General features: G+C 76.2%; 94 protein-coding genes (1 of these 94 cut by a window edge). 48 read left to right on the forward strand and 46 right to left on the reverse strand.

What is annotated here, in order from left to right:
• The 3 genes from SNE206_RS02820 to SNE206_RS02830 form a co-directional block, all read right to left on the reverse strand.
• A protein-coding gene (locus tag SNE206_RS02820; RefSeq protein WP_407911706.1) for an ABC transporter ATP-binding protein crosses the window boundary here: on the reverse strand, positions 1-88 show its 5' end (the start). The gene continues 692 nt to the left of window position 1, outside the view; 88 of the gene's 780 nt are visible here — the first part of the coding sequence; it begins with the start codon at positions 86-88; its stop codon lies off the left edge, out of view.
• Positions 85-912 carry an ABC transporter ATP-binding protein gene (locus tag SNE206_RS02825; protein ID WP_407911707.1) on the reverse strand — a complete coding sequence of 276 codons (828 nt, stop codon included), beginning with the start codon at positions 910-912 and terminating at the stop codon, positions 85-87. The genes SNE206_RS02820 and SNE206_RS02825 overlap by 4 nt, the downstream gene beginning before the upstream one ends.
• Positions 913-1,256: 344 nt before the next feature.
• Entirely contained in the window at positions 1,257-2,561 is a 1,305-nt protein-coding gene (locus SNE206_RS02830; protein WP_407911708.1) for a PucR family transcriptional regulator, read from the reverse strand.
• A 333-nt stretch (positions 2,562-2,894) separates the two neighbouring features.
• On the opposite strand from SNE206_RS02830, the gene SNE206_RS02835 reads away from it, so the two are divergent.
• A complete protein-coding gene (locus SNE206_RS02835) occupies positions 2,895-3,320 on the forward strand; it encodes an SHOCT domain-containing protein (RefSeq protein WP_407911709.1) in 426 nt (141 codons plus the stop codon).
• A gap of 35 nt (positions 3,321-3,355) precedes the next feature.
• Here the strand turns inward: SNE206_RS02835 and SNE206_RS02840 are convergent, their stop codons facing one another.
• Positions 3,356-3,832 carry an ATP-binding protein gene (locus SNE206_RS02840; RefSeq protein WP_407911710.1) on the reverse strand — a complete coding sequence of 159 codons (477 nt, stop codon included), beginning with the start codon at positions 3,830-3,832 and terminating at the stop codon, positions 3,356-3,358.
• Positions 3,833-3,990: 158 nt separating this feature from the next.
• Between SNE206_RS02840 and SNE206_RS02845 the strand changes: the two genes are divergently transcribed.
• Positions 3,991-6,744, forward strand: coding sequence for a LuxR C-terminal-related transcriptional regulator (locus tag SNE206_RS02845; RefSeq protein ID WP_407911711.1), 2,754 nt, complete (start codon positions 3,991-3,993; stop codon positions 6,742-6,744).
• Positions 6,745-7,022: 278 nt separating this feature from the next.
• Here SNE206_RS02845 and SNE206_RS02850 read toward each other — a convergent pair whose 3' ends face one another.
• The 11 genes from SNE206_RS02850 to SNE206_RS02900 all read right to left on the reverse strand — a co-directional run bounded on the left by SNE206_RS02850 (position 7,023) and on the right by SNE206_RS02900 (position 21,293).
• The gene (locus SNE206_RS02850) at positions 7,023-7,652 is read right to left on the reverse strand and encodes an MBL fold metallo-hydrolase (protein WP_407911712.1); all 630 of its coding nucleotides are present in this window, start codon (positions 7,650-7,652) and stop codon (positions 7,023-7,025) included.
• Positions 7,652-8,737, reverse strand: coding sequence for an S-(hydroxymethyl)mycothiol dehydrogenase (locus tag SNE206_RS02855; RefSeq protein ID WP_407911713.1), 1,086 nt, complete (start codon positions 8,735-8,737; stop codon positions 7,652-7,654). Before SNE206_RS02855 ends, SNE206_RS02850 begins: the two co-directional genes overlap by 1 nt.
• A 130-nt stretch (positions 8,738-8,867) precedes the next feature.
• On the reverse strand, positions 8,868-9,998 hold the full coding sequence (locus tag SNE206_RS02860; RefSeq protein WP_407911714.1) for a DUF3103 family protein: 1,131 nt from the start codon (positions 9,996-9,998) through the stop codon (positions 8,868-8,870).
• 938 nt (positions 9,999-10,936) lie between these two features.
• Complete coding sequence (locus SNE206_RS02865) at positions 10,937-13,867, reverse strand: poly(A) polymerase (RefSeq protein WP_407911715.1); 2,931 nt, start codon at positions 13,865-13,867, stop codon at positions 10,937-10,939.
• Complete coding sequence (locus SNE206_RS02870; RefSeq protein ID WP_407911716.1) at positions 13,867-15,663, reverse strand: RNA ligase family protein; 1,797 nt, start codon at positions 15,661-15,663, stop codon at positions 13,867-13,869. Before SNE206_RS02870 ends, SNE206_RS02865 begins: the two co-directional genes overlap by 1 nt.
• Positions 15,664-15,722: 59 nt before the next feature.
• Positions 15,723-16,049, reverse strand: coding sequence for a hypothetical protein (locus tag SNE206_RS02875; protein WP_407911717.1), 327 nt, complete (start codon positions 16,047-16,049; stop codon positions 15,723-15,725).
• Entirely contained in the window at positions 16,046-16,189 is a 144-nt protein-coding gene (locus tag SNE206_RS02880; RefSeq protein WP_407911718.1) for a hypothetical protein, read from the reverse strand. The genes SNE206_RS02875 and SNE206_RS02880 overlap by 4 nt, the downstream gene beginning before the upstream one ends.
• 278 nt (positions 16,190-16,467) lie before the next feature.
• Entirely contained in the window at positions 16,468-18,111 is a 1,644-nt protein-coding gene (locus SNE206_RS02885; RefSeq protein WP_407911719.1) for a lamin tail domain-containing protein, read from the reverse strand.
• Between the two features lie 506 nt (positions 18,112-18,617).
• Entirely contained in the window at positions 18,618-18,887 is a 270-nt protein-coding gene (locus SNE206_RS02890; RefSeq protein WP_407911720.1) for a hypothetical protein, read from the reverse strand.
• Between the two features lie 247 nt (positions 18,888-19,134).
• The gene (locus tag SNE206_RS02895) at positions 19,135-20,613 is read right to left on the reverse strand and encodes an MFS transporter (protein WP_407911721.1); all 1,479 of its coding nucleotides are present in this window, start codon (positions 20,611-20,613) and stop codon (positions 19,135-19,137) included.
• Positions 20,610-21,293, reverse strand: a complete 684-nt coding sequence (locus SNE206_RS02900; RefSeq protein WP_407911722.1) for a TetR/AcrR family transcriptional regulator — start codon at positions 21,291-21,293, stop codon at positions 20,610-20,612. Before SNE206_RS02900 ends, SNE206_RS02895 begins: the two co-directional genes overlap by 4 nt.
• A 291-nt stretch (positions 21,294-21,584) precedes the next feature.
• Between SNE206_RS02900 and SNE206_RS02905 the strand changes: the two genes are divergently transcribed.
• The 14 genes from SNE206_RS02905 (at position 21,585) to SNE206_RS02970 (ending at position 42,759) form a co-directional block, all read left to right on the forward strand.
• Positions 21,585-24,062, forward strand: coding sequence for a glycoside hydrolase family 9 protein (locus tag SNE206_RS02905; protein WP_407911723.1), 2,478 nt, complete (start codon positions 21,585-21,587; stop codon positions 24,060-24,062).
• Between the two features lie 99 nt (positions 24,063-24,161).
• Positions 24,162-25,478: a cellulose-binding domain-containing protein gene (locus SNE206_RS02910; RefSeq protein ID WP_407911724.1), complete on the forward strand. Its 1,317-nt coding sequence runs from the start codon at positions 24,162-24,164 to the stop codon at positions 25,476-25,478.
• 303 nt (positions 25,479-25,781) lie between these two features.
• Positions 25,782-26,945, forward strand: a complete 1,164-nt coding sequence (locus SNE206_RS02915; protein ID WP_407911725.1) for a sensor histidine kinase — start codon at positions 25,782-25,784, stop codon at positions 26,943-26,945.
• Positions 26,939-27,757, forward strand: coding sequence for a response regulator (locus SNE206_RS02920; protein ID WP_407911726.1), 819 nt, complete (start codon positions 26,939-26,941; stop codon positions 27,755-27,757). Before SNE206_RS02915 ends, SNE206_RS02920 begins: the two co-directional genes overlap by 7 nt.
• A gap of 129 nt (positions 27,758-27,886) precedes the next feature.
• On the forward strand, positions 27,887-28,360 hold the full coding sequence (locus SNE206_RS02925) for a hypothetical protein (RefSeq protein WP_407911727.1): 474 nt from the start codon (positions 27,887-27,889) through the stop codon (positions 28,358-28,360).
• A gap of 58 nt (positions 28,361-28,418) precedes the next feature.
• The gene (locus SNE206_RS02930; protein ID WP_407911728.1) at positions 28,419-29,798 is read left to right on the forward strand and encodes a DUF4407 domain-containing protein; all 1,380 of its coding nucleotides are present in this window, start codon (positions 28,419-28,421) and stop codon (positions 29,796-29,798) included.
• A gap of 86 nt (positions 29,799-29,884) precedes the next feature.
• Positions 29,885-32,443, forward strand: coding sequence for a hypothetical protein (locus tag SNE206_RS02935; protein ID WP_407911729.1), 2,559 nt, complete (start codon positions 29,885-29,887; stop codon positions 32,441-32,443).
• Entirely contained in the window at positions 32,440-35,559 is a 3,120-nt protein-coding gene (locus SNE206_RS02940; protein ID WP_407911730.1) for a hypothetical protein, read from the forward strand. The genes SNE206_RS02935 and SNE206_RS02940 overlap by 4 nt, the downstream gene beginning before the upstream one ends.
• Positions 35,559-36,623 carry a hypothetical protein gene (locus tag SNE206_RS02945; protein WP_407911731.1) on the forward strand — a complete coding sequence of 355 codons (1,065 nt, stop codon included), beginning with the start codon at positions 35,559-35,561 and terminating at the stop codon, positions 36,621-36,623. The genes SNE206_RS02940 and SNE206_RS02945 overlap by 1 nt, the downstream gene beginning before the upstream one ends.
• Positions 36,624-37,497: 874 nt before the next feature.
• Positions 37,498-40,137 carry a nitrate- and nitrite sensing domain-containing protein gene (locus tag SNE206_RS02950; RefSeq protein WP_407911732.1) on the forward strand — a complete coding sequence of 880 codons (2,640 nt, stop codon included), beginning with the start codon at positions 37,498-37,500 and terminating at the stop codon, positions 40,135-40,137.
• Positions 40,134-40,571 (forward strand): roadblock/LC7 domain-containing protein, encoded by a 438-nt coding sequence (locus SNE206_RS02955; RefSeq protein WP_405010905.1) that lies wholly within the window; start codon positions 40,134-40,136, stop codon positions 40,569-40,571. The genes SNE206_RS02950 and SNE206_RS02955 overlap by 4 nt, the downstream gene beginning before the upstream one ends.
• Positions 40,572-40,615: 44 nt before the next feature.
• Positions 40,616-40,972, forward strand: a complete 357-nt coding sequence (locus SNE206_RS02960; protein WP_407911975.1) for a DUF742 domain-containing protein — start codon at positions 40,616-40,618, stop codon at positions 40,970-40,972.
• Between the two features lies 1 nt (position 40,973).
• Positions 40,974-41,540, forward strand: coding sequence for a GTP-binding protein (locus tag SNE206_RS02965; RefSeq protein ID WP_407911733.1), 567 nt, complete (start codon positions 40,974-40,976; stop codon positions 41,538-41,540).
• A gap of 85 nt (positions 41,541-41,625) precedes the next feature.
• Complete coding sequence (locus tag SNE206_RS02970; RefSeq protein ID WP_407911734.1) at positions 41,626-42,759, forward strand: FAD-dependent monooxygenase; 1,134 nt, start codon at positions 41,626-41,628, stop codon at positions 42,757-42,759.
• 93 nt (positions 42,760-42,852) lie between these two features.
• On the opposite strand, the gene SNE206_RS02975 is transcribed toward SNE206_RS02970, so the two are convergent.
• From SNE206_RS02975 to SNE206_RS02985, 3 genes are all read right to left on the reverse strand, one after another.
• Positions 42,853-43,614: a hypothetical protein gene (locus tag SNE206_RS02975; RefSeq protein ID WP_407911735.1), complete on the reverse strand. Its 762-nt coding sequence runs from the start codon at positions 43,612-43,614 to the stop codon at positions 42,853-42,855.
• Between the two features lie 84 nt (positions 43,615-43,698).
• Positions 43,699-44,481, reverse strand: a complete 783-nt coding sequence (locus tag SNE206_RS02980) for a hypothetical protein (RefSeq protein ID WP_407911736.1) — start codon at positions 44,479-44,481, stop codon at positions 43,699-43,701.
• A gap of 133 nt (positions 44,482-44,614) precedes the next feature.
• Positions 44,615-46,024 carry a family 2B encapsulin nanocompartment shell protein gene (locus tag SNE206_RS02985; RefSeq protein ID WP_407911737.1) on the reverse strand — a complete coding sequence of 470 codons (1,410 nt, stop codon included), beginning with the start codon at positions 46,022-46,024 and terminating at the stop codon, positions 44,615-44,617.
• A 361-nt stretch (positions 46,025-46,385) separates the two neighbouring features.
• Between SNE206_RS02985 and SNE206_RS02990 the strand changes: the two genes are divergently transcribed.
• The 7 genes from SNE206_RS02990 to SNE206_RS03020 all read left to right on the forward strand — a co-directional run bounded on the left by SNE206_RS02990 (position 46,386) and on the right by SNE206_RS03020 (position 56,712).
• On the forward strand, positions 46,386-47,573 hold the full coding sequence (locus SNE206_RS02990; RefSeq protein WP_407911738.1) for a 4-hydroxybenzoate 3-monooxygenase: 1,188 nt from the start codon (positions 46,386-46,388) through the stop codon (positions 47,571-47,573).
• A 38-nt stretch (positions 47,574-47,611) separates the two neighbouring features.
• Complete coding sequence (locus tag SNE206_RS02995; protein WP_407911739.1) at positions 47,612-49,297, forward strand: methyltransferase; 1,686 nt, start codon at positions 47,612-47,614, stop codon at positions 49,295-49,297.
• Between the two features lie 185 nt (positions 49,298-49,482).
• Positions 49,483-49,929 carry a DUF6325 family protein gene (locus SNE206_RS03000; RefSeq protein ID WP_407911740.1) on the forward strand — a complete coding sequence of 149 codons (447 nt, stop codon included), beginning with the start codon at positions 49,483-49,485 and terminating at the stop codon, positions 49,927-49,929.
• A 36-nt stretch (positions 49,930-49,965) separates the two neighbouring features.
• Positions 49,966-50,259, forward strand: a complete 294-nt coding sequence (locus SNE206_RS03005; RefSeq protein WP_407911741.1) for an SHOCT domain-containing protein — start codon at positions 49,966-49,968, stop codon at positions 50,257-50,259.
• A 258-nt stretch (positions 50,260-50,517) separates the two neighbouring features.
• Complete coding sequence (locus SNE206_RS03010) at positions 50,518-54,714, forward strand: molybdopterin-dependent oxidoreductase (RefSeq protein WP_407911742.1); 4,197 nt, start codon at positions 50,518-50,520, stop codon at positions 54,712-54,714.
• An 85-nt stretch (positions 54,715-54,799) separates the two neighbouring features.
• Positions 54,800-55,291 (forward strand): nucleotidyltransferase domain-containing protein, encoded by a 492-nt coding sequence (locus SNE206_RS03015; RefSeq protein WP_407911743.1) that lies wholly within the window; start codon positions 54,800-54,802, stop codon positions 55,289-55,291.
• A gap of 164 nt (positions 55,292-55,455) precedes the next feature.
• Entirely contained in the window at positions 55,456-56,712 is a 1,257-nt protein-coding gene (locus SNE206_RS03020; protein ID WP_407911976.1) for an SLC13 family permease, read from the forward strand.
• Between the two features lie 21 nt (positions 56,713-56,733).
• On the opposite strand, the gene SNE206_RS03025 is transcribed toward SNE206_RS03020, so the two are convergent.
• The gene (locus SNE206_RS03025; RefSeq protein ID WP_407911744.1) at positions 56,734-57,657 is read right to left on the reverse strand and encodes a LysR family transcriptional regulator; all 924 of its coding nucleotides are present in this window, start codon (positions 57,655-57,657) and stop codon (positions 56,734-56,736) included.
• A 158-nt stretch (positions 57,658-57,815) separates the two neighbouring features.
• Positions 57,816-58,250, reverse strand: coding sequence for a hypothetical protein (locus tag SNE206_RS03030; RefSeq protein WP_407911745.1), 435 nt, complete (start codon positions 58,248-58,250; stop codon positions 57,816-57,818).
• A 193-nt stretch (positions 58,251-58,443) separates the two neighbouring features.
• Here SNE206_RS03030 and SNE206_RS03035 point away from each other — a divergent pair, with 193 nt between their 5' ends.
• Positions 58,444-59,829: a glutamate decarboxylase gene (locus SNE206_RS03035; RefSeq protein WP_407911746.1), complete on the forward strand. Its 1,386-nt coding sequence runs from the start codon at positions 58,444-58,446 to the stop codon at positions 59,827-59,829.
• Between the two features lie 98 nt (positions 59,830-59,927).
• A complete protein-coding gene (locus tag SNE206_RS03040) occupies positions 59,928-60,647 on the forward strand; it encodes a pyridoxal 5'-phosphate synthase (protein WP_407911747.1) in 720 nt (239 codons plus the stop codon).
• A gap of 43 nt (positions 60,648-60,690) precedes the next feature.
• On the opposite strand, the gene SNE206_RS03045 is transcribed toward SNE206_RS03040, so the two are convergent.
• The 3 genes from SNE206_RS03045 to SNE206_RS03055 form a co-directional block, all read right to left on the reverse strand.
• The gene (locus SNE206_RS03045) at positions 60,691-62,682 is read right to left on the reverse strand and encodes a fructose-specific PTS transporter subunit EIIC (protein WP_407911748.1); all 1,992 of its coding nucleotides are present in this window, start codon (positions 62,680-62,682) and stop codon (positions 60,691-60,693) included.
• Between the two features lie 112 nt (positions 62,683-62,794).
• Positions 62,795-63,739, reverse strand: a complete 945-nt coding sequence (pfkB, locus tag SNE206_RS03050) for a 1-phosphofructokinase (protein ID WP_407911749.1) — start codon at positions 63,737-63,739, stop codon at positions 62,795-62,797.
• Positions 63,736-64,497, reverse strand: a complete 762-nt coding sequence (locus SNE206_RS03055) for a DeoR/GlpR family DNA-binding transcription regulator (RefSeq protein WP_407911750.1) — start codon at positions 64,495-64,497, stop codon at positions 63,736-63,738. The genes pfkB and SNE206_RS03055 overlap by 4 nt, the downstream gene beginning before the upstream one ends.
• A gap of 176 nt (positions 64,498-64,673) precedes the next feature.
• Between SNE206_RS03055 and SNE206_RS03060 the strand changes: the two genes are divergently transcribed.
• Positions 64,674-64,952: an HPr family phosphocarrier protein gene (locus SNE206_RS03060; protein WP_407911751.1), complete on the forward strand. Its 279-nt coding sequence runs from the start codon at positions 64,674-64,676 to the stop codon at positions 64,950-64,952.
• A 30-nt stretch (positions 64,953-64,982) separates the two neighbouring features.
• On the opposite strand, the gene SNE206_RS03065 is transcribed toward SNE206_RS03060, so the two are convergent.
• From SNE206_RS03065 to SNE206_RS03095, 7 genes are all read right to left on the reverse strand, one after another.
• A complete protein-coding gene (locus SNE206_RS03065; protein WP_407911752.1) occupies positions 64,983-65,585 on the reverse strand; it encodes a DUF4291 domain-containing protein in 603 nt (200 codons plus the stop codon).
• Positions 65,582-66,223, reverse strand: a complete 642-nt coding sequence (locus SNE206_RS03070; RefSeq protein ID WP_407911753.1) for a hypothetical protein — start codon at positions 66,221-66,223, stop codon at positions 65,582-65,584. Before SNE206_RS03070 ends, SNE206_RS03065 begins: the two co-directional genes overlap by 4 nt.
• A gap of 87 nt (positions 66,224-66,310) precedes the next feature.
• Positions 66,311-67,132: a pentapeptide repeat-containing protein gene (locus SNE206_RS03075; RefSeq protein WP_407911977.1), complete on the reverse strand. Its 822-nt coding sequence runs from the start codon at positions 67,130-67,132 to the stop codon at positions 66,311-66,313.
• 178 nt (positions 67,133-67,310) lie between these two features.
• Positions 67,311-67,484 (reverse strand): hypothetical protein, encoded by a 174-nt coding sequence (locus tag SNE206_RS03080; protein WP_405010883.1) that lies wholly within the window; start codon positions 67,482-67,484, stop codon positions 67,311-67,313.
• A gap of 63 nt (positions 67,485-67,547) precedes the next feature.
• On the reverse strand, positions 67,548-68,078 hold the full coding sequence (locus SNE206_RS03085) for a DUF4240 domain-containing protein (RefSeq protein WP_407911754.1): 531 nt from the start codon (positions 68,076-68,078) through the stop codon (positions 67,548-67,550).
• Positions 68,079-68,127: 49 nt separating this feature from the next.
• On the reverse strand, positions 68,128-68,544 hold the full coding sequence (locus tag SNE206_RS03090) for an HIT family protein (protein ID WP_407911755.1): 417 nt from the start codon (positions 68,542-68,544) through the stop codon (positions 68,128-68,130).
• Positions 68,541-69,326 carry a sterol desaturase family protein gene (locus SNE206_RS03095; RefSeq protein WP_407911756.1) on the reverse strand — a complete coding sequence of 262 codons (786 nt, stop codon included), beginning with the start codon at positions 69,324-69,326 and terminating at the stop codon, positions 68,541-68,543. Before SNE206_RS03095 ends, SNE206_RS03090 begins: the two co-directional genes overlap by 4 nt.
• Before the next feature lie 222 nt (positions 69,327-69,548).
• On the opposite strand from SNE206_RS03095, the gene SNE206_RS03100 reads away from it, so the two are divergent.
• Positions 69,549-70,808: an MFS transporter gene (locus SNE206_RS03100; RefSeq protein ID WP_407911757.1), complete on the forward strand. Its 1,260-nt coding sequence runs from the start codon at positions 69,549-69,551 to the stop codon at positions 70,806-70,808.
• A 27-nt stretch (positions 70,809-70,835) separates the two neighbouring features.
• Here the strand turns inward: SNE206_RS03100 and SNE206_RS03105 are convergent, their stop codons facing one another.
• The 7 genes from SNE206_RS03105 to SNE206_RS03135 form a co-directional block, all read right to left on the reverse strand.
• Positions 70,836-71,714, reverse strand: coding sequence for a helix-turn-helix domain-containing protein (locus tag SNE206_RS03105; RefSeq protein WP_405010878.1), 879 nt, complete (start codon positions 71,712-71,714; stop codon positions 70,836-70,838).
• Positions 71,715-71,940: 226 nt separating this feature from the next.
• Complete coding sequence (locus SNE206_RS03110; RefSeq protein WP_407911758.1) at positions 71,941-72,783, reverse strand: class I SAM-dependent methyltransferase; 843 nt, start codon at positions 72,781-72,783, stop codon at positions 71,941-71,943.
• Positions 72,780-74,249 carry a 4-hydroxyphenylacetate 3-hydroxylase family protein gene (locus tag SNE206_RS03115; protein WP_407911759.1) on the reverse strand — a complete coding sequence of 490 codons (1,470 nt, stop codon included), beginning with the start codon at positions 74,247-74,249 and terminating at the stop codon, positions 72,780-72,782. The genes SNE206_RS03110 and SNE206_RS03115 overlap by 4 nt, the downstream gene beginning before the upstream one ends.
• Positions 74,246-74,785 carry a flavin reductase family protein gene (locus SNE206_RS03120; RefSeq protein ID WP_405010875.1) on the reverse strand — a complete coding sequence of 180 codons (540 nt, stop codon included), beginning with the start codon at positions 74,783-74,785 and terminating at the stop codon, positions 74,246-74,248. Before SNE206_RS03120 ends, SNE206_RS03115 begins: the two co-directional genes overlap by 4 nt.
• Complete coding sequence (gene asnB, locus SNE206_RS03125; protein ID WP_407911760.1) at positions 74,782-76,611, reverse strand: asparagine synthase (glutamine-hydrolyzing); 1,830 nt, start codon at positions 76,609-76,611, stop codon at positions 74,782-74,784. Before asnB ends, SNE206_RS03120 begins: the two co-directional genes overlap by 4 nt.
• Entirely contained in the window at positions 76,611-77,414 is an 804-nt protein-coding gene (locus SNE206_RS03130; protein ID WP_407911761.1) for a hypothetical protein, read from the reverse strand. The genes asnB and SNE206_RS03130 overlap by 1 nt, the downstream gene beginning before the upstream one ends.
• A gap of 294 nt (positions 77,415-77,708) precedes the next feature.
• Positions 77,709-78,623 (reverse strand): LuxR C-terminal-related transcriptional regulator, encoded by a 915-nt coding sequence (locus SNE206_RS03135; RefSeq protein WP_407911762.1) that lies wholly within the window; start codon positions 78,621-78,623, stop codon positions 77,709-77,711.
• Positions 78,624-79,395: 772 nt separating this feature from the next.
• Here SNE206_RS03135 and SNE206_RS03140 point away from each other — a divergent pair.
• The 8 genes from SNE206_RS03140 (at position 79,396) to SNE206_RS03175 (ending at position 87,861) form a co-directional block, all read left to right on the forward strand.
• On the forward strand, positions 79,396-80,346 hold the full coding sequence (locus SNE206_RS03140; RefSeq protein ID WP_407911763.1) for an ABC transporter permease: 951 nt from the start codon (positions 79,396-79,398) through the stop codon (positions 80,344-80,346).
• Complete coding sequence (locus tag SNE206_RS03145) at positions 80,343-81,185, forward strand: ABC transporter permease (protein WP_407911764.1); 843 nt, start codon at positions 80,343-80,345, stop codon at positions 81,183-81,185. Before SNE206_RS03140 ends, SNE206_RS03145 begins: the two co-directional genes overlap by 4 nt.
• Positions 81,182-81,961 (forward strand): ABC transporter ATP-binding protein, encoded by a 780-nt coding sequence (locus SNE206_RS03150; RefSeq protein WP_407911765.1) that lies wholly within the window; start codon positions 81,182-81,184, stop codon positions 81,959-81,961. The genes SNE206_RS03145 and SNE206_RS03150 overlap by 4 nt, the downstream gene beginning before the upstream one ends.
• A complete protein-coding gene (locus tag SNE206_RS03155) occupies positions 81,958-82,788 on the forward strand; it encodes an ABC transporter ATP-binding protein (protein WP_407911766.1) in 831 nt (276 codons plus the stop codon). Before SNE206_RS03150 ends, SNE206_RS03155 begins: the two co-directional genes overlap by 4 nt.
• A 59-nt stretch (positions 82,789-82,847) precedes the next feature.
• Positions 82,848-84,476, forward strand: a complete 1,629-nt coding sequence (locus tag SNE206_RS03160; RefSeq protein ID WP_407911767.1) for an ABC transporter substrate-binding protein — start codon at positions 82,848-82,850, stop codon at positions 84,474-84,476.
• A 72-nt stretch (positions 84,477-84,548) separates the two neighbouring features.
• Positions 84,549-85,574: an LLM class F420-dependent oxidoreductase gene (locus tag SNE206_RS03165; RefSeq protein WP_407911768.1), complete on the forward strand. Its 1,026-nt coding sequence runs from the start codon at positions 84,549-84,551 to the stop codon at positions 85,572-85,574.
• Between the two features lie 85 nt (positions 85,575-85,659).
• Positions 85,660-86,754 carry an LLM class flavin-dependent oxidoreductase gene (locus tag SNE206_RS03170; RefSeq protein WP_407911769.1) on the forward strand — a complete coding sequence of 365 codons (1,095 nt, stop codon included), beginning with the start codon at positions 85,660-85,662 and terminating at the stop codon, positions 86,752-86,754.
• A 138-nt stretch (positions 86,755-86,892) separates the two neighbouring features.
• Positions 86,893-87,861 carry a PfkB family carbohydrate kinase gene (locus tag SNE206_RS03175; protein WP_407911978.1) on the forward strand — a complete coding sequence of 323 codons (969 nt, stop codon included), beginning with the start codon at positions 86,893-86,895 and terminating at the stop codon, positions 87,859-87,861.
• Positions 87,862-87,917: 56 nt separating this feature from the next.
• Here the strand turns inward: SNE206_RS03175 and SNE206_RS03180 are convergent, their stop codons facing one another.
• Positions 87,918-88,295, reverse strand: coding sequence for an HGxxPAAW family protein (locus SNE206_RS03180; RefSeq protein ID WP_407911770.1), 378 nt, complete (start codon positions 88,293-88,295; stop codon positions 87,918-87,920).
• Positions 88,296-88,407: 112 nt separating this feature from the next.
• Between SNE206_RS03180 and SNE206_RS03185 the strand changes: the two genes are divergently transcribed.
• Positions 88,408-88,890, forward strand: a complete 483-nt coding sequence (locus SNE206_RS03185; RefSeq protein ID WP_407911771.1) for a MarR family winged helix-turn-helix transcriptional regulator — start codon at positions 88,408-88,410, stop codon at positions 88,888-88,890.
• Between the two features lie 131 nt (positions 88,891-89,021).
• Positions 89,022-90,368 carry a serine hydrolase domain-containing protein gene (locus SNE206_RS03190; RefSeq protein ID WP_407911772.1) on the forward strand — a complete coding sequence of 449 codons (1,347 nt, stop codon included), beginning with the start codon at positions 89,022-89,024 and terminating at the stop codon, positions 90,366-90,368.
• A gap of 103 nt (positions 90,369-90,471) precedes the next feature.
• Here the strand turns inward: SNE206_RS03190 and SNE206_RS03195 are convergent, their stop codons facing one another.
• The gene (locus tag SNE206_RS03195) at positions 90,472-90,837 is read right to left on the reverse strand and encodes a hypothetical protein (protein ID WP_407911773.1); all 366 of its coding nucleotides are present in this window, start codon (positions 90,835-90,837) and stop codon (positions 90,472-90,474) included.
• A 95-nt stretch (positions 90,838-90,932) separates the two neighbouring features.
• Here SNE206_RS03195 and grpE point away from each other — a divergent pair, with 95 nt between their 5' ends.
• Positions 90,933-91,379 (forward strand): nucleotide exchange factor GrpE, encoded by a 447-nt coding sequence (gene grpE / locus SNE206_RS03200; RefSeq protein ID WP_407911774.1) that lies wholly within the window; start codon positions 90,933-90,935, stop codon positions 91,377-91,379.
• Between the two features lie 51 nt (positions 91,380-91,430).
• Here the strand turns inward: grpE and SNE206_RS03205 are convergent, their stop codons facing one another.
• From SNE206_RS03205 to SNE206_RS03215, 3 genes are all read right to left on the reverse strand, one after another.
• Positions 91,431-92,903: a phytoene desaturase family protein gene (locus SNE206_RS03205; RefSeq protein WP_407911775.1), complete on the reverse strand. Its 1,473-nt coding sequence runs from the start codon at positions 92,901-92,903 to the stop codon at positions 91,431-91,433.
• A 97-nt stretch (positions 92,904-93,000) separates the two neighbouring features.
• Positions 93,001-93,888 (reverse strand): ABC transporter permease, encoded by an 888-nt coding sequence (locus SNE206_RS03210; protein WP_407911776.1) that lies wholly within the window; start codon positions 93,886-93,888, stop codon positions 93,001-93,003.
• Positions 93,885-94,919 carry an ABC transporter ATP-binding protein gene (locus SNE206_RS03215; protein WP_407911777.1) on the reverse strand — a complete coding sequence of 345 codons (1,035 nt, stop codon included), beginning with the start codon at positions 94,917-94,919 and terminating at the stop codon, positions 93,885-93,887. Before SNE206_RS03215 ends, SNE206_RS03210 begins: the two co-directional genes overlap by 4 nt.
• Before the next feature lie 262 nt (positions 94,920-95,181).
• Between SNE206_RS03215 and SNE206_RS03220 the strand changes: the two genes are divergently transcribed.
• From SNE206_RS03220 to SNE206_RS03255, 8 genes are all read left to right on the forward strand, one after another.
• Positions 95,182-95,346 (forward strand): hypothetical protein, encoded by a 165-nt coding sequence (locus tag SNE206_RS03220; RefSeq protein ID WP_405010855.1) that lies wholly within the window; start codon positions 95,182-95,184, stop codon positions 95,344-95,346.
• A 100-nt stretch (positions 95,347-95,446) separates the two neighbouring features.
• The gene (locus tag SNE206_RS03225; RefSeq protein ID WP_407911778.1) at positions 95,447-96,748 is read left to right on the forward strand and encodes a cytochrome P450; all 1,302 of its coding nucleotides are present in this window, start codon (positions 95,447-95,449) and stop codon (positions 96,746-96,748) included.
• 134 nt (positions 96,749-96,882) lie between these two features.
• Positions 96,883-97,689, forward strand: a complete 807-nt coding sequence (locus SNE206_RS03230) for an acetyl-CoA carboxylase biotin carboxyl carrier protein subunit (RefSeq protein WP_407911779.1) — start codon at positions 96,883-96,885, stop codon at positions 97,687-97,689.
• Positions 97,686-100,142, forward strand: coding sequence for an ATP-binding cassette domain-containing protein (locus SNE206_RS03235; RefSeq protein WP_407911780.1), 2,457 nt, complete (start codon positions 97,686-97,688; stop codon positions 100,140-100,142). The genes SNE206_RS03230 and SNE206_RS03235 overlap by 4 nt, the downstream gene beginning before the upstream one ends.
• Entirely contained in the window at positions 100,139-102,397 is a 2,259-nt protein-coding gene (locus SNE206_RS03240) for an ATP-binding cassette domain-containing protein (protein WP_407911781.1), read from the forward strand. The genes SNE206_RS03235 and SNE206_RS03240 overlap by 4 nt, the downstream gene beginning before the upstream one ends.
• 1 nt (position 102,398) lies before the next feature.
• A complete protein-coding gene (locus SNE206_RS03245) occupies positions 102,399-105,677 on the forward strand; it encodes a type 2 lanthipeptide synthetase LanM (RefSeq protein ID WP_407911782.1) in 3,279 nt (1,092 codons plus the stop codon).
• A 26-nt stretch (positions 105,678-105,703) separates the two neighbouring features.
• Positions 105,704-107,980, forward strand: coding sequence for a TOMM precursor leader peptide-binding protein (locus SNE206_RS03250; protein WP_407911783.1), 2,277 nt, complete (start codon positions 105,704-105,706; stop codon positions 107,978-107,980).
• Between the two features lie 60 nt (positions 107,981-108,040).
• Complete coding sequence (locus tag SNE206_RS03255; RefSeq protein WP_407911784.1) at positions 108,041-109,531, forward strand: SagB family peptide dehydrogenase; 1,491 nt, start codon at positions 108,041-108,043, stop codon at positions 109,529-109,531.
• A gap of 60 nt (positions 109,532-109,591) precedes the next feature.
• On the opposite strand, the gene SNE206_RS03260 is transcribed toward SNE206_RS03255, so the two are convergent.
• The 3 genes from SNE206_RS03260 to SNE206_RS03270 all read right to left on the reverse strand — a co-directional run bounded on the left by SNE206_RS03260 (position 109,592) and on the right by SNE206_RS03270 (position 111,177).
• Positions 109,592-110,260 (reverse strand): response regulator transcription factor, encoded by a 669-nt coding sequence (locus SNE206_RS03260; RefSeq protein ID WP_405010847.1) that lies wholly within the window; start codon positions 110,258-110,260, stop codon positions 109,592-109,594.
• Positions 110,261-110,317: 57 nt separating this feature from the next.
• The gene (locus SNE206_RS03265; RefSeq protein WP_407911785.1) at positions 110,318-110,545 is read right to left on the reverse strand and encodes a hypothetical protein; all 228 of its coding nucleotides are present in this window, start codon (positions 110,543-110,545) and stop codon (positions 110,318-110,320) included.
• A gap of 308 nt (positions 110,546-110,853) precedes the next feature.
• A complete protein-coding gene (locus SNE206_RS03270) occupies positions 110,854-111,177 on the reverse strand; it encodes a hypothetical protein (RefSeq protein ID WP_407911786.1) in 324 nt (107 codons plus the stop codon).
• A 289-nt stretch (positions 111,178-111,466) separates the two neighbouring features.
• Between SNE206_RS03270 and SNE206_RS03275 the strand changes: the two genes are divergently transcribed.
• Both SNE206_RS03275 and SNE206_RS03280 read left to right on the forward strand, forming a co-directional pair.
• The gene (locus tag SNE206_RS03275) at positions 111,467-112,471 is read left to right on the forward strand and encodes a LuxR C-terminal-related transcriptional regulator (protein WP_407911787.1); all 1,005 of its coding nucleotides are present in this window, start codon (positions 111,467-111,469) and stop codon (positions 112,469-112,471) included.
• Positions 112,472-112,648: 177 nt separating this feature from the next.
• Positions 112,649-112,858: an EF-hand domain-containing protein gene (locus SNE206_RS03280; RefSeq protein ID WP_407911788.1), complete on the forward strand. Its 210-nt coding sequence runs from the start codon at positions 112,649-112,651 to the stop codon at positions 112,856-112,858.
• A gap of 90 nt (positions 112,859-112,948) precedes the next feature.
• Here the strand turns inward: SNE206_RS03280 and SNE206_RS03285 are convergent, their stop codons facing one another.
• Positions 112,949-114,823, reverse strand: coding sequence for an NAD-binding protein (locus SNE206_RS03285; protein ID WP_407911789.1), 1,875 nt, complete (start codon positions 114,821-114,823; stop codon positions 112,949-112,951).
• Positions 114,824-114,983 lie beyond the last annotated feature (160 nt).

Consider the following 114,983-nt stretch of genomic DNA (forward strand, 5'->3'; position numbering starts at 1 on the left):
CCGTGAACGAGACGCCGTCGAGCGCGGTCAGCCCGGCGAAGCGGACGGTGACGTCGCGGACGGTGAGCCGGGCGGCCGCGGCGCTCACGCCGTCCACCTGGTCAGCGCGGCGGGCGCCGGGGCGGTGCCCGCCGCGGCGGACTCCTCGGCGGTCGGCTCCTCGGCGGCGCCGAGGTAGAGGCGGCGCACCTCGTCGCCGGCGGCGAGCTCCGCGGCCGGGCCCTCCAGCCGCACCCGGCCGTTCTCCAGCACGGAGGCGCGGTGCGCGATCGAGAGCGCCATGGCGGCGTTCTGCTCGACCAGCAGCACGGCGGTGCCCTGGCGGTTGATCTCCTGCACGATCACGCCGATCCGGCTGACCATCCGGGGCGCGAGCCCGAGCGAGGGCTCGTCGAGCAGCAGCACGCGGGGATCGGCCATGAGGGCCCGGCCGATGGCGAGCATCTGCTGCTCGCCGCCGGACATCAGCCCGGCCTTCTGGCGGCGCCGCTCGGCGAGCACCGGCAGCAGGTCGAGCACGCGGTCCCGGGCCTGCCGGCGGGAGGCGGCGCCGAGGCGGCCGCGGCCCAGCTCGCCGGCGCGGAGGTTCTCCTCGACGGTGAGGCCGGCGAACACCCGCCGTCCTTCGGGCACCTGCACCACGCCGGCCCGGACGGCCCGGGCGGGGTCGCCGGTGAGCGCCTGCCCGCCGGCCCGGACGGCCCCGCGCACCACGGCCCCGCGGTGCAGGCCGAGCGTGCCGGACACGGCGCGCAGCAGGGTGCTCTTGCCGGCGCCGTTGGCGCCGAGCACGGCGACGATCCGGCCGGCCGGGACGTCCAGCGACACGCCGCGCAGCGCCTCGACGGCGCGCCCGTAGGTCACGTGGAGGTTCTCGATGCTGAGTGCGCTGGGCAGCTCGGGTGGGCTCATGGTGCTCCTTGCGTCCGAGCGGGGGCCGGTGCGCAGGGGCCACGGCCGCTCGGGAGGGTGGGAGACGCCGGGGACGCTGGGTCGGCCCGGTTCTGGACGAGCCGCAGAACACCACGGCCGCGCGGCGGCGGTCCATGGCACGGGGAGCACGTGTTGCGGCTGCACAGCCGCCCGCGGGCCGGGTTGTGACGGCGACCAGTGCTCGGGCGGGCGCTGGTGCGGGGCGCGGCGGGGCGGCAGAGTGCGGCGCGGGGCCGCCGGCCGCCGGGGGATGCACGGCGGCGTGGGGCCGCCGGCCGCCGGGGCGGCCGGCGGCTCCGCGACGGGCCCGGGAGGGCGGGCGGTCAGGCCGAGAGGAGCCGGTGCGCGTCGAGGGCGAGCGAGAGCTCGACGAGGTCGCGCGGGTGGTTGAGGCTGCGGCCGCTCAGCTGCTCGTAGCGGCGCAGGCGGTTGAGGACGGTGTTGCGGTGGCAGTAGAGGCGGCTCCCGGCCCGCTGGGCGGAGCCCGCGGAGTCGAGCCAGACGGCGAGCGTGCTCAGCAGGCACTCGCGGTCCTGGTGGTCGAGGTCGAGGACGGGCCCCAGGGCGCGGGCCACCAGCGCGGCGCCGAGGTCGGGGAGGGAGACGACGAGGGCGGCGGGCAGGCGCTCGTGCAGCAGCGCGACGTCGCCGTCGGCGGTGCAGGTGCGCAGGGCGACGTCCGCGGCGCGGCGGGCCGCGCCGAGGTCGGAGAGCTCCCCGACGACCGGGCCGATGCCGACGCGCATGGCCTGACGGGTCGGCAGGTGGGCGGCGAGGGCGGCGGGTTCGGTGCGGTCGTCGAGCAGCACGAGGGCGTACTCGCGGTCGGTGCCGCCGTGGCGCACGATCCGGACGCCGGGCGGCGGGTCCGCGGGCGGTTCGACGGGGTGGGGCCGCAGCGGCGGGCCGTCGGGGGCGGCGAGGGCGGCGACGACGTACCGGCCGTGCTCGGGCAGGTCGAGGGCGGCGGCGACGGTCGCGAGGTCGGCGATCCGGGTGGTGCCGTCGAGGAGCGACTGCACCATGGCGTGGGCGCGTTCGCGGTGCTCGCGGGCGGTCTGGCTCTCGACGGCGCGGTAGGCCTCGGTGATGAGGTCGGAGTGCTCGTCGACGAAGCTCCAGATGCCGGCGGCGCTGTGCAGCAGCAGGTGGGCCCGGTCGGGTTCGCGCAGGGTGGCGGTCTCGACGAGGCGGCGCCAGACCAGGCCGCCGCCGAGGCGGAAGGCGTGCAGCAGGGCGTCGAGGGGCAGTTCGCGCTGGGCGCGGAGGGCGCCGATGTGCCAGGAGCAGCGCCGGGCGGCCTCCCAGCCGGCGGCCGGGTCCATGAGGGTCCGGACGGAGCTCTCCAGGGAGGTGCGCACCTCCAGGTGGAGCTCTTCGGGGCCGATCGCGGCGGGCCGGTAGGCGGGTTCGCGTTCGGTGATCATCGCGACCAGCTCGCGGGCGAGGGAGTCGACCTCGCCGAGCAGGCACTGGGCGGTGCGGCGGAGCAGCTGTTCGGCCTCGGTGTCGGCCTGCGAGCGCAGCGGCCGCCGGGCGGGCGGGTCGTCGGGCAGGCCGCGGAGGCGGCGCGGGCGGGCCGGGCCGGTCGGTGCGGTGCCGGGCGGAGCCAGGGCCGGTGGTCTCACGAGCGCTCCCTCGTCGACTTAACTAGCGCTGGTAGTTAATGACATCGGGCGCGGCAGCACAAGGAATCGCCCGGTCTGCGCACCGCCGACGGCCGAATCGTGACCCCGCGCTGTCCGGGACGTGATCGTCCGTGACGCACCGTGACCCTGCCCCGTCCGCGGGGCCCCGACGCCACCCGATCGGCCCAGTGTCCGGGCGATCGGGACGGAATGCGATGGTATGACTCGTTCTGTCCCCTGTTCCGGCTCGGACGCCGGGGGCGGGCGGTGCGGGGGCGCCGCCGTGGACCGACAGCCCGCCGGTCGGCCGGCGTACGGCTCGGACGGAGTGCCATGGACGACTACCCGCTGCTCAACCTCTTCTGGACGATGCTGGAGCTCTTCCTCTTCATCATCTGGTTCTTCCTCCTCTTCAAGATCATCACCGACATCTTCCGCAGCCACGACATGGGCGGCTGGGGCAAGGCCGGATGGACGATCTTCGTCGTCCTGCTGCCGTTCCTCGGCGTCTTCGTCTACCTCATCGCCCGCGGCAGCTCCATGGGACAGCGGGACCTCGAACAGGCCCGGCAGGCCGACGAGGCCTTCCAGGCGTACATCCGCAAGGCCGCCGCCTCCGAGGGCACCGCCGGAGCCGCCGGGACCGGAGGCGGCACGGGAGGCCACGTGCAGGAGCTCTCCAAGCTCGCCGACCTCAAGGCCGCCGGATCCATCTCCGAGGAGGAGTTCCAGAAGGCCAAGGCCAAACTCCTCGCCTGACCCCGCGGCCCGGCACGCCCGGCAGCCGGCCGGCGTCAGCCCGGCACGGCCGGACCGCGCGCGATCACGGCCTCCACCACCGTGCCACCCGCCGTCCGCAGCACCGAGGTGTGCGCGGCGAAGGCCCGCACCAGGCCCAGCCCGCGCCCGAACACCGCGTCCACGTCCGCCGGTTCGCACCGCGGCGCCGAACGCTCCCGCCAGCGGCCGCCGTCCCGTACCCTCACCGTCAGCGCGGTGTCGCAGAGCTCGAACACCACCGAGAGATCGGAGCTGCCGCTGTGCAGGACGACATTGGTCGCCAGCTCGGTGACGATCACCGCCAGGGCCTCCCGGACCTCCGCGGAGACGTCCGCGCCGTCCGTCGCCGCACGCGCGAGACGGCGCAGCCCCGGCACGGCCTCGGCCCGCGCCGGCACCGTCACCGAGGCCAGCACGCGCCGCACCGGCGGCAGGCCGCCACCGTGCCCGGAGTGCACGGCGGCCGGGCTCTGAAGACTCGTGGTTCTCACGCGGGGCTCCTGCCTGGACGGCGGACGGCGTCGGCGACGGCCCCCGCCGCTCCGCCGGGCCGAGAGGCCTTGACCCCTGCCACGCTGCCCGCCGCACCTCCGCAGCCGCAATCAGTGGGGACCGAACTACGGATACGCAAAGAACACCGGGCGGCCCGGTGAACGCCACCCCGCCCGCCGGCGGCACCCCGGCCGGCTCGCCGAGCGCCCCGCCGAGCGCCCCGCCGGGCGCCCCGTCGGCCGCCGCCCGGCCGCGCCGCCCGGCCCCGGACCCGCAGCCCGGCGAGGCCACCCTGCGCCACCTGCTGGAACGCACCCTCGCGGACCCTGCCGCCACCCCCCTCCTCGTCCTCCTCGAAGGCGAGGCCGGCCGCGGCCGCAGCACCCTCGCCGCCCGGCTCTGCGCCGGCCTGCCCGTACCCGCCCGCACCGGCCCGGACGCCCTCGACGGCCCGCCGCCGGCCGGCCCCCTGCTGCTCCTCGCCGAGGACGTGCACCGCGCGGCCCCCGCCGACGCCGCCGCCCTGCGGGCCCTGCTCGCCGCGCCCCCGCCCGGCCTCGCCTGCGTGCTCACCTACCGCCCCGAGGAACTGCCCGAACCCGGCCTGCCCCTCGGCCCCGCCACCGACTACCCGGCGGCCCTCGCCGTCGTCCGCCACGTGCTCGGCCCGCTCACCGTCGCCGACGTCCGCCGCCGGGCCGCCGCCGCCCTCGGCCCGGACCACGGCCCGCCCGGCCTCGCCGCCCACCTGCACCGGGCCGCCGGCGGCAACGCCCAGGTGGTCGCCGACCTCCTCGGCCCCGCCACGGCCGCCGCCACCGCCGCGGCCCTCGCCGCCGGTGCCGACCCCGTGCCGCCGCCCCGGCTCGGCGCACTCGTCCTGCGCCGTACCGCCGCGCTGAGCGCCGCCCACCGGCCCGTCGTCCACGCCGCCGCCGTCCTCGACGGCCCCGCCACCGCCGCCGACCTCACCGGGACGGCCGGCCTCACCCCGGCCGAGGGCCGCACCGCGCTCCTCGCCGCGCTGCGCACCGCGGCCCTCCAGGAGCTCGGCGACGGCCGGTACGGCTTCGGCGTGCCGCTCGCCGCGGCCGCCCTGCGCAGCCACCTGCCGGGCCCGGTCCGCGCGGACCTCCACCGGCGCGCCGCCCGCGTGCTGGCCCGCCGCCAGCCGGTGCCGTGGGAGCGCGTCGCCGCGCACCGGCTGGCCTGCGGCGACCTGCGCGGCTGGCTGCCCGCCGTCGAGCACGCCGCCCGCCGGCACGTCGAGGACGGCGAACTCGAACGCGCCGTCGGCCTGCTCGAATCCGCACTCGCCACCGGCCCCGTGCCCGAGCACGCCCGCTCGCGGCTCGCCACCCTGCTCGCCCGCTCCGCGGTCATGGGCCTGCGCTCCGACCGCACGGTGGAGGTGCTCCGGCACATCGTCGCCGACCCGGGCGTCGCCCCCGCCGTCCGCGGCGAGATCCGGCTCGACCTCGGCCTGCTGCTCTGCAACCAGATGGGGCGCTGCGTCGAGGGCCTGCGGGAGCTGGAGCACTCCGTCGGCGAGCTGCAGGGCCAGCCGGTGCTGCTCGCCCGCGCCATGTCGGCCCTCGCCATGCCGTACTGGCCCGGCGGCTCGCTCGCCGAGAACACCGCCTGGATCGAGCGGGCCGTCACCGTCGCCGAGCAGGCCGACGACCCGGTGGTCCGGGCCGCGGTGGCCGCCAACCGGGCCAGCGTGCTGCTCAGCACCGGCGACCCGGGGGCGTGGCCGCTCGTCGACGCCCTGCCCCGGGAGAGCGGACTCGTCGCCGCCCGCCAGCAGGCCGCCCGCGGCCTGTGCAACGCCGCCGACGCCGCCGTCTGGCTCGGCCACTACGACCGTTCCCGCGAACTCCTCGGCGAGGGCGTCGCCCTCGCCGCCCGCAGCGGTGCCTCCTACGCCGAACGCACCGGGCGGGCCTGCACCCTCGTGCTCGACTGGGCGTCCGGCCGGTGGGCCGGGCTCGCGGCCCGCGCCGGGGCCCTCGTCGACGAGGCCGGCGCGATGCCGTACATCGCCTCCGACGCCCGGATGGTGCTCGGCCTGCTCGCGCTCGCCCGCGGCGCCTGGGCCGACACCGCCGTCCACCTGACCGGCCCCGACACCATCGACCTCGACGGCGGCCCCGTGCCGCTCTCCGCCACCATCTCCGGCGCGCTCGTGCGCCTCGCGCTGGCCCGGGACGACCTGCCCGCGGCCGCCGCCGAGGCCGCCACCGCCTGGCAGCGGATGCGCGCCAAGGGGGTCTGGGCCTGGGCGGCCGAACTCGCCCCCTGGGCGGTCGAGGCGACCGCCCGCTCCGGCGCGGTGGCCGCGGCCCGCGAGATGACCGCGGAGTTCGCCGCCGGGCTGGAGGGCCGGGACGCCCCCTCCGCGGAGGCCGCCCTGCACTGGACCCGCGGCGCGCTCGCCGAGGCCGTCGGCGACGCGGCGGGGGCCGCCCGCCACCACGGGGCCGCCGCCCGGCTGTACGCGGCCCTGCCCCGCCCGTACCACGCGGCGCTCACCGCCACCGCCGCCGCCCGCTGCACCCTCGCGGCCGGCGGCCCGGCCGAGACGGCGGTCGCCGCGCTCGCGGAGAACGCGCGGCAGTTCGAGGCGCTGGGCGCCACCTGGGACGCCGCCTGCACGCGGGCCGAACTGCGCGGCCGCCGGCCCGCCGAGGAGCGCCGCACCCCGGGCCGGCCCGGCTACGGCGACCTCCTGTCGCCCCGTGAGACGGAGGTCGCGCAGCTGGCGGCGGGCGGCATGACCAACCGGGAGATCGCCGCCGCCCTGCACCTGTCGCCGCGCACCGTGGAGCAGCACGTGGCCCGGGCCATGCAGAAGACCGGCGCGCAGTCGCGGCAGCAGCTCGCCCCGGGGCCGGAGGCCGCGGATTGATTGCGTATCCGTGGAAACGCGGTTCCGGATTGGGCGGGGCGGTGCGGTGCGGCAGGCTCACCGGGGGCGGCGCCGCACGTGATCCGGGCGGCGCCGCAACGGGGCCGCCCCCCAACCACGGGCGGCTTCGCGCACTCGCGCCGGGCGCCGTGGCGGACCACCGCGGCGCCCGCCGCCGTCCGCTCCCCCCGCGCCACGCACGGGCGGCGGGGGGAGCGCGGCCGGCTCCGGGCCGGCCGCGCGGCGGGGCCGGGTGCCCGGGCGGCTGCCGGCCGGGCCTAGTGCCCGCGGGCGATCCACTCCTCCAGGTGCGGGGCCTCGGCGCCGATGGTGGTGGAGTCGCCGTGGCCGGTGTGGACGACGGTGTCCGGCGGCAGCACGAGCAGGCGCTCGCGGATCGAGCGGATGATCGTGGGGAAGTCCGAGAACGAGCGGCCGGTGGCGCCGGGGCCGCCCGCGAACAGCGTGTCGCCGGTGAGCACGGTGCCCAGGGCCGGGGCGTACAGGCAGACCGCGCCCGGGCTGTGGCCCGGGGTGTGCAGCACCGTCAGCTCCGTCCCGGCGACGGTCAGCGTCTGCCCGTCCTCCAGTGGGCCGTCCGGCCGCATCCCGGGGTGGGTGTACTGCCACAGCTCGGTGTCGTCGGGGTGCAGGAGCACCGGCCCGGCGGTGCCGGCGGCGAGGTCGGGGGCGGCGTTGACGTGGTCGTTGTGGCCGTGGGTGCAGACGATCGCGAGGACGTGGCGGCCGGCGACGGCGGCCTCGATCGCCTCCGCGTCGTGGGCGGGGTCGACGACGATCACCTCGGTGTCGTCGCCGACGAGCCAGACGTTGTTGTCGACCTTCCAGCTGCCGCCGTCGAGGGTGAACTCGCCGGAGGTCACGAGGTGTTCGATGCGCGCGGTCATCAGAACACCACCACCGAGCGGAGGACCTCGCCGCGGTGCATCCGCCCGAAGGCCTCCTCGACGCCGTCCAGGGCGATGGTCTCGCTGACGAACGCGTCGAGGTCCAGGCGGCCCTGCAGGTAGAGGTCGATGAGCATCGGGAAGTCCCGGCCGGGCAGGCAGTCGCCGTACCAGGAGGACTTGAGGGATCCGCCGCGGCCGAAGACGTCGAGCAGCGGCAGCTCCAGCCGCATCTCCGGGGTCGGCACGCCGACCAGGACGACGGTGCCCGCCAGGTCGCGGGCGTAGAAGGCCTGCCGGTAGGTCTCGGGGCGGCCGACCGCGTCGATGACGACGTCCGCGCCGTGGCCGCCGGTCAGCTCCCGGATCGCCTCGACCGGGTCGGTGGCGGTGGAGTTGACGGTGTGGGTGGCGCCCAGCGTGCGGGCGCCGGCGAGCTTGCGGTCGTCGAGGTCGACGGCGATGATCCGGCCCGCGCCCGCGAGCTTCGCCCCGACGACGGCCGCGCCGCCCACGCCGCCGCAGCCGATCACCGCGACGGAGTCGCCGCGGCCCACGCCGCCGGTGTTGATCGCCGCGCCCAGGCCGGCCATCACCCCGCAGCCCAGCAGTCCGGCGGCCGCCGGGGACGCCGCCGGGTCGACCTTCGTGCACTGCCCCGCGGCGACCAGGGTCTTCTCCGCGAACGCGCCGATCCCCAGCGCGGGGGACAGCTCGGTGCCGTCCTCCAGGGTCATCCGCTGCTTCGCGTTGTGGGTGTCGAAGCAGTACCAGGGCCGTCCGCGCCGACAGGCCCGGCACCGGCCGCACACCGCACGCCAGTTGAGGATCACGTAGTCGCCCGGCGCGACCTCCGTGACGCCCTCGCCGACCGACTCCACCACGCCCGCCGCCTCGTGGCCCAGCAGGAACGGGAACTCGTCGTTGATCCCGCCCTCCCGGTAGTGCAGGTCGGTGTGGCAGACCCCGCACGCCTGCACCTGCACCACCGCCTCGCCCGGCCCCGGATCCGGCACCACGATCGTGGCCACCTCCACCGGTGCGCCCTTCGACCGGGCGATCACTCCCCGTACCTGCTGTGCCATCAGATCCGTGCTCCCTCGTCGTCTCGGGCACGGCCGCCCGCCCGAGGGGGGCGGCCGTGTGCTCCGCGGCCAAGCTATCCGAGCCGCCGGGGGATCCTGCGGGAATCGGCCGGGGCGGGGCGTCGCGCCGTCAGAACGCCGACACGTAGTACGGGGAGACGCTCATCCGCCCGTTGCCGCGGGCGCCGTTCAGCGTGCCGGAGGACGTGCGGGCCAGGGTGTACCAGGAATCGACGTAGTCCGGGTCGTCGGTCCACCACTCGGTGGGGATCGCGTCGAGCACGGCGTTCACCAGCGGGACGTACGCCCCCTGGTCGGTGACGGTGAGCAGCACGGCGGCGATCGCCTTCGCGAGGGCCTGGTAGTTCGTGTCGCCGTCCTCCTCCATCAGCACGACGTCCGCGAGGTTGTACTTGTAGGAGGACCAGTTCACGAGGAGCTGGTTGGGGCGGTAGACGGTGCCGTCGGAGTCGAGGTAGGGCATGTCGACCGGGTCGACCCGCACCTTGCCGTCCAGGCCGAAGCCGGTGACCAGGGCGTACACCTCGGCGTCGCCCTTGAACCACGGCTCCTCGTCGTCGGAGAGCTCGACCGAGTCGATCCTCGTGGCCCACCAGCCGGTGGCCGCGGCGGCCGCGGCGGGGCCGCCGAGCGCCTGCCGGAGGATCCCGGTGCCGGCGGCGAGCGCCCGGCCGGCGTCGACGTCGACGAGGTAGAGCGGCTGCTCCGGCACCCGGGTGGCGTCCACGGTGTGCGCGCGGCCCCGGGCGTCGTACGCGGTGAACGAGGTCGCGTCGTCGTCCGCGGGCGCCGCGGCGACCCAGGGCGCGGTGCCGGCGTCGAGGGCCGCGCGCATCGAGGCGTCGCCGAGGCGCACCCGCAGCAGCGGCCCGGCACCGGCGCCCAGGCCCTTCGCGGTGAGCACGGCGGAGTTCGCGGCGGCGACGGGCGCGGCCAGGCGGCGGCCCGCCCCGGCGTCGGGCCGGGCGGTGAGGGCGGCGAGGTCGGCCTCGGCGCCGCCGGCGGTCGCGGCCGCCAGCCGGGCCCGCCACGCGGTGTCGCCGACCGAGCCGGCCAGTGCCCGCGCGGTGTCGTCCTCGACGGTGTGCACGGACGTGTGTGCGGGCGTGTGCGGGCGGGCGGGCTGCAGCGCCTCGGTGCGGGCGCTCGCCGGCCCGGCGTACGCGGTCTGGGCGGTGGCGGCCAGCGCCAGGGCCAGGGCGGCGCCGACGGCGGCGCGCAGGGTGGTCGCAGTGCTCAACGGATCCTCCAGTGCGGGGGTGTGCGTACGGAGCGCGCCCCGCCCACGGGGCCACGGCATGTCGACGCCCTGGCGGCCGGGAGGGCGGAGCGGTGGTGGGTGAGCCTCAGAAGCCAAGCAAGATGGGCGTGTTCCCGTCAAGGCCGTGCGGGTGAAAACCTGACGGAACGTCAGTCAGGCCGGGCGCGCGGCGGGGCGGGAAAGGCCGCCGGGAGGGTGTCAGGTCCATCATGCCCCGTCACGGGCCTCGCCGGTAGGACCAGGAGCACGTCCGCCGGCCCTTCTCCCGGACGGCCGCGGACCCCCAGAATCGTCGGCATCCACCCTTCCCGTACGCCGGTCTCCGCACCCGGAGGCAGCGGCGTGCCGCCGTGCTGTCCAGGCACCCGGCGGGGGCGATCCGGGGGTGGAGGACAAGGGGAGACGATGGATCACGACGCGGCCCTGCGCGCCCGGGTACTGCTGCTCGGCACCGGCCGGCTCGGCCTCCTGCAGGAGGTGACGGCCTACCGCGCGCTCGTCCCGTTCAGCCCGGCGGTCTACGCCCCGAAGCTCGCGCGGGCCCTCGTGGTGCTCAGCCGCGACCCGCAGGTCCGCCACCTGCCCGAGGCGCGGCTCGCCCTGCTCGACGAGGCCGTCGCCGCGGCCCGCGGCACGGCCGCGGACGACCCGCGGCGCCCGGAGATCCTCGTCCAGGCCCTGCGGAGCCGTCAGCTGCACCTCTACGACCTCGGCCGCCGCGCGGAGGGCCTGGCGGTGCGCGAGGAGATGGCGGCACTCGCCCGGGCGGCGGCGCCGGGCAGCCCGCTCGCCCGCCGGGGCCCGGAGGAGTGGGCCGACGCCCTCGCCGGCCGGGCCGGCCTGCTGCCGGCGGACGACTGCTCCGCGGCGGCCCGGCCGGACGCCGAGGAGTCGCCGGCGTACCGCCCGCAGACCCGTCAGTGCAGCGTCGGCACCCCGCCGCCGTCCACCCGGGCGACCTCGGTGCCGGTCAGGCCGCGGCCCCAGCGCCCGGTGATCCCGGCGAGCCGGTCCGCGTCGGGCGGGGTGCTGCCCAGGCCGACGGCGTAGCGCACGACGCCCGGCCCGCTCCCGAACGGCCGGGGCCAGGCATGCGCGTCGGCCACGCCCGCCTCGTCGAGGGCGGCGAGCAGCGCCCGCATGCGGCCGCGGACGGCGCCCACGGCCCCGGTCGCCCCCTCCGGGCCGTCGGTGCGGACGGTCACCACCGCCCAGGCGGCGTGCCGCCGGTGCAGCGGAGGCGGTGACAGCAGGGCCGGCCGCGGATCGGTGCCGGTGGCGGCGGCCTCCTCGGTGATCTCCCAGGCGCGGTAGAGCTCCTGGACGAGGAGGTCCCGGCCGCCCGCGGTGACCTGGGCGGTGCAGGAGCGGACGGGTGCGGTGGGCGTCAGGACCGTCACGGCGTCGCCCGGGGCCGGAACCGGGGCCGGAACCGGGGCCGGTGCTGTCGCGGGTGCCGCGGCGGGTGACAGGCCGACGGGTGTGCGCCAGTCCCGCGCCGCCCAGGCGGCGAAGAAGTGCCGCAGCAGGGCGTCCGGCGGGAGGTGCCCGGACCCGGCCGCCGTCCGGGCGGTCAGCACCGACCAGGCCAGCCCCGGGAGCCCGCCGAACGGCGCGGAGTCGAGACCGCGGGCCGCCGCCCACGCCTTCACGTCACGGGCGAGCCCCGCGAAGGGGGCGCGGGCGGCGCCCACGGCGTCGAGCAGGGCCCCGGCGTCGGAGACGGCGCTCAGCGCGACGGCGGCCGGCTCGCCCAGATCGGCCCGGTGCGCCACCGCCGCGGCCGGGTCGAGACCGCCGGAGGCCACCACGACGAGGTCGACGCCGAGGCCGCCGTCGGTGAACCGCAGACCGGGCACCCGGGCGCCGGTGACCTCCCGGACGGGCCCGGCACCGGGCAGGGCGGCCGCCACCCGGGCGCGCACCTCCGCGAGGCCGGGCGTGCCCGGCAGCACCGCCACGAGGTCGAGGTCGGCGCCCGGCAGGGCGCAGCCCGTCCGGCGGGAGCCGACCACGTGCACCGTGCCGTCGGCCAGGGCCTCCGCGATCCGGCGGGTGGTGCGGGCGGCGGCCCGGTCGTCGCCGGGTGCGGGTGCGGGCGTGGGTGCGGGTGCGGGTGCGGGTGTCGGGGCGGATGCGGGTGCGGGTACGGCCTCGTCCGGGGACTCGGGCAGCCACCGGACGCCGCCGGTGCCGAGGGTGACGACGGCCCGTGGCCGCATCGGCCCGTCGCCGCGGCGGGAGAGCAGGGTCAGCGTGTCGACCCGGGCCGTCGCGCCGGCGAGGCGGGCGGCACTGTCGGCCGCGACCCGGTCGGGCCGGCCGGTGCGGCCCAGGCTGAGGTGCGGGGTGAAGCCCCCGGCGCGGCCCCGGCATGCGGGGAAGCGCTGCTGCACCGCGTGGTGCAGGGCCGTCCACGGACCCGCGCCGGCGGCGGCCGGGTCGAGCCAGACGGTGGCGTCCTGCCGGTGCCGGAAGGTGTGCACCCCCTCCAGCCGGGCGTCGAACGGCGGGATCCCGGCTGCGGCCTCCGCGAGCAGCGGTGCGGCGCGTTCGAAGTCCGCCTCGGGGACGAAGCCGAAGAGCACGTTGACGTGCGGCGGCCAGCGGTGCACCTGCGGGTCGTGCGCGACCCGGATGTCCTGGATCGGCGGCCACAGCTCCTCCGGCGGCAGCCAGGCGAGCGCGGTGCGGGCCGTCGGCGCGACGTCGAAGGTGCCGGCGGGTTCGGCGCCGCCCGGCCCGAGATCGACCTCCACACCGTAATGGTCGGACACGTACAGCCCGTCCGCCGCCGGGGTGTCGCCGCGCAGCGCGGCCCGGACGGCCCGCCGTGCGCCGCCGGGGCGGAGCAGGACGCGGTCGAGCCGGGACGCCCGGCCGGTCAGGGAGGCGACGGCGGCCAGCGGGTTGGCACCCGGGTCGAACGTCGGGGTGCGGTCGGCCGGGCCGTGGACGAGGCTCCAGGCGTCGTCGAGGCCCAGCACGGCGGCCGGCCCGTCGGGCCCGTCGCGTCCGTCGTTGAGGTCGCCGACGAGCAGCAGCTCGCCGTCCAGGCCGGCCAGCCCTTCGGCGATCCGGGCGAGTTCGCCCCGGCGGAGCGCCGGGCCGTCCGCGGAGTGGTCGCTGCTGAGGTGGGTGGCGGCGACGGTGAGCGGCCCGTCGGCGGTGCGCACGGTGACCGCCGCGACGGCCTTGTGGGGGCCCAGCAGGTGGCGTCCGGCCTCCAGCACGGGCAGGCGGCTGAGCAGCAGCACGCCGCACTCGTCGGCGTCCCGGCCCTCCGGGTCGGTGCCCAGGGTGTAGGCGGCGCGGACCCACGGGGCCCGCAGCAGCATCGTGAGGAGCCCGGCCTCGACCTCCTGCAGCGCGATGACGTCGGCGTCGGCGGCCTCCAGGGCGGCCAGCAGCAGCGGGCGCCGCCGGGCGGTGTCGATCCGGTCGCTGTCGTAGCGGTCCCAGAGGGTGTTCCAGGTGAGCACGCGCACGGTCGCGGCGGCCGGCTCCGGGCGGGGCGGCCCGCCGGGAGCGGGCCGCCAGCCGTCGGCCTGCCAGGCGTACGGGGTGCGGGCGGTGAAGAACGGGGCGCGCAGGCGGCGGGGATCGCGGACGCGCCCGGCGTCGCAGGAGTCGAGGAGGTCGAGGCCCGCCGCGCGGTCCCACACGGTCGTGCCGTCCGCCTCCACGCACAGCACCCGGTGCCAGGGGACCTCGCCGCCGGGCGCGAAGGCGTCGAGCGGGACGCGCTTCGGCTCCGCCCCGCGCTGCTGCACGACGAGCACGAACCGGGCGGGGTCGAACCGGGCGTCCCAGCGGACCCGGTGGTAGATCTGCTCGCTGGTACGCATCACACGTCCTCCTCGTCGAGCGTGCCGGCGGTGTCGTCGACGGCGCCGGACGGCCCGACGTACCAGGTGCGGTGGGCCTCGCCGGGGTAGGGCGGCCCGTAGCGGCGCCACTGCTCGGCGAGGACCGCGGCGGGCACCGGGTGCGGCCGGACGGCGTTGCGTCGCACCAGCTCGTCCGGACCGACGACGGCGACGGCCTGCGTGACGAGGGCGTCGCGGCGCTGCGCGACGGCCAGCACGGCCGCCCGCTGGTGCCGGTTCAGCGAGGTGGCGTCCCAGACGGCGGCCGCACCGGTGGCGAGCGCCGCGTCGAGGCGGTCGAGGCCCGCGCGCAGCACGTCGCCGTTGGCCCGCTGGTCGGCCCGGTCGCCGCGGGCCTGCCGGAGGTCGTCCAGCGAGATCCGGGCGCCGGTGCCGGGCAGCCCGGCGGCGAACCGGCTCTTGCCGCTGCCGGACGGGCCGACCAGCTGCACCAGGCGGGGGAACGCCCCCGTCCGCCACCGCCAGGTGGCGGCCACCGCCTCGTCGACGGTGCCGATCCTGCCGTCCGCGAAGGCCGCGCGGGCCTCCGCCCAGCAGCGCTGGGCGGCGTCCGGCGGCAGGTCCGCGAACGCCTCGCGCAGCCCGGACCGCAGGCGGTGCAGCGGGGACGCCCCGTCCCCGGCGAGCATGCCGGCGTCCTCGGCGTGCAGCGCCGACCACTCGACCTGCCCGCGGGCCTCCTCCGCCTCCGGGCCGGTCCGTCCGGCGAGCACCGCCGCGGCGAGCGCGTGCAGCACGCCGAGGTCGGCGGCGAAGGAGAGCCGGACGAGGCCGGAGCGGCGCTGCTCGTCCGGGTGCGGGCGGTGCAGGGCCGGGTGCAGCCCGGCGAGGTCGGCGACGCGCCGGGCCGTCGGCAGGCCGAGCGGGCCGGCGAGGAGGGCCGCCAGCTCCGCGCGGCGCGTGCCGTGCAGGGCGGCGGCGAGGACGCCGGTGAGCCGGTCGTCGCCCGTCCGGCCGAGGGCGTCGAGCCGGGCGGCGACGTCGGCGACCGCCTCGTCGCCGGTGTCCGGGCCGGACGGGCCGGGGGTGTCCGGGCCGGTGCCGGGGTCGGCCGGTGCAGGGGGGACGCCCACCGCGGCCCGCAGGGCCGCCGGGTCGGCGGCCGCGCCGGAGCGCACCGCCCAGAGGGCCGCGGCCGGCCCGAGCCCGTTCTCCACGACGGCCGCGTACATCCAGTGCGTGTCGGTGCGGACGTGCCGCGGGCGGACCCACTTGGCGACCCGGTGCGCGAAGTCCGCCCGGGCGAAGCCGGCGGTGCTCCGCACGACGTAGCCCTCCTGCCGGTCGGTGTCCAACCGCAGGGCCCGCAGGGCGCGTTCGTCGAGCACGCCGCGCCACAGCACGGGCGGGGCGGGCACGCCGAGGCGGCGCAGGAAGCGCACGGTGGCGTCCCAGTCGAGGCAGCGGTCGTCGGCGTCCCAGACGGAGAAGCCGTAGAACCAGCTGTCGAGCGACCGGTAGGCGATGGAGTGCTGCGCGAACAGGTTCTCGCCGCACACCCGCCAGCCGGCCGGGATCGCCGGGCCGATCCGGCCCTGGAGTCCCTTCACCCACGTCCGGGACGGGTGGTGGCCGGAGTCCGGGGAGCGGGCGTGCAGGCCGTCGCGGTAGAGCGTGGTGTTCTCGCCGTCGAGCTTCTCGGTGACGACGACCTCCAGGCCGCGCAGCCCCGCCGGCCCGTCCGAGCGGACGTCGTCGGCGGTCGCCCCGGGTGACCACGGCAGGTGCGGGGTCCGCGGGTAGGGGGCGCGCATCGTCCGCTCCTGGTGGGTGAGGGTGTGGCCGGCGCTCCGCGCCCGGTGGCCACGTCACTCTAGGAGGGCGGCGATCGGCCGATCCATCGATTTACCGCCGACCGCCGACCACTGACCATCGAGGCGGGGGCGGGGGTTCGGCCGGTGACGTTCCCCTGCGCGCAGGCCTCCAGGGCGACGGCGGCCTGCCCGTCGGTCACCGTCACCCGGACGACCGGTGCCCCCGTGAGCGGGTCCTCCGTCACCCGGATCCGCCACGCGCCCCGCCCGCCCGTCCCCAGCCCGGCCTGCGCCTCGGCGACCGGCGCCGGGAACCGCTCGTACGCGAGCGCCGTCAGGTCGATCCGCCGGTCCGGCCGGTCCGCGGCGCCGGTGCTCGCGGTCATCCGCCCGTCCTCGACGGTGAGTTCGCCGACGCGCGGGCCACCGCGGCGGCAGCCACCGCGGTGGCCACCCGGCGCAGCACGACCACCGCCGCCGCCCCGATCAGGAAGCCCAGCAGGCCCGGCAGGCAGGGGGACTTCAACGGATGGTTTGCGAGTCCACCGTCTGCGACCTGGGGTTTCGACCGTTGGTTTGCGAGGAGTCGTTTGGCTGTGGTGACCCTCGGTGAGCGGCTGTCGCACGACACGGGGGGCGAGAAGTCGACAGGCGCAACCGCGTACACATGGGCAACAGGGCCTCCGGGAACCTCCCGGATCGGGGTCGCACCCCAGAGCTACCAGGAGGCCCTGCCTTCAAGCGCGGCCGGAGGATCACCCGACCATGAACTCCGTTCGACTGCGGGTTCCAGGATCGGTTGACTCAGTACGCCGTTCCGTCGGCGCGCCGGCCGGGCGAGCTGGACAGTGGGCTGATGGTGTTGTGCTTGACCCAGCCGCCGGTCGCCGAGCCGTCAGGGCTTCGGTTGACGGATACCCCGTCGGAGTTCGCCTGGCTTGAGGTGTAGCTCATCGACTGGACCGTCGCTCCGGCCGAATCCCGCAGGATGACCTGGTCGCCGCTGTTGGACAGGTTGAGGCCGCCGGTGCTGGCTGCCACCGCGACGATGCCGGCGGGGATCGCGGAGGCCCCGCCGAACACGGTGATCGCCTTGCCGGGCTGCAGCGTCGTACCGGCCGCGAACGTGTGCCGCACTGCCGTCCCGTCGGAGACGGTCCAGCCGGCGATGCTGATGGCCGTGCCACCGGTGTTCACGATCTCGACGGCCTCGCCGACGGTGCTGCTACCCGGTTCGTTGGCCAGCACCTCGTTGATGATGACGTTGGCGGGTCCGCCGCCGCCGGCGGTGACGGTGACGTTCTGGGTCGTGGTGTGGGTGGCTCCGCCGTTGTCCGTCACGGTCAGTGAGACCGCGTAGGTTCCGGCCGATGCGTAGGTCACGGTCGGGTTCGTCGCCGTCGAGGTCTGGCCGTTGCCGAGGTTCCAGCTGCGGCTCACGACGGTGCCGTCGGAGTCGGTGCTGCCATCGGTGAAGGTGCAGGTGAGAGCGGTGCAGGAGTGCGTGTACGACGCCGTGGGCTGCTGGTTCGCGCCGCCACCGCCGATGACGAAGTTGTAGCGGGCGAACACCGGGTAGTGGTCGCTCGTCGTCGCCGCGTAGTTCGGGATGTAGGCCTGGGGCTGGAAGGCGGTTGCCGAGCCGGCGACGTACTTCGCCTGCACCTCGTTGGTGGTGAGCTGGTGGTCGATGAAGTCCGGGTAGCCGGCCGTCGACGCCACGCCCGCCAGCGACAGGGCCCGCGTCGGGAACGTGTAGCGCGCCGCGTCGTTCACGAAGTTGGCGTAGGGCGAAGCCTTCTCGGGGGTGATGGAGGTGTCGACGTCGTCGTTCCAGTCGCCGATGACGAAGACGTTCTGTGTGGGGTAGGTCGTGTCGAGGTAGGACTTGAGGGCCTGCGACGCGGGGTTGCGCAGGTTCCACGCATCCTGGGTGGACCCGGACTTCGCGTGCAGGACGATGAAGACGAGGTCGCGGGTGACACCGTCGAACGTGCCGCGCAGCGTGAACTCCACCGGCGGGCGGCCGGCGAAGTTGCTGTTCTGGTTGGTCAGGATGACCTTCGCGCTCACCAGGGTGGCGATGCCGGAGCGCCAGACGAGGGCGACCTTCTGCTCGGTGTTGCTGAAGTCCGAGTAGTACTGCGCGCCGTTCGTCACGATCGGGTCGTTGGCCACGACCCCGGTGTACCCGGGCATGCCGGCCACGAGTGTGTCGAACGCCGAGGTGCTGACGACCTCGGAGAGGCCCCACACGTCCATGTCGGCGCCCGCCATGACGTCGCGGACGTTCTGCTGCTGAAGCGCCTCGTCGGTCGGGCCGAAGTCCGGCGCACCGAACCACTCGACGTTCCAGTTGCCGACGTCGAGCTGTGTCGGCGATCCCTGCGACGGGACCGAGGCTGCGGCATGCGCCGCGGGGGCGGTGGTGAGCGTTGCCAGCGTCATGGCGGCGGCCAGGCAAGCGGTGCCGAGCGCGGCGGTGCGGCGGGGGCGCCTGCCAGGTATGTGACGAGGTGACATGAGGGTGCCTTTCGCGAGCGGTTGCGGACGGTTCGCGGAGCACCGCACCGGGGATGTGGGGAACACGCCGTGGCGGCAGGGCAGTTCTAGGCGAGCCGGGTTGCACGCGGGGGACCGCAAGGTTTCCTCCGCATGGCATTTCTACGCGCGTTGCGCATGGTGCGCCGGGCATCGGGAGCGGCGCCGTACCCCGTACAAGGCCCAGCTGTTGAGCGGCGCTCCCCGCGACCTCTCCCCCCAGGGGCCTCGACCCGACGTCGACCAGGAAGGGTGGACAGGGCCCCAGCCGAAGAAACCACCCGTCAACAGCACCACGGCCATACACCTCGGCGCTGCCGGAACCGCACACGACCACTGCTCGACGTGACTCGACCGGCGCCCGGACCGCCGCTCGCAAACCACAGCTCGCATTCGCAAGCCATCGATCGCAGTCACAGGCAGGACGAGCCGAGAGCGGGGTCCTCGACCGTCGCGGACTCCGGCACCGCATCGACCGCGCCGTCCGCCGCCCGCTGCGCCCACCCGGGGGAGGGCCCGGTGACGATCCGCGCGTCCCACGGCCGTGGCCGCGGGTAGGTGACGACCACCGTGCGGCCGACCGGGTGGTCCGCGAGGTCGGCGAGGTTGACGTACTGCCGGATCCGCACCCGGAACGCCGGCCCCTTGTCCGGGGCGACGCCCAGCACGAACGCGACCGGCACGTCCCCGCCGTCGCGTTCAGGGCCTGCCGGCTCTCGACGACCGCCAGCGCGGTGCACCGCGGCTCCCGGGCCCGCCGTGCGCGCCGGGACAGTGCCCGGGAGACCGCCGCCCCGGCCGTCGCCACCGCGAGGGCAGCACCCGACAGGAGGACGGGCACGCTCCCGGCGACCGCACCGCCGACCAGGCCCGCTGCAGCCGGGCCCGGCACCCGGGGCGTGCTGCGCCCGGCCCGGCCCGGGTCACCGGCTACGAGCCGTCGTGTCTCCCGCCGACGGAGGCGGCCGTCCCGGCGTTCCGCGGTCCTGCGGTGCTGCTGCCGGTGGTGATCGCCGTCGCGCCCGGCGGGGGCGCGCCGTGCGGTGGTGTGCGGCCGGGCAGGCCGAGCGCGGCCAGGGCGCCGGCCGCGGCGACGGCCGCCAGCACCGTCAGGGTGGGCGCCATCGCCGGGAGGCCCGTCCGGTCCGTGGTGAGCGCGGGCAGCGCCGCCGCCGCGGCGACGCCCAGGGCCGGACCGATGTTGAGCGCGGTCTGCTGCAGGCCGCCCGCCACGCCGGCGTCCTCCGCGGGGCCGGAGCGTACGACGACGGCCGTGCCCGTCACCATCACCGTGACGAACCCCGCGCCGAGCAGCAGGAATCCGCCGCCGATCGCGGCCTCGGCGGGGGCCCGGCCCAGCCGGGAGAGCACCAGGACGCCGAGGGCGAGGAGGACCGCCGCCGTGCCGGCCGTGCGGCGGGGGCCGTGGCGGCGCAGCAGGGTGGCGGCGACGGGTGCGCCGAGCACCATGGCCGCGGCGAGCGGCAGCGCGCGCAGGCTGCTGCCGAAGGGGTCGAGCCCGAGGACGTCCTGCAGGTAGTAGGTGCTGACGAAGAGGGTGCCGAACAGCGCGGCCGATGCGGTGACCAGCACCGCGAGGGCGCACACGACCGGCGCCGAGGTGAGGAGCCGCGCGGGCAGGAGGGGGCGCGGCGTGCGCCGCTCGTGGCGGACGAAGGCGGCCCCGGCCGTCGCGGCGACGGCGCAGCCGGCCACGACCGCGGGCGTCGGGCCGGTCCCGGGGAGCCGGACGAGGGTGTGCACCAGGCAGGCGAGCGCGATGCCGAGCAGGGCCGCGCCGGGCAGGTCGAGGCCGGCCGGGCGTCCGGGGCGGAGTGCCGGGGCGGCCCGGCCGTCACGCAGGGCGAGGGCCGGCACGCCGACCAGGAGGGCCGGGACGGCACTGAGGAAGAATACCGACCGCCAGCCCAGGTGCGTGGTCAGCGCGCCGCCGACCAGCGGGCCTGCCGCGGCGGCGAGGCCGATGGCGCTGGTGCGCAGGGCGATGGGCATGGCGAGCCGGTCGGCCGGGTAGGCGGCGCGCAGCATGCCGAGGGTGGCGGGCTGCAGCAGCGCGCCGAAGGCGCCCTGGAGGATCCGGAGGCCGATCACGCTGCCGACGCCGGGCGCGAGCCCGATGCCGGCGGACGCGCCGGCGAAGCCCAGCATGCCGAGGGCGAAGACGCGGCGGTGGCCGTACCGGTCGCCGATCCGGCCGGAGAGGACGAGCAGGCTCGCCACGGTGATCAGGTAGCCGGTGCTCGTCCACTGGACCGCGCCGAGCGAGGCGTGCAGGTCGTGCCGCAGGGCGGGCTGGGCGACGGTCAGCACCGTGCCGTCGACGGCGACCGTGACGGCGCCGGTGATGCTGCAGGTGAGGGTGAGGCGCTGCCTCCAGGTGGTGGTCACGGCCGCTCCCCCCGGGCGGGCGTGCGGGTTCCCGGCTCCGGGCCGAGGTGGGCGTCGAGGGCGGCGCGCAGCAGGGGTTCGACGTCGTCGCTGCCGGTGGCGAGCGCGAGGCTCCCCCAGGCGCGGAGCTGGGCGATGCCGTGCAGGTTGGCCCAGAGGGCGCCGGCGGCGACCCGGGGCGCGGCCCCGGAGGGCGGTGCGGGCCGGACGGCGGCGATCAGGCCGGTGAGGAGGCCGAACAGCGGCAGGCTGGTGTCGCGGAGGCCGAGGGCGTTGCTCTCCAGCAGGTCGTGCCGGAACATCAGGTCGAACATGCCGGGCTCGGTGCGGGCGAAGTCGAGGTAGGTCCGGCCGAGCGCGAGGAGACGGGCGCGGGGGTCGGACGGCGGCCCGCCGCCGTCCGGGCCGTCCGGGCCGTCCGCGCCGGGGGTGCCGTCCGGGCCGTCCGCGCCGGGGGTGGCGGCGGTGGCGGCCCGGGCGGCGAGGTCGGCGAAGCCGCGCCGCGCGATGGCGGACAGCAGCTCCAGATGGGTGGGGAAGTACCGCCGGGGTGCGCCGTGGGAGACCCCGGCCCGGCGCGCGATCTCCCGGAGGGTGAGCGCCTGCATCCCCTCGGCGGCGAGCAGGTCGACGCCGACCTGCACCAGACGGGCGCGGAGCCCGGTGTCGTCCTCGGTCATGCAGGCTGTCTACCAGCCCCGAGTAGACACTGTCTACTCTGGCCGCGGAGGGTCGGTGCCGGGCCCGGCGGGGCCCGTCCGGGCTGCCCCGGATTGCCCGCTTGCGTGCCCGTGCGGCGGCCGCGCGGCGACCGTGCGGCGACTGCGCGAGGGGAGCGCTCCCGCGGGGTGTCGCGGAAGTGCCAATCCGTGCATGCCTCTTGACGTGCTCTCGGCGGCGCTGGCTTCATACCTCTGGGAGCGCTCCCACAGCTCCCGGCTTCCCACCCCCCACCTCGGAAGGCCCCACCCGTGCCTCCTCTCACCACCCGCTCCCTGACACGAAGGGCGGCCGCCGCCCTGGCCGGCGCCGCCCTCGCCGCCACCGGGCTCGCCGCCGTCCCCGTGGACGCCGCCGCCGCCCCGGCGGCCGTGACGGCCGCCGGCTCGACCGTGCGCGTCAACCAGCTCGGCTACCTGCCCGACGGCCCCAAGCGCGCCACCGTCGTCAGCTCCGCCACCGCGCCCCTCGCCTGGCAGCTGCGCAACGCCGCCGGCACGGCCGTCGCCTCCGGCACCACCACCGTCCGCGGCGCCGACGCGGCCTCCGGCGACGCGACGCACCTCGCCGACTTCAGTGCCTGGACCGGCACCGGCACCGGCTTCACCCTGGTCGTCGACGGCCAGACGAGCTACCCGTTCGACATCTCCGCGGCGCTCTACGACGGCCTGCGGGCCGACAGCATGCAGTTCTTCTACCAGCAGCGCAGCGGCATCGCCATCGACGCGGCCCTGGCCGGCTCCGCCTACGCCCGGCCCGCCGGCCACCTCGGCGTCGCCCCCAACAAGGGCGACACCAGCGTGCCCTGTCAGGCAGGGGTCTGCGACTACAGCCTCGACGTCCGCGGCGGCTGGTACGACGCCGGCGACCAGGGCAAGTACGTCGTCAACGGCGGCATCGCCACCTGGCAGCTCGTCAACTCCTTCGAGCGGGCCCACCGGGCGGGCGGCGACGCCGGGGTCGGCGACTCCACGCTCAAGGTGCCCGAGCGCGGCAACGGCACGCCCGACGTGCTCGACGAGGCCCGCTGGGAGCTCGACTTCCTGATGCGGATGCAGGTGCCGACCGGCAAGCCGCTCGCCGGCATGGCCTTCCACAAGATCCACGACGCGCAGTGGACCGGCCTGCCCACCCGCCCCGAACTCGACAGCCAGCAGCGCGAGCTGCACAAGCCGTCGACCGCCGCCACGCTCAACCTGGCCGCCTCGGCCGCGCAGTGCGCCCGCGTCTACGCGCCGTACGACGCGGCGTTCGCCGCCCGCTGCCTCGACGCGGCCCGCCGTGCCTGGACGGCCGCCAAGGCCAACCCGAACGTCCTCGCCCCCGCCACCGACAGCACCGGCGGCGGCGCGTACGAGGACAACCAGGTCACCGACGAGTTCTACTGGGCCGCCGCCGAACTCCTCGCCACCACCGGCGAGACGCAGTACCGCGACGCCGTGACCTCCTCCGCCGTGCACACCGCACCCGCGGACGGCGCCTGGTGGGGCGGCACCGCGACCCTCGGCAAGATCACCCTGGCGACCGTGCCCGGCGTCGCGCTGCCCGCCGACGACGTCACCCGGCTCCGCGGCCAGCTGACCACCGCCGCCGACGGCTACCTCACCACCATGGCGGGCCAGGGCTACGCCGTGCCGATCGCCTCCGACGGCTACGTCTGGGGCTCCAACAGCTCCGTCGCCAACAACGCGATGATCATCGCCGTGGCGTACGAGCTGACCGGCCAGCAGCGCTACCGCACCGGCGCGCTGGAGTCGCTCGACTACCTGCTGGGCCGCAACGCGCTCAACCAGTCGTACGTCACCGGCTACGGCGAGCACGCCTCGGAGAACGAGCACCACCGCTTCTGGGCCCACCAGAACGACGCCTCGCTGCCGCACCCGCCCGCCGGCTCCTTCGCCGGAGGCCCCAACTCCGGTCTCCAGGACCCGATCGCGACCGCCCAGCTGGCCGGCTGCGCCCCCGCCAAGTGCTACATCGACGACATCGGCTCGTACTCCACGAACGAGGTCGCGATCAACTGGAACGCGCCGCTGGCCTGGCTCGCCGCCTTCGCCGCGGAGCGCAAGGACACCCCGCAGCCCGTGACCCCGAAGGTGCAGGCCGCCCCGGCGGCCGTCACCGTCGCCGAGGGCTCCTCCGCCACCGTCGCGGTGAAGCTGTCGTCCGCCCCCGCGCAGAACGTCACCGTCGCCGTCGCCCGCACCTCCGGTGACACCGACCTCGCCGTCACCGCCGGTGCGAGCCTCGTCTTCACCCCCGCCAACTGGGCCACCGCCCAGCAGGTGACCGTCTCCGCCGCGCAGGACGCGGACACCGCCAACGGCACGGCCGCGTTCTCCGCGGGCGGCACCGGGGTGGAGGCCGCGGCCTTCACCGCCACCGAGGCCGACGACGACACCGCACCGCCCGCGGGGGTCTGCAACGTCGCCTACAAGGTCGACAACGCCTGGGGCAACGGCTTCACCGCCACGGTCACGGTCAAGAACACCGGCACCGCCCAGATCGCCGGCTGGACCCTGAAGTGGACCTACCCGGGCAACCAGGCGATCACCAACGCCTGGAACGCCACCGTCACCCAGTCCGGCGCCGCGGTCACCGCCAAGGACGCCGGCTGGAACGGCACCCTGGCACCCGGCGGCACCGCGAGCTTCGGCTTCCAGGGCACGTACTCCGGCAGCAACACCCTGCCCACCCAGTTCACGGTCAACGGAGCCGCCTGCAGCTGACCGCGCGCCCGGCTGATCGCAGCTGAACCCGTGCGGGGCACCCGGAAGCCCGGGTGCCCCGCACGGCCCCCACCCCGGCCTGCGAAAGGACGCACCACCATGCCCCGCACCGCCACCCCCGCCACCCCCGCCTTACGCCGCCTGCGCACCACCGCGGGCGCCGCCGCCGCTGCCCTGGCCGCCACCGCCGCGGCCCTGCTGCCGCTGCCCGCCGCCTCGGCCGCCGACAGCCCCGGCTGCCGCGTCGATTACACCGCCAACCGCTGGACCGGCGGCTACACCGCCGCCGTCAAGGTCACCAACCTCGGCCCGCAGCTGACGTCCTGGCGCCTCACCTGGACGTACGGCGGCGACGAGCACGTCACCTCCGCGTGGAACGCCACCGTCACGCAGACCGGCACGGCCGTCACCGCCGTGAACGCCGCCTGGAACGGCAGTCTCGCCACCGGCGCCGCCACGGAGTTCGGCGTCCAGGGCACCTGGGCGGCCGCCGCCCCGGCACCGTCCGGCTTCGCGCTCAACGGCACGCCGTGCAACGGCGGCACGAGCGCCTCGCCGAGCCCGAGCCCGAGCCCGTCCGCCAGTGCGTCCCCGAGCCCGTCCGCCAGTGCGTCCCCGAGCCCGTCCGGCAGTGCGTCCCCGAGCCCTTCGCCGAGCTCCTCCGCGAGCCCGTCGGGCAGTCCGTCCGGCAGTCCCTCGCCGAGCACCAGCCCGACGCCGCCCGTCCCCGGCTGCGGCAGCGCGGTGGTCTGCTCCGGCTTCGAGGACCAGACCGGCAGCGCTCCCGCCGGCGACTGGCAGACCGTCACCCCCAACTGCTCCGGCACCGGCACCGCCGCCATCGACACCGCCGTCGCCTACAGCGGCACCCGCTCGCTGCGGATCGACGGCAGGGCGGGCTACTGCAACCACGTCTTCGTCGGCACCACGAAGGACGTCTCCGCGGTCGGCCCCGTCGTGTACGCCCGGATGCGGGTGCGGCACACCACCGCCCTGCCCGCCGCCCACGTCACCTCCCTCACCTTCGCGGACGCGCGCGACGGCGGGAAGGACCTCCGGATCGGCGGCCAGAACGGCGCCCTCCAGTGGAACCGCGAGTCCGACGACGCCACCCTGCCCGTGCAGAGCCCGGCGGGTGTCGCGCAGAGCGCGGCGCTGCCCACCGGCCGCTGGATCTGCCTGCGCTTCCAGATCGACACCACCCAGCAGGCCATGCGGACCTACCTGGACGACGTCGAGGTGCCCGGCCTCCACCTGGACACCGTGCCGACCCAGGACGTCGACAACCAGTGGCTGGTGCGCTCCACCGCGCCGCGTCCGACGACCTTCCGGCTCGGCTGGGAGAGCTACGGCGTCGGTGACGACACCCTCTGGTTCGACGACGTGGCGCTCGGGGCGTCCCCGATCGCCTGCTGACGGCCGCCGCCCGACTTCCGTGCGCAACCGCGGTCCGGGCCGCGCCCGACCGGTCCCGACCGGGTCCGACCGGACCTGGTCGGGATGTGGTCCGGGTCCGCCCGGATCCGACCGTACAGGCCTTCCGATTCCCGCGCGTACACCGTCAACTTGACTTTCGTGCACGGGAGTTGTCGTCCGGATCCCGCCTTGCGATCAGGTTCTGTGCCATGCTGGTCGCCCGGGAGGAAGCTGGACGCTGGGGGCGGCTTGCGCGGTGGTTGGACGGCGTCGTGGGTGCTCCCGGTGCGTGACCGAGGCACCGTGACCGACGGCACCGAGGACCGGATCAAGCGCATGATGCGCCTGATCCGCGTCGGCACCTCGGCCTTCATGCTGCTGCCGCTGCTGGGCTGGGCCCAGCTCGCCCACCCCTGGGTCGCGGCCGCCGCCGCGGCCGCCGCGATCGGCGAGGCCCTCTGGTTCGACCGCCGGGCCGCCGCCGCCCCCGGCCCGCTCGACCGCCGCACCGTGCTCGTCGACGCCGCGTTCTGCGTGCTGCTGATGTACGCGGGCTCGCGGGCCGCGGCACCGGAGCTCCGCAACGTCGTCATGACCGAGCTCGTGCCCTTCAGCCTCGGCGCGGCCGCCGTCATCGGGATCTCCCGGGTCGGCCGCCCGCTCGGCCTGGCCGCCGTCGCCGCGCTGATGGCGTCCTGGACGCTCGCCGTCCTGCCCGACGCCCGGCTGAAACTCGCCTCCGACCTCCTCGGCTTCGCGCTCTGGTACGCCGTCGGCCGCCGTGTCGCCGCGACCTGGCGCCACCTCGCCGACGCCACCACCGAGGCCCAGGAGGAGACCGAGAAGCGCCGCCGGGACAGCGCCGACCAGCAGCAGCGCGACCGGGACGCCCGCCACCGCGACCAGCTGCACAGCGCCATCCACGACATCATGCTGCCCGTCGTCAACCACATGGCGTCCGGCCGCGAGGTCGGCGAGGCCGAGGTGCACTGGGCCCGCTGGACGGTGGCGCGCGCCCGACGGTGGCTGGAGGACCCGCGCTCCGGCGAGACGCACGGCCTGGAGGCCGCCCTGCGCGGGGTGGTCGAGCAGTTCACCCTCCGCGGCATGATCGTCGTCGAGACCGTCATCGTGGTCGACGAGCCGCCGCCCGACATCGTCAACGCCCTGGAGGGCGCGGTCGTCGAGGCCCTCAACAACGCCGTCGCGCACGCCGGACGGGACGGCCAGGCGGTCGTGCTGTTCGCCGAGTCCGGACCGGACGGCCTCGTCGTCAGCGTCCAGGACCGCGGCCGGGGCTTCGACCCCGCGGCCGTCCGGGCCGGCGGCGGCCTCGGCCGGAGCCTGCGCACCATCGAGCACCACGGCGGCCGGGTCACCCTCGACTCCCGGCCCGGCCGGGGCACCAAGATCCTGTGGGAGTGGGACCGCCCGGCGGGCGGGGAGACGGAGGAGCGCGCATGCTGACCCCGGCCCGGATCAGTCTCGGCGTGGTGGACGACCACCCCGCCTTCCGCACCGGCCTGCTCACCTCGTTCAGCGCCGCGGGCTTCCGCCAGCTCGCCGCCGTCGGCAGCACCGAGGAGCTCGGCGCCCTGCGGCCCGACGTCGTGCTGTGCGACCTCGAATTCCCCGCCGACTGCCGGCAGGGCCGCGACGCCGTCGAGTTCGTCGCTTCGCTCGGCTGCCTGGTCATCGCCTTCTCCCACCTGGCCACCGCCGACGCCCAGCTCGACTCGCTCGCCGCCGGGGCCCGCGGCTTCGTCCCCAAGTCGGAGGACCCGCAGGTCTTCTGCCGTGCCGTCACGACCGTCGCCAACGGCGGCCACTGGATCGACCCGGCCCTGGCCGGCCGGCTGCTCCGCGACAGCGGCCTGCGCCCCCTCGCCCGGCAGGAGATCGGCCGCCCCGAGACGGATCTGCTCCGCGCCCTCGCCCAGGGCGACGCCCTCGACGAGTACGAGCGCCGCGCAGGACTCCCCCCGGGCGGCGGCAGCGCCCTGCTCACCCGGATCCTCGACGCCGGACGGCGCCGCCGCCGGATGGTCCTGCCGTCCGCCCGCGAGTACCAGATCATCGAGCTGGTCGGCCGCCGCGGCAGCCGCTCCCGGGACGCCGCCGCCGAGCTCCACATCGGCGAGTCCACCCTCAAGACCCACCTGGAGAGCATCCGCGACAAGTACGTGCAGACCCGCACCGGCGTCCTCCCCTCGATCACCCCCCGCGAGGCCGCCCGCCGCTGGGCCGAGGAGCTCGACGGGCACCGCACCGGCGGCTGACCCCCCGGCCCGCGGCCCGTGGCCGGACCGACCCGGGCCCCGCGGCGCCCTCCCCGAAACGGGGACTTCCCGCCCCGGCCGGCGGTGCGGGACGATCGGCGCCCGTTCCGGGACGGGAGGAGGAAGGCCGTGGCGCCGTGGAGCCTGCGCGCCCGACAACCCGCCCCGGCGCCGGGGGAGTTCCTCGCGCTGTTCCTCGACCGGGACGACGTGCCCCCGCCGCTGCACCGGATCTGCGCCCCCGGGGACCGTCGCCCGCCCGCCCTCTCGCCGCCGCTCACCGGCGTCGTCGCGGCCGGCGCCGCCGTCTGGGCGGCTCCCGGCGACGCGGACCTGCACCGGGTCGACGACCTGCGGTGGCTCTTCGCCCGCCCCGGGCAGGCGCGCCGCGCCGTCGACCGGATCCGCCGGGAGCTCGGCGCCCCCGGCACCGCCGGCGCCCGCGTGCTGCTCGCCGGCCTCGTCGTCGCCCGACTGGTCTGCACCCCCGGGCAGGACGGCCCGCCGGTGGGCACCGCCCTGGCCGAACTCGCCCGCCGGGCCGCCGAACGCGCCGCCGCCGCACCCTTCGGAGGCCCTCTGCCTCCCCCAAAGGAGGACTGACGCCGGCCCGCCCCCGCCTCCCACACTGGGACCGCCACAGCGTGGAGGGGAGGACCACATGTCAGCGGACGCCTTCGCCCCCGGCGACCCCGCCGCGGGGGCCGGCCGCCGGCGCGCGCGCACCCGGCCCGCCGCAGCGACGGCCGCCGGAACCGCGGACGACGGCGCCTGGGCCGAGGTGCGCGGCGCCGAACCGGAGGCCCGGCCGCCCCGCGCCGGCACCCGCTTCCTGCGCTGGGCCGCCGCCACCGACCCCGGCCACCTGCTCACCCGGTCCGAGCGGACCCGGGCCGCCGCCGTCGGCACCCTCATGGTGCTGGTGGCGTCGATGGCCGCGGCCTCCGCCGCCGTGCTGATGACACTGATCGCCGGCGGGCAGCGGCCGTGGACGGTGCCCGTCGCGCTCGCCTGGGGCGTCCTGGTCTTCTGCATCGACCGGGCCGTCCTCGCCGAGACCGACTACGGCGACCTGAGCGGCGTCGACCGCCGCGCCGACCTCGTCACCGCGGCCGCCGCCGGCGCCGCCGCCGACCACCCGGTGCCGCCCTCCCGCACCGGGCGCGGACGGCTCAACTCCTGGATCACCTACCCGCTGCGCATCGCGCTCGCCCTCCTCGTCGCCGTCCTCGTCGGCGAGTCGGTCTGCCTGGTCGTCTTCGAGCCGGAGATCCGCCAGGTGCTCGCCCGCGACGCCGGCACCGCCCACCGCGCCGAGATCGCCGGCAAGGTCGACGCCTCCGCCGCCGCCCTGCAGGACGCCGTCGCCCGGCGCGAGCAGCAGATGGCCGACAACGACGCGCTCGCCGACGCCGCCGCCCGCACCTACACCGACGCCAACACCCGTTACTACCAGGAGATCAACAACCCCGGCCGCCCCGGCTACGGCGCGCTCGCCGAGGCCGAGCGCCGGAAGGTCACGGCCGCCCTCGCCGACCGGCAGGCCGCCGCGGAGCGGCGCGACCGCGACAACGCCGACCTCCGGGCGAAGAACCGCGCCGACCAGGCCACCGTCACCGCCCTGCGCACCCCCGGCTCGCCCGAGTACCGCGCCGTCGAGGCCGCCACCCCCGCGAAGGCCGGCGCGGACGGCTGGCTGGCCCGCGAGCACGCCCTGCGGACCTTCCGCCAGGAGAACCGGCACGACCCCACGGTGCGCTGGCTGCCCTGGCTGATCCGCGGGCTCCTCCTCCTCGTCGACGTCCTGCCGCTCGTCCTCAAGGCGCTCGGCGGGAAGACCCTGCACCACCGGCGCCGCCGCGAGCAGGCCGAACTCGTCCGCTACGCCGACCGCGTCGAGTTCGCGGCCGCCGTCCACGCGATCGACCTCGCGGTCGACCAGAAGCTGCGCCGCACCCGCCTCGCCGCCGACCTCGCCCGGGCCCGCGACGAGCGCTTCCGCGAGCACCGCACCGACCACCTCGGCCGCCCCGGGCCCTGACCCGTACGGCGCCGCGCCCGCCCGTCCCGCCGCAACCGCCGTGCCCCACCTGCCGTGCCCAGCCGCACCCGTCCCGAGGGGAGCCCATGGACCAGTACCACGAGGAGAGGGCCGCGCTCCGCAGCCTGGCCGAGCGCGCCCTCGCCGCGCTGATCGCCCTTCCGCCCGGCGGCCCGCAGCGGCAGCGCGCCGAGGCCCGCGCCCGGGCCGCCGCCCGGCTGCTGCACGCCGCCGCACAGCGCCACCCGTCGCTCGCCCTCGCGGGCAGCTACGCCGCGGGCAAGACCCTCCTGCTCTGCCTGCTCACCCGCCTCCCCGGCCTGCTCGCCGTCTCCAAGGTGCAGACCACCGGCAACCTCACCGTGCTGCGCCTGCACCCCGCCCCGCCCGGCGGCGCCCCGGGGCTCGGGGCGGTCTCGGTGTCGTACCTCTCCGCGGAGGCCGTCGCGGACCTCGCCGGTTTCGTCCTGGACGGCATCGTGGACTCCGTGCGCCGCCGCGGCCTCGGGTACGACGTCTCCGCCCTCGACGGCCACCGGCCGGTCGACCTCGCCGACCCGGCCCGCTCCGACTGGGCGCCGGTCGAGGCGTTCTGCCGCCAGGTCTGGCACTCCGACAACATCGAACTCCGGCAGTGGGGCCACGAGCTGCTCCAGCTGCGCGACGCGCTCGCCGTCGGCGCCCACCTGCTGCCCCGCACCCCGCTCGGGCCGCCGGTCGCGATCAGCGCCGGGCTGCTGCGCGCCGCCGTCGAGATCGGCGACAGCCGCTCCCTCCCGCGCGAGGTGCCGCCGCCCCGCCCGGTGCTGCCGCTCCCGCCGGACGCCGCCCTCGACGCCGCCGGGCTGCGCGACACCTTCCCGCTGATCCGCCAGATCACCCTCGACGTGCGCCTCCCGCAGGACGTCTGGGACCTCGGCGGCCTCACCGTCGAGCTCGCCGACTTCCCGGGGCTCGACTCCGGCTCCCGCCGCGACCGGTTCCTCGTGGAACGCGAACTGCCCCGGGCGAGTGCCGTCCTGATCGTGCTGCAGGCCGAGCGCGCCGCCAACGACCACGTCGCGGCCTTCCACAGCATGCTGGAGCAGGGGCGCTTCCTGCGGACCGGTCTCGCCGACTCGGTGCTGGTCGCCGCCAACCGCTTCGACCTCGTGCCGCTGCCGCACCCCGTCCCCGCCACGGTCGCCGAGTACGCCGCCTCGCCGGTGCACGAGACCTTCGCCGCCCTGCACCGCACCGCCGGCCTGCTCACCCGCCACCGCCACGACCGGGTCGCCCTGACGTCGGCGCTCGCCGCGACCGCCGTCCGCAAGCAGGCGCCCTGGGGCGAGACCAGCGCCGCCGACCAGCGCCGCGCCGCCGAGAACCTCGACGCCTGGGACGCCGTCCGGCGGCAGCTCGCCCTCGGCGACCCGCACCACCCCGTGACGGCCGCCCTCGGCCGCTACTGCGAGGACGGCGGCGTGGACGGGCTGCGCACCCTCATCGGCACCCACATGCGCGGCGACGGCCTGCGCGTCTGGCAGGGCGAACTCCGCGCCGCCGCACGGGCCCTGCACACCGCCCTGGCCGACGTCGCCCGGCTCGTCGCCCCCGCGGCCACCGCTCCCACGGCCGCCCCCGAGGAGCGCGCCGCCCTGACCGCCCTGCGCACGGCGCTGCGCGCGGCCGCCACCGACCTCGGCCACCGCCTCGACGCCCTCCCGCTGCTCGCCCAGACCCGCACCGGGGCCGGCAGCACCCTGGAGGAGGAACTCCTCGACCGGGCGGCCCGCGAGGTGCACCGCGCGGAGATCTGGACGGACACCCTGCGTCACGCCGCCGGGGGCCGCATCGTCGTCGGGTCCGCCGGGCAGCAGGCCGCGCCCGGCCCGTACGGCGGCTGGGACGGCGAGGACGACGACGGCTGGGACGGGCCCGCCGGAGCGGTCGCCGAGCCCCCGCGTCCCGCCCTCACCACGGAGGACGTCCGCGGACTCTACGACGACGCCGTCGCCACCCTCGACACCGCGACGCGCGAGCTCCTCGACGAGGCCCTCACCGCCTGGGGCCGGGCCGCGCACATCCCCGGCGGCGCCCTCGCCCGGGCCGCCGAACGGTTCGCCGCCGACCGGCGGCTGCTCGCGGCGCGGTTCGCCGCCGTGGAGCCGCCCGCCTCCGCCGAGCACCGCCTCCGGCTGATCTCCCGGCTCGTCGACCCCGGCCTCGCCGCCGACCGGATGGCCCGGATCGCGGCCCGCCCGCCCGGCGCCGCCCAGCAGCCCCGCTACCCGCTGGCACCCGCCCAGGCCCTGCCGTGGCATCCCGTCCTCGCGCCGCGGCTCGCCGCCCAGACCGCCGAGGAGCTCGTCCGCACCGACCTGGAGCGCCTGCTCAGGCTCCGCCGCGACCTCGTCCGCGGGCTCCACCACGACGCCTGCCGGCGCCTGCACGGCCTGCTCGCCGCGCTCACCGCCGACCTGACCCGGCGGCTGGCCCAGATCGAGGCCGTCCTGCCGAGCGCCGCCGAACTGGACCGGATGACCTCCGCGCACGGCCCGGCCGGTCCCGGCGCCGGGGGACCGGATCCCGCCGCCGACCTCGCCGCCCTGCTCGACGACCCGTCATGGCCCGCCCCAGGCCCGGAAGAGGAGGACCCCCGATGACCGACGACCGCCAGCCGCCCCCCGCCCCCGAGCCCCCGGACGCCCCCGGGCCCGGCCCCGCCCGCGAGCCGCTCCGGGCGCCGTGGCCGTCCGGGGCCGGCGCGCTCCACCCGCTCACGATGGACCTCGGCTCCTACTCCTCGACCCTCGCGCTGTTCACCAACCGCCGGCTGACCGGCCGCCCCGTCGACCCCGCGCAGGAGTCCGTGCTGCTCGCCGGGCTCGCCGCCCTGCTCACCGACCCCGTCCTCGGCACGGCGGGCCCGGCGATCGTCGAGCGCACCTGGGAGCTGCTGGAGAACCGCCTCCAGGAGCGGCTGCCCGACCCGCCCGCCGGCCCCGCCGCCCTCGCGGCGCTGCTCGACCCCGCCACGGGCACCGGCGTCCCGGGCACCGGCCTGGCCGACGCCGACGGCCTCACCGCCCTCCGGCAGGCCGTCACCCTGGCCGTCGAGGAGGCCGTCGAGCAGCGCGACGACCTGGCGCTGAGGATCCACCGCATCCACGACGACGCCTACGCCGAGGACGCCCTGCGCAGCCTCCGGATGCTGCTGCTGGCCGTCAACCAGACCTGGGACCGGCCGGAGATCCGCAGCCTGCTCGCCGTCGACCCGAAGGACGTCCGGAAGTCCGTCCTGGTCGACCGGGCGGGCGCGGTCTCCGGGCCGGAGACCGGCGGACGCCTGCTGGTGCCCGGCCTCAAGCGCTGGCTGCTGCGCCCGCAGCCGTTCCCCGGGCTCTCCGGGGCCGCGCTGCCGGCCGGCTGGGGGGCCGACACCGACACCCTGGTCGGGCAGGCCTACCACGACCTCCAGCGGCGGGCCGAGCGTTCGCTGCTGAAGGCCGTCGAGCGCGGCACCGCCACCGAGGAGGAGAAGGCCCTCACCGGGCTGCCGGTCGAGCAGACCGTCGTCACCTACCCGGTCAGCACGCCGCCCACCGCCCGCACCCGCCTCCAGCACCTCGTCCGCGACGCGCTCGGACTGCGCAGCGCGAACGACGTCGACATCCGCTTCGACGAGGCCACCGCGGCCGCGCTGTACTTCCTGCTCAAGGGCTTCGGCGGCGATCTGGAGGCCGGCCTCGCGGAGTTCCGCTCCCGGGCGGCCCCGCTGCCCGGCGCCGAGCTGCCGACCTGGCGGCAGGTCATGCTGGTGCTCGACATCGGCGGGGGCACCACCGACATCGCCCTGCTCGCCGTCGACCTGGAGGACCACACCGGCCGGGAGGCGCCCGCGGAGGGCGACGACCACGAGGGCGTCCGCATCGCCGGCCGCCGCTACCTGCTGCGCCCCCGGGTGCTCGGCAGCACCGGCCACCCCCAGCTCGGCGGCGACCTCATCACCCTGCGGATCTTCCACTGGGCGAAGGCCGCGCTCGCCGACGCGCTGGTGGCCGCGGCCCGCGCCCGGCAGGGCACGGCGGCCGCGAAGGGCCTGAGCGCCGCCGTCGCCGCGGCCGCCGCCGAGCCCTGGACGGACCTCGCCCCGCAGGTGCTCGCCTCCCGCCGGCCCGATCCCGTGCCCGCGCACGTCCGGGCGGCGCTGCGCACCCTGCTGCCCACGCACACCCCGCGCGGCGGCGATCCCGGTGACGGGCCGCGGCCGGCGCAGCGCAGCACCCGCGAGTTCGAGGCGCTCTGGTACCTCGCCGAGTACACCAAGCAGGACAGGTTCGCGGGGGAGCACGACGGCGCGTTCGGCAAGCTGTTCGCCGCCGAGCTGCCCACCGGGTGCGTGTGGCGCAAGGACGTCGAGGTGCTGCCGGGCAGCGTCGCCCTGCCCGCGGAGGGCTTCGAGGCGATCGTCCGGCCGGTCGTCGACACCGCCGTCCGGATGGCCGCCGACCTCGCCCGCCAGTGCCTCGGCCGCGGGTACGAGGACCGGATCGACCTCATCGCGCTCTCGGGCCGCACCACCGGCATGCCGCAGGTCCGCCGGATCATCGGGCGGCAGCTCGTGCGCGAGCTGTCCGGACGCGGCGACGGCCTGCGGCCCGTCGCCTGGGATCCGGCCCAGCTGATCACCGCCGGCCCGTACGCCAAGCAGGCGGCCGTGCTCGGCGCCTCGTGGGCCCGCGGCACCCTCGACTACCGCGAGGAGAACGACCGGCACCGCAGCCTGGGCGTCGACCGCCTCGACATGCGGGTGGAGAACCTGCTGCTCACCCTGCCCAGCGGGTTCGGCCTCGCGACCAACCGCGGGCTGCCGATGCCGCTGCTCGCCGCGGGCACCCCGATCGACCGCTGCGACGCGGCCGGCCGGTACTTCGTCCGCACCGGCTGGCAGCGGCTCATCCCCTCCGTCGACCTGCACCGCATCATGGGCCGGGACCGCTCGATGGAGTGGGGCCGGTACCGCTACCTCGCGCACGGCAGCCCGGACGCCGCCGCGCCGCCCGACGACGTCTGGTTCCAGATCGAGCTCGACCAGGAGCTGATCCCGTCCCTGCTGCTCTGCCGCGGCGACCGGCACGGCGTCAGACCCCGCCTCCAGCCCTTCCACGCCGAGGAGCTGGCGCAGCACCTGATCGGCGGCGACCTCGACAGCCGTCCGCTGGAGCTCGCCGCGGTGCCGGACCTCGCGGGCTGCTTCGAGCACGGGCGGCTCGTCCGGGTGCCGCGGATCGGCGTGCGCCCGGCCGGCGAGCCCGGCCCGGCCGCCGAGGTGTTCCCCGCCAGCCCGGCCCGCTCCGCGCTGACGTACGACTTCGTCACCGACGGGCCGAACACCGCCGGCCGCGGTTTCGCCACCCCGGGCGGGGTGGAGGCCGCCGGGGCCGTCTCCGCGCTGCCGCTGCCGACCGTCGGCCCCGACCACCTGCTGCCCGACTCCTACGAGTTCTGGGCCGACGCCGGCGAGGGACCGGTCGCGCTCGGCACGCTCACCGTGCCCCTGACGGCCGACGCACCGCACACCCCGGTCGGGCCCGTCCCGGTCTGGGCGCTGCTCGACGGCCGGGGACGGCTCCGCCTGCACCGCGGCTTCCCCGCCCACCTCCCGGCCCGCACGCTCGCCGAGATGGAGCGCCTGCCCGGCCACGTCCTGCGCACCGCCATGGACCCGGGCATCACCGACTGGAACGACGACTGGGACCCCTTCACAGGAGACCACTGATGCCCGACGACCCCCGGCAGTCCCTCGCCCGCCTCCTCGCCGACCCCGCGGCCCGGCCCGGCCTCGCGGCGGCCTGGAACGCGCTGCGCGCCGCCGTCCACGACCTGGCCTCCGGCCCCACCGGCCCGGCCGAACCCGCCACCGCCGCCGCGGTCGTCGACGTCCTCCGGCTGCTCGCCGACGTCGACGGGCGCGCCCTGGCCCTGCGCGCGCCCGCACCGGCCCCCGTGCCCGCGGCCGTGGCTGCTCCGGACCCCGTGCCGGAACCCGCACCCGCGCCGGCGGTCGTCCCGGCCGCGGCCCCCGTGCCCGTGCCCGTGCCTGTGTCGCCGTCGCCGGCGGTGGCCGCGGTGGCCGGCTCGCGGCAGCCGGGGAAGGCCGGGAGGACGGTGCCGTGGGAGCAGTACGGCGACCTCGTCGCCGCGGGGGCCGAGCAGCCCGACGCGGCGGTGGAGGAACTGCTCGCGGGCCGGCGGCCCGGGCTGCTCCGGGCGGTGGGCGGCCTGCTCGCGCTCGCCCGGCACGCCGGGGGGCTGGGCCGGATCGACCCCGCCGGGCCGGGGCCCGGCCCGGTGTCCCGGTTCGACCCCGGTGCGGACCTGCCGGCCTACCGGCGGGACGTCCTGACCGCGGCGGCGGCGGTCGGCGAGGCCGTCACCGACGACGACCGGGTGCTCGCGCTCAACCTGCTGGACCGCAGACTGCGGGAGCTCGTGCCGGTCACCGCCGACGGCCACGGACGGCTGCTGGTCGTCGGCCCCGGCCCCTGCCCGGCCTGGACGGAGCTGCTGGACGGCGGCTTCGCCGAGCAGTCGGCGGCGGCGGAGGGCACCGGGCGGCTGCACGTCGGCATCCCGGTGCCGGGCAGCAGCTACACGGCGGTGCGGGACCGCGGGCTCCTGGCCGCCGAGCACTGCGTGGTGCAGCCGCCCCGGCCTCCGGACTCCGCCGAGCACGTGGTGATCTGGGCCTACCGGGCGTGGGTGACCGTCGACGACACCCGCGGCGGCGCCCGTACCCCGCTGGCCCGGGCCAGGGTGGTCTACACCCAGGCTCCGGACTGAGCTGAGCCCTGCGGCCGGCCTCCGGTGACGGGGGCCGGCCGCGGCGCCGTCCCGCGGTGCCGTCCCGCGGCGGGGTGGCGGCCTTCCGCGCCCGGCCCGGAGTTCGACGCCGTGTTCGAACGGATCCGGCTGCCGGGGCGGCCTCCGGGCCCCGGGGCGACCGGCCGTCGCCACGGCCGCAGGGGAGTCGTGCGTCCCCGATCGGTGGGCCCGCGGCGGACACCGGCGGCCGGCCCGTACGGCCGTCCCGGTGCGGAATCCGGGCCGGCGGTGACGGCGCGTCCGCCGACCGGGAGGCCCCGTCCCGGCGGGCCGGCCGGACCCTCCCGCACCTTCCGTTGTGCGGCCGTGACCTGGGCGTTTTCCTTCCGTTTTGCACCCGGAGTTGATTACCCGTGATGATTTCCGGGCGATGACGGCGGTTGACGGTTCGGTGAAATCTGACAGGACCACTTCAGTGCCCGTCATCGGGAGGGGTACACTCCGAGGCGCCTTCCGGGCCGGCCGTCGGTGGATCTCCGCGGTGTCCGTCGGGTTGGCCGGTCCCACTCCCGCTGTCCCTGAACGCAGTTCGGGACCTGTGAGCAGGGCCGGAGTTGAAGGACCGCCGTCAGGTGGGGCGTTGGGCCGACCTGTATCCCATCGTGCCTGATCGGGGCGGGTGTTCGGGGCTCAGGAGGCCGCCGATCCGGCGGTCTGCGGCGGGGGAGTTTTCACTACCGTTATACGGTATGGCTAATATCCATCCGTCAGAGTCCTTATCAGATTCGACCAGTTCCGAACGACTGGCGTCATCTCCAAGGAGAATGCCCTGCGCACGCGCGCGTCTCGGCGGATCATCACGGGCCGGCTGTCGCTCCGCGCGACCCTGCTCGTGCTGGCGATCGTCCCCGGAGTGGCGCTGGCCGCCCTGTGGGCGGTCACCAGCGGACAGCTCCTGCTCGACTTCCAGCGCCAGGCCGCCCAGGGCCTGCTCGCTCAGAAGGCCGGCCAGCCGTCCAACATCGTCTACTACAACCTGCAGGAGGAGCGGCGCCTCAGCGCCGACGTCCTCGCCACCCACAGCGGCGTCAGCTCCGCGCTCCGCACCCAGCGGACGAAGACGGACGACGCGATCCGGGTCTTCCAGTCGCTCTCCGGCGTCACCGCCGACGACGCTCCGACGGAGGTCCGCGAGGCCGTCCTGGAGGCACGTCAGGCGATCAACCAGCTGCCCGCCCAGCGGGCCCTAGTCGACACCGGCGGCAGCGAGCAGCAGGCCACGGTCTACCGCTACTACACCGACCTCATCGCCGTCGACCTCCGGCTCTTCTCCTCGCTGAGCCACGTCGACAACGGCCGCATCACCACGATCTCCCAGCCGCTGGTCGACATGTTCTGGGCCAAGGAGATGATCTCCCGCTCCGACGCGCTGCTCGCCCGTGGCTGGCCCACCGGCAAGCTCTCCGTCGAGGACATGCAGCAGCTGCGGCAGGCCATCTCGGAGCAGACCTTCCAGTTCCAGACCAAGATCGCCCCCTACCTGCCCGAGTCCGAGGCCGCGATGTGGAAGGTCATCGCGGGCAGCAAGGAGTGGCAGGACAAGTCCACGGCCGAGCAGGCCCTGCTGAAGCCCGTCGAGCCGGACCGCACGGGCATGATCGCCCTCGGCACCGACCAGGGCCTCTGGCGGGCCTCGATCGACAGGACCAACCCCCGGCTGGTCGAGCTGCTGGAGCACCGCACCAGCCTCGTCGTCGACGAGGGCCAGGGCAGCATCATCTCGCTCGCGATCCGGCTCGGCCTCACCACGGTCGTCGGCCTGCTCGCCGTCGTCATGGTCGTCCTCACCTCCTGGCGCCTCACCCGCACGCTGCGCCGCCGGATCGGCCGGCTCCAGGGGCAGGCGCAGGAACTGCAGACCACCCTGCCCGAGGTCGTCGAACGCCTCGGCCGCGGCGAGCAGATCGACGTCGAGGCGCAGGCCAAGGCGATCGAGCGCGACCCGTGGGCCCGGACGGACGACGAGCTCGCCAAGCTCGGGCAGGCGTTCAACCTCGCCCGCACCAGCGCGCTGGAGGCCGCCGTCGCGCAGGCCGAGCAGCACCGCGGCTTCGAACGCCTCTTGCAGCGAATCGCCCGCCGCACCCAGCTCCTCATCGGCCAGCAGCTCAAGAAGCTCGACGAGCTGGAGCGCCGCCACGAGGACCCGGAGATCCTGGAAGGGCTCTTCGACCTCGACCACCTCACCGCACGCCTGCGCCGCTACGAGGAGAACCTCGTCATCCTGGCCGGCGGCACCCCGCACCGGCGCTGGCGCAAGCCCGTCCCGCTGCTCGACGTCATGCGCGCCGCGCAGGGCGAGGTGCAGGACTACCGCCGGGTCGTCATCGACCTCGACGGCAGCCCCTGGCTCTCCGAGCGGGCGGTCGGCCCGGTCGCGCACGTCATCGCCGAGCTGATCGAGAACGCGCTCAGCTTCTCCCGTCCGCCGAACCCGGTCGAGGTGCGGGCCGGGCGGGTCAGCCGCGGCGTCGCGATCGAGGTCGAGGACCGCGGCCTCGGCATGGACGAGGAACAGATCGACGAGGCCAACGAGCTGATGACCCGTCCGCCGCGCGCGGACGTCCTCGCCCGCGGCGACGACATCCGCCTCGGCTTCTACGTCGTCGCCCGGCTGGCCGACCAGAACGGCCTGCGGGTCGAGTTCCGGCAGTCCGCCTTCGGCGGCACCCGGGTCGTCGTGCTCGTCCCCGACGACCTCCTCGTGCCCGACCCGGCCGCCCGCCCGGTGGCCGTGCCGCCGGTCCAGGGCGAGGGCCTGCCGGTCCGCTCCCGCGGCCGCGCACTCGCCGGGGTCACCGCGGCGCAGTCCGGCGGCCCGTCCGCCGCACCCGCGCTGATGCCGGGCGCACCGGAACCCCACCCGGTGCAGGAGGGACCGTACGTGCCGATCGAGGACCCGTACGCCCCCGCCGAGAGCCCGTACGCGCCCGCGGAGGCCGCCTTCCCCGGCGACCACGCCCCGCAGGCGGCGCACGACCCGTTCCTGGCAGCGGTGCAGCACGACGTCAACTACCCGGCGCCGCAGGCCTCCTACGGCCTGCCGGAGCCCTACCGCCCGGAGCCGGTCACCGCGGCCTCCTGGCCCGCGCAGCCGCCCGCCCCGGCCCAGCTGCACCCGCCGGTGCCGGTCGGCCCGCACCTGTCCGGCCCGCCGGCCGGTGCGGGCGGCGGCGAGCCCCCGCTGCCGCGGCGCGTCCGCCAGGCCAGCCTGGTGGACGAGCTCCGCGTCAACCCGAACGACACCCCCGCGGCGCCCGCGCCGCCGCGCTGGGACGAGAACCCGCTGTTCCGGCCGGCCCCCCGACGGGCCGGAGCGGCGATCGGTGCGTTCCAGCGGCGGTCCCGGGCCGCCCGTACCGGCGACGCGCCCACCGCGTCCCAGCCCGGCACGGACGGCCACGGCGACGGACAGCACGCCGGCGACACCTGGAACACCCCTCCCATCCCGACGAGAGAAGACCGGTCATGACGCGCACAATCGCCACCCACCAGGACCTCGACTGGCTGCTCGACGGCCTGGTGGACTCCGTGGCCGGTACGAGAAACGCCGTCCTGCTCTCCGACGACGGCCTCGTGGTGAGCCACTCCCGCACGATCGACCGCTCCGACGCCGAGCGACTGGCGGCCGTCGCCACCGGCCAGCAGAGCCTGGCGCGCGGCGTGGGCCAGCTCTTCGCGGGCGGCCCCGTGCACCAGGTGATCGTCGAGCTCGCCGACCTGTGGCTGTTCATCATCGCCGCCGGCCAGGGCACCCACCTGGCCGTCGTCGCCTCGCAGGAGGTCGACGCCGAGGTCATGTCGCTCGCCATGCACAACCTCGTGCAGCAGGTCGGCCAGAAGCTCACCAGCCCGATGCGCGGCGACTTCGACGCCTTCGGCAGCCGTGGCGGGCAGCGCGGGTGAACCCGTACTGGGACGAGGAGGAGGCCGACGACGGCGCGGACAGCATGGTCCGCCCGTACACCATCACCCGGGGCCGCACCGCCCCGGAGCGCGACGACTTCACCCTCATCACCCTGCTCACCACCGTGCAGGAGCCGGTCGACGCGTACGGCGCCCCGGTGCGGCCCGGCCGGCTCCAGCCGGAGCACCGGATGATCGTCGACCGCTGCCGCCACCCCGCGGCCGTGGCCGAGGTCGCCGCAGACCTGAACCTGCCGGTCTCCGTGACCAAGATCCTGCTCGGCGACCTCGTCGAGCAGGGCCTCCTGACGGCCCGTGCCCCGCTCTCGGTGGCCCGGGCCGCGGGCGGCGCCGACCGCGGCCTGCTGGCCGCCGTACGTGAGGGACTGAGGAGGCTCTGAGATGACGAACACCCAGGCGGGCGCCGCCGCCGTCAAGATCCTGATCGCCGGTGGATTCGGCGTCGGCAAGACCACCATGGTCGGCGCGGTCAGCGAGGTGGCCCCGCTGCGCACCGAGGAGTACCTCACGACGGCCAGCGTCGGCGTGGACGACCTCGCCGGGGTCGGCCAGAAGGACACCACCACGGTGGCGCTGGACTTCGGCCGTATCACGGTCAGCCCCGAGCTGGTGGTGTACCTCTTCGGCACGCCCGGCCAGGAGCGGTTCTGGTTCATGTGGAACGACCTGGTCAACGGTGCGCTCGGCGGTGTGGTCATCGCCGACACCCGGCGCCTGGAGACGAGCTTCGCCTCCATCGACTTCTTCGAGAGCCGCGGCATCCCGTTCGTCGTCGCGATCAACTGCTTCCACGGCCACAACACCCGGACCCCCTCGGAGATCAGGGCCGCCCTCGACCTCGATCCGCACGTGCCGATGCTGGTGGGCGACGTCCGCGAGCGGGCCTTCAACCGCGACGTGCTGCTCTCCCTGGTCGACCACCTGATGGCGCTGCCCGTCGCCGGCTGACCGGCCGGCTCCACCCCTGCACCGTCTCCTGCTCCACGCGGCCGGCCGCTGCCCGGCCGCCACCAGAACCCCGGAGAGACCTGACATGGCAACACCCCTGCGCGTCCTCGTCCACGGCGGCGGCATCGGCGGCCTCAGCCTCGCCGTCGCGCTCGCCCGCCGCGGCCACACCGTGGAGGTCGCCGAGCTCCGCGACGAGCTGGACGCCCTCGGCGTCGGCATCATCCAGCCCTCGAACGCCCTGCACGTCATGCGCGAGCTCGGCGTGCTCGACGCCTGCCTCGCCGAGGGCTTCGAGTGGGAGGTGCTCACCATCTGCGACCCCACCGGCGCCGTCCTGGCGAAGATCCCGCAGCCGCGGATGGACGGGGCGCCCGCCAACAACGGCATCCCGCGGCCGGCGCTCGCCGCCGTGCTCGGCCGGGCCGCCACCGAGGCCGGCGCGGTGATCCGCTTCGGCACGACGATCGCCGACCTCACCGACGACGGCGAGGGTGTCGACGTCACCCTCTCCGACGGCAGCACCGGCCGCTGGGACCTCGTCGTCGGCTTCGACGGCATCGGCTCCCCGCTGCGCAAGCGGCTGTACGGCGACCGCTACGCCCCCGAGTACACCGGCTTCGCCAACTGGCGGGTCACCGTGCCCCGCCAGGGTGACGTGCAGGGCGTCGTGATGAGCACCGGCAACCAGGCGGCGAAGGCGCTGCTCACGCCGATCACTCCCGACGACATGTACCTGGGCTCGGTGTTCGCCGAGGCGGAGGACTTCCGTCCGGACCCGGCGCGGGCCCACGAGGAGCTCGCCGAGCGGCTGTCGGCGTTCTCCGGCCCGGTCGCCGAGGCTCTCACCCACGTCACGGACCCGTCCGCGGTGGTCTACTCGCGGATCTCCCAGGTCACGGTGGACGAGCCCTGGCACGTCGGCCGGGTCGTGCTCGCCGGCGACGCGGCGCACGCGTCGACGCCGCACCTCGCCCAGGGTGCGGCGATGGCGGTCGAGGACGCCCTCGTGCTGGCCCTGTCGCTGGACGGCTCCGACTCGGTGCCGTCCGCGCTGGAGGCCTGGGAGGCCCGCCGGCGTCCGCGCGCGATGTTCGTCCAGGCGCTCTCGCGGGCCGTGCTCAAGCAGGAGACCGGCACCGCGACCACGCCGGAGGAGGACGAGCTGCTGAAGATCGGCATCCCCGGCGCGGCGCACGTCCTCGCCAAGGCGTACTGACGGCTGCACCACGGAAGGGGCGGGACGGGGGCCCTCCCGTCCCGCCCCTTCCGTGTGGTGCGCGCGGTCGCCGCGCGGTGCGGCGGTGTGCGGTCAGTTCAGGGACGGGAAGAGGTCGAGGAACGGCTGCGTCGTCACGGAGATGCCCCGGCCGAAGGGATCGTCGAAGTCCCAGATGAGGAAGAGCAGGAAGGCGATCAGCGCGCTGAACGTGCCGGCCAGGACCAACTCCCGTGCGGAGCGCCGGATCTGCAGCGCGAACATCATGCCCACGGTGACCACGGCGCCCACGATCAGCCCGAACCAGACGACACCCGGCATGGACGGGCCGGTGCTCTGGCCCCGGGCCGTGCGCGACTCGTCCGTGGCCGCGATCCGGTCCATGACCGGCTGGTAGACCTGCGCCTCCAGGTCGGACTGCGGGACGCGTGAGGCGACGTCCTGCCGCAGCCGGTCGAGCAGTTCGGTGCCGCGCGGCGAGATCTCGCCCTTCTCCTTCATGTACGACCACTCGGTGTCGACGACGAACGACACGTACGCGTCGACGTCGCCGCGGACCCGCGCCCGGAAGTCGGCGGGGTAGATCTCGGCGCGGGCGCTGATCTCGTGCAACGCCTGTGCCTCGTTGAGCAGTTCGTCCTGCGCGGCGCTGCGGGTCTCCCACACGCCGGCGATGGCGAGGCCGAGCACGATGGCGTACACGACGCCGATCATCATGGTGATGTACTCGATGACGTCCGGGGTCTCGGACGGGTCGTCGTCCTCACCCACCCGGCGCTGGCGCAGCACCACCACGGCGACGACGACCAGGCAGGCCGCCGTCATGGCGATCGCCAGGGCGAGCCACTCCGACATGTCAACTCCTGTTCAGCACAAGACGACGGCCGCCCCGGCGGGGGCGGTCGGTGGGGGCCGGCGGCGCCCGGCCGCCGGGGGTGGTCAGGACCGCCCGCGGCCGCCCCGGCCACGGGCCTTGAAGGCCGCGGCGGCGAGAACGGCGGGCACGGTGACGAGCATCATCGTGGTCACCGGCGACGTGCTGCGATGCCGCACCGGGGCGGCGGCGGGCGGCGACAGCGGCAGGCGGATCCGGCGGGGCGTCGGTGTCGGCGCGGGGGCCGGCGGTGGTGGGGGAGCCTCGGGGGTGACGACCGGGGCGGGCGGCGTGAAGGAAGGTTTCGGCCGGGGAACGGGCGGGGGAGCGGCAGGCGGGACGACGGCCGGAGGCACCGGTTTCGGCACCGGTTTCGGCGTCGGCGTCGGCTCGGGAGCCGGAGGCGTCGGTGTCGGCGTGGGGGTCGGTGTCGGTGTGGGCGTCGCGGTCGGCGTGGGGCAGGGCGTCGGCTTCGGCGGCGGGCACGGCTTCGGGGGCCTGGGGTGCTTCGGCGGCCGGTGCGCGGGGTGCTTCGGCGGCCGGGTCGGGTGCGCCGGGCGGCCGGGGTGTCCCTGGCCGGCGTACGGCAGGTCGACCCGGGTGCCGGTGACGGTCTCCGTGCGGAGGTCGAGGAAGCCCTCGACGTGCACCTCGGTCACGCTCGTGGTGCCGACCGCGACGGCGGTGTCCGAGACCTCGACCGCCACGGACGTGCAGGTCGTGACCTCGACCGCCGGCCCGTGGGGCACGCCGGCGGCGCCCGTCAGGAGCGCACAGGCCGCGGTCGCCCCCAGCACGGCCCCGGCCAGGCGGGCGGGGCGGCCCGTCGGCGTGAACGGTTCCGGCATGGTGTCCTTCGTGCCCTTCCGGGTCGGGGGATCGGGGTGTGCAGCGTGCACGGCTGGTGCCGGGCGGCTCGACGGGGCCGCCCGGCACCAGGTCAACCCGGTTCGTGGCGGCCGGGTTACGGCCGCCACCCGGTCAGCTGCGGCCGTTCGCGATCTGGACGTTCTCCAGCACGCCGACCGCGTCCGGCACGAGGATGGCCGCCGAGTAGTAGGCGGTCACCAGGTACGAGATCAGCGCCTTCTCGTCGATGCCCATGAACCGCACCGACAGGCTCGGCTGGTACTCGTCCGGGATGCCGGTCTGGTGCAGGCCGATGACGCCCTGGTTGTCCTCGCCGGTGCGCATCACCAGGATCGAGCTGGTGCGCTCCTTGGTGATCGGGATCTTGTCGCACGGCAGGATCGGCACGCCGCGCCAGGCCGGCACCTGGTGGCCGTGCAGGTCGACGTGGTCCGGGTAGAGCCCGCGGGAGTTGAGCTCGCGGCCGATGGCCGCGATGGTCCGCGGGTGGGCGAGGAAGTAGTCCGAGTCGCGGCGGCGGCTGAGCAGCTCGTCGAGGTCGTCCGGGGTGGGCGGGCCCGAGTGGGTCTGGACGCGCTGCGCGAAGTCGGCGTTGTTGAGGAGGCCGAACTCCGGGTTGTTGACGAGCTCGTACTCCTGCCGCTCGCGCAGCGCCTCGATGGTGAGGCGCAGCTGCTGCTCGATCTGGTTCATCGGCTGGTTGTAGAGGTCGGCGACCCGGGTGTGCACCTTGAGCACGGTCTGGGCGACGCTCAGCTCGTACTCGCGGGGGCGCAGCTCGTAGTCGACGAAGGCGCCGGGCAGCTGCACCTCGCCGGTGTGGCCGGCCGACATGGCGATCTCGGCCTCGCCGCGGGCGTTCTGCCGCTGGTGCGGCAGCGAGAGGAACTCCCGCAGGTGCGCCTGCAGGCTCGGCGCACCGTCGAGGACGGCCTCGAACTCGCGGCGGGAGAGCGTGAGCACGGTGCCCGCGGTGGTGGAGGTGGCGGTGTACTCCCAGGCGGCGTCCGGGTCGAGCAGGGCGGACTCGCCGAAGCGGTCGCCGTCGCCCAGCACCTCCAGCGTGGTGGAGTCGCCGTACCGGCCGGTGCCGATCTGCTTGATCCGGCCGTGCGCGACCAGGTGGATGTGCTCGGCCGGGCTGCCCTGTTCGACGAGCACCTCGCCGGGGCCGAAGTCGCGCTGCACGCAGCGGTCGGCCAGCGCGGTCAGCACCTCGACGTCGTCGTAGCCGCGCAGCAGGGCGAGTTCGCCGAGCTCGCGGGGGATCACCCGGACCCGGGATCCGGTCTTGACGAACTCGATCCGGCCGTCGCCGACGGTGTAGGTGAGCCGGCGGTTCACCCGGTAGGTGCCGCCCGAGGTCTGCACCCAGGGCAGCACCCGCAGCAGCCAGCGGGAGGTGATCTCCTGCATCTGCGGCGCGGACTTGGTGGTCGTGGCGAGATTTCGGGCGGCAGCCGTGGCAAGGCTGGACTGCTGCTGCACCTGCGGTGCCTCCGGGCTCGCGTCCACGGACATCGGCAGGGTTCTCCTTCGTGTGGTGCCGCCGCCCGCTCTTCCGGGCATGGCGCGGCGTCAGATCTTCTTCAGGGAAGGGAAGATGGCGTCCCCGCATCGGCCGGGCCACCCAGACCGGAACACTAGATCGTCTCCGGGCCTTGATCCGTCAGGAGGACGCGGCACCACCCCATAGTGTGAAAAAACCGGGGTGGAGGATTGATCACTGATCTCCGGGCGTTGACCGGGCGTGACCGAAACGGCCGGCGGGTCGCGGTGTACTGCACCTGGCGGGCACCGGTTACCGGATTCCGGGCGGCACCTGATAGGAAGTCAGCAGTGCCGGGGGGAACGTCCTCCGGCGCAGTACGGGGGGACGGGCATGGACAGCGGGGAGAGCACGGCCGTGGTGGTCGTCGGGGCGGGGCCGGCCGGTCTCGTGCTCGGCAATCTGCTGCTCGCGGCGGGCGTCGAGTGCGTGGTCGTGGAGCGGCGGAGCCGGGCCCACGTCGAACAGCGGGCGCGCGCGGGCTTCCTGGCCGCGCACACGGTGCGGGTGCTGACCCGGCACGGCCTCGCCGACGGCCTGGCCGCGGACGGGCAGCAGCACCACACCTGCTCGTTCCGCACCGCCGCGGGCGCGTTCGACCTCGACTACGCGGCCCTCGGCCGGGGCGAGGTGCACACCGTGTACCCGCAGCAGCACCTCGTCCGCGACCTGGTCGCCACGTTCCTGGCCCGCGGCGGCGACCTGCGGTTCGACACGGCGGCCGAGAGCATCACGGGCCTCGACACCGACCGGCCGACGGTCACCGTGCGCACCCCGGGCGGCGGGAGCACCCGGCTGCACGGCCGCTTCGTCGCCGGCTGCGACGGGCGGCACGGCACCGCCCGCGCCGCCGTGCCCGCGGGGGCGGTGCGCCGCTACCGCCGCGACCACGGCGTCTCCTGGCTGGCCCTGCTGGCCGAGGCCCCGCAGAGCATGGCCGCCGTCGCCTACGCGGTGCACGAGGACGGTTTCGCCGGGCACATGGCCCGCACCCCCGACGTCACCCGCTACTACCTGCAGTGCCCGCGCGGCGACGACCCGCAGGCGTGGCCGGACGACCGCGTCTGGGCGGAGCTGCACCACCGGATGCGCGCCGACCGCCACGGGCCGCTGCGGCAGGGCCCGATCGTCGAGCGCCGGGTCGTCGACATGGGGTCCGACGTGCTCGACCCGATCCGGTACGGCCCGCTGTTCCTGGTCGGCGACGCCGCGAGCCTGATCAGCCCGTCGGCGGCCAAGGGCGCCAACCTCGCCGTCATGGAGGCCGAGATCCTGGCCGCCGGGCTCGTCGCGGGCCTGCGCGGCGACACCGGGCCGCTCGACCGGTACTCCGCCGACTGCCTGCCGAGGATCTGGCGCGCGCAGGAGTTCTCGCACTGGATGATCGGCCTCCTGCACGGGCCCGCCGGCGACGGCGACGAGGCGGTCTTCCTGCGCGCCCTCCAGCAGGCCCGGCTGGAGAGCCTGCGCACCTCACGCCGCCACCAGGACCACTTCGCAGAGAACTACGTCGGCATCTGACCGCGCCGCCGTTCACCGATCGACCCACGGGGATCCGCATGACCACGCCGTACGGCGCAGCCCCGCTGCGCCTCGACCCGTCCGACCTCGACCGCGTGCGCCGCGCCGCCGCGTTCGTCGCGGCCAACGACACCGCAAGCGTCCTCGCCGCGCTGCTGCCGGGCCTGGGCGGGGCGGAGCGCGACGCCGTGGCCGCCCACACCGCCTTCGCGCACGCCGCGGTGCTGGTCTTCCCGTCCTCGCAGGACGGCCTGCCCGAGCTGCTGCGCGGGGAGGGCCTCGACACCGGGCCCGCCACGCCCAGCGTGGTCGTCCGCGAGCGCCTCGCCCGGCGCTACGGGCGGTCCGTCGACGCCCTGGAGGTCGGCATCCTCCGGGCTCCGGTGGCCGCCGCCGACGGCAGTGCGTGCGAGGTCGAGATCTTCGCGCTGTCCGTGCCGCCCGGCTCGGGGCTGGACACCGTGGCCGCCGGCGAGCGCGCCCACGACCACGAGGCGCACGTCGCCTTCGAGGTCACCACCGCCGACCCGGTGGTCCTCGCCGGGCTGCGGGCGACGCTGCTCGCCGACGGCCGGACGACCGCCGACGGCGGCGGCCACAACGCGTACGAGGGCTCCACCGTCCTCTACTTCCGCACCCCCGTCGAGCGCGGCCACCTGCGGCTGGAGCTGACCGCGCGGGGCCACCACCCCGGGGTGCTCGCCGCCCACGGGCGGTCGGCCGACCGTCCCGCCGATCAGCTGCTGCAGCTGATGACCGGGGCGTGGGCCACGCAGGCCGTCGCCGTCGCGGCCGAGCTCCGGCTCGTCGACCACCTCGACACCGCCCCGCGGCCCACCCCCGAACGGCTCGCCGCGCTCACCGGCACCGACCCCGACGCCCTGCGGCGCCTGCTCCGCTACCTGGCGGCGCTCGGGGTGCTCGCCCCGGACGGCGACACCTACCGGCCGACCCCGGTCGGGCTGCCGCTCCGCTCCGGCGGCGAGGGCTCCCTGCACCCGCTCGCCCTGCTGTACGGCGGCCCGTTCTACCGCTCGTTCGGCGAGCTCGGGTACGCCGTCCGCACCGGCCGGGACGCCTTCGTCCACACGTTCGGCGAGCACCACTTCCCGTACTTCGCCCGGCACCCCGGGCTGGCCGACCTCTTCGACCGGTCGATGGCGGCCGGGGCGGCGATGTTCGGCCCGGTCGCCGAGCTGGCGGACTTCGCCCGCGCCCGGACGGTCGTGGACGTCGCCGGCGGCAACGGCGAGCTGCTCGGCCGGATCCTGGGCGCGCACCCGCACCTGGAGGGCGTGCTGCTGGAGCGCGCCCACGTCGTCGAGGCGGCCCGCGACACCCTGGTCAAGGCCGGCTGCGCCGACCGCTGCCGCCTGGTGACCGGCGACTTCACCGAGGCCGTCCCCGAGGGCGGCGACGTCTACCTGCTCTCCCGGGTGCTGCACGACTGGGACGACCGGCAGTGCCTGGGCATCCTGCGGCGGCTCGCCGCGGCGATGCCCGCGCACGCCGAGCTCCTCGTCGTCGAACGCCTCCTGCCCGGGCCCGGCGAGGACCCGTCGCTGGCGGTGCCGTGGGACGTCCACATGCTCTGCAACGTCGGCGGCCGCGAGCGGACGGCCGGGCACTACGCCGCGCTGCTCGCCGAGGCCGGATTCACCCTCGCCGGTGTGGCCGAGCTGCCGCTCGGCGGGGCGCTCCTCACCGCCCGACGGGCCGGGTGACCTGCCGGTTCCGGGCGGCGGCCGCCCGGAACCGCCCGCCGGCCCGCCCGGCTCCGGTGGTGCGGCCCGGCCCGGCTCCCCTCACCCTGGAGGGGGAGCCCCCGGCCGCCGCGGCCGGCGACGGCTCCCCGGGCGGGCCCCGGATCGTCCGACGGCCGCCGGCACCGCACACCTGAGGAGCCGATGTGATCGACGAACCCACCGAGGCGGGACCGATCGACTACGTGATCGTCGAGTTTCCCGGCAGCCGCATGACCGGTGAGGGCATTCCGCTGCTCGTCGACCTCGTCGACCGCGGCATCATCCGGATCATCGACCTGATGTTCGTGAAGAAGGAGACCGACGGCTCGGTCGTCGGCCTGGAGATCGCCGACATGACCGGCGACGGGCAGCTCGACCTGGCCGTCTTCGAGGGCGCCGCCTCCGGCCTGCTCGGCCAGGACGACCTCGACGAGGTCGCCGCCGTGCTGGAGCCCGGGAACTCCGCGGGCATCTTCATCTACGAGAACCTGTGGGCCGCCCCGTTCGCCACGGCCCTCCGCCGCGGCGGGGCCCAGCTCGTGGCCAGCGGCCGCATCCCGATCGAGGCCGTCGTCGAGGTGCTCGACGCGCTCGACCCCGACCGCGGCTGACCCGGCCGCCCGTCCGCGACCAGTGAGGAGAGAGTGATGCCCGGACTGCTCAGAGGAGTCGCCCGTACGGCCGTCGTCGCGGGCACCGCGACGGCGGTGTCCAACCGCGTGTCCCGGCGGCAGCAGGGCCGCTGGGCGCAGCAGGAGGTCCAGCAGGCCCCGCCGCAGCAGGACTACCAGGCCCCGCCGCCGCCCCCGCCCGCCGCTCCCGCCGCGACCACCATGGAGAGCCGGATCGACCAGCTCAAGGAGCTGGCCACGCTGAAGGAGCAGGGTGTCCTCACCGATGCCGAGTTCCAGGTGCAGAAGGAGCGGATCCTCGCCGGCTGACGGATCCCCTCACGCGGCGGCGGCCCCACGGCGGGGCCGCCGCCGCGGTGCGTCCGGCCCCCGGCCCGGCCGGTGCCCCTCACAGGCGCGGCGATCACCGGTGCGGCAGGCGTAACGGCCCGGGACCGGCGCACGTCACACATGCGCAACAGGCTCTTCCTACGTTGGACCCGGGTGGGAGCGACCCACCCGGCCGGCCGTGTCGGCCCCGTTCGTTGCTGACGGGGTCGCGGGCCGGGGGCCACGAGAGGGGCAGCCGTGACGGTGCCGGAGCCGCGGACCGGGAGCAGCCGGGTGAGGACGGTCTGCTCGTACTGCGGTGTCGGCTGCGGCATGGTGCTGGACCTGACGCGGGAGCCCGACGGCCGCCGGAGGATCGCCAAGGCCTCCGGCGACCCGGCCCACCCGGCGAACGCCGGGCGGCTGTGCACCAAGGGCGCGACCCACGCCGACATGATGGCCGCCCCGGGACGCCTGGAGACCGCCCTCGTCCGCACGGACCGCAACGAGGAGCCCGTGCCGCTCGACGTGGACGCCGCGGTCGTCGCGGTCGCGGGCCGGCTGCGCGCGATCCTCGACGAGCACGGGCCGGACGCCCTGGCGTTCTACGTGTCCGGCCAGATGTCGCTGGAGGCGCAGTACCTGGCGAACAAGCTGGCGAAGGGCTTCGTGCGGACGAGCCGGATCGAGTCGAACTCGCGCCTGTGCATGGCGTCGGCCGGTTCGGGCTACAAGCTGTCGCTGGGTGCGGACGGCCCGCCCGGCTCGTACCAGGACTTCGACGCCGCGGACGCCTTCTTCGTGATCGGCGCCAACATGGCGGACTGCCACCCGATCCTGTTCCTGCGGATGATGGACCGGGTCAGGTCCGCGGGGGCGAAGCTCATCGTCGTCGACCCGCGGCGCAACGCCACCGCCGACAAGGCCGACCTCTTCCTCCAGATCAGGCCGGGCACCGACCTGGCCCTGCTGAACGGCCTGCTGCACCTGCTGGTGGAGAACGGCCACACGGACGAGGCGTTCGTCGCGGAGTTCACCGACGGCTGGGACGGCCTGCCCGAGTTCCTCGCCGACTACCCGCCGGCCACGGTCTCCGCGATCACCGGGATCCCGGAGGCGGACATCCGGCAGGCCGCGCAGTGGATCGGCGAGGCCGGCGAGTGGATGAGCTGCTGGACGATGGGCCTCAACCAGTCGACCCACGGCACCTGGAACACCAACGCCCTGGTCAACCTGCACCTCGCCACCGGCGCGATCTGCCGCCCCGGCTCCGGACCGTTCTCGCTGACCGGCCAGCCCAACGCCATGGGCGGCCGCGAGATGGGCTACATGGGCCCCGGCCTGCCCGGCCAGCGCTCCGTGCTCGTCGACGCCGAACGCGCCTTCGTCGAGGACCTCTGGGGCGTCGCGGCCGGCACGCTGCGCACGGAGGCGGGTGCCGGCACCGTCGAGATGTTCGAGCGGATGGCCGCCGGGGAGATCAAGGCGTGCTGGATCATCTGCACCAACCCGGTGGCCTCCGTCGCCAACCGCCGTACCGTGATCGAGGGCCTGGAGGCCGCCGACCTCGTCATCACCCAGGACGTGTTCGCCGAGACCGAGACCAACGCGTACGCCGACGTGGTGCTCCCCGCAACGCTGTGGGCGGAGTCCGACGGGGTGATGGTCAACTCGGAGCGCAACCTGACCCTGGTGCCCGGCGTCGTCGACGCGCCCGGCCAGGCGCTGCCGGACTGGCGTCTGATCGCGGACGTGGCCTGCGCGATGGGCTTCGCCGACGCGTTCACCTACGCGAGCGCCGAGGACGTCTTCGAGGAGCTCAAGCAGGCCTGGAACCCGGCCACCGGCTGGGACCTGCGCGGCGTCACCTACGACCGGCTGCGCGAGACGCCGGTGCAGTGGCCCGCCCCGTCCGCGGACGGCCCGGACCGCAACCCGATCCGCTACCTCAACGACGGCGTCAGCCAGACCCTGCTGGAGCGCGAGGACGGCACCCGGCCCCGGCTCGTCTTCCCCACCGGGACGGGCCGGGCCCGGTTCTTCGCCCGCCCGCACCTGCCGCCGGCCGAACTCCCCGACGACGACTACCCGTTCGTCCTCACCACCGGCCGCCTCCAGCACCAGTGGCACACCCTGACGAAGACCGGCAGGGTCGCCAAGCTCAACAGGCTCGACCCCGGCCCGTTCGTCGAGCTCCACCCCGAGGACGCCGCCGCCCTCGCGGTCACCGACGGCGACCACGTCGAGGTCGCCTCCCGCCGCGGCCGGGCCGTGCTGCCGGCCCGCGTCACCGACCGCGTCAGCCCGGGCGCCTGCTTCGCGCCGTTCCACTGGAACGACCTCTTCGGCGAGTACCTCAGCATCAACGCCGTCACCAACGACGCCGTCGACCCGGTCTCCTTCCAGCCCGAGTTCAAGGCCTGCGCCGTCTCGCTGACCCGGGTCGCCGCCGTCCGGGCCGCCGGGCCCGCGCCCGCCGCCGAGGCCGCGCACCCGGCCGCGGACGTCCGCGGTGCCGCGGCCGCGCAGGGCGCCGCCCTGGCCGCCGCGGGCGGCTCGGCGGTCGCCGTCCTCACCGAGCTGTTCTCGCTCACCGACTTCGCCCCGCCCGCGCTGGCCGACCACGAGCGGCGCTACCTCTCCGGCTACCTCGCCGGGCTGGGCTCCGCGACGACCGCCACCGCCGTCGGCACCGTGCCGGTGCTCCCCGACAGTGCCCCGTTCGACCCGGCCCACGCACTGTGGGTCGACGGCGTCCTGGCCGGCCTGTTCTCGCGCAGCGCCGCCCCGCAGCAGGCGCCCGCCGCCGACCCCGCCGCGGCCGCCGTGCCCGGCCGGAGCCTGGTCGTGCTGTACGCCTCGCAGACCGGCAACGCCGAGGAGTTCGCCGTCGCCGCCGCGGCCCGCCTCACCGCCGCCGGCCGTGCCCCCGCCCTGCTCTCCATGGCCGACGCCACCCCGGACCGGCTCACCGCCACCACCGACCTGCTGATCGTCACCAGCACCTTCGGCGACGGCGACGCCCCCGACAACGGCGCCGACTTCTGGGACACCCTCACCGCCGACGGCGCCGCCCGGCTCGACGGCCTGCGCTACTGCGTCCTCGCCTTCGGCGACTCCAACTACGACGACTTCTGCGGCCACGGCCGCCGCCTCGACGAACGCCTCGACGAGCTCGGCGCCGCCCGGCTGATGCCGCGCGTCGACTGCGAACCCGACTTCGAGGAGCGCGCCGACCGGTGGCTCGACGAGGTGCTCGCCGTACTGTCCGCCGGGGCGGGCCCCGCCCCCGCCGGCCCGCCCGCCGCTGCCGCCCCGCCGTCCGCGGCCCGCCCCACCAAGGCCGCCCCCTACACCGCCCGCCTCAGCGGCAACCGGCTGCTCAGCCTGCCCGGCGCCGCGAAGGAGGTCCGCCAGTTCACCTTCGACATCGGCGGCGGGCAGCTGGAGTACGAGGCCGGCGACGCCCTCGGCGTCTGGCCGGTCAACTGCCCCGAGCTCGTCGTCGAGTGGCTGGAGGCCACCGGCCAGCACCCCGACACCGAGGTCGACCTCGACGGCCACGGCCGGATCACCATCGGCGAGGCCCTGCACCGCCACCTCGACCTCACCCGGATCACCCCCGACCTGCTGCGCTTCACCGCCGACCGCACCGCCGACGACCGCATGCTGCGCAAGCTGCTGCGCCCGGACAACAAGGGTGAGCTGGCCAAGTGGAGCTGGGGCCGGCAGGCCGTCGACGTCGTCGTCGAGTACGCCGTCGAGGCCACCGCCCAGGAGTGGGCCGACGTGCTGAAGCGGCTCCAGCCGCGGCTGTACTCGATATCGTCGAGCCCGCTCGCCGACCCGGCGAAGGTGCAGCTCACCGTCTCCGTGCTGCGGTTCGACAACCACCAGGGCCGCCGCCGCAAGGGCGTCGCGTCGAGCTTCCTCGCGGACGCCGCCCCCGACACGCCCGTGCGGATCTTCGTGCAGCGCTCCGCGCACTTCCGTCCGCCGACCGACCCGGCCGTCCCCGCCATCATGGTCGGCCCGGGCACCGGCGTCGCCCCGTTCAAGGGCTTCCTCGACGAGCGGCGCGCCCGCGGTCACCGCGGCCGCAACTGGCTGTTCTTCGGCGAACAGCGCCGCGCCACCGACTTCTACTACCGGGACGAGCTCGACGCCCTGCGCGAGCAGGGCACGCTCTCCCGCCTCGACCTCGCCTTCTCCCGCGACCAGCGCGCCAAGGTGTACGTGCAGGACCGGATGCGGGAGAACGGGGCCCAGCTCTGGTCCTGGCTCCAGGACGGCGCCCACGTCTACGTCTGCGGTGACGCCGGCCGCATGGCCAAGGACGTCGACCAGGCGCTGCGCGACATCGTCGCGGCCCACGGCGGCCTCGGCGAGGCCGACGCGGCCGCGTACGTGAAGCAGCTCGCGGTGGACAAGCGCTACGCCCGCGACGTGTACTGACCCCGGGACGGCACCGCGCCGTCCGCGCCCGCACCCGGCCGTGCGCGGCGGGGGGCCGGCGGGGTCCGGGGACGGGGAGCGGGACGTGCAGGGGGAACAGCTGATCGCCGTCGTGGAGGCACTGCAGGCGTCCGCCGTACGGGTGTGGGTCGGCGGCGGCTGGGGGATCGACGCGCTGCTCGGCGCCCGGACCCGGCCGCACCGGGACGCCGACCTGATGCACGACGTGCGCGACGAGCCGGTGCTGCTCGCCGTGCTCGGCGCGGCCGGTTTCGTGCAGACGCTCGACCAGCGGCCGGTGCGGTTCGTCCTGGCGCACCCCGACGGCCGCGAACTGGACCTGCACCCGCTGGAGTTCGCCCCCGACGGCAGTGCCGTCCAGCGTTCCTTCGACCCGGACCGACCCTTCCCCTACCCCGCGGACTGCTTCGTCACCGGCCTGGTGCTCGGTGTGCCGGTGCCCTGCCTGTCGGCCGCGCAGCAGGTCTTCTTCCACCAGGGCTACGAGCCGGCCGACCGGGACAGGGCGGACATGGCGCACCTGCGCCGGGCGTTCGGCATCGCGACGCACTTCTGACCGGCGCTCCGGAACCGCCCGCGCTCCCAACCGGCGGACGGCTGCGGCCCCGCCGCGGCCGCGTTCGGGCGGAGCCGCGCCGGGCACACGGCCACCGTGCGTCCGAAGGCCCGTCCGGGTCTGCTTCGATGGGGGCGAACCCCCGACCCCGGAAGGACCCGGTGCTGAACACCCCGCTGGCCGAGACCGTCTCGGCCGCTCTGCTGCTGCTCGTGCTCACCTGTGCGGTGGTCCGGCCCTGGGGGTGGCCGGAGGCCGCCGCCGCGGTGCCCGCCGCCGGACTGCTGATCCTCCTCGGGGCGATCCCGCCGGAGGACGTCGCCGAGGAGGCGGCCCGGCTGGGGCCGGTCATCGGCTTCCTGGCGGCCGTCCTGGTCATCGCCGAACTCTGCGACGAGGAGGGGCTCTTCAGAGCCTGCGGCGCCTGGATGGCCCGCAGCGCCCGCGGGCTGCCGCAGCGGCTGCTCGTGCAGGTGTTCCTCGCCGCGTCGGTGACCACGGCGGTGCTCAGCCTGGACGCCACGGTCGTGCTGCTCACGCCGGTGGTCCTGGTGACGGCGGCCCGGCTCGGCGCCCCGCCCCGACCGCACGTGTACGCCTGCGCGCACCTCTCCAACACGGCGTCGCTGCTGCTGCCGGTCTCCAACCTGACCAACCTGCTGGCCTTCGCCGTGAGCGGGCTCAGCTTCACCCGCTTCGCGGCGCTGATGGCGCTGCCGTGGCTGGTCGCGATCCTCGCCGAGTACGTCGTGTTCCGGCGGTTCTTCGCGGCCGACCTGCACGCGCCCGCCGAGGTGCCGCCGACCGGACCGCCGCCGCCGCTCCCGCTCTTCGCCCTGGTCACGGTGGGCTGCACGCTCGCGGGCTTCGTGCTGACCTCGGCGGTCGGCCTCGACCCGGCGTGGGCGGCGGCGGCCGGTGCGCTGGCGCTCGCGGTGCGGGCGCTCGTCCGCGGCACCACGACGCCGCTGGGGGTGCTGCGCGCGACGAGCCCGCTGTTCCTCGCGTTCGTGCTCGGCCTGGGCATCGTCGTGCGGGCGGTGGTCGACAACGGGCTGGCGGACGGGCTCGGCCGGATCGTCCCGGACGGCACCTCCCTGGCCGCGCTGGCGGGCACCGCGGCGCTGGCCGCCGTGCTCGCCAACCTCATCAACAACCTGCCGGCGGTGCTCGTCCTGCTGCCGCTGACCGCGCCCACCGGGCCGGGCGCGGTGCTGGCCGTCCTCCTCGGCGTCAACATCGGGCCCAACCTGACCTACGCGGGCTCGCTGGCGACGCTGCTGTGGCGGCGCATCGTCCGGGAGCAGGACACCGACGTGCGCCTCGGCGAGTTCACCCGGCTCGGGCTGCTCACCGTGCCGGCGGCGCTGGCCGTCGCCGTCCTGGCGCTGTGGGTGTCGCTGCGGACGATCGGCACCTGAGGGCGCGTCGGCGGCCGGGGCCTACCAGTCCCGGGCGGCGGCGAGGAGGCGGGTGCGGACGTCCGCGACCGGCCGGGGTTCGGGGCCGCCGGCCCGCCGCACCAGGTAGGCGGTGTTGATCGGCGGGTCGGCCGGGGCGAGCAGCGCGGTCAGCCGTCCGGCGGCCAGGTCCTCCGCGCACAGGTAGCGCGGCAGCACGGTGATGCCGGCGCCCGCCACGACGGCGGCGAGCACCGCGCGCAGGTCCGGCACGACGAGGGCGGCCGGACCCGCCAGCCGGGTGTCGAAGACGTGCCGCCAGTACCGCCGGGCGATCGGGAGGTCCTCGGCGTACGTCACCAGGGGCACCCCGTCGAGGGCGGCGGGCCCCTCGGCGGCGATCCGGCCGGCCCCGATCCGGCGGGCCCACGCGGGCCCGGCGACGAGCACGAACTCCTCGTCGGCGAGCGGCACCGCGTCGAGCGCCCGCCCGCGCGGCCGGGTGGTCGCCACCACCAGGTCGTACCGGGCGGTGCGCAGCCCGGCCAGCAGGTCGTCGGTGAGGCCGGTGGTCACCCGCAGCCGGAGGCCGGCGCCGACCAGCGGCGCGAGGGCGGGCAGCGCGCAGATGCTCAGGAACTCGGCGGGCCCGGCGAGGCGGACGGGTTCCGCGGGCGCGGAGTCGTCGTGCGTGCCGCGTTCGGCGACGGCGGCGAGGGCGTCGAGCGGGCCGGCGACCTCGGCGGCTAGCAGGTCGGCGGCGGCGGTCGGGGCGACGCCGCGCGGCAGCCGTTCGAAGAGCGGATGCCCGGTCTGCTGTTCGAGGGCGCGGATCTGGGCGGTGACGGTCGGCTGGGAGAGCCGCAGCACCCGGGCCGCCGCCGTGAGCGAGCCGGCGCGGTGCACGGCGAGGAAGGTCCGCAGCAGGCCGAGGTCCAGGGGGCCGGCCGGTTCACCAGGGCGCATGGCAGCCCAGCCTAGACAGCGCGGCGGCCGCGGCACCCGGTGGGTGCCGCGGCCGCCGCCGGGTGCGCCGGTCCGTCAGTCCAGGCGGTACACCCCCCGGCGGCCGCGGCGCCCCCCCCCCCCCCCCCCCCCCCCCCCCCGCCGGGTGCGCCGGTCCGTCAGTCCTGGCGGTACACCGCCAGCGCCCAGATCACGAAGACGTCCAGGGCCAGCACGATCAGCGCCCACAGCGGGTAGTACGGCAGCCAGAGGAAGTTGACGATGCCGCTCACCGCCGCGGCGGCGATGCCCGTGTACCGGGCCCAGGTCATGCCGCGCAGCACGCCGATGCCGACGACGGCGAGGACGACGCCCAGGGCGATGTGGACCCATCCCCATGCCGTGACGTCCCAGCGGAAGACGTAGTTCGGGGTGGTGACGATCAGATCGTCCTGGGCGACGGCGACGATGCCCTGGAAGAGGTCGATCACCCCGTTCACCATCATGATCACGCCGGCGAACAGCACCAGGCCGGTGACCCAGGGACTGTTCTCCCGGCTCGGCGGCATGGTGCCCGTGGACGACGGGCCGGAGGGGGAGGCAGCGGAAGTCATGGTGTTCTCCCGTTCGGAGACGTACGGATGCTCCCGACGGTCCGGCCGCGGGGCCGGTGCGGCAAGCGGGACTGGGCCGTCGGGGTGTCGCCCGCGGGAGCGGGCCCGTCCGGACCGCCGCCCGCTGTCGCGGCCGGGCCCGGCGACGTAGTGTCCCGAGGGCAGGGGGTCCGACCGTCAGGAGAGGTGTCTCGTGGCTCTTCACGAAGCGCAGGACCAGGGCGAGTACGACGCGACGGTGGACCTGTACGCGTCCCCGCTGAGCGAGCACGTGCTCTCGAAACGGCGGATGCCCGACGACCACTCGCCGCCCGCCGTGGTCTACGCGCTCCTCCACAACGAGCTGCTCCTCGACGGCAACGCCGCCCAGAACCTCGCGACGTTCTGCACCACCTGGTCGGAGGACGAGGTCCACCGGCTGATGAACGAGTGCCTCGACAAGAACATCATCGACAAGGACGAGTACCCGCAGACCGCGGAGATCGAGTCGCGGTGCGTCAACATCCTCTCCGACCTGTGGCACGCCCCGCCCGGCAGCGGTGGCGCGGTCGGCTGCTCGACGACGGGTTCGAGCGAGGCCGCGATGCTCGGCGGCCTGGCGATGAAGTGGCGGTGGCGCAAGCGCCGGCAGGCCGCCGGGCTGCCGGCGGACCGGCCGAACCTGGTCTGCGGCCCGGTGCAGATCTGCTGGGACAAGTTCGCCCGGTACTTCGACGTCGAGCTGCGTCAGGTGCCCGTCGAGGACGGCGCCACCGGGCTGCAGCCGCACCAGCTGCGCGAGTACGTCGACGAGAACACGATCGGCGTCGTCGCGATCCTCGGGATCACCTACACCTGCGACTACGAGCCCGTCGAGGAGATCGCCGCCGAGCTCGACCGGCTGCAGGCGGAGACCGGCCTCGACGTGCCGCTGCACGTGGACGGCGCGAGCGGGGCCTTCGTCGCGCCCTTCCTGCACCCCGGCGTCGTGTGGGACTTCCGGCTGCCGCGCGTCGTGTCGATCAACGCGAGCGGCCACAAGTTCGGCCTGGCGCCGCTCGGCGTCGGCTGGGCGGTCTGGCGCGACCAGGACGCCCTGCCCGACGACCTCGTCTTCCACGTCGACTACCTCGGCGGCGACATGCCGACCTTCGCGCTGAACTTCTCCCGCCCCGGCGGCGAGATCGTCGCCCAGTACTACAACTTCCTGCGGCTCGGCCGCGGCGGTTACCGCCGCGTCCACCAGGCGTGCGCGGACACCGCGCAGTACCTCGGGCAGGAGATCGCCGCGATGGGCCCGTTCACCCTGCTCTACGACGGCAACGGCGGCCTGCCCGCGGTCGCCTACACCCTCACCGACCCCGCCGGCTCCCCGTGGTCGCTCTACGACCTCTCCGACCAGCTGCGGATGCGGGGCTGGCAGGTGCCCTCGTACCCGCTGCCGCCCGGCCGGCAGGACACCGTGATCCAGCGCGTGATGGTGCGGCACGGCATCGGCCGCGACGCCGTCGCCCTGCTCGCCGACGACATGCGGCGCTCCATCGCGACGCTGACCGGCGGCGGCCCGGCCGACTCCGAGCGGTCCTCCTTCCACCACTGACGGCGGCCCGGCCCGCCACGCCCGGGGCCGGGGTGCGCACCGCCTTCCGCCACTGAGTACGGTGGAAGGCGGGGACGAGGCGGCAGGAGGCGGCGGACGTGTCCGAGCACCGGACGAGTGACCACAGGACGGACGTCCACCGGCTGAGCCCGGTGGGGGAGCTGCTGCGCGACAGGCCACCGATGGTCAGGGTGCTGCCCGCCTTCGAGGCCGACGGCGCACCCGCGGAGCCCGGCCCGCTCTTCGTCGACTGGCTGGTCCACGCCCTGGAGGCGGGCGTCCCCGACCCGCACGTCATGACGCTCTCCACGGTCGACGCCGACGGCGTGCCGGACGCCCGGGTACTGGTGCTGCGCGACGTGGACGCGGCCGCGGGCGGCTGGGTGTTCGCCGCCGAGGCCGACAGCCCGAAGGGCCGCCAGCTGGCGCTCAGCCCGATGGCCGCGCTGAGCGTCTACTGGCCGCTGCTCGGGCGGCAGGTCCGGGTGCGCGGGGCGGTCGAGGCGGCACTGCCGGCCGTGTCCGCCGACGAGTTCCGGCAGCGCTCCCCGGGCGCGCGCGTCGCCGCCCTGGTGGGGCGGCAAAGCGAGCCGCTCGGCTCCCTCGCCGCGTACGACCTGGCGGCCGACGAGGCCCAGCTGCTGCTCGACGCCGATCCGGGGCTCGTCGCCACCGGGCACACCCTCTACACGCTGCACGCCCACGAGGTGGAGTTCTGGCAGGGCGACGCCGCCCGCCGGCACGTCCGGCTGCGCTACACCCGCACCGGCCTCGGCACGGGGCGGGTCGCCTGGACGAGCACGCTGCTCTGGCCCTGACGGCCGGCTCCGGCCCTGACGGACGACGTCCCGGGCACGGCCGTCAGACGGCCGTGCCCGTCAGCAGCGTCCCGGCGGGGTCGGCCGCGTCCGCCGGGACGGGCGGCCGGCCCAGGCCCTTCAGCAGGAGCACCAGCCCCGCCGTGACCACCGTGCCCGCCCCGATCGCCAGCAGGTACAGCACGGGACTGCCGATCAGCGGCAGCACCCAGATGCCGCCGTGCGGCGCCCGCAGGGTCGAGCCGAACGACATCGTCAGCCCGCCCGCCACCATGCTGCCCGCCATCGCCGACGGGATGACCCGCAGCGGATCCGCCGCCGCGAACGGGATCGCACCCTCGGTGATGAACGACGCCCCCAGCACCCACGCCGCCTTGCCGTTCTCGCGCTCCTCGCGGGTGAACAGCCGGCCCCGTACGGCCGTCGCCAGCGCCAGCCCCAGCGGCGGCGTCATCCCGGCCGCCATCACCGCCGCCATCACCGTGAGGCTGCCCGCGTCCGGTGCGGAGCCCGCCGTCGTCAGGGCGCCCGCGGCGAAGGTGTACGCCACCTTGTTGAGCGGACCGCCCAGGTCGAACGCCATCATCGCGCCCAGCAGCAGGCCCAGCAGGACCGCGTTCGTGCCGGACAGGCCGTTCAGCCAGTCGGTCAGCGCGTTCATCGCGCTCGCGATCGGCGAGCCCAGCACCACGAACATCAGGAAGCCGACCACCGCCACCGACAGCAGCGGGGTCACCACCACCGGCATGATCCCCGCGACCGGCCGCGGCACCTTCCAGCCGGCAATCCAGCGCACCAGCAGGCCCGCGATCAGACCCGACACGATGCCGCCGAGGAAGCCCGCCCCGACCGTCACCGAGATCGCGCCGCCCACCACGCCCGCCGCGAGGGCGGCCCGGTCCGCGATCGCGTACGCGATGTAGCCGGACAGCACCGGCACCAGGAACCCGAACGCCGCCGCACCCACCTGGAAGAGCAGCGCCGCCCAGCTCTGCTGCGACGTCCAGTCGAAGTGCCCGACCACCGACGGCGCCGACGAGATCCCGTACCCGCCGATCGCGAAGCCCAGGGCGATCAGCAGGCCGCCCGCCGCGACGAACGGGATCATGTGGCTGACGCCCGTCATCAGCCAGCCGCGCAGCCGCCTCGCCCAGTGCTCCGGACGGCCGGCCGGCACCGGCGCGGCAGCGGCCGCCCCCGGCCCGGCCGGGCCCGCGGCGGCGAGCGCCAGGGCCTCGGCGACCAGCCCGTCCGCCCGGTTCACCCCCGCCTTCACCCCGGCGTCCACGACGGGCTTCCCGGTGAACCGTCCGCGGTCGCGCACCTCCACGTCGTGCGCCAGGATCACCGCGTCCGCCGCCGCGATCACGGCCGGGTCGAGCGGCGTCGAACCGGCCGACCCCTGCGTCTCCACCCGGATCTCCGCCCCCGCCCGGGCCGCCGCCAGCTCCAGGGCCTGCGCGGCCATGTAGGTGTGCGCGATGCCGGTCGGGCAGGACGTCACGGCGACCAGCCGCGGGCCCGCCCCGGGCGCGTCGGGCGCGTCGGGCGTGGCGGGCGCGTCGGCGGGGACCGGCCCCGCCTCGCCGCCGTCGACGAGGGCGGCGACCACGCTCGGGTCGGTCGCCGTGCGCAGCGCCCCGGTGAACGCCGGGTCCATCAGCCGCCGGGCGAGCGAGGCCAGGATCTGCAGATGCACGTCGTCCGCACCGTCCGGCGCGGCGATCACGAGGACGAGGTCGGCCGGGCGGCCGTCCGGCGCGTCGAAGTCCAGGCCGCGGGAGCTGCGGCCGAGGGCCAGGCTGGGCCGGGTGACGTGCACCGACCGGCAGTGCGGCACGGCGATGCCGTCACCGAGCCCGGTCGGGGCCTGCGCCTCGCGGGCGGCCACGTCCGCGAGGAAGCCGTCGAGGTCGGTCACCCGGCCCTCGGCGACCAGCCGCTGGCCCAGGGCCCGCAGCGCCTCCGCCTTGTCGGCGGGGGCGAGGTGGAGATCCACGAGCGCGGGGGTGATCAGACTGCCGTTGTCGCTCATCGTGCGGTCCTTGCCTGTGGTGCGGGGTGGTGCGTGGCGGCCCCCCTGCCCTTCTGCCCCTTCCGTTCCCTCCGTCGCCCGCCCCCGACCGCCGTGGTGTCACCGGGTGGTGTCACCGGCCCAGCGGGAGCTCCCACGGGATGTCGGCGGTCACCGTGACGGTGTCCGGCTCCAGGTCGGCCGGGATCGGCATCACACTGCCCGGCAGCCGCACGGCGGCCGCGCCGTGCGCGAGCGCCGAGGCCAGCGCCTTCGGCCCGGCACCGCCCGCACCGAGGAAGCCCGCGAGCGAGGCGTCCCCGGCGCCGACGTCGCTGCGCACCCTGTCCACCGGGGCGGTGCCGTACCAGCTGCCCTCCTCGGCGACCAGCAGCATGCCGTCCGGGCCGAGGCTGGCGAGCACCTGGCGCGCACCGAGGCGGCGCAGCTCCTGCGCGGCGTCGTGCGCGCCGCCGACCGTCGTGACCTGGCGCCCGGCGGCCTCGGCGAGCTCCGCCCGGTTCGGCTTGACGACGTCCGGGCCGGCCTGGAGCGAGGCCGCCAGTGCCGGGCCCGCGGTGTCGACCGCTATCCGGGCGCCGCCGGCGTGCGCCTCCGCCACCAGGTCGGCGTACCAGTCGGCGGCGAGGCCGCGCGGCAGGCTGCCGCAGCAGGCCAGCCAGTCGACGCCGGACCCGGAGGCCTGCCGGCGGACGGCCGCCAGCAGGGCGGCCGACTCGTCCTCGGTGAGCCGCGGGCCGGGTGCGTTGACCTTGGTGAGCGGGCCGTCGCGCTCGGCGATCGTCACGTTGATCCGGGTGTCGCCGCCGACCGGAACGGCCGTCACGTCGATGCCCTGCCGGCGCAGCAGGTCGCCGAGCAGCCGCCCGGGGTCGCCTCCGAGCGGCAGCACGGCCGCTGCGCGGAGCCCGGCCGCGGTCAGGGCCCGGGCCACGTTGACCCCCTTGCCGCCCGGGTCGAGCCGGTCGGCGGCCGCCCGGTTGACCTCGCCGACGACGAGCCCGGGCAGTTCGTAGGTGCGGTCGAGGCTGGGGTTGGGGGTGACGGTGACGATCATGCGCGGATCACTTCCGGTCCGAGGGCCTGGATCTCTGCGGCCTGCCCGTCGGTCAGGCCGGTGTCGGTCACCAGGACGTCGACCTCCGGCAGGCCGCCGAACCGGGCGAAGTGCCGGGCCCCGTACTTGGACGAGTCGGCGAGCAGCAGCACCCGCCGCGCACCGGTCAGCATGGCCCGCTTCACCGCGGCCTCGGCGAGGTCCGGGGTGGAGAGCCCGCCCTCCGGGGAGAAGCCGTTGGTGGCGATCACGGCGAGGTCCGCGTGGACGTCGGCGAGGTCGCGCAGGGCCCAGCCGTCCACGGCGGCGTGCGTGCGGTGCCGCAGGCGGCCGCCGACCAGGTGCAGGGTCAGCGACGGGTGGTCGGCCAGCCGGGCGGCGACGGGCAGGGCGTTGGTGACGACGGTCAGGGTGCTGTCCGCGGGCAGCAGGGCGGCGAGCCGGGAGACGGTGGTGCCGGCGTCCAGCAGCAGGCTGCCCTGCGCGGGCAGCAGGGCGAGCGCGGCGCGGGCGATCCGTTCCTTCTCCCCGGCGGCGGTGGAGTCGCGTTCGGCGAGACCGGGCTCCAGGTGCAGGGCCCCGGCGGGCAGCGCACCGCCGTGCACCCGTCGCAGCAGCCCGGCCCGGTCGAGGGCGGCCAGGTCGCGGCGGACGGTCTCCTGCGTGACCTGGAACTCCTCGGCGAGCGAGGGTACGTCCACCCGCCCGCGGGTCCGGGCGAGCTGCAGGATCTGCTGCTGGCGCTCGGGAGCGTACATGTGGGATCGGGTCCGTTTCCTGTCCGTTCATGCCTGGTTCCGTCGACGATACGCCGTCGACCCGGAAAGGCAAGGGTCCGTTTTGGTGTGATTCATGCCCGAATGTGTTGACCAGGTGGACAAATCGGACGTATAACCAAGGGAACCCACATTCGCGCCGCCCGGCGGAGGAACCCATGTCCGAGCTCCAGGTCACCGTCGGCGTCCCGAACGGCCTCTGCGCCAGGCCCGCCTCGCAGTTCGTCCGCGCCGCCGGCCGTCACACGGTGCCGGTCGGCGTCGGCCGCCCCGACCGGGCCGCGGTCGACGCCCGCAGCCTCCTCGCCGTGCTCACCCTCGGGGCCGGCCACGGCGACACCCTCGTCCTCACCGCCGACGGCGAGGGCCTCGCCGCCCGCGAGGCCCTGGACGAGCTCGGCGCACTCCTCGCCGACGGCCGCGACGCCGCCCGCTGACAGGGCCGGCCCGCCGCCGGGCCCGCGGGCTCAGCCCGTGGCGCCGATCCGGGCCGCGAGTGCGGGCGGCAGCGGGTAGGGCGCCTCCACGGGGACGAGCGCGTCCGCGAGGTCTGGGCGGCCGCTGCGCACCAGGTCGCGGGCGTCGTGCGCGAGCGCGGTGACGTCCGTGATCCCGAGGATCCACCGGTCGGCGTAGTCGGCCACCGCACCCCTGGAGAGCCCGAGCTGGAGGGCGCGGTGGGGCAGGGCGCCGAGCCGGGTGGAGCGTTCCGGATCCCACTGCACCCGGACGGGACCGGCTGCGAGCGCGGCACGCCACTCCGCGGCGGAGGCGTGCAGATCCCGGTCCCAGTGGCTCGGGCAGGACTGCGCGAGCGCCTGCTCGAAGCCCGCACGGCTGATCCGCACCGCGAGGACGCGTTCCTGGCCCGGCTCGGAGGCCCAGCCGGAGCGGTACATCATCCAGCGGAACGACGGCTTGATCCACGTCATCCGGTGCCGGTCGAACGGTGCCACGAAGGTGCCCGCGGCCAGGGCCGCGTCGGCGATCGCGGGCGGGTAGGCCTGGAAGACGACGAGGCTCCGCCCGTCGTGCGAGGCCCGCACCTGCCGGAGGCCGGGTCCGCTCATCGGGGGCTCCTGCGGGACGTACGGGCGGTGGGCGGCAGCGCGCCGACGGCGGCGGCCGGGTGTCCCGGGCCGGCGGCGCACCACCAGAGCGCCGCACCGTCGCGCTGCACGGCGTGCAGGCCCAGACGGTGGTCGGGGCAGAGCGGCCAGACGGTGCGGTCCCGCTCCGTCACGCTCTCCTGCACGTGCGCGGCGACGGCGGCGACGGCCCCGGACAGCCGGTCCCCGGTCTCCGCCGGGAGGTCGCCGCCGTGCAGCCAGCCGTCCGCGAGGACGACCCCGGCGGACTCCGGGTACCAGCCGTCCTGCACGACCAGGCGCGGCTCGTCGGTGAACCCGCCCGCGCGCAGGTCGCGGGCGACGACGGCCAGGGCGCTGCGGAGCGTCGCGAGGCGTTCCGGGGCGAGCGCGAAACCGGGGGAGAACGCGGCCTCGTCCAGCAGCCGCCGGGCGAGTGCGGGGAGTTCCGCGGCCGGGACGTCACCGGGGCGCCGCCCGACGGCCTCGGTGACCGCCGGGCCGCCGTGGCCGAGGTCGAGGAGTTCGCAGGCCAGGGCGGCCACGTCGGCGGGGTCGGGCCGGCCGGCGCGCAGCGCGAGGTGCAGGCGGGCGCAGAGCCGGTCGACGGGGTGGTCCATGATCCGCATCATGCCGGTGCGGCGGGCCGGGACGCACCGGGTTTTCCCGCCCGGCGGCGTCCGGCGTCCGGCGTCCGACGGGCGCGGTCAGCGGGCGGCGGTCCAGTGGGCCGGGCGGTCGAGGGCGGCGGGGATCCTCGTCGCGGCGTCGCCGCGCGCCGCGTTCAGCTGGGCCTGGGTGAGGAAGACCGCGCCGGTGAGGTCGGCGCCCCGCAGGTCCGCGTCGCGCAGATCGGCCCCGATCAGGTCGGCGCTCCGCAGGTCGGCGCGGCCGAGGTCGGCGGCGATCAGCAGGGCACCCCGCAGGTTCGCCCCGCGGAGGTCGGCGCCCCGCAGCCGGGCCCCGACCAGGTCGGCCCCGCGGTGGTTGCGGCTCCGGCCCGGGACACCCGCGCGGACGAGCTCGCCCACCCGCACCAGCAGGGTGTTGACCTCCTGGCGGACGGCCGCGGTGTCCAGCGCGGCCAGCTCCTCGGCGGTGCCGAGGGAGAGGCGCTCCGTCCGCCCGTACGCGCGGCGCAGCTCGTCGTGGACCGGCCGGGCGGCGGGCAGCGACAAGCCCTCGGCGAGGTACCGGAGCAGTTCCTGCAACTGCCGGACGACCGGGAAGACGGCGAACATCTGCCGGGCCCCGTCGGGGTGCCGGCGCCAGTCGCGGCCGCCGAAGGTGATCTGCGAGACCTTCTGGCCGGCGCCGAAGCACTCGAAGACGGTGCAGCCGCGGTAGCCCTCGTCGCGCAGCCGGGTGTGGATGCCGCACCGGAAGTCGTCCTGCAGGTTGGTGCAGGGCCGGCCGGCGCCCTTGTCCGCCGCGAAGTCGGAGGAGGCGGCGAACGGCAGGGCGACGCAGCAGAGCCCGAAGCAGCGCGTGCAGTCGGAGCGCAGCCCGGGGCCGTCCGGTGCGGGCACCGGGGCGGGCGCGGTGACGGGTGCGGTGACAGGTGCGGGGGCGTCGGGCCGGCTGGTCACCGTGCGTCGTCTCCTCGGGCGGGTCGGGGTCCGGGCGGCAGGGGCGCCGGGCGGAGCACCGCCATTCTCCCCGATCGGGCGGGCACCGGTCCGCCGGGACCGCCCGGCCCCGGGCGGGTCACTCCCCGTCGAGGAGGACCTGCACCTGTTTGAGCTTGCCGGTGGTGCTGACGACGGCCGTGACGGGCTGGCCGCCGGACGCCCCGGCCTTGCGCGCGGCCTGGACGAACCTCTCCAGCTCGTCGAAGGTCAGGTTCTTCGCGGCGCCGCTGAACTTCATGAGACCTGTCATACCGTCATTGTGCGAAGGCGCGGGCCCGCGTCCCGGGATTCCGGGCGGTGTCCACCGGACGGCTCAGCGCTCCCCGTCGTACAGGGCGGCCAGGTGCGGCAGGCGCCGGGCGGTCTCCCCGGCGTCGTCGAAGTCCCACGTGAAAACGATCTCCGGGTAGGCGATGGTGTAGCAGTCGCCGGACATCTGCTCGCCGGTGGCGGCGAGGTGCGCGTCCCAGGCGATGCCGAGGGCGTCCTCGCAGTCGAGCTCCTCGCCGTTCCCGGCGGCCGCGCGCACGGCCGGCAGGCCGGCCAGCGAGTCCGGCGCGGCGACGGCGCGTTCGAAGGCGGCGCGCCCCTGCGTGACGAGCCAGCCGCGGAAGTAGTCGAAGCCGTCGTCGGAGCAGCCGCCGTTGATCAGGTAGGCGGCGCCCCAGAGGTCGCCGCGGTAGGAGTGGGCCATCAGGTCCCACAGGATCTGCTGGGCGGCGATGACGTCCTGGCGCGGCCGTCCCGCCAGGAGCGCGGTGGCGTGCCGGACGACGGCCCCGGCGTCGTCGGGGGCCGGCCGGCGGGCTTCCTCGATCAGGTCCCAGAACTGCTGCGTGTCCATGGGCCGGAGCATGCCGCACGGCACCGACAGCGGCTCTCGGCCCGCGGCCTCAGCCGTCGGCGAGGGCGTCGCGGATCCGGGCCGCCGTCGCAGCGGCGTGCGCCTCGTCCTCGTAGCGGGTGCGCGGCCAGAAGAAGCCCCGCAGGCCGTCCCCGGGGTTGCGCGGCACCACGTGCACGTGGAGGTGCGGGACGGACTGGCTGATGCGGTTGTTGGCGGCGACGAAGCTGCCCGCCGCCTCCGTGCCGCGCTCGACGGCCGCGGCGAGCCGCTGCACGCGGGCGAAGTACGGGCCGACCTCCTCCGGCCGCAGGTCGGTGAGGGTCGGCACATGGCGTCGCGGCACCACCAGCACGTGCCCGGGGAAGAGCGGCCGGTGGTCGAGGAACGCGACCGCCACCCCGTCCCCGAACACCCGGTGGGCATCCGTGCCGCCCGCCGCGACCGCGCAGAAGAGACAGCTCACCCGGCCGATCTAAGTGCATCCGGCGCGGCCGCGGCGGCAGGGTGGTCGGCGTGTCGCATCCGGTCGTACGCCGGGTCGACGGTGCCGAAGAGGCGGTCCCAGACGGTGGTGTAGAAGCCCAGGTTGACGGACGGGTCGAGGTGGTGGCCGACGTGGAACATCGGCAGCGCCACCCAGCGGAACACGCCCAGCCGCCGGACCCGGGCCGGCAGCGGCTCCACCCCGAGGTGGCCGAGCAGGCCGAAGACGAGGTTGACGAGCACGTAGCCGCCGAGCGCGGCGGCCGACACCTCCCGCACCAGCAGCACGGCCAGCCACGCGCCGCCGAAACCCAGCACCTCCAGCGGGTGCAGCACGAACAGCGTCGCCGGGCGCGGTTCGACCTGGCGGTGGTGCGTCGCGTGGGCGAGCCGGTAGAGCCGGCGCCGGTGGGCGATCCGGTGGCCGGCGTACATCAGGGCGTCCATCACGACGGTGAGGAGCAGCAGATCGAGGACGGCGCGGAGCCCGAGCGCGCCCGAGAGGTGGATCCACCCGGCCTTCCACAGGGCCCACCCGGCCACCCCGACACCGCTGTTGAGCAGCACCGCGACGGCCACGAGCACCGCCTCCCCCGCCGTCACCGGCCCCGGCGGCGGCGCCACCCGGCGGTCGCCGAACCGCCGCACCAGCAGCCCGCCCCCGAGCACCGCGGCCACCAGCAGCCCCACGTTGAACAGCACTGCCCCGCCCACGACTTCGCCGGCGCCCAGGCGCCCGGCCCACCCCAGTAGGTCGTCCATCGGCCAAGCGTCCCACGGAGCCTGTGAGCCGGGGTCACAGGATGATCGCCTGCCTGGTCGGCCGCCCGGCCGGGCCGGAGGATGGCCGGGCCGGACGGCCCTGGCCGCCCCCTGCCCGGAGCCGCTCCTGCGGGCCGTCCGCCGCGTGTGCGCCGTGCACGGCCGACCGCCGAGGGCTCGTGCGGGAGGGCTCCGGGCCCGAGACGGAAGGGTGTGACGGGTGTGAGCAGCATCAGCGGGTCGAGCAGTGTGGCCGAGGGGGGACCGGAGCCCGCGGTGTCCCCGCCCGCCCCCGGGGAGGCCCCGCCGAGGTTCGAACGGTTCAGGTACGCAGGGGTGTTCGCCCTGCTCTTCCTGTTCGGCACGGAGACGTTCCTGGTGTCGCCGCTGCTGCCGACGATCGCGGACTCGATCCGGGTGAGCGAGGCCGCGGCGGCGTCCAGCGTGACGGCGTACGTGCTGGTGTACGCCGTCTTCGCCCCGTTCCTCGGCCTGCTGAGCGACCGCTTCGGCCGCCGCCGGACGCTCCTCGCCGGCACCCTCCTCTTCGTGGTGTCGAACGCGGCGGCCGCCCTCTCCACCGGGCTGACCCTGCTCGTGGTCTCGCGGGCGGTCGCCGGCCTGGCGGCCGCGGCGGCCGGCCCGGCGATCTGGGCGCACATCGCGGAGACCGCGCCGGACGCCGTCCGCGGACGGGCGCTCGGCCTGGGCATGGCGCTGTTCTCCTGCGGCCAGGTGATCGGCGTGCCGCTCGGCGGGCTGCTCGCCGGGCTCGCCGGCTGGCGGTCGGCGTTCTGGGCGCTGGCGGTCGGCACCGCGCTGGCCGTGCCGCTGCTGCTGCGGCAGATCGGTACGACGGCGGTGGCCGCCCCCGCGGTCGGGGCGGCCCGGGCGGTGCTCGCCGGCTGGGCGGACCCCGCACTGCGCCGGGCCCTGCTCGTCAACACCGCCTTCCACGCGGCCAACCTCGGCGCCTACACCTTCCTCGGCGCGGTGCTGGTGCAGCGCTTCGACCTCTCGGTGGAGGCGCTCGGCCTGGTCGGGGTGCTGGTCGGCGCGGGCAGCGTGGCCGGCTCGCTGCTGGGCGGCCGACTCGGCGACCGGGCCCGCGCCGCCGGGCGCTCCGACCTCGCGCTGCTGCCGCTGTGGGGCGTGCTGCTCGCCGTGGGCATCGCCCTCGCGGCGACCGGCCCCGGCCTGGTGCTCACGCTCGTGGGCGTGGTCGTCTGGTTCGTCGCCTCCGGCGGGTTCGTGACGGACCAGCAGACGCTGGCCGGCACGGTCGCCCCCGAACTGCGGGCGACCTCCAGCGCCTGGCTGACCTCGACGATGTACGCGGGCACGGGAGTCGGTGCGTGGGCGGTGGGCGCGTTCGCGGACGTCGCGCACGGCACGCTGCTGACCGGTGTCGCCCTGGCGCTGGTCGCCGCGGCCGCCGGACCCCTCGTGGCCCGGGGCGTGCGGAAGCCCGCGGCCCGCTGAGGCCGCGCCGGGACCGCGGGGCGGCCGTCAGCCGGCCCGGCGGTCCCGGCCCGGGGCCTCGGCGACGGTGCGCAGCGGGTGCTCGACCAGGTCGGTCATCCGCTCGCGCCCGGTGGCGTCCGCGGGTGTGAACAGCAGGACGAGCGCGGACGGGTCGTCGACCGGGTGGAACGACGACAGCGTCAGCCGTACCGGCCCGATGCCCGCGGGCTCGACGGTCACCGTACGGGCCGTCAGCTCCGCCACCGAGTGGCATCCCCACCAGTGGCGGAGCTCCGGCGCGTCCGCGTCCAGGTGGCGGTAGACCTCGCCGGTGCGGGGGTGGGCGAGGGCCGGGCCGGCCTGCGCGCGGAAGTGCTGGAAGACGTTCATCGCGAGCGGCTCCCAGTCGTGCAGCACGCTGCGCAGCCGCCCGTCCGCGGCCATCAGCCACATGAGGTTGCGCCGGTCGGCGGGCACGGCCTCGGGCCGGCCCCACAGGGCGGCCCAGGCGGCGTTCCACGCGAGCAGGTCGAAGTGCCGGTCGAGGAGTACGGCGGGGCTGGCGGGCCAGGAGTCGAGGACCGGCCGCACGGCCTCGGCGAGCCGGCCGGCGCCGTGCCCGCCGTCCGGGGCGGCGGGCTCGTGGTAGCCGGCCAGCCGCATCGCGTGGCGCAGCCCGGCCGCGTCGAGCCGCAGCGCCCGGGCGACCGCCTCCAGCACCTGCCGGGAGGCGGTGACCCGGCCCTGCTCCAGCCAGGTGTACCAGGCCAGTCCGACCCCCGAGAGCGAGGCGACCTCCTCGCGCCGCAGGCCGGGGGTGCGGCGCCGGGACGTGGCGGTGAGGCCGACGTCGGCCGGCTGGAGCAGCTCGCGGTGGGCGCGGAGGAAAGCGCCGAGTTCCTGACTGGCTGCGGGAGTTGACACGGTGCGGCTCCTCGGCCGGGGGGCGTTGCGGCGCCGTCGCGGCGGCGCACGTTTCCAGGGTAGGCGGTGCCCGCCGCGTCCATGGTGCTTCGGACGCGGCGGGCGGGTCGGATCGGATCGGGTCAGGTCGGTCAGGTCGGTCGGATCGGGTCAGGGCCGGGTGGTGCAGGGCAGTTCGTGCGAGCGGGTCGTGCGTGCGGTACGGGTCGGTGCGGTGCGGCGCGGGTCAGTGCGCCGTCAACTGCCAGAGGTGGACGGGCATGTGGCTGACCCAGCCGCGCTCCTGCTGCCGGCGCCAAGCCGTCTCGCCGATCGCCCGGAAGAAGTCGGTCCGGCGGTCCGGCGGGACGAGTCCGGCGTAGTAGTCGCCGAAGGTCGCGGCGTGGAAGTGCGCGTACTGCTCGGCGCCGTCCACGGTGACCACGGCGTCGCGCTCCAGCCGGTCGGCGACGGCGAGATGGGGACGCAGGGTCTCCGCGAGGTCGTCGGGCGTGCGGGTGCGGGTCGCGATCGGCAGCACGTCGCCCCGCCGGAACACCCCCGGCACGAAGGAGCGTTCGATCCCGACGGCGGTCAGCGCCTCGCGCACCAGCTCGTCCTCGCCGCCGAACCCGTCGGAGTCCCGGGCCGGGTGGTAGGTGGTGAGCAGGAACTGCCCGCCCGGGGCGAGGTGCTGCGCCACCCAGGCGAACAGCCGCTCCTCGTGGGGGTAGAGCCAGTGCAGCACGGAGGTCGAGGTGATGACGTCGGCGCGGTGCGGCAGGGGTTCGGGCGCGGTCAGGTCGGCCTGGTGCAGGGACACCCGGTCGCCGTACGGGCGGAGGCGTTCGGCGGCCTCGGCTATCCGGTGCTCGGAGCGCTCCAGGCCGACGGCGTGCTCCAGCGAGGGGAAGCGCTCCAGCGCGGCCTGCAGCAACTGGCCGATGCCCGAGCCGAGGTCGACGAGGGTGCGCGGATCCCCGGTGAGCCGGTCGAGGACCCAGTCGCGGTCCTGCACCTGGCGGAGCCTGCTGGCATCGGCGTACCCGGCGAGCGTACGGGCCTGGATCTCGACGGCGGACGCGGTCACGGCTGGACCTCCTGGGGGTCGATGAGCTGCTGCAGCCGCGTGCGGGCGGCGCTCTGGTCGTAGCGGTGGTAGAGGTTGATGCGGTTGCGGGCGAGGTCGCCGCGGTGCACGTACTCGTAGAGGTCCTGGCGCTGCCCGAAGGAGTCGCCGGTGAGCTCCCACGCGAGCCGGAACAGGCGGGACTTGCGTTCCGCCTCGATGCCGCGGCCGCGCATGTAGCGGTCGATGTGCGGGCGGAGCCGCGGGTTGGCGAGGTCGCCCTCGGTGGGCTGCATCAGCAGGCCGGACGCGCCGATCCGCCGGACGATGTCGACGGCGCTGCCCGCCACCTCGGCCGACCAGACCCGCGAGGCGGCCGTGTCGCCGGGCGCGAACAGCCCGCCGTCGGTGACCCTGCCGCGGGCCTCGGCGGCGTCGAGGAAGTACTCGGTGAGCTCGGCGTACCCGGCGAGCCGGCCGAGGTCCTCCTGGATGTTGCGGAAGCCGCTCACCCCGATCGACTCGGCGACGAGGGTGGCGGTGGCGAGCAGCGTACGCAGCCGCTCGCGGTACCGGATGTGGCCGACGTACGCGCTCCAGGCGTTGATCCGGCCCAGGCCCTCGCGGGCCAGGTCGGCGTCGCGCAGCAGGAAGACGCGGTCCCACGGCACCAGCACGTCGTCGAAGAACAGCATGGCGTCCTGCTCGTCGTACTTCGCGCCGAGCGGGTGGGCGTGGCCCCAGGGGGCGCTGCCGAGCGGTTCGCGGGCGAGGGTGACCAGGCCCGGGGTGTCCAGGGGCAGCGCGAACCACACCACGAACTGCTCGCCGCGGCGCTGCGCGAACGACGCCGACAGGTAGACCAGCACCTCGTGCGCGAGCGGCGCCAGGGTGGTCAGCTGCTTGGCGCCGCGCACCACGATGCCGCGCTCGTTCTCCTCCAGCACCCGCAGGGCGAGGTCGGGCTCCTCGACCGGGTCGGCGGAGCGGTCGATCTGCGGGTCGCCGAGGGCGTGCGAGAGCACCAGGTCGTTGGTGGCGCAGTGGCGGTACCACGCTTCGGCGTTGGCGCCGAACCGCGGGTCCGCCGAGGCCAGCCGGTGCCGGAAGTCGTACACGCCGACGGCGATCGAGGCCATGAACGAGGGGGAGCGGCCCTGCTGGCCGAGCGCCTCGGCGTGCCACAGCTCGGCGCTGCGCCGCTGCACCTGCAGGTCCTCCAGGGTGCGCGGCGGCTGGTAGGCGCGGGCGAGCCGCAGCCCGGTCTCCGGGTCCTTCCAGGTGAGCAGGTCCCGGTGGTCCGGGTCGTGCTGCAGGTCGATCAGCCGGGCGAGTTCGTCGGCGGCGGGCTTGAAGGCCGGGTGCTCGGCGGGGTTGCCGACGCGCTTGCCGTCGAGGTAGAGCTCGCGGCCGTCGTCGAGTTCGGCCCGGTAGCGGTCGCCGGTGAGCAGGCCCCGCGCGATGGCGGGGGTGTCCAGCAGGGTCATGCGCCAACTCCATGGTCTCGGGGGGCCAGTGCGCGGTAGTGGCCGTCGTGGTAGAGCAGCGGTTCGCCGGGGCGGGTGTCGGCGGCGGTGACCCGGCCGACCACGATCGCGTGGTCGCCGCCGGACAGCACGCCGTGCAAACGGCAGTCGAACCAGGCGAGCGCCTCGTCGAGGACGGGGGCGCCGGTGGCGAGGGCTCCCATCGGCACCGCGGTGAACGTGCCCAGGGCCCGGCCGGCGCCCGGCGTCGCGAACCGGCGGGCGACGCCCGCCTGGCGGGACGTCAGCACGGAGACGGCGAACCGGCCGCTGTCGCGGACCGCCGCCACCAGCGGGCTGTGCCGCACCACGGCCACGCTCACGAGCAGCGGGTCGAGGGAGAGCGTGCAGAAGGAGGAGACGGTCTTCGCGAACACCTCGTCCTGCGCGCGGGTGGTGACCACGGCGACCCCGGTGCTCCACCGGCGTGCCGCGGCCCGGAAGGCCGCCTCCAGGACGCCGGCCGCGGTCGCGGTGCCGGCGGGTGCGGCGCTCACCGCAGCCCCACCTTGTAGGCGCGCAGCCACTCGTCGACCTGCACGAGGTGGTCGAGCCCGCCCACCGGGTTCGGTGCGGTGCGGGGGCTCGGCAGCGGACGGCCCTCGGCCAGGTGCTGCCGTACGACGGCGCGGTCGACCAGGTCGAACACCGGCGCGTGCGGGTCGGCGAGCAGGTCGTGGGCCCGTGCGGTGAGCACCTCGGTGTAGCGCAGGGCCGGGGTCGACGGGTACCCGCTCTTGGGGCGGTCGGCGACCTGCGGCGGCAGGAGGTCGCGGACGGCGTCGCGCAGCAGGCCCTTGCTGCGGCCGCCGGGCGCCTTGAACTCCCAGGGGACGTTCCACAGGTACTCCACCAGCCGGTGGTCGCAGAACGGCACCCGCACCTCCAGCCCCACCGACATCGACACCCGGTCGACCCGGTCGAGCAGCGGCGGCAGCCAGCGGGTCAGCGCCAGGTGGAACACCTCGCGCACCCGGGCGGCGCTGCCGGTCTCGCCGTCGAGCCGGGGCACGGCGGCGAGCTCGCTGCGGTACGCGTCCGCGGTGTACTCCTCCGGCCGCACGCGGGCCCGCACGTCCGGACGCAGCAGCGCCGCGGGGGTGGTGCGGCCGTGCAGCCACGGGAAGGTGCCGGAGGCGAGGGCGGCGGCGTCGTGGAAGTACGGGTAGCCGCCGAAGATCTCGTCCGCGGCCTCGCCGGAGAGCGCCACCGTCGAGCGCCGCCGCACCTCCCGGAACAGCAGGTGCAGGGAGGCGTCCATCTCGCCCCAGCCGGGCCTGTCGCGGGCGCGGAGCACGGCGTCGCGGGCGTCGAGCAGGTCGTCGTCGGGGACGAGGACCGAGGTGTGCAGGGTGCCGATGTGCTCGGCGGCGGCCTGCACGTAGGGCGCGTCGAGGCTGGTGCGCCAGGCGTCCGGGGTGCGGTCGGCACTGCCGGGGAAGTCCACCGAGAAGCTGGTGATCTTGCCGTGGCCGGCCCGTTCGCGGGCGGCGGCGGCCAGCGCGGTGACCGCGCTGGAGTCGACGCCGCCGGAGAGCAGGGTGCACAGCGGCACGTCGCTGACCAGCTGGCGTGCGACGGCGTCGGCGAGCAGCTCGCGGACCCGCTCCCGGGTGGCCTCCTCGCCGTCCTCGTGCGGCCGCGACTCCAGGGCCCAGTAGCGGACCTCGCGGGTGGCGTGCCGGGTGACGGACACCAGGTGGCCGGGCCGGACCTCGTGCAGGCCGCGGAAGAGGCCGTGGCCGGCGGACGGCGCGGCGGGCAGCGCGAAGAGCTCGGCGATGCCCTCCGCGTCGAGCTCCGCCGGGAGCAGCGGGTTGGCGAGCACGGCCTTCGGCTCGGAGCCGAACAGCACCCCGCTGCGGTGGGCGTGCCAGTACAGCGGCTTGATGCCCAGGTGGTCGCGGACGAGCAGCAGCTCCTCGGCGCGGGTGTCCCAGAGGGCGTACGCGAAGATGCCGTTGAAGCGCCGCGGCGCGTCCCGGCCCCACTGGAGGTGGGCGCGGAGCACCACCTCGGTGTCGGAGCGGGTGCGGAACACGTGCCCGAGCGACTCGAGTTCGCGCCGCAGCTCGGTGTGGTTGTAGAGCTCGCCGTTGTAGCTGAGGACGGCGCCGGGACGGTCGGCGTCGGCCTGCGGCTGGATGCCGCCGTCGAGGTCGATGACGGACAGCCGGCGGTGGCCGAGCGCGGCGTGCCGGGAGAGCCAGACGCCGTCGGCGTCCGGGCCGCGGCAGGCCAGCGTGGCGGTCATCTCACGGAGCAGGCGCTCCTGGTGGCGCAGGTCGGTGTCCCAGTCGAGCCAGCCGGTGACTCCGCACATCAGGGCTCCCGGTGGTGGTCGGTGGTGGCGGTGGCAGGTGCGGTCGGTGCGGTGGCCTCCCACCGGCAGCCGTGGCCGGTCGGGCCGCTGCGCAGCCGGTGCGCGGGCCGGTGGCCCTTGGCGCGGATGTTGGCGGAGAGCGCCTCGGTGCAGTACGTGCACGGGGAGGCGAGGGTGATCCGGACGCCGCTGCGGCGGGCCTGCTCGCGGTAGTCCCAGATCGCGCAGTGCGTGATGGTGAGCGCGGCGTGCTCCGCGGACGGCGGCGCATCGTCGTCGAACTCGTAGTCGGAGCCGTAGAGTTCGGCCTGGCGGGCGATCCGGCGGATCGGGTCGGCGGCGCCGCCGCCGTGGTCGGGTTCGACGTCGCGGTGCACCTCGGCGTTGGACGCCGCCCAGGCGGGCAGCACCTCCTCGCCGTAACGGGCGACGAGGAAGCGCTCCATCAGCGCCTGGCCGCGGAAGAACACCCGCTGCCAGGCGGCCGACGGCGCGGTCGGCTCGGGCAGGTCGGCGAAGATCTCCGACTGCAGGGCGAACCAGTCGGTCAGGTGGAGCTCGTCGCCACGGGTGACGAGGTAGCGGGTGAGGCCGGCCTCGGCCTCGTGGAGGCGGCGGCGCCACAGCGCGGAGCGCTCGGCGTCCGGCATCGTGCGGTACGGCGAACGGGGCTGTTCCCGGACGCCGTCGCGGTGTGCGACGGCGGCGAGGACGGCCGTCCCCGCGGGTGCGGGTGCGGGGCCGGCCTGGTCGCCGGGGTGTGCGACGTGGTGTGCGACGGGGCCGTCGGACGCATCGCCCATCGGGTTCTCCCTTCGGCTGCGCGGGCCCGGGTACGGGGCGCGGTGGTGGCTCGTCTCGGTCAGGCGGTGGTGACTTCGGCCGGCCCGGTGCAGGGCCGCTCCGACGTTCGCCCACGCTACGGAGCGGGGGCATGCCCCCAGAAGCTCCGAACGGAGCCGCCCGGGGCGACGATCGGCGCCCCCGTCTACGCCGAAGGTCGCCCCTGCCCGCCGGCCCGCGGCCGTCCGGACACGCCGGAGGGCGGGCCCCGGGTCGGTCGGGGCCCGCCCTCCGGACGGGCGGCGTCGTGCCGGTCAGCCCGCCAGACCGTGCCGGTTCGCGTAGAGGGCGGCGCGCAGCCGGTCCGACTGCCCGGTCTTGCGCATCGCCTGGGTGAGGTGCTTCTTCACCGTGGCCTCCGCCAGGGAGAGTGCGCGCCCGATCTCGGCGTTGCTCAGCCCGAGCGCGAGCTTCGCCAGCACGTCGCGCTCCCGCGCGGTGAGGCCGACCTGCTGCGGCGGCGGCTCGGCCGCGTGCCCCGGGTGGGCCGCCGTGTGGGAGCGGGCCGGGGGCGGTGCCGGCAGGAACACCGACGCACCGGCCGCGGCGAGCTGGACGGCGCCGATGATCCGCTCCTCGGCGAGGTCGAGCGGGAAGCAGCCGCTGGCGCCGGCCAGCAGGATGCGGCTCGCCTCGGCCGTCGACTCGGCACGGCGCAGCAGCAGCACCCGGGCGTCGGGTGCGGCGTCGGGCCCGCGCAGGGCGACCACGGCGGCGAGGTCGTCGCCGAGGCTGTCGCCGCGTCCGAGCAGCACCACGTGCGGCCGCACCCGCCGTACGGCGGGCAGGGCGCGCAGCGGGTCGGTGGCGGAGCCCACCACGGCGAGCCCCGGCACGGTGGCCAGGACGGAGCGCAGACCGGCGCTCGCCACCGGGTGCCGCTCCACCAGGAACACCCGCACGGTGGTGCGGTGGCTCTCACCCGCGCACATCGGGTGGCCGCACGCGCAGTCGGAGGTCACGGCGAGGGACGGCCCGGCCGGTGCGGGCTCGGCGAGCAGGTGGTGGCCGGCGAGGAGGTCGAGCGGGTTGTCGATCTCGGCGTGCAGCGCCTCCACCGGGGCGGCGGAGCCCGGGACGGCGCCGAGGGGGTTGCGCGGGCTGCGCCGGAGCGGGTGCCGGCAGGTGCGCGGGCCCGCGGATGCGGCGGTCTGGGTCAGTGCTCCCATCGCGGACCCCCCGGTACGGAGGGCGTGTCGGTGTGGTGCGGCATCGCGGTGCGGTCCCCTCGGAGATGGCGGGCCGGGCCGGTCGGACGGCGCGGCGGCAGAGGCCCTGCGGCGTTCGGCCCCGCTGGAGGGGGCACGGACGGGCGGGCGGAGTACCGGAGTTGAGGAGGGCGCTGACCCGGCGGTGGAGAGGGCCGGACGGTCAGCGCACGGCGCGCGGTCGACACAGCTCGTCGAAGCACCTGCGGTGCCAGGAGCCGCCGATCCCGACCAGGGTGAAGTCGGTCCGCCGATATGCCATATGAGCAGGTTAGGTCCGGCCGTCGGAGCAGGTCAAGGACAGCACCGGCCTCGCGGCACCCCGGACGCACACGCCCGGTCCCGCCGATCCCGGGACAGACCGGCCCTCCACTCCTATGACCAGGACTATCAGCATGAATACCTGACTGGCTGTCCGGCGCCGACCTGCGCACTCTTCCTCAGGTGGCGGTTTCCGTCCGCCGCGTCCGCCGCCCGGACCACCCGGCCGCCGGACCGGACCCGACCCGCCGCGCCCCGGCCGCCCGGGCAGCGGCCCCGCCCTCCGCCGCCGCGCTCCGTCACCGTCCTCCGCCGGGCGGTGCCGCCCGCACCCGCACCCGCACCCGCCACCGTCACCGCCGAGCCCGTACCCGCACCCGCACCACCCCTGGAAGGACACCCCGCACATGCCCGCCCCCGCCGTCCGGCCCGCCGCCGGCCCGCCCGGCCCCCCGCGCCGGAGGGCCGACGGGTGAGCCGGTTCCTGCTGCGCCGGCTGCTGCTCGCCGTGCCGACCCTGCTCGGCGTGACCGTGGTGGTGTTCGCGACCGTCGCCCTCGTGCCCGGCGACCCGCTGGCCGCCTTCCTCGGCCCCGGCGCCCCGCCGGAGGCCCGTACGGAACTCGCCGACCGCCTCGGCCTGAACAGCCCGCTGCCCGTCCGCTACGCCGTCTGGCTGCGCCACGCGTTCGCCGGCGACCTCGGCACCTCGATCTCCGGCCAGCGGCCGGTCGCCGACCTGCTGCTGCCCGCGCTCGGCCAGACCCTCACCCTGACCGCCGCCGCCTTCCTGCTCGTGGTCGTGGGCGGCGTGCTGCTCGGCGGGGCGGGTGCGCTGCGGCCGCGAGGCCCGCTGGGACGGGCCTCCGGCGCGCTCTCCACGCTCGCCGTCTCCGCGCCGCAGTACTCCGTCGCGCTGCTCCTGATCGCGGTGCTGTCGGTGGAGCTGCGCTGGCTCCCGGCGGGCGGCACGCACGACGTCTTCGGCGACGGCGGCCCCGCCGACCTCGCCCGGCACCTCGTGCTGCCCGCCGTCGCCGCCGCGCTGGTGCCGCTCGGCCTCACCGCCCGGGTGTTCCGGGCCGCGCTCGGCACCGTGCTCGCCGGCGACCTCGCCGACGGCCTGCGGGCGCGCGGCCTGGGCCGGGGCGCCGTGCTGCGGCACTGCGTGCACAACGCGCTGCCCGCCCTGCTGACCATCGGCGGCCTGCAGCTCGCCTACCTGCTCGAAGGGGTGGTCTTCGTCGAGACGCTCTTCGCCTGGCCCGGCCTGGGCCGGCTGCTGTACGACGCGCTCGCCGCCCGCGACCTGCCGCTGATCCAGGGCGGGGTGCTGGTGGTGGCCACCGCGTTCGTCGGCGTCAACATCCTCGTCGACACCGCCCACGCGGCGCTCGACCCGCGCACCAGGAGCCGGCGGTGAGCCGGGCCGCGCTGCGCCACGCGGGCGTCACGGTGCCGGCCGCCCTCGCCGTGCTGCTCCTCGTGGTCGCGGTCGCCGCGCCGCTCGTGGCGCCGTACGACCCGGCGGCCGGGCACCTGCAGGACCGGCTGCTCGACCCGGGCAGCCCCGGGCACCTGCTCGGCACCGACGGGCAGGGCCGCGACCTGCTCAGCCGTCTGGTGTGGGGCGCCCGCACCTCGCTCACCGGCGGCCTGGTGCCGGTCGCGGTCGCCACCGCCGCCGGCACCCTGCTCGGCATCGTCGCGGGGCTCGGCGGCCGGGTCACCGAGCACGCCCTGCTGCGCTCCCTCGACGTGCTGTACGCCTTCCCCGGCGTGCTCCTGGCGATCGCGGTGGCGACCCTGCTCCCGCCCGGCCTCGGGGCCACGGTGCTGGCGCTGTCCGTGGTGCTGACGCCCGCCGTCGCCCGGGTCGCGTTCACGGAGGTGCAGCGCATCCGCACCGCGGAGTACCTGGAGGCCGCCCGGGTCAGCGGCGCGGGCCGGCTCGACCTGGTGCTCCGTCAGGTGGTGCCGGTGGTGGCGCCGGTGGTCCTGGTGTACGCGTCGTCGCTGGTCGGCCTGGCCGTGGTGTACGCCGCCGGGCTGTCGTTCCTGGGCCTGGGCGTGGCGCCGCCGGCCGCCGAGTGGGGCGCGATGCTCGACGAGCTGCGGCCGAGCCTGTTCACCCACCCGTGGGTGGCGGTGCTGCCGGGGCTGGCGATCCTCGCCGTCTCGGTCGTCTTCAACACCCTCGGCGAGTCGCTCCGCAGCCGGATCGGCGACAGCGGCGCCCTGCTCCCGGAGGGCACCCGATGAGCCTGCTGGAGATCGACGGCCTCACGGTCACCCACGGCGGCGGCGTCCGCGCGGTGGACGGCGTCTCGCTGGCCCTGGAGGCGGGCGGTGCGCTGGTGCTGCTCGGCGAGTCGGGCAGCGGCAAGACGACCGTCGCCCGGAGCGTCCTGGGCCTGCCCGGGCGCGGCGCGACCGTCACCGGCCGGGTCCGGCTGGGCGGCACCGACCTGCTCGCCCTCGACGAACGCGCGCTCTCGCGGGTGCGGGGCCGCCGCATCGGCTACGTCCCGCAGGACCCGTCCGCCGCGCTCGACCCGCTGCGGCGGATCGGCCCGCAGATCGCCGAGGTGCTGCGCCGCCACGGGGTGGCCGGCACCCGCCGGGCCGCCCGCGCGGACGCCGTGCGCCTCCTCGCGACCGCGGGCGTGCCCGACCCGGAACGGGTGGCCCGGGCCTACCCGCACGAACTCTCCGGCGGCCTGCGGCAGCGGGCGGCGATCGCCGTCGCGGTCTCCTGCGGGCCCGAGCTGCTCATCGCCGACGAGCCCACCACCGCACTGGACGCCCTCGTCCGCGGCCGCATCCTCGACCTCTTCGCGACCCTGCGGGCCGACTGCGGGATCGCCGTGCTGCTCGTCACGCACGACCTCGCGGCGGCCCGCCGGACGGGCGGCGAGGTGGCGGTGATGCGCGACGGCCGGATCGTCGAGCACGGGCCCACCGACCGGGTGCTGGACGGCCCGGGGCACGCCTTCACCGCGGCCCTGGTCGCCGCCGAACCGGGAGCCCGCCGATGACCGACCACCCCGGCGGCGGCCCGCTGCCCCGCCCCGCCGACGGCACCCCGCTGCTCAGTGTCGACAAGGCGACGAAGCGGTACGGCTCCGAGACGGCCCTCGACGGCGTCAGCCTCACCGTGGCCCCCGGCGAGACCGTCGGCCTCGTCGGCGAGTCCGGCTCCGGCAAGTCGACCCTCGCCCGGCTCGCCCTCGGCCTCCTCGCCCCCGACGGCGGCACCGTGCGCTTCGCCGGCCACGACCCGTACCGGCTGCGCGGCCGGCGGGACCGTGCCGTCCGCGCCCGGCTGCAGTTCGTGCCGCAGCACCCGCGCGGCTCGCTCAACCCCGCCCTGCGGGCGGGCGAGGCCGTGGCGTCCGCACTGCGCCTGCACGGCACCCCGCGGGGCGAGCGCGCCGAGGGCGTCGCCCGGCTCCTGCGGCAGGTCGGCCTCGACCCGGCGCTCGCCCGCCGCTACCCGCGCGAGCTCTCCGGCGGCCAGCTCCAGCGGGTCGCCGTGGCCAGGGCCCTGGCCACCCGCCCCGACCTGGTGGTCTGCGACGAGCCGACCTCCGCGCTCGACCGCAGCGTCCAGGCCCGGCTGCTCGACCTGCTCACCGAGCTCCAGGAGAGCCAGGGCCTCGCCTACCTGTTCATCTCCCACGACCTCGCCGTCGTGCGGCACCTGGCCCACCGGGTGCTCGTGCTGCGGCGCGGGCGGGTGCTGGAGGAAGGCCCCGCGGCCGACCTCTGGGACGCCCCCGCCCACCCCTACACCCGGGCGCTGCTCGACGCCGCGACCGGGCGCACCACCCTCACCGAACACACCGGCACCGCCCTCACCTGACACACCGGCACCACCCTCACCCGACACACCCGCACCACGAAACCGAACGAGGAATCACCATGACGCACCGCCCGCTCCGCGCCGTCCGCTCCAGAACCGCCGCGCTGCCCGCCGCCGCAGCCCTGCTGCTCGCGGCCACCGGCTGCGCCTCCGACGGCACGGCCACCGGCGCGGGCGACGCGGCCGGCGGCAGCCACGGCGGCACCCTGGTCGTCGGCGCCACCGGCAAGCTGCCCAACCCCGACACCGTCATCGGCGGCGCCGGGTTCGAGGGCAAGCGGCTAGTCAGCTTCCAGATCTACGAGGGCCTCACCCGCTACGAGCTGCTCAAGGACACCGACAAGCCGCCGGCGGTCACCGGCGCCCTCGCCGAGTCCTGGCAGGTCGCCGCCGACGCGAAGACCTGGACGTTCACCCTCCGCAAGGGCGTCACCTTCCAGGACGGCACGCCCTTCGACGCCGACGCCGTCGTCTTCAACCTCGACCGCTACCTGAACAAGAAGAGCCCCGAGTACACCGACGCGCTCGGCGCCGCCGCCAAGGAGTACGCCGGCGGCATCACCTCGTACCGCAAGACCGACGCCGAGCACATCGAGCTCGTCACCAAGGACCCCAACGGCCACTTCCCCGAGGACCTGGCGCACGTGCTCATCGCCAGCCCCACGGCGGTGAAGAAGACCGGCTCGGCGAACTTCTCCCAGCACCCCGTCGGCACCGGCCCGTTCGCCTTCTCCTCGCAGACCGAGGGGCAGCAGATCGAGCTCGTCGCCAACAAGACGTACTGGCGGGGTGCCCCCAAGCTCGACAAGCTGATCGTCAAGTCGCTGCCGGACGCCGCCGCCCGCACCGCGGCCCTGCGCTCCGGCGGCGCCAACTGGATCGAGTACCCCAACCCCGACGACATCGACAGCCTCAAGACCGACGGGGTGCAGATCGCCACCAACAGCTACGACCACCTCTGGTACTGGATCCTCGACACCACCAAGGCGCCGTGGAGCGACCCCCGGGTGCGCCGCGCCGCCAACTACGCGATCGACCGCAAGGCCATCGCCGAGAAGCTGCTGCACGGCACCGCCGACCCGGCCTACCAGGCGGCGCCCCGCGCCACCGGCGCGTACGACCCGGCGGGCGACACCTACTCCTACGACCCCGCCAAGGCCAAGCAGCTGCTCGCCGAGGCCGGCGTCGCGGGCGGCTTCTCGACCTCGGTGACGGTGCCCACCGGCGGCTCCGGCAACCTGCTGCCGGTGCCGATCGCCGAGGCGCTCCAGCGTGACCTCGCGGCCGTCGGCATCAAGGTGGAGCTCCGCACCACCGACTGGTCGACGCTGATCGGCGCCGAGGCCAAGGGCCAGGTGGCGCTCGGCTCGGACGCCATCGCGCAGTCCACCACGCTCTTCCAGTCGGAGGCGCTGCTGCCGCTCTTCATCGGTTCCAAGAGCCCCTTCTGGACCGGGCACTACGCCAACCCGCAGGTCGACACGCTGCTGCAGGCCGCCGCAGCCTCTCCCGACCGCGACAAGCGCCAGGGCGACTACCGCAAGGCGCTCGGCCTCGTCACCCAGGACGCCCCCTGGCTGTTCGTCGTCAACGACCGCAACCCGCGGGCCCTCTCGCCCAAGGTGCAGGGTCTCGTCCAGCCGCAGTCGTGGTTCCTCGACCTGACGACGGTCAGCGTCAAGGCCTAGGCCCCGGACGGCAGTTCCCGCCGGGCCCAGGCCCGTACGCACCCCGAAGCACCCAGGAAGGACGGCCGACCCGTGACCGCCCCGTACGCACCCCACAGCCGCACCGAGGCCGCACCGCCGAAGTGGGGCATCACCCTCCCGCTGCCGGGACTCACCATCGACCGGCACCGCTTCCTCGTCGAGCGGCTCCCCGACCTCGGCTACACCGACGTCTGGAGCGCGGAGGGCGGCGGCACGGACGCCTTCACCCCGCTCGCCGCCACCGCCGCCTGGTCGCCGTCGCTGCGGATCGGCACCGGCATCGTGCCGGTGCACACCCGCGGCCCGGCGGTGCTCGCCCAGACCGCCGCCACCCTCGCCCAACTCGCGCCCGGGCGGCTGCTGCTGGGCATCGGCGCCTCGGTGCCGGCGCACGTCACCGACATCAACGGCATCCCGTTCGACGAGCCGTTCAAGCGCACCCGGGACGTCCTGCGGTTCGTCACCCGTGCGCTGCGCGGCGAGCACATCGCCGGTGACTTCGACACCTTCTCCATCACCGGCTACCGGCTCCCGCACCCGCCCGCCGACCCCGTCAAGGTGATCCTCGGCGCGCTGCGGCCCGGCATGCTGCGGCTCGGCTTCACCGAAGGGGACGGCGCGATCACCAACCTGCTGTTCCCGCACGACGTCCCGAAGATCCTGGACGCCGTCGGCCCGCAGCCGCCCGGCAAGGAACTCGTCGTCAAGGTCTTCGTCTGCCCGACCGAGGACACCGACTACGCGCACCGCGCCTCCCGGCCGTTCCTCGCCTGGATCCTCAACCGCGAGCCCTACCGGAAGTTCCACGAGTGGCTCGGCCACGGCGAACTGCTCGCCGAGACGCACCGGCTCTGGGCGTCCGGCGACCCGGAGGGCGCCCAGAAGGCCCTGCCCGACGAGGTCGTCGACGGGCTGTTCATCAGCGGCTCCCCGGAGGAGTGCCGCGAGCGCATCCTGCAGTACCACCGGCCCGGCGTCACCACGATCCAGCTGTACGTGTCGCTGCCGCCGGAGGTCTTCGTCAGCCGGGCCAGGCTGCTCGACACCCTCGCCCGGCTGGGCCCCGCCGCCGGCTGACCCCGTCCGGCGCCCGGCGGCCACCCCTCGCCGCCGGCCGGGCACACCCCGGCCGGCGGCCCCCACGACGTGCGGAGGCACACCCATGGACCTGGAGATCCGCGGCGGCGTCCGCGCCGCCCCCCTCCCCGGACGCACCCCGCAGGAACGGCAGGCCCTGCGGTACGCACCCGACCCGCGCGACCGCACCGCCGACCCCGGCCACGTGGCCCGCACCGCGCGGGAGAACGAGGAGGACGGCTTCGACAGCGCCCTCGTCGTGCAGTCCAGCTCCTGGCCCGACCCCTGGCTGGTGGCCGGCTGGGCGCTGGCCGCCACCGAACGGCTGCGGGTCTCCGTCGCCCACCGTGCCGGCACCACCGCGCCCACCGCCGCCGCCCGCTCCCTCGCCACCCTCGACAGGCTCTCCGGCGGCCGGGCCTCCGCCCACGTCATCGTCGGCTCCAGCGACCTCGACGTCGCCCGCGACGGCGACCTGCTCGACAAGGCCGGCCGCTACCGGCGGGCCGGCGAGTACCTCGAACTCCTGCACCGCTACCTGACGACCCCCCAAGGCATCGACTTCGACGGCGAGTTCTACACCCTCCGCGACGCCCGGCCGGGCCTCCGCCCGGCACCCGGCGGCGAACTCCTCTCCTTCGGCGGCTCCTCCCCGCAGGGCGTCGAGCTCGCCGCCCGCTGGGCCGAGGTGTACGCCGTGTCCCCCCTGCCGCTGCCCGACACCCGCCGCCGCATCGCCGAGGTCAGGGCCGCCGCCGCCGCGCACGGCCGCACCCTGCGGATCTGGCGGCACGTCACCGTCGTCCTCGACGACACCGACACCGCCGCCCGCGACCGCGTCGGACGGCTCCGCCGCGACGCCCTGCGGCTCACCTCCGGCCCGGACGCCGCCCGCTGGACGGAGGGCGTGGCCCTCGACCGCGACCGCGAACGCGGCCGCTCCGACCCGCAGGCCGGCACCGCCCAGGTCGCCGCGTACGTCCGCCGCTCGCTCGCCGCCGCCTACACGGGCTCGCCGGAGACGGTCGCCGCGCGGATCGGCCTGCTCCGCTCCGCCGGCGTCGACATCGTGCAGCTCGACCTGCCGGCGGAGACCGAGCACGACCGCGCACTGCGCCGGGAGCTCGTCGCCCGGCTCCGCCACGGCGCACGCATCCCCGCCGTCCGCCGCGGCTGGTAGCCCCGGCCCGTCCACGCCGCCGAACCAGGAGCACCCATGCCCACACCCACGCCCACACCGGACGCCCGCCGCCCCGCCCCGCTGCACGACCCGGACGGGCGCATCGTCGTCAGCGGGTCGATCGCCACCGACCACCTGATGACCTTTCCCGGTGCGATCGCCGAACAACTGCTCCCCGACGAGCTCGACCGGGTCTCGCTGTCGTTCCTCGTCGACGGCCTGGAGATCCGCCGGGGCGGGGTCGGCGCCAACATCGCGCTCGGCCTGGGCCGCCTCGGCCTGGCCCCGGTGCTCGTCGGCGCCGCCGGATCCGACCACGCCGCCTACGACGCCCTGCTGCGGGACGGCGGGGTCGACACCGCCGGCGTGCTGACCGTGCCCGACCTGCTGACCGCGCGGTTCCTCTGCACGACCGACCGGGACCAGAACCAGATCGCCTCGTTCTACCCCGGCGCCATGACCCGGGCGGCGACCATCCGCCTCGCGGACGTCCTGGCCCGCACCGGGCCCGCCCGGATCGTCCTGGTCGGCCCCGACGACCCGGAGGCGATGCGGGTGCGCACCGAGGAGTGCCGGGCCGCGGGCATCCCGTTCGCCGCCGACCCCTCGCAGCAGCTCGCCCGCCTCACCGGCGCGGAGGCCCTCGACCTCGTCCGGGGCGCGGAGGTGCTGTTCACCAACGCGTACGAGCGCGAGCTGCTCCTGCAGAAGACCGGCCTCGCGGCGGACGAGGTGCTGCGGCAGGTCGGCAGCTGGGTGACGACCCTGGGGGCCGACGGCGTGCGCATCGAGCGCCGGGGCGAACCGGACGTCCGCACCTCCCCGCCGCCGGAGCGGCTGAAGGCCGACCCGACCGGGGTCGGCGACGCCTTCCGCGCCGGCTACCTGGCCGCGACGGTCTGGCACCTGCCCACGCTCGTCGCCGCCCGGGTCGGCTGCCTCCTCGCCACCCTCGCCCTGGAGGCCGTCGGCACGCAGGAGTACGTCCTCGACCCGGCGGACTTCCTGCGCCGCCTCGCCGACGCCTACGGCCCCGACACCGCCGGTCTCGTCGGCCCGCACCTGGCGTCCGTGCGGACACCGGAGGCGCTGCCCGCGGGGCGCTGACGCAGGCCGGTCGGCCCTGCCCTGCCCGGTCGGCAGCTCCTCGGCCCCTCAGCCCCTCAGCCCCGTACGGCCCGCCCCGCGATGCGGCGGCGGGCCGTCGCCGTCCGCGGCTCGGGTGCCGCCTGCGGGCGGGGGCGGCGCCCGGCGAGGCGGCAGCCGAGGCAGTAGGGGTGGCCGTGCCGGGCGGCGGCGTCCCGGTGGCGCCAGTGGCGGCCCCCGGCCGGCCGGGGGCCGGTGGGCTTGCCCCACCCGGCGAGGTGCAGCAGCCAGCTCGCGAGGGCTGCGGCGGGGAGGGCCGCCAGGCCCAGGAGGAGCCAGGCGGCGGAGCCGGCCGCGAAGGCCGCACCGGCCACCGCCGTGCCGGTGACGGCGAGCAGGGATCCCGTCCAGCCCGCCACGGTGTGCCCCATGTCGTGGTCGCCGTGTGCGCTCATGTGTCCTCGTTTGGTGTGATGGTGCCGCTGCGGTCCGTGCAGGCCCGTACGGGTGCCGCGGCGAGAGGTTTATCTCACGTACTAAGTAACTTAGATGCTAAGGAGATGCGCCGTGGAGGGCAAGCCCCGCCCGACGGCAACCCCCGAGCAGGCGCTGTACGCGATGGACCGGCTGATCGCGCTCGCGCAGTTCGGCCAGCAGGACATCGCGGCGCGGCTGGGGCTCAACGTCACCGACCTGACCTGCATCGGCTTCCTCATGGAGGCCGAGACGGCCGGACAGTCGCTCGCCGCCGGCGACCTCGCCGAACGCGCCCACCTCACGACCGGCGCCGTCACCGGCGTGCTCAACCGCCTGGAGCGCGCCGGCTACGCCCGGCGGCAGTCCGACCCGGCCGACCGCCGCCGCGTCCGGGTGGTGATGGAGCCCACCGCGCAGCAGCGCATCCTCCAGGTCTACGGCCCGTTCTACGCGCGCCTCGGCGGCCTCGTCGCCGACTACGGCCCGGACGAGGTCGCCGTCCTCGCCGACTGGTTCGGCCGGGCGCGGGCCCTCATGCAGGAGTCGCTCGACGAGATCCGCAGCGACGGCTGACCGTGCGCCGGGCCGGGGCCGCCGGACCTGCCGGGCCGGGCCCTCCGCGCCGCCACCCGGTGACGACCGGCAGCTACGGGACGCCTCGTAGGCTGGGGCCCGGCAGGGCGGTCGGGGAGGGGCGGGACGGCATGGTGCAGGGGCTCGACGAGGTCTGCACCCGCGCCCTGGCCGAGCACGGCTGCCCGTCCGTCTCCGTGGCCGTGGCCGAACGCGGCAGGGTCGTCCTCGCCCGCGCGTACGGCACGGCCGACCCCGCCACCGGACGCCCGGCCACCCCCGGCACCGCGTACCCGCTCGCCTCCGTCACCAAGCCGATGACCGCCACCGCCGTCTGCGCTGCCGCCGACGACGGCCTGCTCGACCTCGACACCCCCGTGCCCCGCACCCTCGGGGACTTCGGCGGCGGCCCCGCGCCGACCCCGCGGCAGCTGCTGCAGCACCGCGGCGGCCTCGGCGCGTACTACGACTGGGACTACGGCGACGGCGCCCCGCTGCCCGACGCGGACCGCTACACCGTGCTGCACCGCCCGCCCGGCTCCGGCTTCGAGTACGCCAACCTCGGCTACCGGGTGCTCGGACGGCTGCTGGAGCTGCGCACCGGACGGCCGGCGGCGGCCTTCGTCCGGGAGCGGGTCCTCGCCCCGCTCGGCCTCACCGGCAGCCACCTCGGCCGGACGTACCCCGGCCCGGCGCCCGCCGCCGTACGGCACACCGCGGACGGCCGCCGCTACCCCGACACCCTCGACTGCAGCCACCCCGGCGCCACCCTCGGCTGGGCGCCCGCCGGCGAACTCGCCCTCTTCGCGCAGACCTGCCGGCGGCTGCTCGCGCCGGACACCGCCGCGGCCGTGGCCGACGCGCCCCCGATCACCGGCCACGTCGGCTACGGGCTCGGCTGGGTCGTCTCCACCGCCCCCGGCCCGGTCGTGCACAGCCACGGCGGCGGTGGCCCCGGCGCCGCGGCGATGCTGGTCTCCGTGCCCGCCCGCGACCTGTCGGTGGCCGTGCTGACCAACAGCACCGACAAGGGCGCCCGCGACGCCGTCCTCGGACACCTGCTCCCCGCGCTCGTCCCCGGCCACCGGCCGGAACTGATCCAGCCGTACGCCGCCGACCCGCCCCGCCCGCACCGGATCCCCGAAGGCACCTGGACCGGGCGCGTCGCCGCCCCCGAACGCGACGTGCCCGCCCGCCTGCACGTGCTGCCCGGCGGCCGGATCACCCTCCGGCTGGACGGCCCCGGCGGCCCGGAAGCCACCGCCCCCGCGGCGGCCTCCGCGACCCGCGACCTCCGGGCGGCCCTGCCGCTCCAGCTCCCCACCGCGGACGCCCGGATCAGCAGCCCCTCCCTGCTGCTGGCGCTGACCCTGCACGAGGGACGGCTCACCGGCACCGCCTGCGCCTACAAGGACGGCGACCGGGAGGGCCGGCTCGGCAACTTCATCGGCCAGCCGTGCGAGTTCCGTCCGGCCTGACACCGGGACCGGCGTGCGCGGGACCGGCATGCGGCCGGCCGCCCCGCCGGGCGTGCGGCGCAGTGTTCCGTCGCAGTGTTCCCCCGCAGCGTTCCGTCGCAGGTCAGGGCCGTTCGGCGGGATTCCCCTGCAACCGCCTCGAACTCGGCAGCGGCGGCACCGTCCGGCGTTCCGGACGGTGGGTCGCGCGGTCCTCGACCCGGTGCCGCGGCTCCCCGGCCGGGCCCGGGGCGACCGGCACCAGCCGCCGGGCCACCAGGTGCCCCACCCAGTGCCGCCCGCACTCGGGGCACGGCGCCCCGCCGTCCGGGGTGTAGGGAGACGTCGCGCCGATGCCGTCGTGGGAGAAGTACTCCCAGTCGGTGCCGTCGTCGTCCTGGTAGTGCTGCACCTCGAAATCGACGCTCCAGTGGTGCCAGCACTGTCCACAGGTGAACTCGACCCGCTCCACGGCCAGTTCGGTGATCATCGCGCCTACCTCCCTGCCTCGGCCCTTGACAAGCCCTCTCACCCGAATTATCCCGGTTTCAGGGGCTGCGGTCACCGTCCGGAGGAGATCGGCCCATGGCGCACTCGGCCGGCGACGGAGAAGGCCCGTCCGACGGGCCCGGAGCCGACCTGCGCCGGATCAAGGCCGAGTACGACAACTACCGCCGCCGCGTCCACCGCGACCGCCTCGCCGTCCGCGAGATCGCCGTCGTCAACGTCCTCACCCGGCTCCTCCCCGTCCTGGACGCCCTCGACCGCGCCCGCGCCTCCGGCGAGGTCGTCGACGGCTTCGCCGCCGTCGCCGACCTCCTGGAGGAGGAACTCGCCTCGCTCGGCCTGGAGTCCTTCGGCGAACCCGGCGAGGCCTTCGACCCCGTGCTGCACCTCGCCGTGGCGTACACTCGCTCGATGGTGGTCACCGGCCCGGTCTGCATCGAGATCGTCCGCGCCGGCTACCGCGTCGGCGGCCACCTGCTGCGCCCGGCCGAGGTGGTGGTCGCGGAGCCGTCCGCGGCGAAGTGAGCCGGCCGGGGGCCGGGGCGCGTCGTTCCCCGCGCCGTTCCTGATGGTGCGTCAGGTGCGCAGCAGCGCCAGCGGGTCGCCGGTGATGCCGAAACGCTGCCGCAGTGCCCGGCGGGCGGCGTGCAGGCCGGACATGCCGTGCACCCCCGGACCGGGCGGGGTCGACGAGGAGCACAGGTACACGCCGGCCAGCGGGGTCGCGTACGGGTCGGCGGCGGGCAGCGGGCGGAACACCGTCTGCCGGAGCGACATCGCGCCCCCGCCGATGTCGCCCCCCACGTAGTTGGCGTTGTACACCTGCTGGTCGGCGGCCGTGGTCACCGCCCGGGCCAGGACCAGATCGCGGAAGCCCGGGGCGAAACGCTCGATCTGCCGCTCCACGGCGTCCCCCGCGTCGACCGTCGAACCGTGCGGCACGTGCGCGTAGCTGTACAGCGTGTGCCGCCCCTCCGGCGCCCGGGTCGGATCGACCACGCCCGGCTGCACGGCCAGCACGTACGGACGGTCCGCATGCCGGCCCGCCGCCACCTCCCGCTCGGCGGCCACCGTCTGCTCCCGGGTGCCCGCGAGATGCAGGGTGCCGACCTGCGCCAGCGCCGGATCGGCCCACGGCACGGGCCCGGCGAGCGCGAAGTCGACCTTGCACGCCCCGGAGCCGTACCGGAACGACCGCAGACGGCGCGCGTAGCCGTCCGGCAGGGAACGGCCGGCCACCCGGAGCAGGCCGGCCGGGGTCAGGTCGAGCAGCACCGCCCGGGCGGGCGGCAGCTCGGCCAGCGATCCGACCCGGTGCCCGGTGACGATCCGGCCGCCGCGCGCCACGAGTTCGGCCGCCATCGCGTCCGCGATCGCCTGGCTGCCCCCGCGGGGCACCGGCCAGCCGACGGCGTGGGCGAGCGAGGCCAGCAGCAGCGCCGCCCCCGCCGGGGCGAGCGCGCGCGGCGGCGCGACCGCGTGCGCCGCGACACCCGCCAGCATCGCCCGCGCCGCGGGGCCGCGGAACCGCGCCGACCAGGCAGGTGTGCCGAACTCCGCGATCCGCAGGCCCAGCCGGACCGCCGTGAGGGGGTCGGCCGGCAGCGACCGCTGGTCCGACAGGGCGGCGTCCACCAGGCCCTGCCAGTGCTCCACGAGCGGGCCGAACAGCGAACGCCACGCACGGCCGTCCGCGCCGAGCCGCTCCGCGGTGCGGTCGAGGTCGCGGTAGGCGACGCCCGCCGGGGCGCCGTCCAGCGGCTGCGCGTACGGCGCCTCCGGCTGCAGCAGTTCCACCCGCCCGGCCAGCCCGAACGCCCGGAAGAACGGCGAGGCCAGGGCCATCGGGTGCGCCACCGAGCAGACGTCGTGCCGGAAGCCGGGCAGCGTCAGCTCGGCGGTGCGGGTGCCACCGCCGACCGTCCCCGCCGCCTCGTGCACGACGACCTCCAGCCCGGCGGCGGCCAGCAGCAGCGCGGCGGCGAGACCGTTCGGTCCGGAGCCGACCACCACCGCGTCCACCCGGCCGCCCGACGTCTGCCCCGCCACGGCCCACCTCGCTCCTCGTCGTGCGACCGGTGCGCCCCGGCCCCCGATCGCACTCTGCCACACCGTCAGGACCGCCCCGTGCAGGCCCCGGCGGCGCTCACCCGTGGCGGGGCTCCCAGCGGAACAGCCGCCGGCCCAGCACCGCGGCGGCCGCCACCCACGCGGCGATCATCAGCAGCGAGGGGGCGGCGTGCAGCCACCCGTGCAGCAGGTCGAGCTCGGCGGGCGCCACCCCGCCCCAGGTCTCCGAACCGAACTCCCGGCCGAACCACGCCGTCCGCAGTCCCTCGACGACCGGGGCCAGCGGCAGCACGTGCGCAGGCCCGCGCAGCCACTCCGGCAGCGAGGCGAGCGGCGCCACGACACCGCTGCCGAACATGCACAGCAGCAGCACCGGCGTCGCCACCATCGGCGCCGCCTCCGCACTCGGCGTCAGCCCGGACATCGCGACCGCCAGCACCGCGAAGAGCAGGTACCCGCCCACCAGCACCAGCAGGAACAGCAGCGGATCCGCCGGCAGCCGGGTGCCGAACCACAGCACCGACACCCCGCCCAGCACCAGCACCTGCAGCAGCACCACCGCACCGCTCGCACCGATCTGACCCGCGAAGATCGCCGTCGGCGGCACCTCGGTGCCGCGCAGGCGCTTCAGCACCAGGTCGTCCCGGCGCGCCACGACGCCGTTCAGCAGGTTGATGAACGAGGTCACCAGCGCCAGGCCGATGAACCCGACCGTCGTGTAGCCGGCCGCGTCCACCCCCGCGATCTCCTTCCCCCGCAACGGTGCAGCCACCACCAGGTTGAGCAGCACGGGGAGGAGGAAACCGATGAAGGTCGACCGCCGGTTGCGCCAGAACACCCGCCAGGACAGCAGGAACTGACCGCGCGCGTAGTGCGACCAGCCGATCGGGGCGCCGCCGTGCGCGTCCCGCGCGGTGCCCGTCGGGCGGGCGGTGCCCGCGCCGGTACCCGTGATGCCGCTCATCGTGCGACCGCCCTTTCGTGTGCCGCCTGCTCCGACGCTCCCTGCGCCGGTGCTTCCTGCGCCGATGCCCTCTGCTGCGGCGCCTTCTGCTGCGGGCCGGCGCCGCCGCGCGCCGCCAGCTCCAGGAAGACGTCCTCCAGGGAGGCGGAGCGCACCTCGATGCCGTCCAGCTCCACCGCCCGGTCCGCCGCCCAGGCGTGCAGCGCGGCCAGCGCCGGCGCCGTACGCGCCACCGTGTAGACCGCGGTGGTGCCCGTCAGGGTCACCGACTCGCCCGTCACGGTGGGAAGTTCGTCGGCGCGGACGCCCTCGGGCAGCGGGAAGGTGATCCGGGTGCCGTGGCCGGAGAGCACCTCGTCCACGGTGCCCACGGCGGCGATCCGGCCCTGGTCCATGATGGCCACCCGGTCGGCCAACTGCTGTGCCTCGTCCAGGTAGTGGGTCGTCAGCAGGACGGTCGTCCCGGCCGCCTGGAGCTCCCTGACGAGACGCCAGGTCGTCCGCCGCGCCTCCGGGTCCATGCCCGTGGTGGGCTCGTCGAGGAAGAGCAGGTCCGGGCCGTTGAGCACCGCCAGGGCGAGGTCGAGACGGCGCCGTTCACCGCCGGACAGCTGCCCGACCCGGGTGCCGGACCGGCCCGTCAGGCCGACCTGCTCCAGCACCTCCCCGGCCGGCCGGGCCCCGCCGATGAACGTCCGCCAGGAGTCGACCGTCTCCCGCACGGTCAGCTCCTTGAAGAATCCGCCCTCCTGGAGCATCACGCCCGTGCGCCGCCGCACCTCGCGGCCCTGCGCGTACGGATCCAGGCCGAACACCCGCACGGTGCCGGAACTCGGCCGGCTGTAGCCCTCCAGCACCTCCAGCGTCGTGGTCTTGCCGGCGCCGTTGGTGCCCAGCAGGGCGAAGAGCTCGCCGCGGGCGACGGTGAAGGACACACCGCGCACCGCCTCGTAGTTGCCGTAGCTGCGGCAGAGGTCCCGCACTTCCACGGCCGGTTTCCCCGGAATGTTGGAGCTGATGGTGGATGTCATGGAATACAGCGTGAGGGTGCCGCTCTTTGAATGCAAGAGAGGGAGAAAGTGCAGGTCAGGAGGTATTTAAAATGTCATGCCAGCAGGTGTGTCATTTTCCACCGGGGAATTCCTGACATCCCCTACTGTCGAGCCTCCGGGCCCCGGGTGCATATTTATCCCGTCGCCAGGAGCGAACCGGAGAAAAGGCCGGGAAGCGAAAGCGGCACAACGGCGGACCAGCCCCGTGGGGGTCGGCGCCACACATCGGAGGGAGACCACCATGGCCGAGAACGAGATCGTCGCGAACGAGCAGTTCGACATCGAGGTCGAGGAGCTCGACACCGTCAACGGCGGCATCAGCGTCAGCTCGCTGGCCAGCGTCGCCTGCCCGGTCTCCAGCTTCTCCTCGGTGTCCAACTCGGTGGCCGAGGTCGCTGCGGAGTAACGGGTTCTGTGCCGCGGTGGTCCCGCTCCGGCGGGCCCACCGCGGCACCCCTGTTTCCCCACCACCCCATTCGTCCTTCAGCAGTTGAGGAGAGCCGGGCATGGACAGCCTCCGGCACGAGCTGACGCGGTTCATTCAGCAGCCCGCCGCGCAGCATGACCCACCCGCGCTCTACCGCCGGCTGCTGGCCGAGGCCCCGGTGCTCGACCTCGGCCGCGTGCACGTCGTGTCCGGGTACGAGGAGATCGTCACCGTCCTCATGCACCCCGGGACCGCCGTCGACCCGACGACCGTCGGGCTGCCCCGCGCGGGCACCACGGCGCTCGCCCGTGTCGTCAACCGCATGCTGCCGATGCGCGACGGCGCCGACCACACACGCCTCAAGCGGCTCGCCACCACGGCGTTCAGCGCCCGCCGCCTGGAGCAGATGCGCCACCGCATCGAGACCACCGCCGACCGCCTCCTCGACCCGCTGATCGCCTCGGGCTCCTTCGACGTCGTCGCCGACCTCGCCGTCCCGCTCCCGGTCGCCGTCTCCTGCGCCATCCTCGACATCCCCGACTCCGAGCAGGAGCGCGTCACCGGCTGGGCCCAGCTCGTGGCCCGCTCGCTGCTCGACGACTACGACAGCGGCGGGAGCGGCGGCACCCCGGCGGCCACCGTCGCCGAACTCGACGCAGAGTTCGAGGACTTCCGCGCCTACGTCGAGCAGCTGTGCGCCGAACGGACGGCCTCGCCCGGCGACGACCTCGTCAGCAGGCTCGCCGCCGCCCGCACCGAAGGCCGACTCGACGACGACGACCTGCTCGCCTTCGTGGTGATGCTCCTCGCCAACGGCCTGGAGACCCTCACCTCCGGACTCGCCCTCGCGGTCTGGCAGTTGCTCCACAACCCCGGACTCGCCGAACGCCTCCGGGCCAGGCCCGCCGACGCGGCCGCCGTCTTCGACGAGGCCCAGCGCCTCGGCAGCCCCGTCCGCGCCAGCGCCCGCGCCCTCACCCGGGACGTCGAGGTCGCCGGCACCGTCATCCCGGCCGGCCGGGTCACCCTCCTGCTGTACGCGGCGGCCAACCGGGATCCGCGCCGCTTCACCGACCCGGACGTCTTCGACCCGGACCGCGCCGAGCTGCGCCACCTGGCCTTCGGCCACGGCCCGCACCACTGCCTGGGCGCGCCGCTGTCGCTGATGGCGGGCGCGGCGGTGCTGCGCCGGCTGGCCGCGGCGGGCGAGAGCCGGGAGCTCGGCACACCGCTCACACCGCGCACGGCGCCGTGGAGCACACAGTTCGTGTTCGGCGGCATGCGGGAGCTGCCCCTGCACTGCCCGGAACGGGTGGACGACGGCGCGGTGACCGCTGCTGCGGCCGACCGCCCGGTGCTGGCGGGGGCGGTGCGCTCATGAGCCGGACGGTCACGAGGAAGGCCCCCGGCGTACGCGTCGCCGCGCGGGCGAAGCCCGGCGACGGCGTGAACGCGGCACCTGCGCCTGCGCCTGCACCGGCACCTGCGCCTGTGCCCGCACCCGAGCCCGCTGCAGTGCCGGCCCAGGCTGCGCCTTCCGGCGCAGGTGCCGGTGCTGTCGCCGTCGACATCGGCCGGGCCGCTGCCGTGCTGGAGCCCGGCCTCGACCGCCCGGTGAGCCTGGTCGGCGCGCGCCTGTCGGCCGCTGCCGCGGCGCTGCTGCTCGTGGTCGGCGCGGGGGTGACGTGGTCCGTGTTCGGCACGCTGCCGCACACCCTCGCGCTCGACGCCGTCGTGGCGCACGGCACAGCCCCGGTGACGGTGCGGGCCGCGGTGCCCGGCGCGGTGGTGTCGCTGCGGGCGCGTCCCGGTGAGCAGGTCGCCGCCGGGCAGGCGGTCGCCGTGCTCCGTGGGGCGGACGGCCGCGAGACCGACGTCCGCGCGGCCGAGGCGGGCACCGTGACGGCGGTGCTCACCGCGCCCGGCAGCGTGCTGGCGCCGGGAGCGCCCGTGGTCGCGCTCGACGCGACCGGCCGTCCCGCGACCGTGCGGCTGTTCGCCACGACTGCCGCGGAGGCACGGGAGCTCGTGCCGGGCCGTACCGTGTCGGTTCCCGTGCCCGGTGCGGGTGCGGTGCGCGCGGTCATCACGGCCGTCGACCTGCTGCCGGTGCGTGCCGATTCGCTGGACGGCACGCTGGCGGTGCCGCTGCCCGGTCTGCCCGTGGGAGCCGCGCCGGTCTGGACGGCGTACGCCGACCTGCCCGTCCTCTCAGGCCGGCCCGTCCCCGTACTGCCGGGGCCGCTTCCGGTGTCGGTCGCGCTCGACCTCGGCGCCCGCCATCCGTATCAGGCCGTTCTCGGCAAGGGGGCCGCGCGATGAGCCTCGACGTCCGGGACACCTCCGCACGGCCCCGGCCCCCCGAAACCCCTGCCCCGGAAACCCCTGCCCCGGAAACCCCGGCAACCCCGGCAACCCCCGAAGCCCCGGCCGCCGAAGCTCCGCCCGGTGCGGCCCGCACGACGCCGGACGCCCGGCCGAAGCGGCGCCGGCGGGACTCCCGCCCCCGCCGTTACCTGCGCACCCCGGTGGTGCCGCAGATGGAGGAGCAGGACTGCGGCGCGGCCTGCCTCGCCGTCGTGCTGGGCGCGTTCGGCCGTCGGGTCACGCTCCAGGAGGCGTCGCGGGCGTGCGGTGTCAGCCGCGACGGCGTGAGCGCGGCGGCGGTGGCCAAGGCGGCCGGCCGGTACGGGCTGGTCGCGCGGGGCCGTCGGGTGGTGCGCTCCGAGGAGGGGCGGCTGCTGGGCCTGGAGCGGGTGCCGGTGCCGTCGATGGTGCTCGTCACCGGCCCGCACTTCGCGGTCTTCGAGGGCGTGCGGCGCGGCCGGGTCCATGTGAACGACCCGTCGCTGGGCTCGTACTCGGCGACTCCGGCGGAGTTCTGGGAGTCGTTCGCGGGGATCGCGGTCGGCTTCGAGCCGGGGCCGGAGTTCGAGCCGGGCGGCCGCAGGTTCCCGTTGCTGCGGTCGTTGGCCGGGCGGATGCGCCCGTTCGCGGGGCCGTTGGCGCTCGCGGTGGTGCTGGCGGTGCTGCTGGCCGTTCCAGGGGTCGCGGCGGCGTTCCTGCTGCGCGCGTACCTCACGTCGGTGACCGTCGGCGGCACCACGGCGTGGGCGCTGCCGCTCACGCTGACGGCCGCCGCGGTGGCCGGCGCGGTGCTGCTCGGCACCTGGCTCCAGCAGACCGTGGTCAACCGGGTGCTGGAGGCGATGGCGGCCCGTTCGTCGTCGGGGTTCCTGTGGCGGATGCTGCGCCTGCCCGGTTCGTTCTTCCACCGGCGCCAGCTGGGCGGCCTGGTGACGCGGGTCCAGATGAACGACGGTCTGGCGACGCTGCTCTCGCACCGGGCGGCGGGTGCGGCCGCCTCGGCCGCGGCGGCCGCTGTGCACCTGGGGGCGCTGGTCTGGCTGGAGCCGCGGCTCGCGGCGGTGCCGGTCGTGGTGGCAGGGCTGGACGTGCTGGCGCTGCGTACGGCCGACCGGCGGCGCGGCGGCCTGGTGCACCGGCTGCACGCCGAGCAGTACAAGCGTGACGGTGTGGCGTTCGCCGGGATCTCCGCGATCGAGACGGTGAAGGCCGAGGGCGCGGAGGACTCGTTCTTCCGGTCGTGGGCCGGCTGGCAGGCGCGGGCGATGGAGACCGGGCAGAAGGTGACGTCCGCCGTCATCGTCCCGCTGTCCCTGCCGGGTGCGCTCAACGCGGCGGCCAGTGCGACGGTGGTGGTGGCCGGCACGTCGATGCTGCTCGGCGGCTCGCTCTCGATCGGCACGCTGCTGGCCTTCCTGCTCCTGTTGAACGGCTTCCTCCTGCCGGTCGGCCAACTCGTTTCCGCGGGGTCGGAGTTCACGGTGGCCCGGGCGCAGAACGCGCTGCTGGAGGACGTCGAGACCACCGAGCCCGACCCGTACCTGGTGCCCGTGCTCGACGCCCCCGCCGAACCTGCCGTGCTCACGGGCGCGTTGGAGCTGCGGGACGTCGCCTTCGGCTACGACCCGAACCGGCCGCCGACGCTGTCCGGCATATCGCTGACGATCCGTCCGGGCGAGTGGGTCGCGGTCGTGGGCACCAGCGGCAGCGGCAAGTCGACGGTCGCCCGGCTCGCCGCCGGCGTGCTCCGGCCGTGGAGCGGCGAGGTGCTGCTCGACGGGCGGCCCCGCGACGACTGGCACCGCGCCGTGGTGACCGGCCAGGTCGCCTATGTGGAGCAGCAGTTGAGGCTCTTCGAGGGCTCGGTGCGGGACAACCTGACGCTGTGGAACCCGGCCGCCGACGAGGACGCCCTGCACCGCGCGCTCGACGACGCCCAGGCCGCCGAACTCGTGCGCAACCGGGGCGGGCTGGACACCGGACGCATCGAGGAGGACGCCCGCAACCTCTCCGGCGGCGAGCGCCAGCGACTCGAACTCGCCCGTGCGCTCGCCCTCGACCCGGTGCTGCTGGTGCTGGACGAGGCGACCTCGGCGCTCGACGCGCACACCGAGGCGGTCCTCAACGCGAACCTGCGGCGCCGCGGCACGACCTGCCTGGTGCTGGCGCACCGGTCGAGCACCATCCAGGCCGCGGACCGGGTGGTGGTGCTCGCGGGCGGACGGATCGTCCAGCAGGGCACGCCGGCCGAACTCGCCGCAGTCCAGGGCCCGTACCGCACGCTGCTCGCCGACCGCGCGGCCGCCGTCGGCGCCGCCACCGCCACCGCTGCCACCGCCACTGATGCTGCCGGCGCCGACGCCGTCGGCACGGGCGCCACCGCGACCGCCACCGAGGAGGAGGCATGACCCCCACGGCCACGGCCGCCCCCGTCACCACCCCTGACCCCGTCACCGCCCACGCCTCCCCGGCCGGCCCCGCCGTCGCCACGAGCCGGCCCACCCCGGCCGACACCGCCGCCGCGAACCGCGCCGCCCTGGCCGCCGTCGTCGGCGAGCTGCAGCACGGCCGCCCCGGCCGTCGCGGTGCTCGTGGTGCGGTGCTGCCCGGTCCGGCCACGCCGGCCGACCGGGCCCGTGCGGTGCTGGCCGCGCTCGGGGTGGAGGTGCCCGCGGAGCTGCCGTCCGCGGTGCGGACCGCCCGTGACCCGCTGACCGTGCTGCTGCGGTCGGCCGGGATCCGGCACCGCCCGGTCACCCTGCCGGACGGCGACCCGTCCGGAACGGCCGGGCCGATGGTCGGGTTCGCCGCGGACGACGGCCGCCCGGTGGCCCTGGTGCCGCGTCCGGCGGGCGGCCACCGCCGGGTCGACCCCGGCGGCCCGCCGGGTGCACGCCACACCCCTGCCCTGCGGCCGCGCACGCTGCTGCTGTACGCGCCGCTGCCGGCGGGGGAGCTCGGCCCGGCCGCGCTGGCCCGGTTCGTGCTGGCCGTGCCGGGGGCGCGCCGTGATCTGGCGCGGCTGACCGCGGCGGGTCTGGTGGCGGCGCTGCTGGGCCTGCTGGTGCCGCTGAGCACGGGTGTGCTGCTGCCGCAGCTGCTGGCGGCGGACCGGCACCCGGTGCGGTGGCTGGCGCTGCTGCTGGCGTCGGCGGTGGTGGCGTCGTGGCTGCTGGTCCTCGTCCGCAACACGGCAGCCGTCAGGCTGACCGGGCGGGTGCAGAGCGCGTTGGAGCCCGCCGTCTGGGACCGTCTGCTCGGTCACGACGCGCGTTTCTTCCGCGATTTCACGACCGGTGATCTCGTGCACCGGGCGAACGCGGTGGCGCAGGCACGGCAGGCGCTGTCCGAGGTGCTGGTGGGGGCGGTGCTCGGGGCGGTGTTCGCGACCTCCGGGCTGACGGTGCTGCTGCTGGTCGATCCGTGGCTGGGCGGGCTGCTGCTGCTCGCCGTGCTGGCCGTGACGGGGCTGCTGCTGGCCCTGGGGCGGCGCCGGCAGCGGCACGAGAGCACCGTGTTCGCGTTGCACGGGCGGCTGCACGGTGTGCTGTACGGGCTGCTGCTCGGCATCGACAAGGTGCAGGCGGCGGGCCGTGAGGTGCAGGCGTTCGCCCGGTGGGCGGTGCCGTTCGCGGCGCAGAAGCGGGCCGATGCGGCCGCGCAGCGGGCGGACGGCGCGGCTGCGGCGCTGACGGCGGCCTTGCAGCCGGTGCTGCTGGCGGTGCTGCTGGCGGGGGCGACGGCGGCGGGTGACACCCCGTCGGGGCACCTGATGGCGGCCGGTGTGGCGGCGGGCCAGGTGGCGCTGGCGCTCGGCCAGGTCACGCATGCGGCGGCGAGCGCGTACGGCATCGCACCGGTGCTGGACAGGCTGCGGCCGATCCTTGCGGACCCGCGGCCGGCGGACCGTCCGGAGGCGCTGGCGGATCCCGGTCCGCTGCACGGCGGGCTGGCGCTCGACAGGGTGTCGTTCCGCTATCCGGGCACGGCCGCGCCCGCCCTGGAGTCCGTGTCGCTGCACGCGGCGCCGGGGGAGATGGTGGCGGTCGTGGGGCCGTCCGGGGCCGGCAAGTCGACGCTCGTCCGGCTGCTGCTCGGGTTCGAGCAGCCGTCGTCGGGCGCCGTCCGGTACGACGGCCGCGACCTCGCGACCCTGGACGCCCGGCTGGTGCGCCGCCAGCTGGGCGCCGTCCTCCAGCACGGCCGCATGCTGCGCGGCTCGCTGCTGGAGAACCTCGCCGGCACCGACACGGAGGTGACGGAGGAGCAGGTCTGGGCGGCCGCCGGGCTGGCCGGGATCGCCGACGACCTGCGGCGGCTGCCGCTGGGCCTCGGCACCCGGATCGGCGAGGACGCCCAGGGCTTCTCCGGGGGCCAGGTGCAGCGCCTGCTGCTGGCGCGCGCCCTGGTCCGCCGTCCCGCCGTGCTGCTGCTGGACGAGGCGACGTCCGCGCTCGACAACGCCACCCAGCGCCGGGTCGCCGAGGCCGTCGCGGGTCTCGACACCACCCGGGTCGTGATCGCCCACCGACTGAGCACCGTCCGCACGGCCGACCGCATCCTCGTGCTCTCCGGCGGCCGGGTCGCGGCCACCGGCACCTACGACGAACTTCTCGGCACCGACCCGTTGTTCACCCGCCTCGCCCGACTCCAGGAGATGTGAGATGTCGCTCGACCTGCAGACCTGGCTCCTCCCCGCCGACCCCGACGGCGACAGCGCCTCCGCCGGCGGCGCCGCCCGGCTGCTCCCCGGCACCCCGCGGGGCGACGAGCGCCTGCGCGCCCTGGTGGCCGCCGCCGCGTCGTTCGACGACCGGGCCGCCGCCCGCCCGGACGGCAGTACGGTCTTCGCCCCCGATCCGGAGGAGGACCGGCGCGGCCGGGCCGCCGCCGTCGACACCTGGCTGCGCCGGGCGGCCGGCGAGCACGGCGGTGCCGGCGTGCTGCTGGAGCACCTCGCGGAGACCGGCCGTCCGCTCGGCGACGGGCTGCGCCCGGTGGTCCTGGCCGACCCGGCGAAGCTGCCGTCGTGGGCGCGGGCCCTGGTGGCGTTCCTGCGGACGCTGCCGGCCGCGCCCACCCCGGAGTCGGCCGCCCCCGGCGCGCTCACCGCGGCCTTCGCGGCCTCCGCGGCGGCCCTGCTCCCGGACGGCCCCGGCGGCATCCTGGGCGTGCCGGTGACGGACCGGGCCCGGGCGGACCTGGCGGGCACGCTCGTCGCGCGGCTCACCGAGGCGTGCAACCTGTCGCTCTGCCACGAGCTGCAGGCGACGACCGGGCGTCCCCGGGCGACCGACTGGGACACCGCCGGCGGCCTGGACACCTCCGCGGACGGCTGGCTGGCCCGGCTGGAGCGGCTGCCCGCGCTGGCGTACCTGGTCGGCACGGTGTGCCGGCAGTGGCAGCACGTGCAGACGGAGATGTTCGCCCGGCTGGCCGCCGACCGCGCGCTGCTCGTGGACCGGCTGTGGGACGGCACCGACCCCGGCCCGCTGGAGGAGGTGCGCGGCGACGCCGGCGACCGGCACGCGGGCGGCCGTTCGGTGTCGCTGCTGCACTTCGCGGGCGGGCAGGCCGTGGTCTACAAGCCGAAGGACATGCGCCACGCGACCGCCTACCTCGACCTGGTGGCCCGGCTCAACGAGGAGCTGTCGCTCGACCTGCCGCTGCGCACCGTGCTGCTCCGCAGCGACCGCGGCGACGACGGCCACGCGGCCTCGCTCGCGGCCGACTGCGAGAGCGACTACGGCTGGGAGGAGCTCGTGCCGCACCGTCCGTGCGCGGACCGCGGCGGCTTCGCCCGCTTCTACCGGCGGCTCGGCATGACGATCCGGCTGGTGCAGCTGCTGGAGGGCCGCGACCTGTGGGCGGACAACCTCCTCGCGGACGGCGAGCACCCGGCGCTGATCGACCTGGAGTGCCTGCTGTACCCGCGGGTGCAGGCGCCGCCGGTGATCAGCGCCGAGCAGCACGGACTGCTGGACGACCTGGAGTCGACGGTCGTGCGCACCGCGATGGCCTTCCAGGCGTGGACGCCGGCCAAGCACGGCGGCGCCCTCGACATCGGCTGCCTCTCGCGGATCGGCGGCCTGGAGGTCGCCCCGGGCGTGCCCGCCCTGCCGCTGCCGCCGTACCGGCCGGTGCACGACGGGGAGACCGCGGACCCGTGGGAGTACACGGACGAGCTGACCGCGGGCTACCGCGAGATGCACGCCGTGCTGCACGCCCTGCGCGGCGAACTCGTCTCCGCGGAGGGCCCGCTGGCGCCGTTCCGGGGCATCTGGGTGCGCTACATCTGGCGGCACACCTGGGACGGCTACAAGATCCTGCGGGCCTCCACGAGCCCGCTCGCCCTGGACGACGGCGCCACCCGCGAGACGGTCATCGCGGGCGCCCTGCACGGGGCCGTCACGGCCCGCGCCGGCGACCCGGGCCGCGGCGACCTGCTGGAGGTCGTGCTCGCCGAGCTCGACTCGTACCGCGTGATGGACATCCCGTTCTTCCGCTCGCTCACCACCTCCTCGTCGGTGTTCACCGCGGACGGCCGCGAGATCCCCGGCCACTTCCAGGGCACCGGCTGGCAGCGCCTCCAGCACCGGGTCGCCGAGCTGGACGGCTTCGACCTGGACGCGCACCTCGCCGTCCTCACCGGCTGCATCGACGCGGCCCGGGCGGGCACCGAGCAGCCGCTGCCCGCGTCCGCCGCGGACCGTCCGCGCAGCTCCGCCACGCCCGCCGCCGGGGAACTCCTCGGCCACGCCGTGCGGATCGGCGACCGCATCCTCGCCGACCGGCGCGGCCGGGGCTGGCTCGGCCAGAGCTGGTACCCGGGCACCGGCCTGCGGCAGGTGGAGGTGCTGGGCCTCGACCTGGTCACCGGCACCCCCGGCATCGCCCTGCTGCTCGCCGAACTCTGGGCCGCCACCGGCGAACCCCGCTTCCACCGGGCCGCGCTGCAGACCCTCACCGCCGCCGCCGACCTCATCGACCCGGACGCCCCGCGCGGGTTCGCCTTCGCCGCCGACAGCCGGCTCGCGGCCGGGGCCCCCGTGCCCGGCGGCCTGGCCGGCCCCGGTTCGCTGATCCACGCCCTGGCCCGGGCCGGGGTGCTGCTCGGCGAGCCCGCCCTGCTGGGCCGCGCCCAGGCGCTGGTGCCGGGCGCCCTCGCGGTGGCGACCCCGGCCCCGGCCCGGCCGGGACGCCCGGTGCGCACCCCGCAGGCCGACACCCCGCTCGGCTCGGCCGGCCTGCTGTTCAACCTGCTGCGGCTGCGCCGGGCGACCGGCGCCGGTCACGCGCCGACCGAGGACGGCATCCGGGCGCTGGCCGCGGCCGCCCTCGACGCCCTCGGTGCCGCGCCCGACGAGGACGCCGCCGACAACGGCTTCCTCGACCTCGTCCCGGCCGGGCCGGACGCGATCGCCGCGGCCCTCGCCCGGACGGTCGCCGAGGCGCCGGGCCTCCTCGCCGCGCCCGACACCGTCCGCGAGCGACTGCGCGGACACCGCTTCACCACCGCCACCCGGGCGGGCCGGCTCGCCTGCCTCGACACCGCCGTGTCGCTCGGCGCGGGCGCCGTCGACCCGGCCGAACTCGGCGCCCTCACCCCGCCCGTGGGCACCCGGCAGATCGCCGGCCGCACCACCCGCGACCTCGTGGCGACCGCGGGCGAGGCCCTCACCGCCGCCGAGGCGGGCCTGCTGCACACCCTGCCGGAGTCCTCCGACACGCTGCTCGCCGGGCCGTTCTACGACGGCCGGGAGGCCGCCGGGCTGCTCGTCGGCGAGCTGCTCGCCCGGCACGCCGCCACCGGCCGCTGGTACCCGGACCGGGCCGCCGACGACCGGGTCAACCTCGGCGCCCTCGACGGCACCGCCGCCGTCGGCCTGCTGCTGCTGCGCCTGCTCGACCCCGCCACCGCCCCGCTCGCGACCCTGCGCTGACCGCCCCGACCACCTGAGGACCTGCCATGTCCGACTCTCCCGCGATCGGCTTCAAACGCCACTACACCCCGTACGTCGTCGACGGCGAGGCCGTCTACCTGGTCTCCGAGCGCGGTGTCTCCGTCGTCGACGGCGGGCTCGCCCAGGCGCTCGCCCCGCTGCTGGACGGCACCCGGACCGCCGAGCAGATCGGCGCCGAACTCAGCGGCACCGTGCCGGTGGAGAAGGTCATCGGCGCCGTCGACCGGCTGCGCGCCGGCGGCTACCTGGCCGCCGCGGGCCCGGTCGACGACCGGGCGGGGGCCGCCTACCTGGAGATGGCGGGCCTCGACGGCGCGGCCGCCACCGCGGCGCTGCGCACCGCACGCACCCGGGTCGAGGTGCACGGCGACGTCGACCCGCAGCCGTTCCTCGCGGCGCTGGCCGCGGCGGGCGTCACCGCCGACGACGACGCCGAGTTCACGGTCGTCCTCACGGACGACTACCTGCACCCGGGGCTGGCCGAGCGCGACCGCCTCGCCCGGGAGAGCGGCCGCCCCTGGCTGCTGGCCCGGCCGGTCGGCTCGATCGTGTGGGTCGGCCCGGTCTTCGTGCCCGACCCGGCAGGGCACACCGGCGGCCCCGCGGAGGGCGCCACCGGCTGCTGGGAGTGCCTGGCGCACCGGCTGTCGGCCAACCGCCAGTCGCTCAGCTACCTGCGGCACCGGCTCGGCCAGGACGGGCCGATCCCGACGTCCGGTGCGCACCTCGCGCCGAGCCTCGGTGCCGGTGCGCAGCTGGCGGCCCTGGAGGCCGTCAAGTGGCTGGCCGGGGTGCGGCCTTCGGAGCCGGTGGTGCTGACGCTGGACACCGTGCTGCTGGAGACCGAGCGGCACCGTCTGGTGCGGCGGCCGCAGTGCCCGGCGTGCGGCGACGCGGGCCTCGTGGCGGAGCGGCAGTCGGCGCCGGTGCGGTTCGAGAGCCGGCCGAAGGCGTTCACGGCGGACGGCGGCCACCGCTCGGCCTCGCCGGAGGACATGCTGGAGCGCTACCGGCCGCAGCTGTCGCCGGTCACGGGCGTGGTGACCTCGCTGGTGCCCGCCGCCCGCACCCCCACCGGCCTGCGGGTCTACGTGTCGGGGCAGAACCTCTCCCGGCAGAGCGGCGACCTGCGCCAGCTCCGCAACGGGCTGCGGTCGGTGAGCTGCGGCAAGGGCCGCACCGACGTGCAGGCCAGGGCCAGTGCGCTCGGTGAGGCGATGGAGCGGTACTCCGGGGTCTTCCAGGGGGACGAGGCCCGCCGCCGGGCGAGCTTCGCCGAGCTGGGCGACGCGGCGGTCCACCCCGCGACGACGCTGCTCTACAGCGACCGGCAGTTCGAGGAGCGGGCCCGCTGGAACGCCCGCCGTTCGATGTTCAACACCGTGCCCGAGCGGTTCCGCGAGGACGAGCGGATCGAGTGGTCGCCCGCCTGGTCGCTCACCCGGCAGTGCACCCGCTGGCTGCCCACCATGTCGCTGTACTACGGCTACCGGCACCGCGACGGCTTCTTCGCCGCGGGCGACTCCAACGGCTGCGCGGCCGGCACGTCCTTCGAGGACGCCGCGCTCCAGGGCTTCCTGGAGCTCGTCGAGCGCGACGCCGTCGCCCTCTGGTGGTACAACCGGGTGCAGCGGCCCGCGATCGACCTCGACGCCTTCGGCGACCCGTACATCGACCGGCTGCGCGACGTGTACCGGGGGCTGCGCCGCGAGATCTGGGCGCTGGACCTCACCGCGGACCTCGGCATCCCGGTGGTCGGGGCGTTCTCGCGGCGCACCGACAAGCCGACCGAGGACGTGCTGATCGCCTTCGGCGCGCACCTCGACCCGCACATCGCGCTGACCCGGGCGCTCACCGAGATGAACCAGTTCCTCGGCCCGGTCGCGGGCGACGCGGAGGGCCGGGTCACCTACGCGGGCGCCGACCCCGAGCAGAAGGCCTGGTGGACGTCGGCGACCGTCGCCAACCAGCCCCACCTGCTGCCCGACCCCGCCGCCCGGCCGTCCGGACCCGCCCGCTGGCCCGTGCTGGCCGGCGACGACCTGGCCGACGACCTGGCGCTCGCCCGGGGCCTGGTGGAGGCCCGCGGCCTGGAGTTCCTCGTGCTCGACCAGACCCGGCCGGACGTCGGCCTGCCGGTCGCCAAGGTGATCGTGCCCGGCATGCGGCACTTCTGGGCCCGCTTCGCCCCCGGCCGGCTGTACGACGTGCCGGTGGAGCTCGGCTGGCTCGACCGGCCGACGCCGGAGGAGGAGCTCAACCCCGTCCCGATCTTCATCTGACGACGCGCGGGCCGCCGCTGCTGCTGCGGCGGTCCGCCCAGCCCGGAAGAGGTACCTCGCATGACCGTGATCGACCAGCTGCCGCCCGACCTCGCGACCGCGGGCGGGCCCCTGCGCCGGATGCTGCGGCTGCGGCCCGAGGTCGTCGTCACCGCCCAGGGCGACGACCTGGAGATGAGCCATCCCTGGGGCCGCCAGCGGGTGCACGCCCTCGGCGCCGAGACCGTCGCGCTGCTCGACGAGCTCACCCGCACCGAGATCGACGTCGACGACCTGCCGGCCGGCGGCCGGCTGATGCACCTGCTGCACCGTTTCCCGTACCTCGTCACCACCACGCTCGCGGACCCGCTGGGCGTGCCGCTGGCCACGGCGGTGCCGATCGCCCGGTCGGCGACGCTGCCGGGCCTGGCCCGGCCGACGGGCACGGCGGTGCTGTCGCGCTTCGCCTACCTGCGCCGGCTGCCGGAGGAGCACGCGGGGGCGTGCGTGCTGGAGTCGCCGGTGGCGCCGTTCCGGCTGACGCTGCACCGGCCGGCCGCGGGGGCGTTCGTCGCGGCGGTGACGGCGTCGCGTTCGGTGGCGGAGGCCTCGCTGCTGGCCGGGCTGAGCACCTCGGCGGGGGAGGCGCTGGCCGGGCTGCTCGCCGGGGCGGGCTTCCTCGACGAGGGCGCGCAGGGCGAGCCGCCGCTGTGGGACTTCCACGACCTGCTGTTCCACGCGCGCAGCCGGCCCGGCCGGCACGACTACCCGAGCGGCGGCATCTTCGCCCACCCGGAGGTCGCCCAGCTGCCGGCGATCCCCGGCACGGGCCCGCGCGAGGAGGGCGCCGGCATCGACCTGCCGGTGCCCGACTGGGACGAGGTGCTGGCCCGCGACCCCGCCCTGAGCGAGGTGCTGGAGGGCCGCCGCTCGGTGCGCGCGTACGCGGACACCCCGGTGACGCTCGACCAGCTCGGCGAGCTGCTCTACCGGGTGGCCCGGGTGCGCCGGGTGATCCCCGGCGACCCGGCCGACCCGCACGGCTACGACATCGTCGACCGGCCCTACCCGGCGGGCGGCGCCACCGGGGAGCTGGAGGTCTACCTGTCGGTGGTGCGCTGCGACGGCCTGGTGCCCGGCGTGTACCGCTACGACGCGGCGGCGCACCGGCTGCGGCCGCGGCCGTTCTCCGGGCCGGGCGACGAGGCGGCGTTCCGCGAGCTGATGACCTCGGCGTGGCGGGCGACCGGCTGCACGGTCGACCCGCAGGTGCTGCTGACCGTCACCTCGCGGTTCGGCCGGCTGTCGTGGAAGTACAGCCAGATCGCGTACGCGCTGACGCTGAAGCACGTGGGTGTCGTCTACCAGACGCTCTACCTGGTGGCGACGGCGATGGGCCTGGCGCCGTGCGGACTCGGCTCGGGCGACACGGACGCGGCGGCGCGGGCCCTCGGCCTCGACTGGACGGCGGAGTCGTCGGTCGGGGAGTTCCTCATCGGCAGCCGTCCGGCGGGTGTGCCGCGGACGGCGCGCGGCTTCGCCGACATGGTCGCGCAGGCGAGGGGGGAGTAACGGCGGCGGCAGCACATGCGGGTGCCCCGCCGAAGGGGCGGGGCACCGGGACGGGAGCGGTCAGAGCCAGCCGCGCTCGCGGGCGATGCGTATGGCGTCGCAGCGGTTGCGGGCGCGGGTCTTGGCGATCGCCGCGGACACGTAGTTGCGCACCGTGCCGGGGGAGAGCGACAGGGCCGCCGCGACCTCGTTGATGCTGGAGCCGTCGGCGACGTGCCCGAGCACGGTGAGTTCGCGCGGGGTGAGCGGCACGCCGCCGCTGCGCACCACGTCGACGACCAGCCGTGGGTCGTACACCCGTCCGCCGCGGGCGAGTTCGCGGACGGCCGCGATGAGGGCGGCCGGCGGCACGTCCTTGAGCAGGACGCCCGGCACGCCGTCGGCGACGGCCCGCTGCAGGTCGGCGGTGCGCGGCTGCCCGGTGAGCAGGAGCACGGCGGCGGCCGGGGCCCGGTCGCGGATGAGGGCGGCGGCGGCGGGCCCGCCCGGTCCGGGCAGGTCGGGGTCGAGGACGACGACGGCGGGCCGGGTGCGGGCGGCCTCGGCGGCGGCCTCCTCCGCGGTGGGCGACTCGGCGACCACGGCGAGGTCGCTCTCCCGGTCGAGCAGGGCGCCGAGGCCGGAGCGGAACAGGTGGTGTCCGTCGGCGAGCAGGACGCGTACGGCGGCGGTGGCGCCGTCGGCGGCCGTGGCCGCGGGGCGCAGCGGGCTTTCCAGGACGGTGGTCATCCGGCTACCTCGGTGGCGTCGACGTCTCGGTGGGGGCTCGGAGGTCCGCGGGCCGGTTCAGCCCCAGCCCCAGGTGTCCTGGTGGCCGGTGGGCAGCGGGGGCGGCGGGGTGGTGGTGGAGGCCGGTGCGGGGGTGCCGGGCGCGGTCGGTGCGGTGGTGGGGGCGCCGTCGGCCGTCAGGACGGTTGCCGGCCCGGTGCTGCCCGTCTGTGCGGTGGCGGCGACGCCGGTCAGAACACCGAGGCCAAGAGCGACAATCGTGATGAAACGGACCTTCTGCGACATGGGGATGCCCGATCCTCTCGCGTTCGGCTGTGCCCCGGGCTGCTTCCGGGACCTGTGGTGTGCGGCGGTGGTGACGGTGGCCGGCGTCCGGGCCCCGTGGGGGGCTGCTGTCCCGGTCGTCCGGCCGGTCGTTTCCGCCGACACCATGAGAGTGGCGGCCGGGGGTGGTCCGTGTCAGCACGCGGAGCTGGCACCAGAGTGCCGTGACACCCTGAGGCCAGCCCGGGCGGGTCCGGGCCGGACCGGGCGGGTGCGCCGGGGCGGTGCGGCCGGAGAGGTGCCGGAGCAGGTCGGCCGGGCGGGTGCGGTCAGGGCCGGGTGGGCAGTCCGTGCAGGCCGAGGGCGATCCAGGTGTCGGCCTCGCAGGTGTGCAGCTCCCAGCCGCTCAGCGTGCCGCCCTCGCCGGTGAGTTCGCCGCAGGCGTCGCGGAGCCCGTCCTCGGCCTCCAGCAGGGAACGGGCGGCGACGAACACCACGGCGTCGAGCTCGCCGGCGCCCTGCCGGATGCGGGCATGGCCGATCCGGGCGGGCGCCCGGAGCCCGCGCTCCAGGCCGGCCCGCACGGCGGGCGCCGCCGGGGGGCGGAGCGGGCGGCCGCCCCGCGCCTGCAGGCGGACACGGATCGCATACACGTGACCAGCCTGACGGATCGACAACGCGCCCGGTGCCGGGTGCCGGTGTCAGATCTGCGCCAGGCAGCAACATGCCACCACCAGGTTCCCCGGGGATCCGCGGTCCGTTACGGTGGGCGGCGCGCGACGGGGGCGCGTCCTTCACCGTTCATCCACGGGACCACCCCGCTTGTCCGCAAAAGTGTTCTACCTTCGGGCGAGTGACGCTATGCTCACGCCCTGTCGGATCCGCCGGTCAACTCCGGTCACAGGAGGGTGTGATGGTGTCCGCACTGCTGGTGGCGTGTTGGTGAGCGGGATCCCGCCGATCGGTCTCGACCCGTTCGGGGAAGCGGTCTACCGGACGATGCTCCTGCACCCCGAGCTCGACACCGGCGGCATCGCCGAGCGCCTGGAATCCGCGGAGGCCGACGTCCGTGCGGCACTCGACCGCCTCGCCGACCTCGCCCTCACCCGGCCGACCGGCTCCTCGGACCGCTGGCGCGCCGTCAACCCCGAACTCGGCCTCGCCACGTTACTCGCCCGTCAGGAGGCCGAGGCCGCCCGGCGCCAGCAGGAGATCGAGCGCAGCCGGGCCGCGATGGCCGGCCTGATCGCCGAGTACGCCAGCGTCCACGCGCCCGCGAACCAGCCCGGCATCGAGCTCATCAGCAACCTCGACGAGGTGCGCGACCGGCTCGTCCAGCTGGCGTCCGACGCCGCCGCCGAGGTGCTGTCCTTCGCCCCCGGCGGCCCGCAGCCGCCGCAGGTCATGGAGGCCAGCCGCACCCTCGACCAGCAGACCCTGGAGCGCGGCGTCCGGATGCGCACCGTCTACCAGGACAGCGTCCGCAACGACCCCGCCACGGTGCAGTACGCCCGCTGGCTGCACGGGCTCGGCGGCGCCGTCCGCACCGTGCCGACCCTGCCGCTGCGCATGATCCTCGTCGACAACGCCACCGCCATCGTCCCGATCGACCCGGAGGACGCGCGCAAGGGCGCCGTCCTGCTGCGCAGCCCCGGGGTGATCGCCGCCCTGCGCGCGCTCTTCGAGCAGGTGTGGGAGCAGGCCAGGCCGCTCGGCGAGGGGGTGACGCGCGGCCCGCACGGGCTGACCGCGCAGGAGCGCGAGCTGCTGCGGCTGCTAGCCGAGGGACTCACCGACGAACGGGCCGGCCAGCGGCTGGGCGTCTCGCTGCGCACGGTGCGCCGCATGATGGCGGACCTCATGGTGCGGATGGACGCCCGCAGCCGGTTCCAGGCGGGCATCCAGGTCGCGGCGCTCGGCTGGATCGGGGAGACGACGGCCCGCTGAGCCGTCCGCCGGCCGCCGGGCGGCCCGCACCTCCGGCCTTCCGGGCACGTTCCCGGCCCCGTCGGGCCGTGCCCGGAAGGCCGTCGGAGGGCGGGCGGGATGCCTGGGCTGCTGGCCGGCGCCCGGCGCCGGTATCGTACGGGCGTCATCGCATCACCCAGAAGGAGCAACTCCCAGATGGACATCGACAAGGCCAAGGCGTCGTTCGACCGTTTCGACGTGAACGGCGACGGCTACATCTCGCCCGAGGAGTACTCCAAGGTCATGGCCGAGATGGGCGACCCGTACGTCACCGTCCCGATGGCCCAGGCCCTCATCGCCAAGGCCGACACCAGCAAGGACGGCCAGCTGAGCTGGGACGAGTTCTGGACGGTCCAGAAGGGCTGACCCGGCTTCCGGGGCCCGGCCCGCCGAGGGGTGACCCCGGCGGGCCGGGCCCTGCGCGTCCGGCGGCGGGGGCCCGGCCGGGGCCGCGTCTCAGCCGTCGCGCAGCAGCCGGCCGAGGCCCTCCCTCGTCGCGGCGACCACCACCAGGTCGCCCGCGCCGAGCACCCGGTCGGCGGGCGGGCTCCAGCGCAGCTCCGGCCGGACGGTGTACGGGAACGCCAGGTCGCGGGAGCGCTCGTCCGGCGAGACGGTGTCCAGCGCCAGCACCTGCCAGGCGCCGGGGCGCTGCGCCGCGGCGACGGTGCGCCCGACGAGCTCCGGGTGGTCGCCGACGTCGACGGCGGCGACGAGCAGCACCTGCCGGCCGACGGCGATCGCCCCGAGCACCTGCCGGCCCATCATCGCGGTGGCGAAGGCCGGCGCGGAGAGGAACGAGACGCTGTGGCTGCGCGTCTCGGCGTGCGGGTAGGAGTCGCGGAGCGCCCGGTAGACGTCGCCGGCGAAGTCGTCGTCGAACAGGCCCATGACCACGCGCAGGTCGGGGTTGCACTCGCGGGCCGACAGCGCGGCCTCCAGGTTGGTGGAGTCGTTGCTGGTGAGGGCCAGCATGGCCCGGGCCCGGCCCACCTTGGCGGCCTCCAGCACGCCTTCCTGGGTGGCGTCGCCGAGCACCACGGGCACGCCGTACGCGCGTGCCCGGGCGACCCCGCGGGCGGTCGGGTCGCTCTCGACGCAGACCACGGGCAGGTCGAGTTCGCGCAGCCGGTCGAGCACGCGGCCGCCGACCCGGCCGAGGCCGAGCACGACCACGTGCCCGGAGATGCCGCGCGGCGGCCTGCGGAGCGCCGAGGCGGCCCGGAAGGTGCCGAGCGCCTCCAGCGCGAGGGCGGTGAGCAGCGGCATCAGCAGCAGGCCGCTCAGGGCGGTGAGGATCTGCAGGACCTTGCGCGCGGGGGTGTCGGCGGTGGCCGGGTCGGCGATGGCGATGACGTCGAGCACGGCGAGGTAGGCGGTGTGCAGCGGGTTCTCGCCGGTGAGCGCCGAGGTGAGGCCCGCGAAGACGGCGAGCAGGGCGGCCAGCGAGCCCAGGGCGATCCGCAGCCGGGGCGAGAAGAGGGCGGCCAGCGGGAGGCCGGAGAGGCCGGGCAGCCGTCGGCGCCGGCGGTTCTCCTCGGGGTGTCCGAGGAGTTCGAGCACGAGGCGGCGCCCGCCGTCGCCCGGTGCGTCGTCCGGCCCGGGCAGCAGCACGGCGGGCCGGGTGCGGTCGGTGCCGGGCAGGTGGGCGAGGGTGGCCAGCTCGGTGCCCTGGGTGCGGCCGTCCGGGGCGAGTTCGGCGGCGCGCAGCAGCCGGCCGTCCACGTGCACCACGGCGGGGTGGCCGGACACGGCGGCGGAGACCAGGGCGGGGGCGGCGGTCGCCGAGGTGGAGAGCACGGTGGTGGAGGCCTCGGCGCCGGGGGTGCCGGGTGCGCTGCGGGCGGCCGCGGCCCGGTCGAGCAGCTGCCCGACGCGCTCGCCGAGCCGCCGGTTGTAGACCCGCAGCACCAGCCGCACGCCGGGGTTGAGCCGGCGGGCGCGGAGCGCGGCCTGCACGTTGACCTGGTCGTCGGCGCCGGTGAGGGCGAGCGCGGCGGCCTGCCGGACCCCGGCCTCCACGAGGACGGCGGTGGTGGCCTCGGGGGCCTCCACCACGCGGACGGGCAGGCGCCGCTCGGTGGCGAGGGCGGCGATCTGCGGGCCGTGGCCCTCGCGCAGGGAGCGCACCACGACGGTGACCGGCCGCCCGTAGAGCGTGGTCAGTTCGACGGCCAGCCGGTAGGCGAGGGTGTCCTGGCCGCAGACGATCATGTGGCCGCCGCTGCCGGGGCCGTCGTCCGGTGCGCCGCCGGCGGCCTCCTCGGCCCGCGGGGGGCCGGGGACGGGCTGGATCGGCAGGGCGGGGACGGGCCCGGTGGCGGTGGACATGCCGCCATCCTGCCGTGCGGGCCGACGGCAACGCGATCTTCGTCCGGCATCGTTGACGTTTCGTCACGTGCGTCGCGTACGCCGTGCCTTGCCGTGCCGCGCCGTCCGGCGGCCCGGCCGCGGGCGGGGCCGGGCCGGACGCGTCGGGCCGGACGTGTCG

The organism is Kitasatospora sp. NE20-6, assembly GCF_045862635.1.

What these genes read in the sequence shown, in the direction of transcription:
- SNE206_RS03135 (WP_407911762.1), bottom strand. Translation starts at nt 78,623, where the DNA reads ATGGGAGCACTGACCCAGACCGCCGCATCCGCGGGCCCGCGCACCTGC.
- grpE (WP_407911774.1), top strand. Translation starts at nt 90,933, where the DNA reads ATGGCGCACTCGGCCGGCGACGGAGAAGGCCCGTCCGACGGGCCCGGA.
- SNE206_RS03235 (WP_407911780.1), top strand. Translation starts at nt 97,686, where the DNA reads ATGAGCCTCGACGTCCGGGACACCTCCGCACGGCCCCGGCCCCCCGAA.
- SNE206_RS02900 (WP_407911722.1), bottom strand. Translation starts at nt 21,293, where the DNA reads ATGACCGAGGACGACACCGGGCTCCGCGCCCGTCTGGTGCAGGTCGGC.
- SNE206_RS03215 (WP_407911777.1), bottom strand. Translation starts at nt 94,919, where the DNA reads ATGACATCCACCATCAGCTCCAACATTCCGGGGAAACCGGCCGTGGAA.
- SNE206_RS03170 (WP_407911769.1), top strand. Translation starts at nt 85,660, where the DNA reads ATGGACCTGGAGATCCGCGGCGGCGTCCGCGCCGCCCCCCTCCCCGGA.
- SNE206_RS03220 (WP_405010855.1), top strand. Translation starts at nt 95,182, where the DNA reads ATGGCCGAGAACGAGATCGTCGCGAACGAGCAGTTCGACATCGAGGTC.
- SNE206_RS03160 (WP_407911767.1), top strand. Translation starts at nt 82,848, where the DNA reads ATGACGCACCGCCCGCTCCGCGCCGTCCGCTCCAGAACCGCCGCGCTG.
- SNE206_RS03085 (WP_407911754.1), bottom strand. Translation starts at nt 68,078, where the DNA reads ATGGACACGCAGCAGTTCTGGGACCTGATCGAGGAAGCCCGCCGGCCG.
- SNE206_RS02935 (WP_407911729.1), top strand. Translation starts at nt 29,885, where the DNA reads ATGGACCAGTACCACGAGGAGAGGGCCGCGCTCCGCAGCCTGGCCGAG.
- SNE206_RS02885 (WP_407911719.1), bottom strand. Translation starts at nt 18,111, where the DNA reads ATGACGCTGGCAACGCTCACCACCGCCCCCGCGGCGCATGCCGCAGCC.
- SNE206_RS03190 (WP_407911772.1), top strand. Translation starts at nt 89,022, where the DNA reads ATGGTGCAGGGGCTCGACGAGGTCTGCACCCGCGCCCTGGCCGAGCAC.
- SNE206_RS02920 (WP_407911726.1), top strand. Translation starts at nt 26,939, where the DNA reads ATGCTGACCCCGGCCCGGATCAGTCTCGGCGTGGTGGACGACCACCCC.
- SNE206_RS03255 (WP_407911784.1), top strand. Translation starts at nt 108,041, where the DNA reads ATGACCGTGATCGACCAGCTGCCGCCCGACCTCGCGACCGCGGGCGGG.
- SNE206_RS02985 (WP_407911737.1), bottom strand. Translation starts at nt 46,024, where the DNA reads ATGTCCGTGGACGCGAGCCCGGAGGCACCGCAGGTGCAGCAGCAGTCC.
- SNE206_RS02940 (WP_407911730.1), top strand. Translation starts at nt 32,440, where the DNA reads ATGACCGACGACCGCCAGCCGCCCCCCGCCCCCGAGCCCCCGGACGCC.
- SNE206_RS02995 (WP_407911739.1), top strand. Translation starts at nt 47,612, where the DNA reads ATGACCACGCCGTACGGCGCAGCCCCGCTGCGCCTCGACCCGTCCGAC.
- SNE206_RS03250 (WP_407911783.1), top strand. Translation starts at nt 105,704, where the DNA reads ATGTCCGACTCTCCCGCGATCGGCTTCAAACGCCACTACACCCCGTAC.
- SNE206_RS03030 (WP_407911745.1), bottom strand. Translation starts at nt 58,250, where the DNA reads ATGACTTCCGCTGCCTCCCCCTCCGGCCCGTCGTCCACGGGCACCATG.
- SNE206_RS03115 (WP_407911759.1), bottom strand. Translation starts at nt 74,249, where the DNA reads ATGACCCTGCTGGACACCCCCGCCATCGCGCGGGGCCTGCTCACCGGC.
- SNE206_RS03175 (WP_407911978.1), top strand. Translation starts at nt 86,893, where the DNA reads ATGACCTTTCCCGGTGCGATCGCCGAACAACTGCTCCCCGACGAGCTC.
- SNE206_RS03080 (WP_405010883.1), bottom strand. Translation starts at nt 67,484, where the DNA reads ATGACAGGTCTCATGAAGTTCAGCGGCGCCGCGAAGAACCTGACCTTC.
- SNE206_RS03130 (WP_407911761.1), bottom strand. Translation starts at nt 77,414, where the DNA reads ATGGGCGATGCGTCCGACGGCCCCGTCGCACACCACGTCGCACACCCC.
- SNE206_RS03095 (WP_407911756.1), bottom strand. Translation starts at nt 69,326, where the DNA reads ATGGACGACCTACTGGGGTGGGCCGGGCGCCTGGGCGCCGGCGAAGTC.
- SNE206_RS03060 (WP_407911751.1), top strand. Translation starts at nt 64,674, where the DNA reads ATGTCCGAGCTCCAGGTCACCGTCGGCGTCCCGAACGGCCTCTGCGCC.
- SNE206_RS03155 (WP_407911766.1), top strand. Translation starts at nt 81,958, where the DNA reads ATGACCGACCACCCCGGCGGCGGCCCGCTGCCCCGCCCCGCCGACGGC.
- asnB (WP_407911760.1), bottom strand. Translation starts at nt 76,611, where the DNA reads ATGTGCGGAGTCACCGGCTGGCTCGACTGGGACACCGACCTGCGCCAC.
- SNE206_RS03265 (WP_407911785.1), bottom strand. Translation starts at nt 110,545, where the DNA reads ATGTCGCAGAAGGTCCGTTTCATCACGATTGTCGCTCTTGGCCTCGGT.
- SNE206_RS03285 (WP_407911789.1), bottom strand. Translation starts at nt 114,823, where the DNA reads ATGTCCACCGCCACCGGGCCCGTCCCCGCCCTGCCGATCCAGCCCGTC.
- SNE206_RS03240 (WP_407911781.1), top strand. Translation starts at nt 100,139, where the DNA reads ATGACCCCCACGGCCACGGCCGCCCCCGTCACCACCCCTGACCCCGTC.
- SNE206_RS03065 (WP_407911752.1), bottom strand. Translation starts at nt 65,585, where the DNA reads ATGAGCGGACCCGGCCTCCGGCAGGTGCGGGCCTCGCACGACGGGCGG.
- SNE206_RS02865 (WP_407911715.1), bottom strand. Translation starts at nt 13,867, where the DNA reads ATGCGTACCAGCGAGCAGATCTACCACCGGGTCCGCTGGGACGCCCGG.
- SNE206_RS03005 (WP_407911741.1), top strand. Translation starts at nt 49,966, where the DNA reads ATGCCCGGACTGCTCAGAGGAGTCGCCCGTACGGCCGTCGTCGCGGGC.
- SNE206_RS03245 (WP_407911782.1), top strand. Translation starts at nt 102,399, where the DNA reads ATGTCGCTCGACCTGCAGACCTGGCTCCTCCCCGCCGACCCCGACGGC.
- SNE206_RS02855 (WP_407911713.1), bottom strand. Translation starts at nt 8,737, where the DNA reads ATGGCACAGCAGGTACGGGGAGTGATCGCCCGGTCGAAGGGCGCACCG.
- SNE206_RS03195 (WP_407911773.1), bottom strand. Translation starts at nt 90,837, where the DNA reads ATGATCACCGAACTGGCCGTGGAGCGGGTCGAGTTCACCTGTGGACAG.
- SNE206_RS02825 (WP_407911707.1), bottom strand. Translation starts at nt 912, where the DNA reads ATGAGCCCACCCGAGCTGCCCAGCGCACTCAGCATCGAGAACCTCCAC.
- SNE206_RS03225 (WP_407911778.1), top strand. Translation starts at nt 95,447, where the DNA reads ATGGACAGCCTCCGGCACGAGCTGACGCGGTTCATTCAGCAGCCCGCC.
- SNE206_RS02990 (WP_407911738.1), top strand. Translation starts at nt 46,386, where the DNA reads ATGGACAGCGGGGAGAGCACGGCCGTGGTGGTCGTCGGGGCGGGGCCG.
- SNE206_RS02930 (WP_407911728.1), top strand. Translation starts at nt 28,419, where the DNA reads ATGTCAGCGGACGCCTTCGCCCCCGGCGACCCCGCCGCGGGGGCCGGC.
- SNE206_RS03260 (WP_405010847.1), bottom strand. Translation starts at nt 110,260, where the DNA reads ATGACCACCGTCCTGGAAAGCCCGCTGCGCCCCGCGGCCACGGCCGCC.
- SNE206_RS02970 (WP_407911734.1), top strand. Translation starts at nt 41,626, where the DNA reads ATGGCAACACCCCTGCGCGTCCTCGTCCACGGCGGCGGCATCGGCGGC.
- SNE206_RS03045 (WP_407911748.1), bottom strand. Translation starts at nt 62,682, where the DNA reads ATGAGCGACAACGGCAGTCTGATCACCCCCGCGCTCGTGGATCTCCAC.
- SNE206_RS03025 (WP_407911744.1), bottom strand. Translation starts at nt 57,657, where the DNA reads ATGCGCCCTGGTGAACCGGCCGGCCCCCTGGACCTCGGCCTGCTGCGG.
- SNE206_RS02975 (WP_407911735.1), bottom strand. Translation starts at nt 43,614, where the DNA reads ATGTCGGAGTGGCTCGCCCTGGCGATCGCCATGACGGCGGCCTGCCTG.
- SNE206_RS02910 (WP_407911724.1), top strand. Translation starts at nt 24,162, where the DNA reads ATGCCCCGCACCGCCACCCCCGCCACCCCCGCCTTACGCCGCCTGCGC.
- SNE206_RS02965 (WP_407911733.1), top strand. Translation starts at nt 40,974, where the DNA reads ATGACGAACACCCAGGCGGGCGCCGCCGCCGTCAAGATCCTGATCGCC.
- SNE206_RS03210 (WP_407911776.1), bottom strand. Translation starts at nt 93,888, where the DNA reads ATGAGCGGCATCACGGGTACCGGCGCGGGCACCGCCCGCCCGACGGGC.
- SNE206_RS03150 (WP_407911765.1), top strand. Translation starts at nt 81,182, where the DNA reads ATGAGCCTGCTGGAGATCGACGGCCTCACGGTCACCCACGGCGGCGGC.
- SNE206_RS02835 (WP_407911709.1), top strand. Translation starts at nt 2,895, where the DNA reads ATGGACGACTACCCGCTGCTCAACCTCTTCTGGACGATGCTGGAGCTC.
- SNE206_RS02850 (WP_407911712.1), bottom strand. Translation starts at nt 7,652, where the DNA reads ATGACCGCGCGCATCGAACACCTCGTGACCTCCGGCGAGTTCACCCTC.
- SNE206_RS02955 (WP_405010905.1), top strand. Translation starts at nt 40,134, where the DNA reads ATGACGCGCACAATCGCCACCCACCAGGACCTCGACTGGCTGCTCGAC.
- SNE206_RS02870 (WP_407911716.1), bottom strand. Translation starts at nt 15,663, where the DNA reads ATGCGCGCCCCCTACCCGCGGACCCCGCACCTGCCGTGGTCACCCGGG.
- SNE206_RS03180 (WP_407911770.1), bottom strand. Translation starts at nt 88,295, where the DNA reads ATGAGCGCACACGGCGACCACGACATGGGGCACACCGTGGCGGGCTGG.
- pfkB (WP_407911749.1), bottom strand. Translation starts at nt 63,739, where the DNA reads ATGATCGTCACCGTCACCCCCAACCCCAGCCTCGACCGCACCTACGAA.
- SNE206_RS03070 (WP_407911753.1), bottom strand. Translation starts at nt 66,223, where the DNA reads ATGGACCACCCCGTCGACCGGCTCTGCGCCCGCCTGCACCTCGCGCTG.
- SNE206_RS02875 (WP_407911717.1), bottom strand. Translation starts at nt 16,049, where the DNA reads ATGACCGCGAGCACCGGCGCCGCGGACCGGCCGGACCGGCGGATCGAC.
- SNE206_RS02980 (WP_407911736.1), bottom strand. Translation starts at nt 44,481, where the DNA reads ATGCCGGAACCGTTCACGCCGACGGGCCGCCCCGCCCGCCTGGCCGGG.
- SNE206_RS02960 (WP_407911975.1), top strand. Translation starts at nt 40,616, where the DNA reads ATGGTCCGCCCGTACACCATCACCCGGGGCCGCACCGCCCCGGAGCGC.
- SNE206_RS02945 (WP_407911731.1), top strand. Translation starts at nt 35,559, where the DNA reads ATGCCCGACGACCCCCGGCAGTCCCTCGCCCGCCTCCTCGCCGACCCC.
- SNE206_RS03055 (WP_407911750.1), bottom strand. Translation starts at nt 64,497, where the DNA reads ATGTACGCTCCCGAGCGCCAGCAGCAGATCCTGCAGCTCGCCCGGACC.
- SNE206_RS03280 (WP_407911788.1), top strand. Translation starts at nt 112,649, where the DNA reads ATGGACATCGACAAGGCCAAGGCGTCGTTCGACCGTTTCGACGTGAAC.